The organism is Pseudomonas sp. S2_E01, from assembly GCF_054668365.1.
Genome location: NZ_CP162762.1, coordinates 1,374,530 through 1,487,298, shown reverse-complemented (window position 1 = coordinate 1,487,298; position 112,769 = coordinate 1,374,530). Strand labels below are relative to the sequence as shown.

109 protein-coding genes and 1 pseudogene (2 of these 110 running past the window's edge) are annotated in these 112,769 nt (G+C 61.3%); 63 read left to right on the top strand and 47 right to left on the bottom strand.

Annotated features, from left to right (window positions below; genetic code table 11):
• The 4 genes from AB4O36_RS06795 to AB4O36_RS06780 form a co-directional block, all read left to right on the top strand.
• On the top strand, positions 1–140 hold the 3' end of the coding sequence (locus AB4O36_RS06795; RefSeq protein WP_014717988.1) for a transposase. The gene continues 163 nt to the left of window position 1, outside the view; the window shows 140 of its 303 coding nt (coding positions 164–303); the start codon falls outside the window, past its left edge; the stop codon is at positions 138–140.
• Positions 137–973: an IS3 family transposase gene (locus AB4O36_RS06790; RefSeq protein WP_460142121.1), complete on the top strand. Its 837-nt coding sequence runs from the start codon at positions 137–139 to the stop codon at positions 971–973. Before AB4O36_RS06795 ends, AB4O36_RS06790 begins: the two co-directional genes overlap by 4 nt.
• A gap of 180 nt (positions 974–1,153) precedes the next feature.
• Positions 1,154–2,509, top strand: a complete 1,356-nt coding sequence (locus AB4O36_RS06785) for a nucleobase:cation symporter-2 family protein (RefSeq protein ID WP_460122699.1) — start codon at positions 1,154–1,156, stop codon at positions 2,507–2,509.
• 218 nt (positions 2,510–2,727) lie between these two features.
• A complete protein-coding gene (locus AB4O36_RS06780) occupies positions 2,728–3,513 on the top strand; it encodes an outer membrane protein OmpK (protein WP_460122697.1) in 786 nt (261 codons plus the stop codon).
• 197 nt (positions 3,514–3,710) lie between these two features.
• Here AB4O36_RS06780 and AB4O36_RS06775 read toward each other — a convergent pair whose 3' ends face one another.
• On the bottom strand, positions 3,711–4,877 hold the full coding sequence (locus tag AB4O36_RS06775; RefSeq protein WP_460141318.1) for a patatin-like phospholipase family protein: 1,167 nt from the start codon (positions 4,875–4,877) through the stop codon (positions 3,711–3,713).
• Positions 4,878–4,985: 108 nt separating this feature from the next.
• A complete protein-coding gene (locus AB4O36_RS06770) occupies positions 4,986–5,918 on the bottom strand; it encodes a lipid A biosynthesis lauroyl acyltransferase (protein WP_460141317.1) in 933 nt (310 codons plus the stop codon).
• A 118-nt stretch (positions 5,919–6,036) separates the two neighbouring features.
• Here AB4O36_RS06770 and minC point away from each other — a divergent pair, with 118 nt between their 5' ends.
• From minC to AB4O36_RS06730, 8 genes are all read left to right on the top strand, one after another.
• On the top strand, positions 6,037–6,774 hold the full coding sequence (gene minC, locus AB4O36_RS06765; protein ID WP_460122692.1) for a septum site-determining protein MinC: 738 nt from the start codon (positions 6,037–6,039) through the stop codon (positions 6,772–6,774).
• Positions 6,775–6,976: 202 nt separating this feature from the next.
• Positions 6,977–7,789: a septum site-determining protein MinD gene (minD, locus tag AB4O36_RS06760; RefSeq protein WP_007974946.1), complete on the top strand. Its 813-nt coding sequence runs from the start codon at positions 6,977–6,979 to the stop codon at positions 7,787–7,789.
• Between the two features lie 3 nt (positions 7,790–7,792).
• Complete coding sequence (minE, locus tag AB4O36_RS06755) at positions 7,793–8,047, top strand: cell division topological specificity factor MinE (RefSeq protein WP_027620024.1); 255 nt, start codon at positions 7,793–7,795, stop codon at positions 8,045–8,047.
• 183 nt (positions 8,048–8,230) lie between these two features.
• Positions 8,231–8,866 carry an RluA family pseudouridine synthase gene (locus AB4O36_RS06750; protein ID WP_460122688.1) on the top strand — a complete coding sequence of 212 codons (636 nt, stop codon included), beginning with the start codon at positions 8,231–8,233 and terminating at the stop codon, positions 8,864–8,866.
• Between the two features lie 49 nt (positions 8,867–8,915).
• Positions 8,916–10,016, top strand: a complete 1,101-nt coding sequence (locus tag AB4O36_RS06745; RefSeq protein ID WP_460141316.1) for a hypothetical protein — start codon at positions 8,916–8,918, stop codon at positions 10,014–10,016.
• Between the two features lie 75 nt (positions 10,017–10,091).
• A complete protein-coding gene (locus tag AB4O36_RS06740; protein WP_460141315.1) occupies positions 10,092–11,381 on the top strand; it encodes a M18 family aminopeptidase in 1,290 nt (429 codons plus the stop codon).
• A 190-nt stretch (positions 11,382–11,571) separates the two neighbouring features.
• Complete coding sequence (locus tag AB4O36_RS06735; RefSeq protein ID WP_460122683.1) at positions 11,572–11,748, top strand: hypothetical protein; 177 nt, start codon at positions 11,572–11,574, stop codon at positions 11,746–11,748.
• A 78-nt stretch (positions 11,749–11,826) separates the two neighbouring features.
• Complete coding sequence (locus tag AB4O36_RS06730; protein ID WP_460141314.1) at positions 11,827–13,983, top strand: mechanosensitive ion channel family protein; 2,157 nt, start codon at positions 11,827–11,829, stop codon at positions 13,981–13,983.
• Between the two features lie 229 nt (positions 13,984–14,212).
• Here AB4O36_RS06730 and AB4O36_RS06725 read toward each other — a convergent pair whose 3' ends face one another.
• Positions 14,213–15,886 (bottom strand): DEAD/DEAH box helicase, encoded by a 1,674-nt coding sequence (locus tag AB4O36_RS06725; RefSeq protein WP_460122679.1) that lies wholly within the window; start codon positions 15,884–15,886, stop codon positions 14,213–14,215.
• A 115-nt stretch (positions 15,887–16,001) separates the two neighbouring features.
• Here AB4O36_RS06725 and AB4O36_RS06720 point away from each other — a divergent pair, with 115 nt between their 5' ends.
• A complete protein-coding gene (locus AB4O36_RS06720) occupies positions 16,002–16,154 on the top strand; it encodes a hypothetical protein (RefSeq protein ID WP_460122678.1) in 153 nt (50 codons plus the stop codon).
• A gap of 146 nt (positions 16,155–16,300) precedes the next feature.
• Positions 16,301–17,092, top strand: a complete 792-nt coding sequence (locus tag AB4O36_RS06715; protein ID WP_460141313.1) for a crotonase/enoyl-CoA hydratase family protein — start codon at positions 16,301–16,303, stop codon at positions 17,090–17,092.
• 144 nt (positions 17,093–17,236) lie between these two features.
• On the opposite strand, the gene AB4O36_RS06710 is transcribed toward AB4O36_RS06715, so the two are convergent.
• Positions 17,237–17,992 carry a spermidine synthase gene (locus AB4O36_RS06710; protein WP_460122674.1) on the bottom strand — a complete coding sequence of 252 codons (756 nt, stop codon included), beginning with the start codon at positions 17,990–17,992 and terminating at the stop codon, positions 17,237–17,239.
• Positions 17,993–18,129: 137 nt separating this feature from the next.
• Here AB4O36_RS06710 and AB4O36_RS06705 point away from each other — a divergent pair, with 137 nt between their 5' ends.
• Positions 18,130–19,476 carry a class II 3-deoxy-7-phosphoheptulonate synthase gene (locus tag AB4O36_RS06705; protein ID WP_460122673.1) on the top strand — a complete coding sequence of 449 codons (1,347 nt, stop codon included), beginning with the start codon at positions 18,130–18,132 and terminating at the stop codon, positions 19,474–19,476.
• Between the two features lie 113 nt (positions 19,477–19,589).
• Here AB4O36_RS06705 and AB4O36_RS06700 read toward each other — a convergent pair whose 3' ends face one another.
• Positions 19,590–20,819 (bottom strand): winged helix-turn-helix domain-containing protein, encoded by a 1,230-nt coding sequence (locus tag AB4O36_RS06700; RefSeq protein WP_460122671.1) that lies wholly within the window; start codon positions 20,817–20,819, stop codon positions 19,590–19,592.
• A 64-nt stretch (positions 20,820–20,883) separates the two neighbouring features.
• Positions 20,884–21,099, bottom strand: coding sequence for a DUF1127 domain-containing protein (locus AB4O36_RS06695; RefSeq protein WP_368559069.1), 216 nt, complete (start codon positions 21,097–21,099; stop codon positions 20,884–20,886).
• A gap of 96 nt (positions 21,100–21,195) precedes the next feature.
• Here AB4O36_RS06695 and AB4O36_RS06690 point away from each other — a divergent pair, with 96 nt between their 5' ends.
• Positions 21,196–22,044: a LysR substrate-binding domain-containing protein gene (locus tag AB4O36_RS06690; protein ID WP_460122669.1), complete on the top strand. Its 849-nt coding sequence runs from the start codon at positions 21,196–21,198 to the stop codon at positions 22,042–22,044.
• Here AB4O36_RS06690 and AB4O36_RS06685 read toward each other — a convergent pair.
• Positions 22,034–22,783 carry a sulfite exporter TauE/SafE family protein gene (locus AB4O36_RS06685; RefSeq protein WP_460122668.1) on the bottom strand — a complete coding sequence of 250 codons (750 nt, stop codon included), beginning with the start codon at positions 22,781–22,783 and terminating at the stop codon, positions 22,034–22,036. The genes AB4O36_RS06690 and AB4O36_RS06685 overlap by 11 nt on opposite strands.
• 111 nt (positions 22,784–22,894) lie before the next feature.
• Between AB4O36_RS06685 and AB4O36_RS06680 the strand changes: the two genes are divergently transcribed.
• Together AB4O36_RS06680 and AB4O36_RS06675 are read left to right on the top strand one after the other, a co-directional pair.
• Positions 22,895–23,851: a LysR family transcriptional regulator gene (locus AB4O36_RS06680; RefSeq protein WP_460122667.1), complete on the top strand. Its 957-nt coding sequence runs from the start codon at positions 22,895–22,897 to the stop codon at positions 23,849–23,851.
• A 68-nt stretch (positions 23,852–23,919) separates the two neighbouring features.
• Positions 23,920–24,381: a MarR family winged helix-turn-helix transcriptional regulator gene (locus tag AB4O36_RS06675; protein ID WP_460122665.1), complete on the top strand. Its 462-nt coding sequence runs from the start codon at positions 23,920–23,922 to the stop codon at positions 24,379–24,381.
• Between the two features lie 60 nt (positions 24,382–24,441).
• Here AB4O36_RS06675 and AB4O36_RS06670 read toward each other — a convergent pair whose 3' ends face one another.
• On the bottom strand, positions 24,442–25,377 hold the full coding sequence (locus AB4O36_RS06670; protein WP_460121494.1) for an IS110 family transposase: 936 nt from the start codon (positions 25,375–25,377) through the stop codon (positions 24,442–24,444).
• 495 nt (positions 25,378–25,872) lie between these two features.
• Between AB4O36_RS06670 and AB4O36_RS06665 the strand changes: the two genes are divergently transcribed.
• Both AB4O36_RS06665 and AB4O36_RS06660 read left to right on the top strand, forming a co-directional pair.
• Entirely contained in the window at positions 25,873–26,292 is a 420-nt protein-coding gene (locus AB4O36_RS06665; RefSeq protein ID WP_460141312.1) for an organic hydroperoxide resistance protein, read from the top strand.
• A 34-nt stretch (positions 26,293–26,326) separates the two neighbouring features.
• Positions 26,327–27,337, top strand: a complete 1,011-nt coding sequence (locus tag AB4O36_RS06660) for an alpha/beta hydrolase (RefSeq protein WP_460141311.1) — start codon at positions 26,327–26,329, stop codon at positions 27,335–27,337.
• A 187-nt stretch (positions 27,338–27,524) separates the two neighbouring features.
• On the opposite strand, the gene AB4O36_RS06655 is transcribed toward AB4O36_RS06660, so the two are convergent.
• Together AB4O36_RS06655 and earP are read right to left on the bottom strand one after the other, a co-directional pair.
• Complete coding sequence (locus tag AB4O36_RS06655; protein WP_003226785.1) at positions 27,525–28,094, bottom strand: elongation factor P; 570 nt, start codon at positions 28,092–28,094, stop codon at positions 27,525–27,527.
• Positions 28,095–28,142: 48 nt separating this feature from the next.
• Entirely contained in the window at positions 28,143–29,294 is a 1,152-nt protein-coding gene (gene earP, locus AB4O36_RS06650) for an elongation factor P maturation arginine rhamnosyltransferase EarP (RefSeq protein WP_460141310.1), read from the bottom strand.
• A 135-nt stretch (positions 29,295–29,429) separates the two neighbouring features.
• On the opposite strand from earP, the gene AB4O36_RS06645 reads away from it, so the two are divergent.
• Entirely contained in the window at positions 29,430–29,837 is a 408-nt protein-coding gene (locus tag AB4O36_RS06645; RefSeq protein ID WP_460141309.1) for a hypothetical protein, read from the top strand.
• A 2-nt stretch (positions 29,838–29,839) separates the two neighbouring features.
• Positions 29,840–30,322, top strand: a complete 483-nt coding sequence (locus AB4O36_RS06640; protein ID WP_460141308.1) for a GreA/GreB family elongation factor — start codon at positions 29,840–29,842, stop codon at positions 30,320–30,322.
• A gap of 6 nt (positions 30,323–30,328) precedes the next feature.
• Here AB4O36_RS06640 and cysB read toward each other — a convergent pair whose 3' ends face one another.
• The 5 genes from cysB to AB4O36_RS06615 all read right to left on the bottom strand — a co-directional run bounded on the left by cysB (position 30,329) and on the right by AB4O36_RS06615 (position 34,285).
• The gene (gene cysB, locus AB4O36_RS06635; protein WP_460122654.1) at positions 30,329–31,303 is read right to left on the bottom strand and encodes an HTH-type transcriptional regulator CysB; all 975 of its coding nucleotides are present in this window, start codon (positions 31,301–31,303) and stop codon (positions 30,329–30,331) included.
• 113 nt (positions 31,304–31,416) lie between these two features.
• A complete protein-coding gene (locus AB4O36_RS06630) occupies positions 31,417–31,920 on the bottom strand; it encodes a universal stress protein (RefSeq protein ID WP_460122652.1) in 504 nt (167 codons plus the stop codon).
• 95 nt (positions 31,921–32,015) lie between these two features.
• Positions 32,016–32,921: a 5'-nucleotidase gene (locus AB4O36_RS06625; protein WP_460141307.1), complete on the bottom strand. Its 906-nt coding sequence runs from the start codon at positions 32,919–32,921 to the stop codon at positions 32,016–32,018.
• A gap of 24 nt (positions 32,922–32,945) precedes the next feature.
• On the bottom strand, positions 32,946–33,902 hold the full coding sequence (locus tag AB4O36_RS06620; protein WP_460141306.1) for a putative 2-dehydropantoate 2-reductase: 957 nt from the start codon (positions 33,900–33,902) through the stop codon (positions 32,946–32,948).
• Positions 33,899–34,285 (bottom strand): YbbN family protein, encoded by a 387-nt coding sequence (locus AB4O36_RS06615; protein WP_460141305.1) that lies wholly within the window; start codon positions 34,283–34,285, stop codon positions 33,899–33,901. The genes AB4O36_RS06620 and AB4O36_RS06615 overlap by 4 nt, the downstream gene beginning before the upstream one ends.
• Here AB4O36_RS06615 and AB4O36_RS06610 point away from each other — a divergent pair.
• The gene (locus tag AB4O36_RS06610; protein WP_460122645.1) at positions 34,284–34,727 is read left to right on the top strand and encodes a PilZ domain-containing protein; all 444 of its coding nucleotides are present in this window, start codon (positions 34,284–34,286) and stop codon (positions 34,725–34,727) included. The two genes, AB4O36_RS06615 and AB4O36_RS06610, sit on opposite strands and share 2 nt — an antisense overlap.
• 160 nt (positions 34,728–34,887) lie before the next feature.
• On the top strand, positions 34,888–35,964 hold the full coding sequence (locus tag AB4O36_RS06605; protein WP_460122643.1) for a 3-deoxy-7-phosphoheptulonate synthase: 1,077 nt from the start codon (positions 34,888–34,890) through the stop codon (positions 35,962–35,964).
• A 61-nt stretch (positions 35,965–36,025) separates the two neighbouring features.
• Here the strand turns inward: AB4O36_RS06605 and AB4O36_RS06600 are convergent, their stop codons facing one another.
• A complete protein-coding gene (locus tag AB4O36_RS06600) occupies positions 36,026–36,313 on the bottom strand; it encodes a GNAT family N-acetyltransferase (RefSeq protein WP_368559053.1) in 288 nt (95 codons plus the stop codon).
• A gap of 617 nt (positions 36,314–36,930) precedes the next feature.
• Here AB4O36_RS06600 and oprI point away from each other — a divergent pair.
• Positions 36,931–37,182: an outer membrane lipoprotei OprI gene (gene oprI / locus AB4O36_RS06595; RefSeq protein WP_003448337.1), complete on the top strand. Its 252-nt coding sequence runs from the start codon at positions 36,931–36,933 to the stop codon at positions 37,180–37,182.
• A 123-nt stretch (positions 37,183–37,305) separates the two neighbouring features.
• Here oprI and AB4O36_RS06590 read toward each other — a convergent pair whose 3' ends face one another.
• From AB4O36_RS06590 to AB4O36_RS06580, 3 genes are all read right to left on the bottom strand, one after another.
• Positions 37,306–38,277, bottom strand: a complete 972-nt coding sequence (locus AB4O36_RS06590; RefSeq protein ID WP_460122640.1) for a L,D-transpeptidase family protein — start codon at positions 38,275–38,277, stop codon at positions 37,306–37,308.
• Positions 38,278–38,378: 101 nt separating this feature from the next.
• Complete coding sequence (locus AB4O36_RS06585) at positions 38,379–38,672, bottom strand: hypothetical protein (RefSeq protein ID WP_096509755.1); 294 nt, start codon at positions 38,670–38,672, stop codon at positions 38,379–38,381.
• A gap of 56 nt (positions 38,673–38,728) precedes the next feature.
• Complete coding sequence (locus AB4O36_RS06580) at positions 38,729–39,334, bottom strand: arylesterase (RefSeq protein WP_460141304.1); 606 nt, start codon at positions 39,332–39,334, stop codon at positions 38,729–38,731.
• A 10-nt stretch (positions 39,335–39,344) separates the two neighbouring features.
• On the opposite strand from AB4O36_RS06580, the gene AB4O36_RS06575 reads away from it, so the two are divergent.
• Genes AB4O36_RS06575 through greB form a run of 3 tightly spaced genes read left to right on the top strand, consistent with a single transcriptional unit; the run spans position 39,345 to position 43,064 of the window.
• Positions 39,345–40,028 (top strand): ABC transporter ATP-binding protein, encoded by a 684-nt coding sequence (locus AB4O36_RS06575; RefSeq protein ID WP_368559049.1) that lies wholly within the window; start codon positions 39,345–39,347, stop codon positions 40,026–40,028.
• Positions 40,028–42,532 (top strand): ABC transporter permease, encoded by a 2,505-nt coding sequence (locus AB4O36_RS06570; protein ID WP_460141303.1) that lies wholly within the window; start codon positions 40,028–40,030, stop codon positions 42,530–42,532. Before AB4O36_RS06575 ends, AB4O36_RS06570 begins: the two co-directional genes overlap by 1 nt.
• A gap of 34 nt (positions 42,533–42,566) precedes the next feature.
• Positions 42,567–43,064, top strand: a complete 498-nt coding sequence (gene greB, locus AB4O36_RS06565) for a transcription elongation factor GreB (RefSeq protein ID WP_115947228.1) — start codon at positions 42,567–42,569, stop codon at positions 43,062–43,064.
• 3 nt (positions 43,065–43,067) lie between these two features.
• Here greB and AB4O36_RS06560 read toward each other — a convergent pair whose 3' ends face one another.
• The 6 genes from AB4O36_RS06560 to AB4O36_RS06535 all read right to left on the bottom strand — a co-directional run bounded on the left by AB4O36_RS06560 (position 43,068) and on the right by AB4O36_RS06535 (position 49,872).
• Complete coding sequence (locus tag AB4O36_RS06560; protein WP_460141302.1) at positions 43,068–43,376, bottom strand: class I SAM-dependent methyltransferase; 309 nt, start codon at positions 43,374–43,376, stop codon at positions 43,068–43,070.
• A 342-nt stretch (positions 43,377–43,718) separates the two neighbouring features.
• Positions 43,719–44,033 (bottom strand): DUF6124 family protein, encoded by a 315-nt coding sequence (locus AB4O36_RS06555; RefSeq protein WP_460141301.1) that lies wholly within the window; start codon positions 44,031–44,033, stop codon positions 43,719–43,721.
• A gap of 477 nt (positions 44,034–44,510) precedes the next feature.
• Entirely contained in the window at positions 44,511–46,775 is a 2,265-nt protein-coding gene (locus AB4O36_RS06550) for a T6SS phospholipase effector Tle1-like catalytic domain-containing protein (RefSeq protein ID WP_460141300.1), read from the bottom strand.
• Positions 46,776–46,810: 35 nt separating this feature from the next.
• Entirely contained in the window at positions 46,811–47,332 is a 522-nt protein-coding gene (locus AB4O36_RS06545) for a DUF3304 domain-containing protein (RefSeq protein ID WP_460142120.1), read from the bottom strand.
• 576 nt (positions 47,333–47,908) lie between these two features.
• Positions 47,909–48,343, bottom strand: coding sequence for a DoxX family protein (locus tag AB4O36_RS06540; protein ID WP_460122629.1), 435 nt, complete (start codon positions 48,341–48,343; stop codon positions 47,909–47,911).
• 107 nt (positions 48,344–48,450) lie between these two features.
• Complete coding sequence (locus AB4O36_RS06535) at positions 48,451–49,872, bottom strand: MltF family protein (RefSeq protein WP_460141299.1); 1,422 nt, start codon at positions 49,870–49,872, stop codon at positions 48,451–48,453.
• A 235-nt stretch (positions 49,873–50,107) separates the two neighbouring features.
• On the opposite strand from AB4O36_RS06535, the gene AB4O36_RS06530 reads away from it, so the two are divergent.
• On the top strand, positions 50,108–50,923 hold the full coding sequence (locus tag AB4O36_RS06530) for a TatD family hydrolase (RefSeq protein ID WP_460141298.1): 816 nt from the start codon (positions 50,108–50,110) through the stop codon (positions 50,921–50,923).
• A 119-nt stretch (positions 50,924–51,042) separates the two neighbouring features.
• Here the strand turns inward: AB4O36_RS06530 and AB4O36_RS06525 are convergent, their stop codons facing one another.
• Positions 51,043–52,272 carry an acyl-CoA dehydrogenase gene (locus AB4O36_RS06525; protein WP_460141297.1) on the bottom strand — a complete coding sequence of 410 codons (1,230 nt, stop codon included), beginning with the start codon at positions 52,270–52,272 and terminating at the stop codon, positions 51,043–51,045.
• Positions 52,273–52,449: 177 nt separating this feature from the next.
• Here AB4O36_RS06525 and AB4O36_RS06520 point away from each other — a divergent pair, with 177 nt between their 5' ends.
• The 3 genes from AB4O36_RS06520 (at position 52,450) to AB4O36_RS06510 (ending at position 55,002) form a co-directional block, all read left to right on the top strand.
• Positions 52,450–53,382 carry a LysR family transcriptional regulator gene (locus AB4O36_RS06520; protein WP_460141296.1) on the top strand — a complete coding sequence of 311 codons (933 nt, stop codon included), beginning with the start codon at positions 52,450–52,452 and terminating at the stop codon, positions 53,380–53,382.
• A 184-nt stretch (positions 53,383–53,566) separates the two neighbouring features.
• Entirely contained in the window at positions 53,567–53,968 is a 402-nt protein-coding gene (locus tag AB4O36_RS06515; RefSeq protein WP_460141295.1) for a MerR family transcriptional regulator, read from the top strand.
• Positions 53,969–54,102: 134 nt separating this feature from the next.
• The gene (locus tag AB4O36_RS06510; RefSeq protein WP_460141294.1) at positions 54,103–55,002 is read left to right on the top strand and encodes a hydroxymethylglutaryl-CoA lyase; all 900 of its coding nucleotides are present in this window, start codon (positions 54,103–54,105) and stop codon (positions 55,000–55,002) included.
• A 668-nt stretch (positions 55,003–55,670) separates the two neighbouring features.
• On the opposite strand, the gene AB4O36_RS06505 is transcribed toward AB4O36_RS06510, so the two are convergent.
• A complete protein-coding gene (locus tag AB4O36_RS06505) occupies positions 55,671–57,368 on the bottom strand; it encodes an AMP-binding protein (protein ID WP_460141293.1) in 1,698 nt (565 codons plus the stop codon).
• Positions 57,369–57,548: 180 nt separating this feature from the next.
• Between AB4O36_RS06505 and AB4O36_RS06500 the strand changes: the two genes are divergently transcribed.
• The 4 genes and pseudogenes from AB4O36_RS06500 (at position 57,549) to AB4O36_RS06485 (ending at position 63,301) form a co-directional block, all read left to right on the top strand.
• Complete coding sequence (locus AB4O36_RS06500) at positions 57,549–58,712, top strand: isovaleryl-CoA dehydrogenase (protein WP_460141292.1); 1,164 nt, start codon at positions 57,549–57,551, stop codon at positions 58,710–58,712.
• 95 nt (positions 58,713–58,807) lie between these two features.
• Positions 58,808–60,412: a carboxyl transferase domain-containing protein gene (locus AB4O36_RS06495; protein ID WP_460122614.1), complete on the top strand. Its 1,605-nt coding sequence runs from the start codon at positions 58,808–58,810 to the stop codon at positions 60,410–60,412.
• A 128-nt stretch (positions 60,413–60,540) separates the two neighbouring features.
• Entirely contained in the window at positions 60,541–61,353 is an 813-nt protein-coding gene (locus AB4O36_RS06490) for a gamma-carboxygeranoyl-CoA hydratase (RefSeq protein WP_460141291.1), read from the top strand.
• Positions 61,353–63,301: pseudogene (locus AB4O36_RS06485) on the top strand (acetyl/propionyl/methylcrotonyl-CoA carboxylase subunit alpha). The gene AB4O36_RS06490 and the pseudogene AB4O36_RS06485 overlap by 1 nt, the downstream one beginning before the upstream one ends.
• A gap of 40 nt (positions 63,302–63,341) precedes the next feature.
• Here AB4O36_RS06485 and AB4O36_RS06480 read toward each other — a convergent pair.
• Entirely contained in the window at positions 63,342–63,989 is a 648-nt protein-coding gene (locus AB4O36_RS06480) for a LexA family protein (protein WP_460141290.1), read from the bottom strand.
• Positions 63,990–64,118: 129 nt separating this feature from the next.
• Here AB4O36_RS06480 and AB4O36_RS06475 point away from each other — a divergent pair, with 129 nt between their 5' ends.
• Positions 64,119–64,463 carry a DUF6124 family protein gene (locus AB4O36_RS06475; RefSeq protein ID WP_460141289.1) on the top strand — a complete coding sequence of 115 codons (345 nt, stop codon included), beginning with the start codon at positions 64,119–64,121 and terminating at the stop codon, positions 64,461–64,463.
• Positions 64,464–64,906: 443 nt separating this feature from the next.
• Here the strand turns inward: AB4O36_RS06475 and AB4O36_RS06470 are convergent, their stop codons facing one another.
• From AB4O36_RS06470 to AB4O36_RS06450, 5 genes are all read right to left on the bottom strand, one after another.
• On the bottom strand, positions 64,907–65,971 hold the full coding sequence (locus tag AB4O36_RS06470) for a 2,3-butanediol dehydrogenase (protein ID WP_460126623.1): 1,065 nt from the start codon (positions 65,969–65,971) through the stop codon (positions 64,907–64,909).
• 90 nt (positions 65,972–66,061) lie between these two features.
• A complete protein-coding gene (locus AB4O36_RS06465; protein ID WP_460141288.1) occupies positions 66,062–67,174 on the bottom strand; it encodes an acetoin dehydrogenase dihydrolipoyllysine-residue acetyltransferase subunit in 1,113 nt (370 codons plus the stop codon).
• Positions 67,171–68,190 (bottom strand): alpha-ketoacid dehydrogenase subunit beta, encoded by a 1,020-nt coding sequence (locus tag AB4O36_RS06460; RefSeq protein WP_460141287.1) that lies wholly within the window; start codon positions 68,188–68,190, stop codon positions 67,171–67,173. The genes AB4O36_RS06465 and AB4O36_RS06460 overlap by 4 nt, the downstream gene beginning before the upstream one ends.
• A gap of 33 nt (positions 68,191–68,223) precedes the next feature.
• Positions 68,224–69,201 (bottom strand): thiamine pyrophosphate-dependent dehydrogenase E1 component subunit alpha, encoded by a 978-nt coding sequence (locus AB4O36_RS06455; RefSeq protein ID WP_460141286.1) that lies wholly within the window; start codon positions 69,199–69,201, stop codon positions 68,224–68,226.
• Complete coding sequence (locus AB4O36_RS06450; protein ID WP_460141285.1) at positions 69,179–70,318, bottom strand: ATP-NAD kinase family protein; 1,140 nt, start codon at positions 70,316–70,318, stop codon at positions 69,179–69,181. Before AB4O36_RS06450 ends, AB4O36_RS06455 begins: the two co-directional genes overlap by 23 nt.
• A gap of 284 nt (positions 70,319–70,602) precedes the next feature.
• On the opposite strand from AB4O36_RS06450, the gene AB4O36_RS06445 reads away from it, so the two are divergent.
• Both AB4O36_RS06445 and AB4O36_RS06440 read left to right on the top strand, forming a co-directional pair.
• Positions 70,603–72,528, top strand: coding sequence for a sigma-54-dependent Fis family transcriptional regulator (locus AB4O36_RS06445; protein ID WP_460141284.1), 1,926 nt, complete (start codon positions 70,603–70,605; stop codon positions 72,526–72,528).
• 35 nt (positions 72,529–72,563) lie between these two features.
• Positions 72,564–73,715 (top strand): M14 family metallopeptidase, encoded by a 1,152-nt coding sequence (locus AB4O36_RS06440; protein ID WP_460141283.1) that lies wholly within the window; start codon positions 72,564–72,566, stop codon positions 73,713–73,715.
• 55 nt (positions 73,716–73,770) lie between these two features.
• On the opposite strand, the gene AB4O36_RS06435 is transcribed toward AB4O36_RS06440, so the two are convergent.
• Complete coding sequence (locus AB4O36_RS06435; RefSeq protein WP_460141282.1) at positions 73,771–74,316, bottom strand: cytochrome b; 546 nt, start codon at positions 74,314–74,316, stop codon at positions 73,771–73,773.
• Positions 74,313–75,386, bottom strand: coding sequence for a catalase family peroxidase (locus AB4O36_RS06430; protein ID WP_460141281.1), 1,074 nt, complete (start codon positions 75,384–75,386; stop codon positions 74,313–74,315). The genes AB4O36_RS06435 and AB4O36_RS06430 overlap by 4 nt, the downstream gene beginning before the upstream one ends.
• Positions 75,387–75,545: 159 nt before the next feature.
• Between AB4O36_RS06430 and AB4O36_RS06425 the strand changes: the two genes are divergently transcribed.
• Together AB4O36_RS06425 and AB4O36_RS06420 are read left to right on the top strand one after the other, a co-directional pair.
• Positions 75,546–76,052, top strand: a complete 507-nt coding sequence (locus AB4O36_RS06425; RefSeq protein ID WP_460122591.1) for a sigma-70 family RNA polymerase sigma factor — start codon at positions 75,546–75,548, stop codon at positions 76,050–76,052.
• Entirely contained in the window at positions 76,049–76,801 is a 753-nt protein-coding gene (locus AB4O36_RS06420; protein ID WP_460141280.1) for an anti-sigma factor family protein, read from the top strand. Before AB4O36_RS06425 ends, AB4O36_RS06420 begins: the two co-directional genes overlap by 4 nt.
• Positions 76,802–76,850: 49 nt before the next feature.
• Here AB4O36_RS06420 and AB4O36_RS06415 read toward each other — a convergent pair whose 3' ends face one another.
• Positions 76,851–77,687: an IclR family transcriptional regulator gene (locus tag AB4O36_RS06415; protein WP_460122587.1), complete on the bottom strand. Its 837-nt coding sequence runs from the start codon at positions 77,685–77,687 to the stop codon at positions 76,851–76,853.
• 244 nt (positions 77,688–77,931) lie between these two features.
• Between AB4O36_RS06415 and AB4O36_RS06410 the strand changes: the two genes are divergently transcribed.
• The 7 genes from AB4O36_RS06410 (at position 77,932) to AB4O36_RS06380 (ending at position 84,612) form a co-directional block, all read left to right on the top strand.
• On the top strand, positions 77,932–78,951 hold the full coding sequence (locus tag AB4O36_RS06410; protein ID WP_460122585.1) for an ABC transporter ATP-binding protein: 1,020 nt from the start codon (positions 77,932–77,934) through the stop codon (positions 78,949–78,951).
• Positions 78,948–79,817 (top strand): ABC transporter permease, encoded by an 870-nt coding sequence (locus AB4O36_RS06405; protein ID WP_460141279.1) that lies wholly within the window; start codon positions 78,948–78,950, stop codon positions 79,815–79,817. The genes AB4O36_RS06410 and AB4O36_RS06405 overlap by 4 nt, the downstream gene beginning before the upstream one ends.
• Before the next feature lie 6 nt (positions 79,818–79,823).
• Positions 79,824–80,618 (top strand): ABC transporter permease, encoded by a 795-nt coding sequence (locus AB4O36_RS06400; RefSeq protein WP_368559022.1) that lies wholly within the window; start codon positions 79,824–79,826, stop codon positions 80,616–80,618.
• Positions 80,619–80,625: 7 nt separating this feature from the next.
• The gene (locus AB4O36_RS06395; protein ID WP_460122581.1) at positions 80,626–80,916 is read left to right on the top strand and encodes a (2Fe-2S)-binding protein; all 291 of its coding nucleotides are present in this window, start codon (positions 80,626–80,628) and stop codon (positions 80,914–80,916) included.
• Between the two features lie 163 nt (positions 80,917–81,079).
• Entirely contained in the window at positions 81,080–82,435 is a 1,356-nt protein-coding gene (locus AB4O36_RS06390; RefSeq protein ID WP_460141278.1) for an FAD/NAD(P)-dependent oxidoreductase, read from the top strand.
• A complete protein-coding gene (locus tag AB4O36_RS06385) occupies positions 82,432–83,547 on the top strand; it encodes an NAD(P)/FAD-dependent oxidoreductase (RefSeq protein ID WP_460122577.1) in 1,116 nt (371 codons plus the stop codon). Before AB4O36_RS06390 ends, AB4O36_RS06385 begins: the two co-directional genes overlap by 4 nt.
• 18 nt (positions 83,548–83,565) lie before the next feature.
• The gene (locus AB4O36_RS06380) at positions 83,566–84,612 is read left to right on the top strand and encodes an ABC transporter substrate-binding protein (RefSeq protein ID WP_460141277.1); all 1,047 of its coding nucleotides are present in this window, start codon (positions 83,566–83,568) and stop codon (positions 84,610–84,612) included.
• Positions 84,613–84,743: 131 nt separating this feature from the next.
• Here the strand turns inward: AB4O36_RS06380 and AB4O36_RS06375 are convergent, their stop codons facing one another.
• The 7 genes from AB4O36_RS06375 to AB4O36_RS06345 form a co-directional block, all read right to left on the bottom strand.
• On the bottom strand, positions 84,744–85,706 hold the full coding sequence (locus AB4O36_RS06375; RefSeq protein ID WP_460141276.1) for a Csu type fimbrial protein: 963 nt from the start codon (positions 85,704–85,706) through the stop codon (positions 84,744–84,746).
• Positions 85,703–88,063: a fimbria/pilus outer membrane usher protein gene (locus AB4O36_RS06370; protein WP_460141275.1), complete on the bottom strand. Its 2,361-nt coding sequence runs from the start codon at positions 88,061–88,063 to the stop codon at positions 85,703–85,705. Before AB4O36_RS06370 ends, AB4O36_RS06375 begins: the two co-directional genes overlap by 4 nt.
• A 62-nt stretch (positions 88,064–88,125) precedes the next feature.
• Complete coding sequence (locus AB4O36_RS06365) at positions 88,126–88,914, bottom strand: fimbrial biogenesis chaperone (protein WP_460141274.1); 789 nt, start codon at positions 88,912–88,914, stop codon at positions 88,126–88,128.
• Between the two features lie 38 nt (positions 88,915–88,952).
• Positions 88,953–89,453 (bottom strand): Csu type fimbrial protein, encoded by a 501-nt coding sequence (locus AB4O36_RS06360; RefSeq protein WP_460122567.1) that lies wholly within the window; start codon positions 89,451–89,453, stop codon positions 88,953–88,955.
• A gap of 4 nt (positions 89,454–89,457) precedes the next feature.
• Positions 89,458–89,991, bottom strand: coding sequence for a Csu type fimbrial protein (locus AB4O36_RS06355; RefSeq protein ID WP_460141273.1), 534 nt, complete (start codon positions 89,989–89,991; stop codon positions 89,458–89,460).
• A gap of 20 nt (positions 89,992–90,011) precedes the next feature.
• Positions 90,012–90,491 (bottom strand): Csu type fimbrial protein, encoded by a 480-nt coding sequence (locus AB4O36_RS06350; protein ID WP_460142119.1) that lies wholly within the window; start codon positions 90,489–90,491, stop codon positions 90,012–90,014.
• A gap of 143 nt (positions 90,492–90,634) precedes the next feature.
• Entirely contained in the window at positions 90,635–91,123 is a 489-nt protein-coding gene (locus AB4O36_RS06345; protein WP_460126618.1) for a Csu type fimbrial protein, read from the bottom strand.
• Positions 91,124–91,612: 489 nt separating this feature from the next.
• On the opposite strand from AB4O36_RS06345, the gene AB4O36_RS06340 reads away from it, so the two are divergent.
• A complete protein-coding gene (locus AB4O36_RS06340) occupies positions 91,613–92,914 on the top strand; it encodes a protein kinase (protein ID WP_460141272.1) in 1,302 nt (433 codons plus the stop codon).
• A gap of 94 nt (positions 92,915–93,008) precedes the next feature.
• Here AB4O36_RS06340 and AB4O36_RS06335 read toward each other — a convergent pair whose 3' ends face one another.
• Positions 93,009–93,713 (bottom strand): YebC/PmpR family DNA-binding transcriptional regulator, encoded by a 705-nt coding sequence (locus AB4O36_RS06335; protein ID WP_460122561.1) that lies wholly within the window; start codon positions 93,711–93,713, stop codon positions 93,009–93,011.
• A gap of 219 nt (positions 93,714–93,932) precedes the next feature.
• On the opposite strand from AB4O36_RS06335, the gene AB4O36_RS06330 reads away from it, so the two are divergent.
• Positions 93,933–95,264 carry a type VI secretion system Vgr family protein gene (locus AB4O36_RS06330; RefSeq protein WP_460141271.1) on the top strand — a complete coding sequence of 444 codons (1,332 nt, stop codon included), beginning with the start codon at positions 93,933–93,935 and terminating at the stop codon, positions 95,262–95,264.
• Positions 95,265–95,303: 39 nt separating this feature from the next.
• Here the strand turns inward: AB4O36_RS06330 and AB4O36_RS06325 are convergent, their stop codons facing one another.
• The gene (locus AB4O36_RS06325; RefSeq protein WP_460141270.1) at positions 95,304–96,164 is read right to left on the bottom strand and encodes a LysR substrate-binding domain-containing protein; all 861 of its coding nucleotides are present in this window, start codon (positions 96,162–96,164) and stop codon (positions 95,304–95,306) included.
• 109 nt (positions 96,165–96,273) lie between these two features.
• Here AB4O36_RS06325 and AB4O36_RS06320 point away from each other — a divergent pair, with 109 nt between their 5' ends.
• The 3 genes from AB4O36_RS06320 to AB4O36_RS06310 all read left to right on the top strand — a co-directional run bounded on the left by AB4O36_RS06320 (position 96,274) and on the right by AB4O36_RS06310 (position 99,030).
• Positions 96,274–97,383: a 2-aminoethylphosphonate--pyruvate transaminase gene (locus AB4O36_RS06320; RefSeq protein ID WP_460141269.1), complete on the top strand. Its 1,110-nt coding sequence runs from the start codon at positions 96,274–96,276 to the stop codon at positions 97,381–97,383.
• Between the two features lie 141 nt (positions 97,384–97,524).
• The gene (phnX, locus tag AB4O36_RS06315; RefSeq protein ID WP_460141268.1) at positions 97,525–98,352 is read left to right on the top strand and encodes a phosphonoacetaldehyde hydrolase; all 828 of its coding nucleotides are present in this window, start codon (positions 97,525–97,527) and stop codon (positions 98,350–98,352) included.
• A gap of 129 nt (positions 98,353–98,481) precedes the next feature.
• On the top strand, positions 98,482–99,030 hold the full coding sequence (locus AB4O36_RS06310; protein ID WP_460141267.1) for a cytochrome b: 549 nt from the start codon (positions 98,482–98,484) through the stop codon (positions 99,028–99,030).
• A gap of 7 nt (positions 99,031–99,037) precedes the next feature.
• Here AB4O36_RS06310 and AB4O36_RS06305 read toward each other — a convergent pair whose 3' ends face one another.
• Both AB4O36_RS06305 and AB4O36_RS06300 read right to left on the bottom strand, forming a co-directional pair.
• Positions 99,038–99,934: a 1-aminocyclopropane-1-carboxylate deaminase/D-cysteine desulfhydrase gene (locus AB4O36_RS06305; RefSeq protein WP_460141266.1), complete on the bottom strand. Its 897-nt coding sequence runs from the start codon at positions 99,932–99,934 to the stop codon at positions 99,038–99,040.
• A 170-nt stretch (positions 99,935–100,104) separates the two neighbouring features.
• Positions 100,105–102,144: an oxidoreductase gene (locus tag AB4O36_RS06300; RefSeq protein ID WP_460141265.1), complete on the bottom strand. Its 2,040-nt coding sequence runs from the start codon at positions 102,142–102,144 to the stop codon at positions 100,105–100,107.
• Between the two features lie 224 nt (positions 102,145–102,368).
• Between AB4O36_RS06300 and AB4O36_RS06295 the strand changes: the two genes are divergently transcribed.
• The 10 genes from AB4O36_RS06295 to AB4O36_RS06250 all read left to right on the top strand — a co-directional run.
• Complete coding sequence (locus tag AB4O36_RS06295; protein ID WP_460122546.1) at positions 102,369–103,040, top strand: GntR family transcriptional regulator; 672 nt, start codon at positions 102,369–102,371, stop codon at positions 103,038–103,040.
• A 115-nt stretch (positions 103,041–103,155) separates the two neighbouring features.
• Entirely contained in the window at positions 103,156–104,088 is a 933-nt protein-coding gene (locus tag AB4O36_RS06290) for a 4-hydroxyproline epimerase (RefSeq protein WP_460141264.1), read from the top strand.
• The gene (locus AB4O36_RS06285) at positions 104,085–105,200 is read left to right on the top strand and encodes an NAD(P)/FAD-dependent oxidoreductase (protein ID WP_460141263.1); all 1,116 of its coding nucleotides are present in this window, start codon (positions 104,085–104,087) and stop codon (positions 105,198–105,200) included. The genes AB4O36_RS06290 and AB4O36_RS06285 overlap by 4 nt, the downstream gene beginning before the upstream one ends.
• Complete coding sequence (locus AB4O36_RS06280) at positions 105,193–105,429, top strand: 2Fe-2S iron-sulfur cluster-binding protein (protein ID WP_460141262.1); 237 nt, start codon at positions 105,193–105,195, stop codon at positions 105,427–105,429. Before AB4O36_RS06285 ends, AB4O36_RS06280 begins: the two co-directional genes overlap by 8 nt.
• A complete protein-coding gene (locus AB4O36_RS06275; protein WP_460141261.1) occupies positions 105,426–106,682 on the top strand; it encodes an FAD-dependent oxidoreductase in 1,257 nt (418 codons plus the stop codon). Before AB4O36_RS06280 ends, AB4O36_RS06275 begins: the two co-directional genes overlap by 4 nt.
• A gap of 972 nt (positions 106,683–107,654) precedes the next feature.
• Positions 107,655–107,957, top strand: coding sequence for a DUF3077 domain-containing protein (locus tag AB4O36_RS06270; RefSeq protein WP_460122538.1), 303 nt, complete (start codon positions 107,655–107,657; stop codon positions 107,955–107,957).
• 687 nt (positions 107,958–108,644) lie between these two features.
• Positions 108,645–109,397 carry a helix-turn-helix domain-containing protein gene (locus AB4O36_RS06265; RefSeq protein WP_460142118.1) on the top strand — a complete coding sequence of 251 codons (753 nt, stop codon included), beginning with the start codon at positions 108,645–108,647 and terminating at the stop codon, positions 109,395–109,397.
• Positions 109,398–109,627: 230 nt separating this feature from the next.
• On the top strand, positions 109,628–110,446 hold the full coding sequence (locus tag AB4O36_RS06260) for an ABC transporter substrate-binding protein (RefSeq protein ID WP_460141260.1): 819 nt from the start codon (positions 109,628–109,630) through the stop codon (positions 110,444–110,446).
• 10 nt (positions 110,447–110,456) lie between these two features.
• The gene (gene lhpI, locus AB4O36_RS06255; RefSeq protein ID WP_460141259.1) at positions 110,457–112,229 is read left to right on the top strand and encodes a cis-3-hydroxy-L-proline dehydratase; all 1,773 of its coding nucleotides are present in this window, start codon (positions 110,457–110,459) and stop codon (positions 112,227–112,229) included.
• A protein-coding gene (locus AB4O36_RS06250) for an amino acid ABC transporter permease (protein WP_460122532.1) crosses the window boundary here: on the top strand, positions 112,222–112,769 show its 5' portion. 118 nt of this gene lie beyond the right edge of the window; the window shows 548 of its 666 coding nt (coding positions 1–548); its start codon is at positions 112,222–112,224; its stop codon lies beyond the right edge, outside the window. Before lhpI ends, AB4O36_RS06250 begins: the two co-directional genes overlap by 8 nt.

Sequence of the window (112,769 nt, the reverse complement as noted above, 5' to 3'; positions counted from 1 at the left end):
TGGGGGCCAAGGCGATTACCGCTGATCAACGAGAAATCCAGAGACTCAAAGCTCTGCTCAGAGAGAAAGACCTGGATATCGAAATCCTAAAAAAGGCCAGTGCTCTCCTGCTTTTGGACGCCAAAGATCATTCACGCTGATCGATGAGCTGGGCGAGCAGTACGGCGTTAAAAAGTGTTGCCGGGCGTTTGGGGGCAACCGCAGTAGCTTTTACGCCTGGCGCCAGCGCCAAGGCAGAGCAAATCCTGAACGGGACAAGCTCAAAGCCGCGTTGGTCAGGCACCACAAGGCGTCCAGAGAGTCGGCCGGCGCACGTACTTTGTCCAAGGAGCTACAAGCCAAAGGGCATCGTATCGGGCGTTATATGGCTCGCAGTTTGATGCGCGAAGCTGGCATCGCTAGTCGTCAGCGCCGGCGCCATAAGTACAAGTCGCCGGGTGTGGAGGCCTTGGTGGCGCCGCACGTGCTCAAGCGAAAATTTGATGTGACGGCGGTTAATCAGGTGTGGTGTGGCGACGTGACATACATCAAGGTCGGCAAGCGGTGGATGTACTTCGCCGCCGTTTTGGATCTGTACGCTCGCAGGATCGTAGGGTGGTCGTTTTCGATGATTTCTGATGCCAACCTGACCTGCGAAGCGCTACGCATGGCGGTTGAGCTGCGCGGCCATCCCCAGGATGTGTTGTTTCATTCTGATCAAGGTTGCCAGTACACCAGCCATAAATTCCGAAATGCGCTTGTGAAACATCGGTTCAGGCAAAGTATGAGCCGTAAAGGCGAGTGCTGGGACAATGCCCCGATGGAGCGTTTCTTTGGTAGTTTGAAGTCCGAGTGGGTGCCTGAAACGGGCTACAAACTGGAGCATGAGGCCCGGGCAGATGTGCAGCGCTATGTCTCGCGCTACAACATCAGCAGGCCTCACAGCTATAACGACTACAGGTCGCCGGTCGTGAAGGAAAGATTGGCGGCGTGAACCGTAATCAGTGTCCAAGATTACTTGACCAGTTCAGCTTGCTCGCGATGAGGTCAATGGATTCAACATCACATTGCCTGACCTGACGCGTTCGCGAGCAAGTCGAATCGTCGCACCGCCGCTCCCACCGGGGCTGCTTGATGCAAAACACACAAGAATAAAAAAGATCCGAGGTGTTGCATGTCCGAGCTCTCCAAAGCACGCATCCCCGACGCACCCGCCATCCAGCGCTTGCCCCTTTTGCAACTGATCCTGGTCGGTCTGCAACACGTCTTGCTCATGTACGGCGGTGCCATCGCGGTGCCGTTGATCATCGGACAGGCTGCAGGCCTGAATCGTGAAGAAATCGCCTTCCTGATCAATGCCGACCTGCTGGTGGCCGGCATTGCGACCATCGTGCAATCCCTGGGTATCGGTCCCATGGGCATCCGCATGCCGGTCATGATGGGCGCCAGTTTTGCCGCTGTCGGCAGCATGGTCGCCATGGCGGGCATGCCCGGTATCGGCCTGCAAGGAATTTTCGGTGCCACCATCGCCGCCGGTTTCTTCGGCATGCTCATCGCACCCTTCATGTCCAAAGTCGTGCGTTTCTTCCCGCCGCTCGTGACTGGCACAGTGATCACCTCGATCGGTTTGTCGCTGTTCCCCGTCGCCGTGAATTGGGCAGGCGGCGGCGCAGGCAATGTGCAATTCGGCTCGCCCATCTACCTGGCCATCGCTGCACTGGTGCTGGCCACCATCCTGTTGGTCCATCGTTTCATGCGCGGGTTCTGGGTCAACATTTCCGTGCTGATCGGCATGTGCCTGGGCTACGCCGTTTGCGGCGTGATCGGCATGGTCGACCTGAGTGGAATGGCCCGGGCGCCGTTGTTGCAAGTGGTCACCCCGCTGCATTTCGGCGTGCCCAAGTTCGAGCTCGCGCCAATCCTGTCGATGTGCCTGGTGGTGGTGATCATCTTCGTCGAGTCCACCGGCATGTTCCTGGCACTGGGCAAGATCACCGGCCAGGAAGTCTGCCCCCGGATGCTGCGTCGCGGCCTGCTGTGTGATGCCGGCGCATCGTTCTTCGCCGGGTTCTTCAACACCTTCACCCACTCCTCGTTCGCCCAGAACATCGGTCTGGTGCAGATGACCGGTGTGCGCTGCCGTTCGGTGACCATCGTCGCCGGCGGCTTGTTGATCGTCCTCAGCCTGCTGCCCAAGGCTGCATTCCTGGTGGCCTCGATTCCGCCGGCGGTGCTCGGCGGAGCAGCGATTGCAATGTTCGGCATGGTCGCCGCTACGGGCATCAAGATTCTTCAGGAGGCCGACATTGTCGACCGGCGAAACCAGTTGCTGGTGGCCGTCAGCATCGGCATGGGCCTGATCCCGGTGGTGCGTCCGGAGTTTTTCGCCCATCTGCCGTTATGGATGAGCCCGATCACCCACAGCGGTATCGCCATGGCCACGATCAGCGCGCTCATGCTCAACCTGCTATTCAACATCCTCGGTGGCCGGGAGCGGGCAGCGAACAACCTGGCCACTGAACACACTTGATCCTCTGCAGGCGCGAGCACCCTCGCACTGCAATCAGCAACACCGCGGGCAAAGGCGGCCGCATGACACTTGAGACCTGGCCAACTAGTCAGTATTCTCCGCGGCCGCCCGAATCCGCATTGAAAAAACCGCCGATTTAACGCCACAAAAAAAGCGCCGCACCAGAGCGCTGACTTCAAAAAAACTACGTGAAACACCTACCTTTTGGGAGCAACCGAATGAAACGTACGTGCACCAGCCTGATGCTGGCCGGATCCCTCCTGGCCGGTGGCCAGGCCATGGCCGGCGATTTGCTGCAATGGCAGGACAACAGCCTGACCTACCTGTATGGCAAGGACTTCCAGGTCAACCCGCGCATTCAGCAGACGGTAACGTTCGAACACGCCGATGGCTGGAAATACGGCGACAACTTCTTCTTCATCGACAAGATTTTCTACAACGGCAAGGAAGACGCCTTTGCCGGCGAGAACACTCACTACGGCGAGTTCAGCCCACGCCTGTCGTTCGGCAAGATCTTCGACCAGAAACTCGAGTTCGGCCCGGTCAAGGACGTGCTGCTGGCCATGACCTATGAGTTCGGTGAAAACGACACCGAGTCGTACCTGATCGGCCCGGGCTTCGACCTGGCCATTCCCGGCTTCGACTATTTCCAACTCAACTTCTACAACCGCCACACCGAAGGCAGCCGTGCGGGTGACGATGTCTGGCAGATCACGCCGGTCTGGTCCTACACCATCCCGGTGGGCGGCTCGAACATTCTGATCGACGGTTTCATGGACTGGGTGGTCGACAACGACGTCAACAAAAAAGGCGAATACCACGCCAACCTGCACTTCAACCCGCAGATCAAGTACGACCTGGGCAAGGCGCTGAACCTGGGCGAGAAGCAGTTGTATGTGGGTGTCGAATACGACTACTGGAAGAACAAGTACGGGATCGAGGACAGCGAAGGCTTCAAGACCGACCAGAGCGTGACCAGCTTCCTGGTCAAGGTGCACTTCTGATCTGACGGTATCCCCCCTGTAGGAGCGAGCTTGCTCGCGATGAACCCGTAAGCGCCGCTGGGCATCAGACGCCCCGCGTCATCGTTGACGACCATCGCGACGGTTCGACGCCTCGACAAGCTCGCTCCTACAGGATCTGCGTCGTTCCCTGTGGGAGCGAGCTTGTCGAGGCGTCGAACCGTCGCGATGGCCGCACCCTAAATGACAGGCTCAGGCAATCCCAGAAACCTGCACAACTCATCTTTCTTGGCCAGCGCATCGCGCCGTCCCAAGTCGATCAATTCGCTGCAATACCCCGCCTCGAACAACAGATAACTCAACACCCCTGCCCCACTCGTCTTCGTCGCCCCCGGACCGCGCAGGAACAGGCGCAGGGCAGCCGGCATTTCCTGCCGGTGACGTGCAGCGATTTCATCGATCGGCTGACTCGGGGAAATCACCAACACCTCTACAGGCGCCACCCCCAGCGTGCGCACCGGCGTGCCATCAGGCATGAGGTGGCTGAACTGGTTCAAGCGCTGCAAGAGTTCGATGTCGCTTTCCAGGCTGTCAATGAACGTGCTGTTGAGCATGTGCCCGCCGATCTGCGCCAGGGTGGGTTGCTGCCCGGTGTAGGCGCGTTGCAGCGGTTGGTCGGGATCGACGCCCCGGGGGTTGCCGCTCACCCCCACCACCAGCACGCGACTGGCACCCAGGTGCAGGGCCGGACTGATCGGCGCCGACTGGCGCACAGCGCCATCGCCAAAAAACTCTTCGCCGATCTTCACCGGGGCGAACAGCAGCGGGATCGCTGAACTGGCGAGCAAGTGCTCCACGGACAATTGCGCCGGCACGCCGATGCGCCGATGCCGCAGCCAGGCGTCGATGGTGCCGCCGCCCTGATAAAAGGTCACCGCCTGGCCAGACTCATAACCGAAAGCGGTGACCGCCACGGCTTTCAATTGTTGTTGCGCGATGGACTCGGCGATGCCGCCCATGTGCAGCTTTTCGTTGAGCAAGTCACGCAGCGGCGAGCTGTTGAGCAACGCCACCGGGACCTGGGAACCCAGCCCCAATAAGCTGTGCCCTACAAAACGGCTGGCCTGGCGGATCACTCCCGGCCAGTCGCTGCGCAGGACCAGATGGCTGCGAAAGCCCTGCCAGAAGGCAGTGAGGCGCTCGATGGCGCTACGGAAATCAGTCGCGCCGCTGGCCAGGCTGACCGCGTTGATTGCCCCGGCGGAGGTGCCTACGATCACTGGGAACGGGTTGTCGGCACCCAACGGCAGGAGTTCGGCGATGGCCGCCAGCACTCCGACCTGATAGGCCGCCCGAGATCCGCCGCCGGAGAGGATCAAGCCTGTAACCGGTTCGCCTCGACTCATTCACAACACTCCATGTGGCGGGATCGGATGTTACTTGCCATACAGCCAGACGCCCCGCGGTGTCTGTCGTCCATCGCGAGCGTGCTCGCTCCTGCAGGGGACGCAAGGTCAATCGCGTTTGGCGTAGAGTTTGGGCTCGCCCGGTGGGCGGCTCTTGAAACGGCGGTGCGCCCACAGGTATTGCTCCGGGCAATCGCGCAGTACGCCCTCGATCCACTGGTTGATGCGCAGGCAGTCCTCTTCTTCGGTCTCGCCAGGGAAGCCTTCCAGCGGTGGATGGATCACCAGTCGATAACCGCTGCCGTCCGCCAGACGCTCCTGGGTGAACGGCACCACCAGGGCCTTGCCCAGCCGGGCAAACTTGCTGGTAGCGGTCACCGTCGCGGCCTGGATGCCGAACAACGGCACGAAGATGCTCTGCTTGGCGCCGTAGTCCTGATCCGGTGCGTACCAGATCGCCCGGCCAGCCCGCAGCAGCTTGAGCATGCCGCGCACATCCTCACGTTCCACGGCCAGCGAGTCGAGGTTGTGGCGCTCACGCCCGTTGCGCTGTACGTAATCGAACAATGGGTTTTTATGCTCGCGGTACATGCCGTCGATGGTGTGCTGCTGCCCCAGCAGCGCCGCGCCGATTTCAAGGGTGGTGAAGTGCACAGCCATCAGGATCACGCCCTTGCCTTCGCGCTGGGCCTTTTGCAGGTGCTCAAGCCCTTCCACATGGGCGAGTTTTGCCAGGCGCTCGCGCGACCACCACCAGCTCATGGCCATTTCAAAGAAAGCAATGCCAGTCGACGCGAAGTTCTCCTTGAGCAGGCGCTTGCGCTCGGCGGCGGACTTTTCCGGGAAGCACAGCTCGAGATTACGTCGTGCAATACTCCGCCGGTCACCGGCCACGCGATACATCAGGGCCCCCAGCACGCGACCAATGAACAGCAACGCCGGGTAAGGCAACTGGACGATCAGCCACAACAGTCCCAGGCCGCACCACAGCGGCCAGAAACGCGGCATCAGAAATGTTTTTTTAAAACTCGGGCGATCCATTAAATGTTCCGCAAAGACAGTGGCCGCGCATTCTACATCGTTCGACCCGGCTTGCGGCTGGCGAGCGTTCTCGTTATAAGTCTCGGCACTTTTAGCGACAAGCCGTTGTATGCCGACCATGAGCCAAATCGAATCGCAAGACCAGGATCCCGTGTTCCAGTTAAAGGGCAGCATGCTGGCCATTACCGTGCTGGAACTGGCCCGCAACGACCTCGACAGCCTCGATCGGCAACTGGCCGCCAAGGTCGCCCAGGCGCCCGGTTTCTTCAGTAACGCGCCGCTGGTCCTGGCACTGGACAAACTCCCGGCCGGCGAAGGTACGGTCGATCTGCCAGGCCTGATGCGCATCTGCCGCCAGCATGGGCTGCGCACCCTGGCCATCCGCGCCAGCCGCATCGAAGACATCGCGGCAGCCATTGCCGTCGACCTGCCGGTATTGCCACCCTCCGGCGCTCGTGAGCGTGCACTGGACCCACAGGAAGTCGCCGCGCCAAAAAAACCGGAAAAACCGCCGGAGCCTTCGATCAAACCGACCAAAGTCATCACTTCGCCAGTACGTGGCGGCCAGCAGATCTATGCCCAGGGCAGCGACCTGGTCGTGATCTCTTCGGTCAGCCCGGGGGCGGAACTTCTCGCCGATGGCAACATCCATGTATACGGCGCGATGCGTGGTCGCGTGCTGGCTGGCGTGAAAGGTGATACGAAGGCCAGGATTTTCTGTCAGCAGATGACCGCCGAGCTGATCTCCATCGCCGGCCATTACAAGGTTTCGGAAGATCTGCGCCGCGATCCTTTGTGGGGTTCGGGTGTTCAGGTCAGCCTGTCCGGTGATGTGTTGAACATCATTCGGCTTTAACGGATACTGCCGCATTTTCCAAGCATCTCTAAAACGTAGCGAAAACGGCTCAAACGAAGTAGGAAAATGGTCAAAACCAGTGTTTGCCAACGGTAAGCGCGGCCAGGACCGGATTCCAGCCAAGGCTGTCCGACTGTAGTCGTTTTTTTCAAGAGATGTTTTTCAGGGACCAGAAGTCCTTTTTCCTTAGGGGTGAAACACCTTGGCCAAGATTCTAGTGGTTACATCCGGCAAGGGTGGTGTGGGTAAGACCACCACCAGTGCTGCTATCGGTACCGGCCTCGCACTGCGCGGCCACAAGACTGTAATCGTCGACTTCGACGTCGGCTTGCGTAACCTCGACCTGATCATGGGTTGCGAGCGTCGCGTGGTGTATGACTTCGTCAACGTGGTGAACGGCGAAGCCAACCTGCAACAAGCCCTGATCAAAGACAAACGCCTGGAAAACCTCTACGTACTGGCCGCCAGTCAGACTCGCGACAAAGACGCGCTGACTGTCGAAGGCGTGGAAAAAGTCCTGATGCAGCTCAAGGAAGACTTCGAGTTCGTGGTCTGCGACTCCCCTGCCGGCATCGAGAAAGGCGCCCACCTGGCCATGTACTTCGCCGATGAGGCGATCGTCGTGACCAACCCTGAAGTGTCATCGGTACGTGACTCCGACCGCATGCTCGGCCTGTTGGCCAGCAAGTCCCGTCGCGCCGAACGCGGTGAAGACCCGATCAAGGAACACTTGCTGATCACCCGTTACCACCCGGAGCGTGTGAGCAAAGGCGAAATGCTCGGTGTAGAAGACGTCAAGGAAATCCTTTCGGTGACCCTGCTCGGCGTTATCCCGGAATCCCAGGCGGTGCTCAAGGCCTCCAACCAGGGCGTGCCGGTGATTCTCGACGACCAGAGCGATGCCGGCCAGGCTTACAGCGATACCGTTGACCGCCTGCTGGGCAAGACCGTGGACCATCGATTCCTTGATGTACAGAAGAAGGGATTCTTCGAGCGCCTGTTTGGAGGCAACTAAGCAATGAACCTTTTTGACTTCTTTCGTGCCAACAAAAAGCAAAGCACCGCGTCGGTAGCGAAAGAGCGTCTACAGATCATCGTGGCGCATGAACGCGGCCAACGCAGTACACCGGACTACCTGCCCGCCTTGCAGAAGGAATTGGTGGAGGTGATCCGCAAGTACGTCAATATCGGGTCCGATGACGTGCATGTCGCCCTGGAGAACCAGGGTAGCTGCTCGATTCTGGAACTCAATATCACCCTGCCAGATCGCTGAGTCGACCTGGCTGGAGCCACGGCGGCTCAGGCCTTTCGGGCTTTCGTGTGGGAGCGAGCCTGCTCGCGATAGTGTGTCAGTCAATGCGGTATCCGCTGACTCACCCTCGCGAGCAGGCCCGCTCCCACTCAGGAAGCCTCGAAAACCTGCGCCGCCGTTGGCGTTTGTTACGAGACTGTTTTAATGCCGCTGTCCAACATCCGTATCATCCATCAGGACGCCGCCGTATTGGTGGTGGATAAACCGACCCTGTTGCTGTCCGTTCCTGGCCGGGCCGACGACAACAAGGACTGCCTGATCACCCGCCTGCAGGAAAACGGCTACCCCGAAGCTCGCATCGTCCATCGACTGGACTGGGAAACCTCGGGCATTATCCTGCTGGCCCGCGACCCGGACACCCATCGCGAACTGTCACGGCAGTTTCACGATCGCGAAACAGAGAAGGCCTACACTGCGCTTTGCTGGGGGCAACCGGAACTGGACAGCGGCAGCATCGACCTGCCCTTGCGCTACGATCCCCCCACCAAGCCACGCCACGTGGTGGACCACGAGCAGGGCAAACACGCCCTGACCTTCTGGCGCATTCTCGAGCGCTGCGGCGATTGGTGCCGGGTGGAACTGACGCCGATCACCGGCCGCTCCCACCAGTTGCGCGTGCACATGCTCTCTATCGGTCACCCGTTGCTGGGCGACGGGCTCTATGCCCATGAGCAGGCGTTGGCTGCATGGCCGCGACTGTGCCTGCACGCAAGCATGCTCAGCTTCACTCACCCGCAAACGGGCGAACGCTTGCGTTTCGAGTGCCCGGCACCGTTTTGAGCACTGCCTGTCGTGACGTTGTTCGCTTTAGCAAAAGGAATATTCAAGGATGAGTTGCACTGATTTCCCTGCCGTCAGGAAAACCCAAAACCAGTTGCTGTATCTGATCTACGGGGACCAGGCCGTTTACCGGCACGAAGCCAAGTTCAGCATTTTGACGGCGCTGTCCCATGCAAAGAGCGGCAAGCTGCCGAGCATCAGGATCCTCACGGATCGCCCGCAGGACTATGCAGGCTGGCCAGTCGAGACCATCACCCTGACCCCGCAGATATTGGCCCGGTGGCAAGGCGAAAACGGTTATCACCATCGCCGCAAGGCCTGCGCCATGGCGGCAGGCCTGCACCTGGCGGAAAAAACCCTGTTCGTCGACACCGACACGCTGTTCCTGCGCGACCCGAACCTGATCTTCAGCCAGATCCAGCCAGGGCAGTACCTGATGGACTGCCTGGAGTACCAATGGCAAGAGGTCTGCGAGCGCCCCGAATACCACAAGCTCGGCGAGTGCCTGCATGCGCACGGCGTCAGCGCAAACACCGGCTTCAAACTGTACAACAGCGGGCTCTGCGGCCTGACCGATACCGATGCGCCATTGCTGGAAGATTCGATCCGCTACATCGACGAATGGACGCGGGGTGAATTCGACGTCCACACCATCGAGCAGATCGCCCTGTCATTCGCCATGCGCGACAAACCAGTGCGCGAGGCGAACAAGCACATCTACCACTACTTCGCGGAAAAACGCTTTTTCCATGAAATGCACAGGTTCTTCTTTGCGCAGCATGGCGAACAATTCAGCCCGCAACTGGTGCAATGGTGCCGCGATGTTCCCCGTATCAAGCCGTATCCGACGGCCTGGCAGCGCCTGAAAATCAAATGGAAAGTGCGCAAGCACAAAGGCGCGCTGAAGAAGATCGGTCGCGACCTGCTGTATGGCAGCGCTGTGCCCGAGGATCCGTACCACGCCGCTTGCCGCCACGAATGGTGGGAATCGGCCTCGCGGGAAATCCTGCGCTGGGACAGAGCCCGACAAAAAGCGCTTCTGCGCTCCCATCAAGACAAATGGCCGCAGCAATTGCCGCGACCGCAAAAGCCCGAGGATGAGCAGATCATCATGGCTTACCTGAAAAAGCGGATCGTCAACAGGGGTTGATGCGTTGGGTGAAGACCACGCCCAAAGCTCCAGGCCAATGCGTTAAACTGGCGCCATTGCTGTCTGGAGCTACTTATGCGCGAAGAGTTGAACCAAGGCCTGATCGATTTCCTCAAGGCCTCCCCTACCCCATTCCATGCCACTGCCAGCCTCGTTCAGCGTCTGGAAGCGGCGGGCTATCAGCGCCTTGACGAACGCGAGCCCTGGAGCACCGAAGCCAACGGCCGTTACTACGTCACCCGCAATGACTCCTCGATCGTCGCCGTAAAAATGGGGCGCCAATCAGCGCTCTACGGCGGCATTCGCATGGTCGGCGCCCACACTGACAGCCCGTGCCTGCGGGTCAAGCCCCAGCCGGAACTGCAACGCCAGGGCTTCTGGCAGCTGGGCGTCGAAGTCTATGGCGGTGCACTGCTTGCACCGTGGTTCGACCGCGACCTGTCCCTGGCCGGCCGGGTGACCTTTCGCCGCGATGGAAAGGTCGAAAGCCAACTGATCGACTTCAAGGCGCCGATCGCGATCATTCCGAACCTGGCCATTCACCTCAACCGTGAAGCCAACATGGGCTGGGCCATCAACGCCCAGACCGAATTGCCGCCGGTGCTTGCGCAATTTGCCGGCGACGAGCGCGTGGACTTCCGCGCGGTACTGACCAATCAGCTGGCACTGGAACACGGCCTGAACGCCGACGTGGTGCTCGATTACGAGCTGAGCTTCTACGACACGCAGAGCGCTGCCGTCATCGGTCTCAATGGTGACTTCATCGCGGGCGCACGCCTGGACAACCTGTTGTCATGCTACGCCGGCCTGCAAGCCCTGCTCACCGCCGACACTGACGAAACCTGCGTGCTGGTGTGCAATGACCACGAAGAAGTCGGTTCATGCTCCGCGTGCGGTGCGGACGGTCCAATGCTCGAACAGACCCTGCGTCGCCTGCTGCCCGAAGGTGACGAGTTCGTGCGCACCATTCAGAAATCGCTCCTGGTCTCGGCCGACAACGCCCACGGTGTGCACCCCAACTACGCCGACAAGCACGACGCCAACCATGGCCCGAAACTCAACGCCGGCCCGGTGATCAAGGTCAACAGCAACCAGCGCTACGCCACCAACAGCGAAACCGCCGGTTTCTTCCGCCACCTGTGCATGGCCGAAGAAGTGCCGGTGCAAAGTTTCGTGGTGCGCAGCGACATGGGCTGCGGCTCGACCATCGGCCCGATCACTGCCAGCCACCTGGGCGTACGCACCGTGGACATCGGCCTGCCGACGTTTGCCATGCACTCGATCCGCGAGTTGTGCGGCAGTCATGACCTGGCGCACCTGGTGAAGGTGCTGAGTGCGTTTTATGCGAGTCAGGAGCTACCGTAACCCGGTAAACACCACCCCCCTGTAGGAGCGAGCATGTCGAGGCGTCGAACCGTCGCGATGGTCGTTAACGATAACGTGGGCAATCTGACACCCCGCGGTGTCTGGGCCACCATCGCGAGCATGCTCGCTCCTACAGGTGACACGAAACCCGCCTAGACTTTTAATATCACCCACGACAAGGCAGTCCTCCATGATCTCGTTGTCTGCGTTCCACGCCATGCTGGTTCCTATCATCACCGGGATGATCCTGTTGGCGGTAGGCTTCAACTTTCGCGACAAAAATGCTGGCGTGTTCGCCATGTGGATCGGCATGCTGACCATCCTCGCCACGGTGGTCATCAAGATCCTCGTCAAAATCAACGAATAAATCCTCGCCCTCGACTCGCATTGGCTTTGGCGGGCTCGTACACTCGGTTGATCTGCTTTTCTGGAGGTTGACCGCCCAGTGTTCGCTCGCTTGCTCGCCCTGCCCTGCCTTTTCCTAGTCTGCCTGCTGGCGCTCTTACCGGTAGTGCCCGTCCAGGCCGCCGGCCTGCCAAGCCTGCTGAGCAGTTCGACACCCGCCCAGCCCGAGGCGCAGGAACCCCTCGGCCAGTCGTTGGACGAGGTCATCAAATCGCTGGAAAACGACCAGCAACGCGCCAAACTGCTGGCCGACCTGAAAAAGCTGCGCGACGCCACCAAAAAAGCCCAACCGGCCAGCGAAGAAGGTGTGCTTGGCTTGATCGGCGGCACGCTGAACCGCTTCGAACAACAGTTTTCCGGTACCGACAGCCCGATCACCCGTTGGACAAGGGAGTTCTCCCTGGCCAATGACGAATTGCAAGCGCTGATACTGCCGGCCAACGAATGGCTGCCGATCATCTTTGCCTTCGCCGTGATCCTGGCGCTGTGGAGCCTGCTGGCCGCCGCGTTGATCTGGCTGGGCCATCGAGTGCGGATGCGCTTTGGCCTGACCGAGGAACTGCCGCAACACCCCAGGGCCCTCGACATGCTGCGCTTTGCCCTGCGCAAACTCGGCCCCTGGATGATTGCCCTGGTGATCACCGTGTACATGAGCTACGCGCTGCCCTCTTCGCTGGGTAAAAGCCTGGCGATGGTGCTGGCCTATGCACTGGTGGTCGGCACCTGTTTTTCGGCGATCTGCGTCATTGCCTTCTCCCTGCTCGATGGCCCGCATCGCCATCGCGCCTTGTACATCCTGCGCCATCAGGCCTTTCGCCCGCTCTGGCTGATCGGCAGCTTTGCCGCCTTCGGCGAAGCCTTGAACGACCCTCGACTGGTCACCAGCCTCGGCAGCCACCTGGCACACAGCGCGGCCACCGTCGCAAACGTGATGGCCGCCCTGTCCACCGGGCTGTTCATCCTCCGCTTCCGCCGCCCCATCGCTCACCTGATCCGCAACCAGCCGCTGTCACGGCGCCTGACACGACGCGCCCTCAGCGACACCATCGATATTCTCGGCACCTTTTGGTACGTGCCCGCCCTTGTGTTGGTCGCCATTTCACTGTTCGCCACGTTCCTTTCGGCCGGCGACACCAGCACCGCACTGCGCCAGTCGCTGATCTGCACGGTGCTGCTGGTGCTGTGCATGGTCATCAACGGACTGGTGCGCCGTCACTCGCAGAAACCGCAACGAGGACTGAAGCGCCATGCGCTGTACTCCGAGCGCTTGAAGGGGTTTTTCTACACGCTCGCGCATCTGTTGGTGTGGCTGGCATTCATCGAACTCGGCCTGCGGGTCTGGGGCATGTCGCTGATTGCGTTCACTGAAGGTGATGGCCATGAAGTCAGCGTCAAGTTGTTCAGCCTGGGCGGCACGTTGATCTTTGCCTGGCTGATCTGGATTCTCAGCGACACCGCGGTACACCACGCCCTGACCCGATCACGCAAGGGCCTGGCGAACGCGCGGGCGCAGACGATGATGCCTCTGATCCGCAACGTGCTGTTCGTGGCGATTTTCATCGTGGCGCTGATCGTTGCACTGGCGAACATGGGCATGAACGTCACGCCACTGCTGGCCGGTGCCGGTGTGATCGGCCTGGCCATCGGTTTTGGCGCGCAGTCGCTGGTCGCCGACCTGATCACCGGGTTGTTCATCATCATCGAAGACTCCCTGGCCATCGACGACTACGTCGATGTCGGCGGCCACCTGGGCACCGTCGAGGGCTTGACCATTCGCACCGTGCGCCTGCGGGACATCGACGGCATCGTCCACACCATCCCGTTCAGCGAAATCAAGAGCATCAAGAACTACTCGCGGGAGTTCGGCTATGCGATTTTCCGCGTGGCGATCCCGGCCAACATGGACATCGACAACGCGATCAAGCTGATGCGCGACGTCGGCCAGAAGATGCGCAACGACCCGCTGCAACGGCGCAATATCTGGTCGCCGCTGGAGATCCAGGGCGTGGAGAGTTTCGAGTCAGGTAACGCGATCCTTCGCGCCCGGTTCAAGACGGCACCCATCAAGCAATGGGAGGTTTCCCGCGCCTTCAACCTGTCGCTCAAACGCCACCTGGACGAGGCCGGCCTCGACCTGGCGATGCCACGCATGACCGTGCAGGTGGTGACGGCGGGTGGCGGCCAAGTCACCGAATAACCCCATTACCTGTAGGAGCGAGCTTGTCGAGGCGTCGAACCGTCGCGATGGTCGTCAACGATGACGCAGGCTGCCTGATGCCCCGCGGTGCCTGAGCCTCCATCGCGACGGTTCGACGCCTCGACAAGCTCGCTCCTACAGGGAATGTGCCAAACGCAAAATACAGGCATAAAAAATCCCCGAACCAGTCGGGGATTTTTTATGTTCGATCAATCAACCCTAGGGCGGATCAATCTTCGCGGTAGCGACGCAGCTTGAGCTGCTTGCCGGCAACGCGAGTGTCCTTCAGCTTGGTCAGCAACTTCTCCAGACCATCTTCCGGCAGCTCGACGAGGCTGAAGCTGTCACGTACCTGGATGCGACCGATGGCCTCACGCGCCAAGCCACCTTCGTTAAGGATGGCGCCCAGCAGGTTCTTGGCAGCGATGCCATCACGCGCACCCAGCGCGGTACGGCAGCGAGCACGGCCTTCGCCCAAAGGCATTGGCGCACGACGCTCGCGATCACCACGATCAGGACGATCACCGGAACGCTCGGGACGATCACCACGCGGGGCACTGTTCGGCACCAGCGGACGTTCTTTCTCGATAGCGGCCAGGTTCAGCGCTTGACCGTTGGTAGCCTTGCGCAGCAGGGCTGCGGCCAGGGCACGCGGGCTGCAACCGATGTCGGCGGTCAGGCGATCGAGCAGATCACCATGGGTCGACTCGGCGTCAGCCACCAGCGGCGACAGGCTGTTGGTCAGTTTCTTGATACGCGCATCCAGAACGGCCTGGGCGTCCGGCAGGCGGACCTCGGCAACCTTCTGGCCAGTCACACGCTCGATCACTTGCAGCATGCGACGCTCGCGAGGCGTCACCAGCAGCAATGCACGACCTTCGCGACCGGCACGGCCGGTACGGCCGATACGGTGAACATAGGACTCAGGATCGTACGGCATGTCGACGTTGAACACGTGAGTGATGCGCGGAACGTCCAGGCCACGAGCGGCAACGTCGGTCGCCACAACGATGTCCAGACGGCCATCCTTGAGGGAGTCGATCACGCGCTCACGCTGGTTCTGGGCAATGTCACCGTTCAGCGCAGCGGCTTTGTAGCCTTTGGCTTCCAGGGCGCTGGCCAGGTCCAGGGTCGCTTGCTTGGTACGCACGAACATGATCAGCGCGTCGAAATCTTCCACTTCCAGCAAGCTGAGAACGGCAGAAGTCTTCTGGTCGGCGTGAACCAACAGGTGAGCCTGTTCGATCGCGGTAACGGTCTGGGTTTTGCTCTGGATCTTCACGTGCTTTGGATCGCGCAGGTGACGCTCGGCGATGGCACGGATCGACTGCGGCAAGGTCGCCGAGAACAGTACGGTCTGGCGGGTTTCCGGCATGGCCTTGAAGATGACTTCCAGGTCGTCCATGAAGCCCAGCTTGAGCATTTCGTCTGCTTCGTCGAGAACCAGGTGGTTCACGGTCTGCAGCACTTTTTCGTCGCGACGCAGGTGGTCGCACAGACGGCCCGGTGTGGCGACAACGATCTGTGCGCCATTACGGATTGCTTTCAATTGTGGGCCCATCGGCGCGCCGCCGTAGACAGCCACAACAGTTACGCCCGGCATTTGCTTGGCGTAGGTTTCGAAAGCGGTTGCAACTTGCAGCGCCAACTCACGGGTTGGGGCCAGGATCAGAGCTTGCGGCTCGCGCTTGGACGGGTCGATGCGGTGCAGGATAGGCAGGGCAAAGGCAGCGGTTTTACCGGTACCGGTTTGCGCCTGACCAATCATATCGTGACCGGCGAGGATGATCGGGATCGACTGCTGCTGAATGGCCGAAGGCTCTTCATAGCCGGTAGCGACTACTGCAGCGACAATATTGGGATGAAGTTCAAGAGCGGCGAAGCCGCCGATTTCCTGGGTCATGGGTCTGCCTCTAAGTGCATCCGCAAAGACCCATGCTCCAAAGCTGCGCATGCCGTGTTGAGACTCAAGAGTCGCCCTGGCAGCTTTGTCGGCGGGGATTTGCGAAAACGTATGAATGAAAAAAGAAACGTCAAGGAAGAGCCCGCAAGGCGGACGTGCAGCCGAAGCTGGCTTCGAGTTGCGCTACCAAAACGCGGCCCGGTTAAAGGCCGGCGCGCACTATACCGGAATTCGCTCGGAATGGGAGGATTATTTGTCGGAAAACTGACGGAATCGTCGTTGTGTCACAGACTTTGCGGATTATCTGGCGGCGGTCTACTTTTCAAAGGCCCGGCCTTGGCGGCGCTAAGGCTAAAACGTTTCACCCCCATCACGCCGCCCCTCCCCCAAATGCGTCCCGCGAGGAAAGTGCCCATGAACCAGCCTGCCCGCAGTCGTGTCACCCGTGAGCGCCACGGCCATGTCCTGTTGATTGGCCTCGACCGGGTGCCCAAACGCAACGCCTTCGACCTCGACCTGCTCAACGAACTGAGCCTGGCCTACGGTGAACTGGAGGCCGACAACGAAGCGCGGGTGGCCGTGGTGTTTGCCCATGGCGAGCACTTCACCGCCGGTCTCGACCTCCTCAGCGCCACCGCGGACCTGGCCAAAGGCTGGCAGGCGCCGCCCGGTGGTTGCGATCCCTGGGGCGTGTTCGCCGGGCCGAGGGTCAGCAAACCGGTGATCGTCGCTGTTCAAGGCTATTGCCTGACCATCGGCATCGAGCTGATGCTGGCGGCCGACATCAACCTGTGTGCGAGCAATACCCGCTTCGCCCAGAAAGAAGTCCAGCGCGGGATCTTCCCATTCGGTGGCGCAACGCTGCGCCTGCATCAGGTGGCTGGCTGGGGCAATGCCATGCGTTGGTTGCTGACCGGCGATGAATTCGACGCGCACGAGGCGTTGCACCTGGGCCTGGTGCAGGAGGTCATGGCCAGCGAAGACCTGTTGCCGCGCGCCATCGAATTGGCGCAACGCATCGCCCGGCAGGCGCCGCTGGGGGTTCAGGCAACGCTGATGTCGGCGCGGCAGGCGCGGTATGAGGGAGAGACAGTGGCGGCGAAGGAATTACCTGCGCTGGCGAAGAAGCTGCTGGAAAGCGAGGATGCCCGGGAGGGGGTGAGGTCGATGGTGGAGCGGCGGGCTGGGGTGTTCAAAGGGGTCTAGATTGTGCTGGGTGTCAGTTCTGGCCCCATCGTCGGAACGCCGCCCGGACCAAGCCCGCTCCCACAGTGATCGTGTTCACAATTCCCCCTGTAGGAGCGGGCTTGGTCCGGGCGGCGTTCCGACGATGAGGCCAGTCAAGCCCACTTATGTAGCCGGCCGAATCGCCTTGATCAACGACTCCAGCGAATACCCCAACCGCGGAGCCAGCGCTTCGGCCCGGGCGATCAGACCGTCCATGTCCAGTTCCTGATCCAGCTCCGAGGGCACGATCAGGATCACATTGCCCTCCTTCACGGGCAACTCCCAGTAATGGCGGTGATAAAGTCCACGCAGCAATGCCGCACCCAACGGTTTGCCATCGTCGGTGGCCCACTGGTTGATGACCAGCCAGCCGCCCGGGTTCAGGCGCTTCTGGCAATCCCCCAGGAAATTCCACGCCAGATGGCCTACGCCCGGCCCGACATCGGTGTAAAGGTCGACAAAAATGAGGTCTGCAGGCTCGGCGGTTTCCAGCAATTGCAGCGCATCGCCGACACGGATGTACAGGCGCGGATCATCATCGAGCCCCAAGTACTCAATGGCCAGTCGAGGCACGTCCGGGCGCAACTCGATGGCCTCGACGTCTTCCAGCGGCAGGAACTTCAGGCAGGCCTGGGTCAGAGTGCCAGCGCCAAGACCGAGGAACAGCGCGCTCTCCGGTTGCTCATGACACAGAGCGCCGATCAGCATCGCCCGGGTGTAATCGTATTCGAGCCAGCTCGGATCGGCGGTGAATACACAGCTCTGCTCAATGGCATCGCCAAACTCGAGAAAACGGTAATCGGCCACTTCCAGTACACGGATCACGCCAAACTCGTCCTGCACCTCGGCGAGCAGATGCTCGACGCGCTCCTCAGTCATTTCGTCTCCCGATCGTTACCCGGCCAGGTAACGCGATAAAGCGGCAAAAGTGTGATTGTCCGCGAAGCAACGGGAACAGGTCACGCACTAATTTGCTGATAACATGAACGCCCGAGCGTAAAACAACCGAGACCGTGATGAGCCAACCCTGGAGCCCTGACAGCTGGCGCGCCCTGCCGATCCAGCAACAACCCCTCTACCCCGACGCGGCGCACCTGCGCCAGGTCGAGCAGACCCTGGCCAGCTACCCGCCACTGGTGTTTGCCGGGGAAGCTCGGGAATTACGCCGTCAGTTTGCCGAAGTGACCCAGGGTCGCGCGTTTCTGTTGCAGGGCGGCGACTGCGCCGAAAGCTTCGCCGAGTTCTCCGCCGCGAAAATCCGCGATACCTTTAAAGTGCTGCTGCAAATGGCCATCGTCATGACCTTTGCCGCCGGCTGCCCGGTGGTCAAGGTCGGTCGCATGGCCGGCCAGTTCGCCAAGCCGCGTTCGGCGAACGACGAGACTCTCGACGGTGTGACCCTGCCGGCCTACCGTGGCGACATCGTCAACGGTATCGGTTTCGACGAAAAAAGCCGCGTACCGGACCCTGAGCGACTGCTGCAGTCCTACCACCAGTCCACCGCCACCCTGAACCTGCTGCGCGCCTTCGCCCAGGGCGGTTTTGCCGACCTGCACCAGGTGCACAAGTGGAACCTGGATTTCATCGCCAACTCCGCGCTGGCCGAGAAATACAGCCACCTGGCCGACCGCATCGATGAAACACTGGCGTTCATGCGTGCCTGCGGCATGGACAGTTCGCCTCAACTGCGCGAAACCAGTTTCTTCACCGCCCACGAAGCGTTGCTGCTGAACTACGAAGAAGCGTTCGTGCGCCGCGACAGCCTGACCAACGATTACTACGATTGCTCGGCGCACATGCTGTGGATCGGCGACCGTACCCGTCAGCTCGATGGTGCTCACGTCGAATTCCTGCGCGGGGTGAACAACCCGATCGGCGTCAAGGTCGGCCCAAGCATGGACCCCGAGGACCTGATCCGCCTGATCGACGTGCTCAATCCGGACAACGATCCGGGGCGCCTGAACCTGATCGCGCGAATGGGCGCGAACAAGGTCGGTGATCATCTGCCGGCGTTGATCCGTGCGGTGCAGCGCGAAGGGAAACAGGTGCTGTGGAGCAGCGACCCGATGCACGGCAACACCATCAAGGCCAGCAGTGGTTACAAGACGCGTGACTTCGCGCAGATCCTTGGCGAGGTGAAACAGTTCTTCCAGGTGCACGAGGCCGAAGGCACCTACGCCGGTGGCATTCATATCGAGATGACCGGGCAGAACGTCACCGAATGCATCGGCGGTGCGCGGCCGATTACCGAGGATGGCCTGTCGGACCGTTACCACACCCATTGTGATCCGCGGATGAATGCCGATCAGTCTCTGGAGTTGGCGTTCCTGATTGCCGAGACGTTGAAGCAGGTTCGGCGGTAGACCGAGTCGCGGCCATCGCGACGGTTCGACGCCTCGACAAGCCCGCTCCTACAGGTCACGCCCCCTGTAGGAGCGGGCTTGTCGAGGCGTCGAACCGTCGCGATGGGGCCCTCTCAGACACCACCCATCTGAGCCAATGCCCCCCGCAACCGATCCGCACTCGCCCGCACACAATTCAACTGCACCCGCTCCAACCCCAGCCAATCAGCCATGCGCCGCAAATTCACGGCCAACGCCCACATCCCCGCCTCGTCCAGCCCCGGCTCTTCCTCATGCACGGCATGCACCGCCAGGCGCCCGTGCGTCCGCTCGGCGCGCAGATCGACCCGCGCAGCAATGCGTTCGTTGTGCAAAAATGGCAACACGTAATAGCCGTAGACCCGCTTTTCCTGAGGCGTGTAGATCTCCAGTCGGTAACGGAAATCGAACAGGCGCTCGGTGCGGCTGCGCTCCCAGATCAACGAGTCGAATGGCGAGAGCAAGGCGCTCGCTTCAAGCTTTCTCGGTACTTTCGGTTCAGGCAGGCAATACGCCGCCCGTTGCCATCCCTTCACCTCGCAAAGCTGCAATTGGCCCGCCTCCACCAGCTCGGCCAGGCGCGGACGCGCATCGCCCGGATTGAGGCGAAAGTAATCGCGCAGATCCTTCTCTGTCGCCACACCCAAGGCATTGGCCGCATGCAGCAACAGCGCGCGTTGCGCTTCCTCTTCGGTCAGCAGCGGCCGCTGCAGGATCGCCGCAGGAATCACCCGTTCCGGCAGATCGTATAGCCGCTCAAAGCCACGCCGCCCGGCCACGGTGACTTCGCCCGCAGCGAACAGCCATTCCAGCGCGTGCTTTTCTGCGCTCCAGTCCCACCAGGGCCCCGCCCGCTCCTCACGGGTCGACAGACTGCCGGCGCCCAGCGCGCCGAGCTCCTCCACCGATGCCATGACCCGGCGAATGGTGTCCTGCTGCTCGCGCCCGAACCGCGCCAGTTGCTGATAGATGTCTTCGCCACGGCTCGCACGTTGCATGCGCCAGCGCATCAACGGGTACATCGACAGCGGCAGCAAGGAAGCCTCGTGCCCCCAGTATTCGAACAGCGTGCGGCGCCGGCCCGAACTCCAGGCGGCCTGGTCGAGCACATCGGAGGAATAATGGCCTAGACGGGAGAACAGCGGGAGGTAGTGAGAACGCACCAGCGCATTGACTGAATCGATCTGCAAAAGACCGAGGCGTTCGATCACGCGATTGACATGGGCAGGCTTGACCACCGCCGGCGGCTGGCGCCCGTTGAACCCTTGGGCGGCCAGCGCCAGGCGGCGAGCCTGCTTGATGGAAAAGGACAGCGTTGCGGGCATGGGCATCTCCTTGTCTGCTCGCAACCTACCCCACGGGGAGAGGTTTTGTGTAGGTGTAGATGGCTCATTTGTGCATCGGGTCATCCCAGAATGGGCGGATGGCTTCATGCTCGACATCCGCACGACTGAGCCCGATGTCCTTCAACGCCTCGTCGCTCATGCCGGCCAGCAACTCGCGTTCGCGGTGCAACTCATACCAGCGACTGATCTTGTGCAGCAGGTCCGACACCACATGAATGGAATGTTTTTCAACCTCGGCATAACCTTTTTGACCTTTCATCTTGTTGCCCTCCGTTTGGGATGGCTCAAGTGTCTCGCCAGGGCTAAGATCAATCCAACGAATGTTTCTTATGCAACACATCTCGGAGATTGATGAATGTACCCGAGTATCGACACAGAAGTGCTGCGCACCTTTGTCGCCATCGCTGATCAGGGCGGTTTCACCCGCGCGGGGGAACTGGTCAACCGCACGCAATCGGCCGTGAGCATGCAGATGAAGCGGCTGGAAGAGGATGTCTTGCAGCGTCAATTGTTCCAGCGTGATGGGCGCCAGGTGAGGCTGACTGCCGAAGGCCAGGTGCTGCTCGGTTATGCCCGGCGCATCCTCAAGCTGCACAGCGAAGTGTTCAATACCCTGCGCGAGCCGCACATGGTCGGCACGGTACGCATCGGCACGCCCGACGATTATGTGATGCGCTTTCTGCCCGGCATCCTGCGGCGCTTTGCCCAGTCCTACCCGCTGATCCAGATCGAGGTGCACTGCGAATCATCAAAACAATTGCTGCTGCGCCAGGACCTCGATCTTTCCATCGTCACCCGCGAACCGGGCAACGAAATCGGCCAATTGTTGCGCAAGGAGCGTTTTGTCTGGGCCGAAGCACAGTGCTTCAGCGCCCACGAGCAGACTCCCCTGCCCCTGGCAATGTTCAACAGTGATTGCTTCTGCCGCCTGTGGGCGTGCAATGCGCTGGACGCCATGGGCCGCGATTATCGGGTGGCCTACAACAGCTCCAGCCTGTCGGCAATCATGGCCGTGGTCAGCGCCGGCCTCGCCATCACCGCGCAACTGGAAAGCCTGATTACGCCCGACATGCGCATCCTGGGCGAGGCAGAAGGCCTGCCTGAGCTGCCCGAGGCGAGCATCATGCTCCTGCGCAACCTGCATAATCCGTCACCGATCACCGAGTGCCTGGCCGAGCACATTGTCGAAGGCTTCAAACTTTAAACGCGAGCATCAACGCGCACAGCACCAGGAAGCCGCAGAACAGCCCGCGCAACAACCGCTCCGGCAACGCGTGGGCAACCTTCACGCCCCAACTGATGCTCATCAGACCACCAATGGCCAAAGGCACGCCGATCGTCCAGTCTACTTCATGGTGTACCGCGTAAGTCACCAGCGTGACGCCGGTACTCGGCAAAGCCAACGCCAGCGACAAACCCTGGGCCACCACCTGAGTGGTGCCGAACACGCTGGTCAGTACTGGCGTCGCCACCACTGCCCCGCCCACGCCGAACAGCCCGCCCATGGTGCCGGATGCCGCGCCGAGCACACCCAGCCAAGGCCAGGCGTAGTTCATCTGCGACTGAGCCGGTGCACTGGCCGCGAACATGCGGATCAAGTTGTAAACCGAAAGCGCCACCAGGAACGCCACAAAGCCGATGCGCATGGTTTGCGCATCAACCCCTACCGCCCAGATCGAGCCGAGCCAGGCGAAACAGAAGCCCATCGACGCCAGTGGCAGCGCGTGGCGCAACTCGATGCGGTTGCGCTGGTGATAGCGCCACAGCGCGAGCATCACGTTGGGTACGACCATCACCAGCGCCGTTCCCTGGGCCATCTGCTGGTCGAGCCCAAACCAAACGCCTAGCAGCGGGATGGCGATCAACCCTCCACCGATGCCGAACAACCCGCCCAGAGTGCCCAGGGCGGCGCCAAAAACGACGTACAACAAAAACTCGATCACGAAGGGATTTCCTATTAGCACAGGCCTTTCATCCTACGCAGTCAACGATGGCGGGGAAACGCACAGCAGCGCACAATGGCTGTGCCAAATTCGCACAAGCAAAAGTGACACATGAACCCCACGCAACTGACTGGGCAACTCGGGCTTTTTCTCGATGTCCTTGAAACGGGCAGCTTCTCTGCGGCCTCCCGCCGTCATCCGCTGACGCCGTCGGCGGTGGCACGGCGCATCGACAGCCTGGAAACCGCTGTTGGCAGCCAATTGTTTATCCGCAGCACCCATGCCGTGCGCGCCACACCCGCTGGACTTGCCTTTGCTGAACGGGCGCGACGGATTGTGGCGGAGTTGCAGTTGGCCCGCGCCGAAGCCGTGTCCCTGAGCAGCGCGCCGGAAGGCCTGATCCGCATCGATGCCCCCGCCGCATTCGGGCGTCGCCATCTGGCGCCGGTGATTGCAGATTTTCTCATGCTATACCCCGGCCTCGACGTACAACTGCACCTGATCGACAGCTTTGTCGACATGCAGGGGTTGAATCTAGGCAAGGTCGATCTGGTGCTGCGTGCCGGACAGATGGCCGATACCCGCCTTGTCGCCACACCGCTGGCAAGCATGGTGCGTATTGCGTGCGCCAGCCCCGACTACCTGAAACGTCGTGGCATGCCGACCGACCCCGCGCAACTGATCGAACACGACGGGCTCGACTGGGATGGCCTGGCCCCGCCGTTCGCCTGGCGCTTCGAGCGAGATGGACAACTGCATCTGCACCGCCCGGCGCGCATCCGCATGAGCGCCAATAATGCCGAGGCGCTGGTGTGCGGCGCGCTCGCCGGTTTGGGGATTGCCCACTTACCCACTTGGCTGGCCAGCGAGTACCTGCTGCGCGGTGAGTTGCTACCGCTGTTTTGCGACAACGGATTGCCAGCACCAGAAACGACGGGGATCTACGCCCTGCGCCTGGAACAGCAATCCAACACACGCAGTCGCCTGTTGCTGGAATACCTGAAAACCCGATTCAGCCCTGTCCCGCCGTGGGATCTGGCCTTGCAGCGCAACCTCGACCGACATTAGGTCGAAATTGTCTGGCGCATTAAACATTGGACCGCTAGATTCAGCAGACCATTTACCAAGGTTTTGAAATGACCATCGACCGCGACACCCAAGACAATTGCGACGACTTGCTGCTGGATAACCAGGCCTGTTTCGCCCTGCATTCCACCTCGCTGCTGATGACCAAGGTCTACAAACCACTGCTCAAGGCACTGGACCTGACGTATCCGCAGTACCTGGCAATGATGGTGTTGTGGGAAGAGGACGGTTTGACCGTAGGCGAGATCAGCACGCGACTGCTGACCGATCCCGGTTCATTGACCCCGCTGCTCAAGCGCCTGGAAGCCGAAGGCCTGCTCAGCCGCACCCGCAGCCGCGAGGACGAGCGGGTGGTCATTGTCGAACTGACCGAACAAGGTCGGGCCCTGCGAGACAAGGCCCGCAACATCCCCCAATGCATCCTGGGTGCCAGCGGCATGACGCTGGAGCGATTGCAGAACCTGCAAAAGGAACTGCAAGTGCTGCGCGGTAATTTGCAGGACAGTCTTTAAGACTCCTCCGATCCTGCTGCCCCTGTGGGAGATTCTATGTTGCCCGACAAGTTTGAATTCTCAAGCTGACAGGTATTCGCTCTGATTTTTCATCAGGGCGAATGCCACTCGGCAGAGCTTTCGGGCCAAAGCTACCAAGGCCTGGGTTTTCGAGAAGCCTCTGACCAGATATGCCTCGTAAAACGGCTTCCATTTGGCCGAGCGACACGCCGCCATTGCCGCGTTGTAAGCCAAACGACGCACCTCCGGATCCCCTTTTTTGGTCAGGGATCGCAGCCCATTTTTCTTGCCGGAGTCATCGACCGCCAAGTCCATCCCTAGAAACGCGATGAATGCATCGCCGTTCGCAAAATCTCCCCGTATATAGGTCGCCGCCAACCCCGTTGCAGTTAGCTCTCCAACGCCTTCTATGGCTTTGCAGCGCTCGATATTTTCCTCAATTCCTGCCTCCTTACTGACCTTGCGCAGCAGTTTCTGGATAGCCTGATCTGCCTGCTTGAATGCCTTCTGTTGAGCGGTTTGTAGCTTTTTCAACAGAGGTTCACTGGTCCAACTCAACATCAGCCCAGTATGGTTCTTGATCAGCGTTGCCCGCCTGTGAAGAAGGCTCTTCAGTGTGCTGTAGGCTTTGGGCGGCGGGGTCCAGATCCGCAATTTGCTTTGTTCGCTCTCCAGGTAACGCGCCAGCAAGCGTGCATCGCAGGGATCATTCTTGGCTCTTTGACCGACTCCACGGCGGTAATGGCTCACACGATAAGCATCCACTACGTAGACCTGGTGGCCCATTTCGTGAGCCAGCTCGACCGTGTCCAAGTGGTAAATGTTGGTGGCTTCAAGTGCTATGGCACTTTGAGCTGGCAGCGTTTTAAGCCAACGTTTGAGGGCTGCTCGCTCGTTTTTAATGGATTCAAGGGTTTGCTGATCAGCGCGGTAGACAACGATCTCGGCCTTGGCGACATCGATACCGACAACCGTTTGCGAAGTAAGGATTGTCATAACAAATCCTCGGAGCTAGGGTTTAGGTGCTTGTTGGGGTCTACCGTTGCGCTGGCTTGTCTCTATCGTCGGTTAACCGATGAATTCCTTATCGGCGCTTTGGGTAGAAGGGGTGGGAGGAGAAGTCTCCCACGGTCTGTACTGGTCAGAGTCAGAATCGAGTCTGTAGTCCCACCCCACCCCTTCAAGTCTAAACATACAAGCGAGCCTGCTCGCGATTGCGTTGCCACATCCAGCATGGAAGCTGACTGACGCACTGCATCGCGAGCAGGCTCGCTCCCACAAAAGTCAAAATCTTCGCAACAAAAAAATCCTGTCAAAACCGCTCTAAATCAACCATCCCAGCCCATCTAACCGCTGCTGGAGGCAGTACAGCGCATTTTTTTCAACAATTTATCTTGCGCGCTAACTATTGGCGCGCTACATTCACCTCGCACTTAGTTAACGCGCAAACATTTAGCGCGAAATAATCCAACTCCGAACGAGGCTTACATCATGCAAACTCTCTACACCGCAATCGCAACCTCCACTGGCGGCCGTGACGGTCGTGCGGTTTCCAGCGACAACATCCTCGACGTCAAACTCGCTACCCCAAAAGAGCTCGGCGGTGCCGGCGGCGCAGCCACCAACCCTGAGCAACTGTTCGCCGCCGGTTACTCGGCCTGCTTCATCGGCGCCCTGAAATTTGTTGCCAGCCAGACCAAGCGCAGCATCCCGGCAGATGCCTCGATCACTGCCCATGTCGGCATCGGCCAGATTCCTGGCGGTTTCGGTCTGGACATCGACCTGCACATCAGCCTGCCAGGCCTGGAACAAGCCGATGCACAAGCGCTGGTCGACGCCGCTCACCAGGTTTGCCCGTACTCCAACGCCACGCGTGGCAACGTTGATGTGCGTCTGCACGTGGCCGTCTAACTGCTGGTAACCCAAGCCCGAACAGGAAAAGAACATGAACACTTTCAGCAAAGTCTTGACCGGTACCCTGCTCGCTCTGTCCGTCCACAGCGCATTCGCCGGCGACGTTGAACACAACACCCAGGCGTTCCTGGATGTGTTGAACGCCGGCACCGGCAAACCGATGGAACAGATGCCCCCCAAAGACGCCCGCGCCGTGCTGGTGGGTGCGCAATCGGGGGTGAAGCTGACGCTGCCAAAAGCCGATGTCAGCGAGAAGACGATTCAGGTCGACGGACAATCGATCAGCCTGACCATCGTTCGGCCGGCCGGGGTCAAGGGCGAGCTGCCGGTGTTCATGTTCTTCCACGGCGGTGGCTGGGTGCTGGGGGACTTCCCGACTCACGAACGACTGGTACGTGACCTGGTGGCGGGGTCGGGGGCAGCGGCGGTATTCGTCAATTACACCCCCTCGCCGGAAGCGCATTACCCGGTGGCCATCAACCAGGCTTACGCCGCGACCAAGTGGGTGGCCGAGCACGGCAAAGACATCAATGTCGACGGCAAGCGCCTGGCAGTGGCCGGCAACAGCGTCGGCGGCAACATGGCAGCCGTTGTCGCCCTGATGGCCAAGGACAAGGGCACGCCTGCGATCAAGTTCCAGGTGCTGCTGTGGCCGGTGACCGACGCCAACTTCGACACCGGGTCCTACAACCAGTTTGACGAGGGGCACTTCCTGACCCGCAACATGATGAAGTGGTTCTGGGACAACTACACCACCGACGCCAAACAGCGCAACGAGATCTACGCCTCGCCGCTGCGCGCCACCACCGCCCAGCTCAAGGGCCTGCCACCTGCCCTGGTGCAGACCGCCGGTGCCGATGTGCTGCGCGATGAAGGTGAAGCCTATGCCCGCAAGCTCGACGAAGCCGGCGTTCCGGTGACCTCGGTTCGCTACAACGGCATGATCCACGATTACGGTTTGCTCAACGTCGTCAGCCAGGTGCCGGCAGTGCGCTCGGCCATGCTGCAGGCATCGCAAGAGCTCAAGGAACACCTGAAATAATCACCCACCCGCCGTCCCTGTAGGAGCGAGCTTGCTCGCGATGCAAGTCCAGAAAACGCGGAGAACCAGATACCCCGCGTTATCGTTGACGACCATCGCGAGCGTGCTCGCTCCTACAGGGGGACGAAACAACAGGCACAAAAAAGCCCGACTCAATGGTCGGGCTTTTTCATTCCTCAAGCAGTGCTTATTTCGCACGGCCTTTGTAGGAACCGCCTTCGCGGGTATCGATCTCGATCATATCGCCGATTTCGATGAAGTCAGCAACCGACAGCTCGGTACCGTTCTTCAGTTTGGCAGGCTTCATCACCTTGCCCGAAGTGTCACCGCGAGCGGAACCTTCGGTGTAGTCAACCTGACGCACGATGGTGGTCGGCAGCTCTACGGATACCAGGCGCTCTTCGAAGAACACGGCTTCGCAAACGTCGGTCATGCCTTCTTCCACGAATGGCAGAACGCTTTCGATGTCTTCGGCGTTCAGCTCGTACATGGTGTAGTCAGTGGTGTCCATGAACGTGTAGGTGTCGCCGCTGATGAAGGACAGGGTCGCTTCTTTACGGTCGAGGATCACGTCGTCCAGTTTGTCGTCCGCACCGTAAACGGTTTCGGTCTTGTAACCGGTGAGCAGGTTCTTCAGCTTGGTCTTCATGATCGCGCTGTTACGGCCCGATTTGGTGAATTCAGCTTTCTGAACCAGCCAAGGATCGTTGTCGATACGGATCACGGTACCGGGTTTGAGTTCTTTACCAGTTTTCATTGCGAATATCCGAATTTGGATGGGAGTTACTAAAATCTAGGCCGCGTATCATATCCAATTTAGGTAAAACTGTACCAGCGCCGCGGCAAGATCCGCCCGCGAGGCCTGTTCCAGACACCACGCGTCAGCATGTTTTTGCAGTTCCGGCCAGTGTTTACGGGTCACCTGCCACTGATCGGCCACCGCATGGCCGCCATTCCATGCCCGCCAAAGACCGCTGATCGCCTCGCGAGCCGGGGCGGAAAGCCCTTGGGTGTACAACGTCAGGAAGGCCTCGAGCTTGTCCAGATGGATGTCTTCGTCCTGTCGATAGATATGCCAGAGCAGCGGCCGCCCCGCCCATTGCGCCCGAACGAACGAGTCTTCGCCGCGCACCGCGTTGAAATCACAGCTCCACAACAGTCGGTCATATTGATCCTGGCGGACGAATGGCAGCACTTGCACGGTGACGGACTCGCGCCGGTGCACAGCACCCGGTGCCAGGCCATCGACCCCAAGCCAACGCTGGACATCGCCCAGAATCCGCCCTTCCGGCACCAGCAGGTGCGTCGGCAACGCGTCTGCCGCCATCACGTCCAGCCAACTGGCCAACCCCGGGTTTTCGTAGGCAAACAGCGAGATCAATTGCGCATCCTGCGCGGGATGGATCCCTAGACTGAGTAGGAATTCTCGTTGAGCCTCGGGGCTTTGCTGAAAATGCCGACGCTGCTCAAGCAAGCCGCTTTCACGCAACAGGCCACCGGTGCCCACCTGGAACCCGGGAAAGAAAAAGTATTTCTGTACGTTTTTGTACTTCACTGACGGCAAGCCGTGGCAGCCAATGACCCAGTCTTCGGCACTCAGGTAATCGAGGTTCATCCACAACGGCGCCTTGTCTCGTGCCGCCATGGCGTCCATGTAGGCACTTGGCAGCTGGCAGGCGAAAGCGGCGATCACGACATCCGAAGCATCCGCAACATCCGTGGGCAGCCAGTCGGCTGGCCAATGGCGCACATCGACACCCTCCTGCCATTGCTGAGTGGCATGAATATCGATGCCCGGGCAGAGGCGCTCGAACGCACGCAAATCATCGACCCACAACCGCACCGCCAGCGAGTGTTCGGCCACCAGTTGTCGGGCCAGGCGCCAGGTCACGCCGATGTCACCGAAGTTGTCGACCACGGTGCAGAAGATATCCCAGCGGGTTTTCATTTCAGGCATTCCAGGTTCCCGTTGGCAAAAGCGTCGATTGTCCGCATAAATTACCCGGTGCAGAAGAGCCGACGGCGATTAATCTTCATGCGACAATCGCCACTCGCCCGCCACTTGCCCGCCACCACCCGCCAGGAGGCAACCATGCCCTACCGCACCAACCCACGTCGGACCTCGCCGAGTCGGCTCAACGCCCTGCAACTGACAGGCAGCATAGCCCTGGGTGTGTGGCTGGGATTCATTGCAATCGCATTGACCTGCTGGCTCGCCTCGCGCTTGCTATTTACCGAACAACTGGCGCCCGTGGCTCAGGCGGTGCACCAACTGGCCAACCCGCCCGTGACACAACAGGCGCCCGACCTGCCCCCTCCAAGCCCGCAGTTTGAGCAATACGAAGAAAACCTGCGCAAGAACGAACAGGCACAACGACTGGACCAGGCACGCAGCAGCAATCGCAACCTGTCCAACCCCAAATGCCAGTTCTGGCTGCAACAGGACCGAACAGCGCCCAGCGAAAAAAGCCGCGCCAATGTCCTGCAATTCTGCGATTGATCATGAACAAGACGACCGTCCACCAACTGATTATCGACAGGCTGAAAATCGATCTCGACGTCGCCGAGCGTGCCGCGCAAACCGCCTACGAAACCGCCACCCACGAAGAAAACGTCGCCGAGAACAAGTACGACACCCTGGGGCTGGAGGCCTCTTACCTGGCGACCGGGCAAGCGCGACGCATGGAAGAAATCAGGCAGTCATTGACGCTGTGCCAAAACCTGACGCTGCGGGCCTATGATGATCAGCGCGGCATCGAAGTCGGCGCGCTGCTCGGCCTGGAGGACGAAACGGGTCGTGAACAATGGCTGTTCCTGGCGCCCGACGCGGCAGGCTTGAAAGTCGACCTGGTGGGCCAACTGATCACGGTCATCACCCCTCGCTCACCGCTGGGCAAAAGCCTGCTGGGCAAATTCGAGGGAGATGAAGTGGAGATTGTGGTGGCGGGCGCTCGGCAACAGTTCTCTGTCACCGAGGTCATTTGACAGCGATCAGTGAACGGGCAACTCGACGCCATCGAACAGTTCTTCGAGTTCCTGCTTGTTGTGGCACGCAATGGCCTTGGCCATGACTTCACGGGTCAGGTGCGGGGCGAATTTCTCGATGAAATCGCACATGAAGCCACGCAGGAAAGTGCCGCGACGGAAACCGATCTTGGTGATGCTGGATTCGAACAACTCGCTGGCGTCAAGCACCACCAGATCGTTGTCCAGCTTGGTATCGACCGCCATTTTCGCCACGATGCCCACACCCAGCCCGAGGCGCACGTAGGTCTTGATGACGTCGGCGTCGGCGGCGGTGAACACCACTTTAGGCGTCAGGCCACGATGGCTGAACGCTTCGTCGAGTTTCGAACGGCCAGTGAAACCGAACACATAAGTCACGATCGGGTATTCAGCGAGGGCTTCGAGGGTCAACTTCGGCAGCTTGGTCAGCGGGTGGCCGTGCGGCACGACCACGCAGCGGTTCCAGCGATAGCACGGCATCATTACCAGGTCGCCGAACAACTCCAGTGCTTCGGTAGCGATCGCGAAGTCGACCGTTCCATCAGCCGCCATTTCAGCAATCTGCATGGGTGAACCCTGGTGCATGTGCAGGGCAACTTCCGGGTACTGCTTGATGAAGTTGCTGATCACCGGCGGTAATGCATAACGGGCTTGGGTGTGGGTGGTGGCGATCGACAGGGTGCCTTTTTTCTCGTTGGAGAATTCCTGGGCGATCTGCTTGATGCTTTCCACCTTGCGCAGGATCTCGCCAGCGGTGGTAATGATGCGCTCGCCAGCCGGGGTGACGCGGGTCAGGTGCTTGCCACTGCGGGCGAACACCTCGACGCCCAATTCGTCTTCCAGCAGGCGGATCTGTTTGCTGATGCCCGGTTGCGAGGTGTAAAGACTTTGGGCGGTAGCGGAAACGTTGAGGTCGTGGTGCGCCACTTCCCAGATGTAGCGCAATTGTTGAAGCTTCATATCAATCCCTCAAAGCAGGTAGACGCCACGGGCATCAGCGACGGTATATAACTATATTAATGGCTTGAAGAATAAATCTAGAACTTTTTAATCAAATTGCCATTATTCGTGTTCTAGCGATCCCCTCGGCGCCGGCGTTCCGCCAGCGGCACCAGATAGACCGGGACCGGAGCCAACTGCAATACCCGCGCTGCGGTCCTGCCCAAGGGCGTTTCCGCGCCAGCACCATGGCTATGACTGCCTAGGATCAACAAATCCACAGAGAGTTTCTGTGCCTGATCAAGAATGACCTGCGACGGATCGCCCTGGAGCACCCGCACCGCTTGAATCCTTTCCAGATCCTGCTCTCCTTCACCTCCCAGCTCTTCGCGAAAACTGTCGAGCACGCGCTGCTCGATATTGGCAATGACCGTGTTCAAGCCCTGACTGTGGAATTCATTCAATGCGCGCTCATCGAGGTAGCTCTGCAACACCGATTCGGCAAACAGCCCCATGGGTTCAACCGCGTGCACGACATACAGGTCGGCGTTGAAGGTTCGAGCCAGCGCCAAGGCATGCTGCATCACCACAGGTGCATACAGGCCCAGGTCAGTGGCATACAGCATCGAACGAATCATAGGATCTCCTCGCAATGCCAACATGGCGGAGATTGATTCAGCTTAGCAGTGCGTTGACGAGTACGACGCCTTGCGTAACACGTTGAACCAGCGGCTTAAACTTTTTGCTCGTTGCTTATGCCATGAGGCACATGGCCGGTAGCGACCACCTCACGGGCCAGCTCACAATGGCCTGCCTGATCATCGAAAAACACGTCGGCGGCGAAAGCTTCAAGGAACGCCGACTTGGTCAGGCCGCCGAGAAACAGCGATTCGTCCAGGCGAATGTCCCATTCACGCAAGGTGCGGATCACCCGTTCATGGGCCGGTGCCGAACGCGCCGTGACCAGCGCCGTGCGGATCGGACAGGCGTCGTCGGCAAACTCACGCTGCAACAGATTGAGCGCCGCCAGAAACCCTTTGAACGGACCGCCACGCAATGGCTGGCGGGCGCTTTCGCGCTCGCTGGCCTGAAACGCTTCCAGGCCACCCGCCTGGTAAATGCGTTCCGATTCATCAGAAAACAGGACGGCATCACCGTCAAAGGCAATCCGCAATTCATCGCTCTCGGCGCGGCTGGCACCACCGGAAAGAATGGTTGCCGCCGCAAACCCGGCGTCCAACGCGCTGCGCACGTCTTCGGCGTGGGTGGACAGGAACAGGTCACAACCAAATGCCTTGAGATACGGATACGGGCTACGGCCACCGACGAACGCCGCACGAGAAATGGCCAGCCCGTAATGATGAATCGAGTTGAATACACGCAGCCCCGTGTCGGCACTGTTGCGCGACACCAGCACCACTTCGACCCGGGCGCGACCCAGTCTGGCATTGAGGTTGAGGAGTTTTTGCACCAGCGGGAAGGCATCGCCGGGTTCAAGGATTTCATCCTCGTGCTCGATCTGATACTGCCGATAGGCCTCCACACCGCTCGACAGGTACACCTTGTGACTCTCGCTCAGATCAAACAGCGCGCGCGAAGAAATCGCCAGCACCAGCTTGTCATCAATCGTCTTGGCCATCCCCTTCCCCCTTGGCTGATCGACTCAAGCGTTGCGTCGATCGATAAAACTCAAACTCTGGTACAGCGCTTCGACCCTCGGCATCTCGCACCCTGCCGCCTTGGCGGCTGCCAGGGGCCTTGCATAAATCGCGGCCAGTTCCAGCGGGCGTTTGTACAGATAATCGTGGTACATGCTCGGCCAGTAGTCAGGCATTTTTTCGGTCATGGTGAACAGGTGATCGGCATAACCGGACGGCACTTCGTGACCACAGGCGATTGCGCCTTGCACCACTTCAGCCATCAGCGTTTTGATCAGTTCACGGCTGTCGGCATCGGCCATCAACGGCGCAGTACTCGCCCCCAGCAAAACCGACAAGCCGTTGTAGGGAATATTCCACACCAGTTTCTGCCAGCGGGCCTCATGAAGGTTGGGCATGCCGTGAGCGTCGATCCCCGATGCCAGGAACAGGCCGACGCCCTCCTCGACGATCGCCGCCCGCTCCCGCTCACCGGCGGCCGGGCCACTGTGATAGCCCACGCGCACCGTCCCCAGTGCCTGATGGGTGATGACGCCCGGGCCTTCACGGTGGACACAGATGTAGCAGAGTCCACCCAGGATGTGCATGGACTCGGGCAGCAAATCGCGCAGGCTGTCCTCGACATCGAGGCCATTTTGCAACAACAGCACCTTGGCGTCTGGCGCAGCGGCACCCAGTATGGCCGGCACCAGATCGGCGTTGCTGGTGGTTTTCGCCCCGATCAGCAACCAGTCGCAGGGCGGCATGTCTTCGGCGGACGAATAGGCCTGCACGGGATTCAGCGCCAATGTGCCATGCACGGCGCTGTCCAGGTGCAATCCGCCCTCTGCCACCGCCGAAAACTCGCTGCGCAACAGAAAATGTACATCGAAACCAGCCCGCGCCAGCATCAATCCGTAGAAACCACCGATCGCCCCGGTCCCGATGATACCGATGGTCGGTTTTGCGACTGTTCCTGTCATGGCAACTCCTCTGCGGTTGTTCGCAGCGCCAGCCCAATGGCCCGGTTGAGCTCAGTGGCGGTCAGGCGCGACTTCAATGCCCCGAAAAACTCACCGTCGCGCACGACATACAGCGCCGGCAAATGAAAAACCTCGTAACGCTCGACCAACCCACCATTGTTACCCGCATCGATCCAGCACAGGCGATCGACGTGCAGCTTCAGCCCAGGCAATTGCTCCCGGGCAAAACGGCAACCGGAACAGCCGACGCTGGTGAAAATCAGCAGCGAAACGCCGCTCATTGCCAGTAACCGCTGGTCGGCGTCGAAATCGGTCAATTCTAATGCGGCCACTATACTGGGGGAAATAATGTCAGATGGCCGACACATGGAGTCCGTGCTCATGGGACGCTTCATTCCTCATCCTGACGATGTACCGGTGGAGTTGACGCTGCTCAAGCCAGAGTGCATTTCGCGGCAACACTTGCACTCTATCAGCCTCGGGGGCATGGCTTGCAATTACCACCGCGCCTGGCGCCACGGCACGGCGCTGGAAGTGCGCATGCCAACGCTGAACCCCGACCTGCGCTACCTGGGTTATGTCGCCTGGTGCCTGCGACGCAAGCGTGGTTACCTGGTGGGTATCGCCTTCGTCGATGAGCAGATGATGTTCACGGCGCGAATGGGTGAGCAGGTGTGTCAGATCGAACGCTACTGCCGCCTGCACGATGCCCATGACGACCTCCAGGAAACACAGGCCCTGGCCCTGGAATGGGTCCAGCAACATGCCGATGAGTTCTCCCACGACACCGTTCACAAGGCATTTGCCCAGGCGGTGGCAGACTGAAGGGTCATCAATTGGTGGGAAATGCCCGTAAAACCGGCGTCTGCCCATTGTCGAGCTACGGTGTAACGCGCTAAGGTTCCGCTCCCCGACGCGCTTAATTTGCTGTGCTCCGCCGCGCGGGTTCGCTGGCGGCCGGCACCCGTGACCTGACGAGTAAACGATGGCTGATTTACCGATCAACGACCTGAACGTCTCTTCCAACGAGACGCTGATCACGCCTGATCAGCTCAAGCGTGACATTCCTCTGAGCGACGCCGCACTGCGCACCGTCACCAAGGGCCGCGAAGTCATTCGCAACATTCTGGATGGCACCGACCATCGCTTGTTCGTGGTGATCGGGCCTTGCTCGATCCATGACATCAAGGCGGCCCATGAATACGCTGAACGACTGAAAGTCCTGGCGGCGGAAGTATCCGATACCCTGTATCTGGTCATGCGCGTGTATTTCGAGAAGCCACGCACCACCGTCGGCTGGAAAGGCTTGATCAACGACCCGTATCTGGACGACTCCTTCAAGATCCAGGACGGCCTGCACATCGGCCGTCAGTTACTGCTGGACCTGGCCGAGATGGGTCTGCCGACCGCCACCGAAGCCCTTGACCCGATTTCCCCGCAATATCTGCAGGACCTGATCAGCTGGTCGGCGATCGGCGCGCGGACAACCGAATCCCAGACTCACCGCGAGATGGCCTCCGGCCTGTCTTCGGCAGTCGGCTTCAAGAACGGCACCGATGGCGGCCTCACCGTTGCGATCAACGCCTTGCAGTCGGTTTCCAGCCCGCATCGGTTCCTGGGTATCAACCAGGAAGGTGGCGTGTCGATCGTGACGACCAAGGGCAACGCCTACGGCCACGTGGTACTGCGCGGCGGCAATGGCAAACCCAACTACGACTCGGTCAGCGTCGCCCTGTGCGAACAGGCCCTGAACAAGGCGAAGATCAAGCCCAATATCATGGTCGACTGCAGTCACGCCAACTCCAACAAGGACCCGGCACTGCAACCTCTGGTCATGGAAAACGTTGCCAACCAGATCCTCGAGGGCAACCAGTCGATCATCGGCCTGATGGTCGAGAGTCACCTGAACTGGGGCTGCCAGGCTATCCCGAAAGACCTCGCCGACCTGCAATACGGCGTGTCGATCACCGATGCCTGCATTGACTGGTCCGCGACCGAGAACACCTTGCGCAGCATGCATGCCAAGCTCAAGGATGTACTGCCCAAGCGCGATCGCAACTGATCACTTTGGCTGCGCACACAAAAACGCCGGGCTGAGCCCGGCGTTTTTGTGTGCGTTCGATTTACTGACTGAGCTTGGCCGCATGGCGCTGGTGACGCTCCATGTAGCGCTCCACATAGGAACACGAAGGGATGACGGTGTAGCCCATCTGCTCGGCATACTCCAGCGCCTTTTCGGTCAAGGCTGCCGCAATGCCACGGCCACGCAGCGCGTTGGGCACGAAGGTGCGGTAGATATCCAGGGTCTGTTTCCCCAGATCCATGTAGGTCAGGTAGGCACGATGACCGTCCACATTGGTCTCGAACTGATGACCAGCCTGGTCATGGTGGATGGACAACGCCTCACTCATCACTACTCCTCGTGGGTCTTTATATGCTGACCCCTACCTTACCGATGTTTTTCCGGCGAAGGAACATCTACGCCACCCTGTGCCTCAATGGACACCGAGAAAGCTGCACCGAGCACGTATCAAATAGTAGGCACCATTGACGCAATTGCTCAAGGCACGCTCGTCTTCGCGCAGGGTTTGGCCGCAGATGACGCAGGGCAGCTCGACCGAAAATTCCCGAAGGTCGATCGCCTGCACATTGCCGGATGTTGAGACTTAAGACGAACGTCTCTCTATTAAGTCACCTCAACTAGGAGAAAGATATGAGAGCGGTCACGCAGCCCCCCAACGAAAGTGTAGACGAATCCATCTAGCCAGACTTTAGTCAAGAGCCTGTAAACAGTCGCGCGGGCCGGGAACTTTTTCGTGCCAACTCGCTCTACGCGGGGCTCGTGGCTGGATATTTTTTAAGCAAACGTAAGTAAAAGTTGCTCGAAAAAGAATCAACGCCTACAATTTTTTTGGCTTCTTGCTTTACGTCAGTTTACTTACGACAAGTAATGGGTAGTATGTACGCCGGCTCTTTCCTCACTGTGAGGAGACAGCCACTTAATGGAAAGTCCTTGAAGGGGAACACGATGAACAACGTTCTGAAATTCTCTGCTCTGGCTCTGGCCGCAGTTCTGGCTACCGGTTGCAGCAGCGTATCGAAAGAAACCGAAGCACGTCTGACTGCAACTGAAGACGCAGCAGCTCGCGCCCAAGCTCGTGCAGACGAAGCTTACCGTAAAGCTGATGAAGCTCTGGCTGCTGCTCAAAAAGCACAACAGACTGCTGACGAAGCTAACGAGCGTGCTCTGCGCATGCTGGAAAAAGCTAGCCGCAAGTAATAATCCCTCGGGATTGTTATCAAGCCGACCCATTTTTTGGGTCGGCTTTTTTATTGCCCGACGTTTCGTCCAAGCAATAAAAAACCCGCCGACGCAGCCGCATCGACGGGTTTGAAAGAAGCCTTATTGCAGAGGATCGAGCGGAGCGCTGGAGACCATCGGTGCCGACTGATTGGGCACGGCGATTTCCACTGGCAGACCATCTTCAGCGGCCACCACATCACGCACAACATCCCAGTTCATACGCAGGTTGTTGGTGATGTCTTCGCGCTTGAGCATCGCGTTGATGACCGCAGTGTGCTTGTCGACCACCGACGGGTTGCCCTTGTCGTCCAGCGGCGTGTGGGCCTCCAGGTAGACCTTGCCACCGCTGACACCGAATTTGTAGGAGTCATTGATGATGCGTACCGACGTGCCCACCGGCACCATGCCGGCCATTTCCAGCACGTTGTTGTTGAACATGCGGAAGCAGCCGTGGCTGGTGCGCATGCCGATGCCGAACTTCTTGTTGGAACCGTGGATCAGGTAGCCCGGTGTGCCCAGGGTGAACTTGAACGGGCCCAGCGGGTTGTCGGGACCGGCTGGCACGACATTCGGCAGCGGATCGCCATCGGCGGCGTGCTCGGCCTTGATCGACGCCGGAGGCGTCCAGGTCGGATTAGGCGTCTTGGCGATGATGCTGGTGTGGGCGATTGGCGAGCCCCAGCCTTCGCGACCGATACCCAACGGGAAGGTGTACACCACGTTCCGGCCCTTGGGGTAATAGTAGAGGCGGTACTCAGCCAGGTTGATGACAATGCCTTCACGCGGGCCAGGTGGCAGGATGAAGCGGGTGGGCAACACGATTTCGGTGCCAGCACCCGGCAACCAGGGATCGACGCCAGGGTTGGCCGCGACCATCTCTGTGTAACCCAGATCGTAAGTGGTGCCAAGGTCGGCGAAGGTGTCTTCGTACTTGGCCTTGATGACCTGCACCTGGCCGACGATGTCTTCACCAGGCGGTGGCAGGGGCAACTCCAATGCAGCTACGGGACCCGCAGCGCACAGGGCGGCAAGTGTCAGGCAGCGGGTGACGGCAGGAAAGCGCGGCAACATCCGGAAAATCCTTCGCAAGATCGACAAGGGTGAAAAACGCGATTGTACACCGGCACCCATAAATTCGGGGAGATGGTCGATGGCTCGCGTATCGGGATGTGTCAGAGCTCGAAACGCAGCTCTGGCCAGATAGGCGAGGTCCCACGCTTCTGCGATTCCAGGATGGCCCGGCACAGTGAGCATAGGCGCTGATCCTGAAACACCTTGCGGTCGACGCTCGACCAGCGCGGTTGTGCCGGCAGCAGGCTACCGCACAGGGTGCGATCGGCCGAACCTCCCAGCTCCAACTGACGGGTCACCAGATGCACACGCACTTCCTGGCAGGCGAACAAATCCAACTGCTCGTCTGGCTCGATCAGTTGATAGGCAAAAAGTGACCAGGCGGGACGCGGCATCGGGGGCTCCAGATAGGGGGCGCCACATTAGCCGAATCCCGGCCACTAGAAAAGCGTCAAAGCAGCGGTTTCAGTGCCGGCCAGACATTTTCCAGCAACTTGTCCTGGGCCCCCGCCGCCGGGTGCAGGCCATCGGCTTGCATCATGTCCGGATGCCCGCCCACGCCTTCCAGAAAAAACGGCACCAGCGGGATCTTTTTCTGGTCGGCGACGTTGCTGTACACCTCGGCGAACGCCTTGGTGTATCGCGCTCCGTAGTTGGGAGGCAATTGCATGCCCAGCAACAACACCTTGGCACCACTGGCGCGGGATCCGTCGATCATTATTGCAAGGTTTTGTTGCAATTGCGTCGGCAGCATTCCGCGCAGGCCATCATTGCCGCCCAACTCCAGGATCACCAACTCAGGCTTATGCTCTGCAAGCAGCGCAGGCAGGCGCGCCCGGCCTCCCGCGCTGGTGTCGCCGCTGATCGACGCATTGACCACCTTGTCGTCGAAACCTTCCTGCTTGAGCCGTCGTTCAAGCAGTGACACCCACCCCACGCGGGTATCCAGGCCGAAACCGGCGCTGATACTATCGCCAACGATCAGGACTGTACCCGCCGCTGCGTTCTGGGCCATGCACATCAAGGCCAGGCCAGCACTCAAAAACCATACACGCATCGGATTCTCCATGGGCGCAAGCATTCTCACCGCGAAGAACCTCAGCAAAGTGGTCCCCAGCGCGGAAGGTGAACTGACTATCCTGCACGAACTCAGCCTGGAACTGAACAAGGGCGACAGCCTGGCCATCGTCGGCGCGTCCGGTTCCGGCAAATCCACCCTCCTTGGCCTGCTGGCCGGCCTCGACCTGCCCAGCAGCGGTGAAGTCACCCTCGCCGGCCAGGGTCTGAGCACGCTGGACGAGGATCAACGGGCACGCATCCGTGCCGAACACGTCGGCTTCGTGTTCCAGTCCTTTCAGTTGCTCGACAGCCTCAACGCCCTGGAAAACGTCATGCTGCCGTTGGAACTCGATGGCCGCAAGGACGCCCGGGAACGTGCCACGGGGCTGCTGCAACGTGTCGGTCTTGGGCAGCGCCTGACTCACTCGCCACGCCAGCTCTCGGGCGGCGAACAGCAGCGCGTCGCGATTGCCCGCGCGTTTGCCGCCGAACCCGACGTGCTGTTTGCCGACGAGCCCACTGGCAACCTCGACAGCCATACCGGCGAGCGAATCAGCGACTTGCTGTTCGAGCTGAACAAGGAGCGCGGCACCACCCTGGTGCTGGTGACCCATGATGAACGCCTGGCACATCGCTGCCGGCGCCTGATCCGTCTTGAAGCGGGCCTGCTGGTCGCCCCTCTGGAGCCTTGATGGCACGTCTGCCGCTGTTGCGCCTGTTCAGTCTCGCCATCCGCCAATTGCTGCGTGACGCCCGCGCCGGTGAATTGCGGGTATTGTTTTTCGCTTTGTTGGTGGCGGTGGCGGCCAGTACCGCCATCGGATACTTCGGCGCCCGCCTCAATGGCGCCATGATGCTGCGCGCTACCGAGTTCCTCGGCGCCGACTTGCTGCTCGAAGGCAGTTCACCCGCGCGGCCCGAACAGATCAGAAGCGGCACGGAACTGGGGCTCGAACATGCCCAGGTGGTGGAGTTCTCCAGTGTCATCGCCACCGATAACGGTATTCAGTTGTCCAGCATAAAGGCGGCCGACGATGCCTATCCATTGCGAGGAGAACTGAAAAGCGCCCCTGCCCCCTTTGCACCGGAAGTCGCCGGCGGAGGGCCCAGGCCCGGGGAAGCCTGGGTCGAAGCCCGGCTGCTGACCGCGCTGGACCTGAAGATCGGCGACAGCATCGATGTTGGCATGCGCACCCTGAAACTGGCGCGGATACTCACTTACGAACCGGACCGCGCCGGCAACTTCTACAGCCTGACGCCACGTGTGTTGATCAACCTCAGCGACCTCGCCGCGACCGGCGTGGTGCAGCCAGGCAGCCGGGTCGGCTATCGCGAACTCTGGCGCGGCAAGGCCGAGGCACTGGAAACCTATCGGCAACTGATCAAACCTGGCCTGGCCGCCAACCAGCGCATCCAGGATGCCCGAGACGGCAACCAGCAGATTGGCGGTGCGCTGGGCAAGGCTGAACGCTACTTGAACATGGCCAGCCTGGTCGCTGTATTACTGGCCGGTGTGGCGGTGGCGCTGTCGGCGACACGCTTCGCCACTCGCCGCTTCGACGCCAGTGCGCTGTTGCGCTGCCTGGGATTGTCGCGCCGGGAAACGCTGGTGCTGTTCAGTCTTCAACTCACCGTGCTCGGCCTGCTGGCCAGCCTCAGCGGCGCCATGATCGGCTGGCTGGCGCAACTGGGACTGTTCGCGCTGCTGCATGACCTGTTGCCCAACGACGTGCCGCCGGGAGGTCTGTTTCCGGCCATTGCCGGGATTGGCACGGGCCTGGTCGCGCTGGCCGGCTTCGCCTTGCCGCCGTTGGCAGCGCTGGGTCGCGTTCCGCCCCTGCGGGTACTGCGCCGTGACATGCTGCCCATTGCATCCAGCACTTGGGTGATCTATGGCGCGGCATTGGGCGCCCTCGGCCTGATCATGTGGCGCCTGAGCCTGGACCTGCTGCTGACCTTCGCCCTGCTCGGTGGCGGCGTGGTCGCTGCGTTGGTACTGGGCGGCCTGCTCTTGCTGCTGTTGAAAAGCCTGCGCCGCCTGCTCGCGCGCGCTTCGTTGCCGTGGCGCCTGGGTCTGGGTCAATTGCTGCGGCATCCACTGGCAGCAGCGGGCCAATCGCTGGCGTTCGGCCTGATTCTCCTGTCGATGGCGCTGATCGCCCTGCTGCGGGGCGAGTTGCTGGATACCTGGCAGAATCAACTGCCGAAAAATGCACCGAACTATTTCGCGCTGAACATCCTGCCAGACGACAAACAGGCCTTCACCGATCGCCTGATCGAAGTGTCGGCACAATCAGCACCGTTGTACCCCGTGGTCCCGGGTCGGCTGATCAGTATCAATGGCGAGGCGGTGCAACAGATTGTCAGCAAGGACTCCGCCGGGGACCGGGCGATCCAACGCGACCTGAGCCTGACGTGGGCAGCGGACCTGCCCGCCGGCAATCAAATCACTGCCGGCAGTTGGTGGAGCGAACAGCCGTCGACCGACATTCCGGGCGTATCAGTGGAAGGCAAGGTCGCCGAGAGCCTCAAGCTGAAACTGGGTGATCACCTGGTGTTCAGCGTCGGCGGGGTCAATCGTGAGGCGAAGGTCACCAGCCTGCGGGACATCAACTGGGACAACTTCCAGCCCAACTTCTTCATGATTTTCCAACCGGGAACATTGAAGGATTTGCCGGCGACCTACCTCACCAGTTTCTATCTGGCGGCCGGTCACGACCAGCAGATTGTCGACCTGTCCCGCGCCTTCCCCGCGGTGACGATCCTGCAAGTCGAAGCACTGTTGGAACAATTGCGCAGCATCCTCGCTCAAGTCACCCTGGCGGTGGAGTACGTGCTGCTGTTTGTGTTGGCCGCGGGGATGGCGGTGCTGTTCTCTGGCCTGCAAGCGACACTGGACGAGCGTATCCGCCAGGGCGCCTTGCTGCGTGCGCTGGGTGCCGAGCGACAGTTGCTGGTCAAGGCGCGGCGCATCGAGTTCGGGCTGCTCGGCGCGGTCAGCGGCTTGCTGGCTGCACTGGGGTCGGAACTGGTGAGCCTGGTGCTTTACCGTTACGCGTTCGACCTGCCGTGGCACCCGCACCCTTGGTTGCTGGTGCTGCCATTGATCGGCGCCGCACTGATCGGTGGGGCCGGCGTGTTCGGCACCCGTCGTGCTCTCAATGCCAGCCCCCTGACAGTGTTGCGCGAGGGTTGATAGACTCCAGCCTTCTCCATCACAAGAAGTCGCCATGAGCCGTTACCGCCCTCCCCGCACCGCCGGCACCGCGCTGATCACCCCCGAGGGTGAAGCGCGGATGCGCGCCGAGTTTCACGAACTCTGGCACGTGCGCCGACCACAGGTGACGCAAGCGGTCAGCGAAGCGGCCGCCCAGGGTGATCGCTCGGAAAACGCTGAATACACCTACGGCAAAAAGATGCTGCGCGAGATCGACAGCCGAGTGCGCTTTTTGACCAAGCGCCTGGAAGCGCTCAAGGTCGTCAGCGAGAAACCCAGCGACCCGAACAAAGTCTACTTTGGCGCCTGGGTCACGATCGAAGACGAGGATGGCAAGGAGTCGCGCTATCGCATCGTTGGCCCGGACGAGCTGGATTTGAAACTGGGCTTGATCAGCATCGACTCACCGCTGGCCCGCGCCTTGATCGGCAAGGCACTGGACGCCGAAGTCCGCGTGCAGACACCGACTGGCGAGCAGTGCGTGTATATCGTGGCGATCGACTACCCCTGACGCTCAGCGACGAGTGATCAAGCCTTGGCGTGCAACGCGGGTCAGTTGCTTGATCACCTCAAAGGCGTCTTGCGCGCTGGGCGACTGGATCACCGCCAGATCAAAGCTGTCGCTGGCAAATCGCGCCAGTGACTCACCGTCTTCGACAAACTGGATCAGGAATGCGGCGGGCCCACCGGTACGTCGTGGCCAGCCATCGAGATAACGCAAAAGCGTCGGCTGATGTTTGCCGCCAAGCAGGATTTTGGGATTGCGCTGGGTGAGGTGTGCCGTGATCGGCGCGGGGCGTACAACAGGGTTTAGTGCATTCATCGTGTCGTGTCTCTGCCTCAAAAGTCTGCATGGCAGGTGAGAGGCAACACCGAACCAGCGCTTTAGCGGTATTTCGAAGCCCATCTCAAGCTTCTATCGGCAACTCAATGAGTCACCTGGCGCCCCGCAAGTAGCTGTTTAAATCGGCGCATGGGCAACATCCTAGAGAAGCCGATGCGGAGGTGTCAAGAACCGGCCTTTGCGCGCGCCCAGCACATCGCCAAACCACCCTGTAGGAGCGAGCTTGCTCGCGATGGAGGACCAGGCACCGCGGAGTGTCAGGTCGCCACCGTTGTCCGGGCATTTCTTCTCGAGCGTGCTCGCTCCTACCGGGGGAACCACTCAAGCGCCTGCGGTGCGGCATTGTTGTTTGGCGAAGATAGCGGCCATTTCCGGGTCGTCCAGATGGTCGAGCGCGCGTTCGACCAGCAGGTGCACACCATCGGCCATGCGGTTGATTGCCAAGGCAACGGAGCGGCGCGAGCCGTCGATTTCATCGGCGAGGTCTGCGGCTAGAGCGCTGATCGACAGCAGGTCTTCGGAAGCGTTGGACAGAAGGGCTTCGGTGTCGACGTTGGGGCTGACGGTGAAGAGCGAGCCTTTGCGGGCAGGTTGCTCTGGTTCGGTTTCGGGTGGGTCGGGCACAATTTTGGACATGTCTTGGCTCTCGTGATGAGGCTGCAACAATTTCGCTACTAAACGAAAGGGCGGCAGCTGTACGCAGGTTAGTAGACCGATGAGCTAAGAGAATCGGCGCGCCCGGGGGCGCCCTGCGCACAGCCGCCATCAGATGCGGACAAAGTCCGGACTGATGAGAGTTTTGTACGACTTAGCAACGACGGGCTACTAAACCCGATCACTGACAATCAGTGACGGGAACCAAGTTACCGAGCGGTGTAAAAGCGCACAAGCCGGCGGATTCTGGCGTGGGCGTAGGGAATGACGCAAGAATTTGTAGCTTACAGGAAGTAAGTTCGAGCCCTGTTTAAACACTGCACTTCATACTAGCCGCTTCAGGAATAGGGCATGACCCGACCGGCGGTGAGTCGAGCATCACAGCCTTAGCCAGTGACGACTCTGCGCTTCAACGGGCTTTTCAGGTGGGATGTCGGTCAGACATCTCACCCAGCCTGATCAAACCACGCCATCGCGAGCCTCCGTGACTTTCGCATCAAAGGTTTTCCAGCGTGCGCTGAGCCTTCTTTGCATACCAGCAAGAGCTTCGGCATCAAAGATCGAAGGCGGCGCCGGTCGTGGTGTCGAATGGCGACTATCCGCCACCATCACGCCGTTAACTTCCTTGAGCAGCACCAGCTCCCGTCGGTTGGCTTCGCCGAAGAACACCATCCGTTCACTGAAATACGTGCCCCCTCGCTCACGGCCTTTGGCGTAGAGGAACCAGGCGCGGGAGTCGTGGACCTGATCGTCGAACAATACTCGCAGTAACCCGGTGGCGTCCTGAGCATTGCGGCTTTCATCGACGTTGTGCCGTGTTTTTTCATCGACGTGGTTGCGCTCGAATTTGGGCGGCGGGAACAGCTGGCTGACGCGTTCCATGCCCAGGGACTTGATCGCCGCGCGCTCGGCGCGCACTTGCACCGTCAATTGATTGAGCATCATTGCCGGGAGCACCGCCACGGCTGCGAGCCAGAACACGATTGTTTCGATGTTGTCGATGTCGCGGTAATCCAGGCTGAACTCCTGCGCTGCTTCGCGCAGTTGGGTTTGCGCCATGTCGGCGTCGAAGTCCTTGACGCCGGGCTCCATGGGTTTCTTTTCGGTGCCCGGCACACGTTCGTTGATCAGCTGTTCTTTGCGGATATTTTTGATGGCCTCCTGTTTTGCTTCTCGTGCGGCCTCGGCTTTTTGCTTCACGTAGGGATCGGCTTGCGTGTCGCTTGCCTGTTGGTAAAACGTTGTTTGCCGGAGGCTGGAGAAACCGTAACGGTCGATGCGCCAGGCGGTGATCCAGCCGAGTTGGTTGCGTATGGCCTCTTCCAGATTGGCGGAGGCTGTGAGGGGTTCGTAGCGTTCGCTTTGTTCGGGGGTTAGTGGCTTGCGAACCGGGGGCAAATCTAGAGTAACTTCGCGCCAAGCGTTGAAGCGGCTGACCAACGTCGGCGAGGCCATGAACTCTCGCACCAGTTCAAGCTCCATTGCTCGCCAGAGTTCATGCTGAAGATCATGTGGTAGAGCAGCAGGTGGCACTTTAAGTGGCGCACCATGCGCAAAAGCGTCCGCATACAAATCATTCAGGGCGATAAGCGATAATAAGAGGCCGTCTCCTTCGTAATTATCCTTGCTAACTGCCTTCCCTTGATCTCCCGGCGGGTACCCTCCACCCACATCCGAATGCACCCCAGGATAAATCACCTCCATGGAGTTGACCGGATAGCCACCACCCGCCCGGCGAATCGACTCCGATGGAAAACACAACCGCTGCTCATGACTGGCCACCAGATGCAGGCAGCGCTTGACCAACCGGTCTGGTATTTCCTGGCTGCTATCGGCCCAGCCCATATGCCCGTCCGCCCCAGGGACGATATCAGCGAGCCCCACCGACGCCACGGTGTCCAGCAACCCCAGGTACTCGACGCTGACGGGGAGGGTCAGGTCCTTGTACTTCAGCGAGGGCGTCGTGGCACTGCTGTCCAGCAACTGGTTGAGCCAGTTGACGAAGGCTCTGGCCGCCGCCGCACCGCGGGAAAATCCATACACGTAGAGCTTGATGCCCAACAGTTTCGGGCGCGCCGGCAAATTGTCCGCCAACGCTATACGTAAGGGCTGTTCAAGGGCTGCCAGCTGTTTGTCAAACACATTGGCTCGATTGGCCTCCCCGCCGGACTCCATCCCCACTAACGTACCCATGGCTTTGACGGCGCCGAGCAGCGCAACATTATCCATTCGGGGTAAATCCAGACTGCGCCGGAGCGCATCGATGATCATCATCAACGCCCAGTTGATGCGTTCCTCGCCATACCACCCGGTAGCCATGCCCAGCTGGGTGTAATCCAGGTCACCCACTTCGGCAAAGGGTGTGCCGACACCGGGCATGTAATATTTGAAATACTGGTTGTTGCCGGCCCCTGGGGTATCGGTCAGCCCCTGGGCCTTGCTGCTGGCGTGCCCGGTACCGCCCGCATGGCCGGTGCCAATGCTGGCGCGGAACATCCTGGCGATATTGGTTGGATTCGGGGGCGTCGACAGGTAGAGGTCGTTATTGAGGTTATTGCCGGTGCCGTCGAAGCACAGACTGACGTGCAGCGTCTTGCAGCAGGGTGGCAAGACCCTGTGCCCCGCCGCTACGCTGAGAGCATCATGGTGACTAACTTCCCATTCGGCCTGACGCCGCAGGTTCTGGCGAACTTGCCACTCTCGGCGGGGCAGACGGCCTTGCACGGGATAGGGTGAGGGATACCAAACGCTGACATGGTTTACTGCGGACATGATTGTGGCTCCGGCAGGTTCAACGGGGTTTTGATGGGATATTCCGGGCTGCCATAGCCGTAGCAGGAGGTGGTGACTTGAAGTTCATCGCAGGGCAGGAAGTGCACGGTGAGTCCGCAGACTTTTTGGCCAGAGTAGTCGGGAACTGACACTAATTTGCTGTGCCGGCGTTTTTGTGCATCGATCTGCTTTATCCATTCGAGATACTTTGGCCAGTCCTCGGGACCTGGGATATCAAAGGAGTAAGCCACCCCCGTTTCCCACTCAACACGCACCGTCATCCCCGGCACCCACCGCGAAGGCGCGATGTAACAACACCCTCCACCGCCCCCCTGATAGGGACCAATAATGTCCAACCCCGAGCGACCATTGACCGCGAATTGATTGATCGCCCAATGGGTGTGGTTGATCGCTTCGAGAGTTCCTGCCCAGGCGTTCTGAACGGCCAATAGCGACATCAATGTGGCGAACAGCACGGCACTAGGGCCGCCGCTTGTGAATGGACGCATACGTTTCATTTCCTTATGTCGTTGCTTGCAAACAGGCCCGTGACAAGGGTGGACTGGAAGTCGCGCACGTAGGGCGTGAGGCGGCTGTGGTCGAAGAAAATCGGCAGTGAACTCATGGTCAAGCCTCCCTGGCCTGGATGGAGTGGCGGGGAGGTTTTTATCCACCCGCGTCGGATGCGGGTCAGTGTTCTAGAAGCTGAAAATTGTTGAAATAGGACGGTTCTGATGGGCGCGTAGGATGCGTCCAAATGTTATGGCGCTGGATCTGTAGGATGTTTCCAAGTTTCTGTGAGTCCCGGAAAACAAGCTTTCTGTAGGTGCATCCGGCCGACGCTCGGATGCTCGCGATGGAGGCCCAGACATTGCGGGGTGTCAGGTTGCCCAGCGTGATCGTTGACGACCATCGCGAGTAAACTCGCTCCTACAGGAGTACCAGACACCGCAGGGCATCAGCTGCCCAGCGTTATCGTTAAAGTCCATCGCGGGCATTCGAGCGTCGATCGGCTGCTCCTACAGGGGAGCGGGAGCAACAAAAAAGGCCCGCGCAATGCGGGCCTTGTTTTTGATTCAGAGCGGTTAACCAGCGATTGCGCGGTCCACCGAGAGCTTGCCGGCACCTTCGATCAGTACCGCGATGCTGCCACCGAGCAAGGCCAGGGCGAACTCGTAACCGTTGTTGGCCATGAACAGGCCGTTGCTGATGTGCACGCTGAAGATCGCCACCAGCGACAGGAAGGTCAGGCCCAGTGCTGCCGGACGCACCAGCAGGCCAATGATCAAGGCCAGGCCGGCGAAGAACTCGGTACCGCCCGCCAAAGTCGCCATGACGTAGCCCGGGGTCAGGCCGATGCTTTCCATGTACTGCGCGGTGCCGGCCAGACCGTAGCCTCCAAAGGCGCCGAAGAGTTTCTGCGAACCGTGGGCAGCGAAGATGATGCCGACGAAAATACGCAGGACAGTCAGGCCGTAGCCAGCGCGGGTGAACAGTACCTTGTTGATCATTGTGCTCATGTTGTGTCGTCCCTAATGGAGTTATGTGTGTTGGTTGGTCGCCATATTAATCGATAAAACAAATGCTAAAAGCGCAATTTTTTCGCAATAACAATCAGTTTATTCGATCACTTCCTTGAGACGACTTTTTGCCTCTGGGGCTCCAACGACTCCCGCTCCCGATCGAATGCCAGGTAGTACTTGTTCACGCTATTAACATAGCTGACAGGGCCCATTCCCACCTGCTCCATGGCGATGCGTTCAACCTGGAAAAACCATTGATTGGGATTCAAGCCGCGCCGCCGTGCCTCCGCGCGCATGCCCTGGACCCGCTCTGGTCCGATGTTATACGCCGCCAGTGTGAATGCCATGCGCTCACGCTCGTTGAGTTTTGGGCTGGCAAAAAACTTGCGACGGATCATGGCCAGGTACTTGGCGCCGGCCTGCACATTGCCATCGACTTCCTGAATGTTGCTGACACCGACCCGCTGCGCCGCTGACGGGGTGATCTGCATCAGACCGGTTGGGGCGCCACCGCTGCGGGCCTTGGGTTGCAGGCCGGACTCCTTGAACGCCAGCGCCGCCAGGTTCAGCCAGTCCATGTTTTGCGCATCGGCATGTTTTTGCAGCACCGGTCGAAGTTTCTCCAGGCGCTGGCGATCGCTCTTGGCCAACGGATAATGCACTTGGTACAGACGGCGATAGATGCGCAGGAACGCCGCATCCTGATCCGAAGGCTTTTTATAGCCGGCCAGGAAGCGATCGATGCTGGCCCGCAACATCGTCGCGTCGCGGCGTACGAACCAGAACTCTTCTCCTGGTTCACTGATCATCACCTGCTTGTCAAACCGCAGCTTTGGCAGGATCTTGCCCCAACGCTCGGCAATCGGTTGTTCAACGATCGTCAGGTGAAAGATCCCGCCCTGCACCATCTCCAATACGTCCTCGATCGCAAGACTCGGATCGACCCACTCGATTATCACCGGTGGCAGTTTGTGCAGCGCCAGCTTCTGGTTGATCTGGCTGATGGCGTCACCGGCGACGCTGCCGGTCGGCAATGCCAGGGTCTTGCCCGAAAGTTGCTCGAGGCGTGTGTAGCGCATCTCGCCCTTGATACCGACCAGCACCAACGGGATATTGGTGGCAACCGGTTCGCTGGTACTGACGGCGTATCCCGGCTGCAGATCCAGCAACTCGCCCGGTGCAACCAGGTCCCCCTCCCCGCGCTGCAATGCGCCGAGCAACTGGTCCTTGCTTTTGGGAATGATCTTGAGCTTGATCTCCTGACCATCGCGGGCGTGACCGTTGAGGTATTGCTCGAAGGCACGCAGTCGATGATATTCGACCCCAATCGACTGGCCCTGCACTTCGCCGGAACTGTTGCGACTCTGGTTGACCAGCACTTTCAATACCCGACTGCTGCGGATCTCCGAAAGATCGCGCACCTTGGCCGCGGGCACGGCTTGCAGCGGACCGGCCAGGCGCGCAACCGCCGGCATCGGAAGCAGCAGCGCAGCACACAGCAGGAGCAAAATCGAGGGACGGGTCATCCACTCTCCGCAAGAAGGACGGGGCCGATTTCAAAAGCATTGACGAAATCGAGCGACGGAAACGAAGCGCATTGAACGCTGGCAAGGTACGAAAGACTGGCACAGTGATGGCCATGTGACCAGTCCAAGGCGTCTTCCGGCCTCAAAAGACAGCTTTAACTCGTTGTAGTTCTTGGCTTTTATTATAAATCTACAGCTCTGATATGCTTTCCGGCCCTGGGTCCGAGGTAGCACCATGCAACTCATCGATATCGGCGTCAACCTGACCAACCCCAGTTTTGCCGACAAACACCAAGCCGTGCTCGAGCGTGCCTTTGCCGCCGGGGTCTGCCAATTGGTACTGACCGGCACCAGCGTTGACGGCAGCGAACAGGCGCTGGAGTTGTGCCGGCAGTTGGATGAAACGTCGCAGCGGCTGTTCGCCACCGCCGGCATCCACCCACACGCGGCCAGCGATTGGAATGCCGACAGCGCCCAGCGCCTGCGAGGTTTGCTCAAGGAGCCAAACGTGGTGGCCGTGGGTGAGTGCGGACTGGATTTCAATCGCGACTTCTCGCCGCGCCCGCAGCAGGAGAAAGTCCTGGAAGAGCATCTGGCGCTGGCGGTCGAGCTCCAATTGCCGGTGTTTCTCCATGAGCGTGACGCCAATCAGCGTTTGCTGGAAATCCTGCGCGATTACCGCGACAAACTGTCGGCAGCCGTGGTGCATTGTTTCACGGGGGAAAAACAGGCGCTGTTCAGCTACCTCGATCTCGACCTGCACATCGGTATCACCGGCTGGATCTGCGACGAGCGTCGCGGCACGCATTTGCATCCGCTGGTCAAGGAGATCAAACGTGGGCGCCTGATGCTGGAAAGTGACGCGCCTTACCTGCTGCCGCGCAGCTTGCGGCCCAAACCGAAAAATGGTCGCAACGAGCCGGCCTATCTGACCGAGGTGTTGCGCGAAGTGGCGTCGCACCGAGGGGAAAGCGAGCAGGACGTGGCAGCCCACAGCACGGCGTGTGCGCGGGCGTTTTTTGGTTTGCCGGTGGCCTCCAGCAAACCCTGAAACCCTGTAGGAGCGAGCATGCTCGCGATGGACGTTAACGATAACGCGGGCAGCCTGACACCCCGAGGTGTCCGTGACTCCATCGCGAGCATGCTCGCTCCTACAGGGGGCTGGCGTGCTTAGTGGCTGCTACGCATCATTTCCCGCGGCACATACTTGCCGATCTCGAACTTGCCGATCGCCGCTCGGTGCACTTCGTCCGGGCCATCGGCCAGGCGCAGGGTGCGCTGCATCGCATACATGTAGGCCAGCGGGAAGTCGTTGGACACCCCCGCCCCGCCATGAATCTGGATCGCCCGGTCAATGACCCGCAGCGCCACATTGGGCGCGACCACCTTGATCTGCGCAATTTCACTCTTCGCCACTTTATTGCCGACGGTATCCATCATGTAGGCGGCCTTCAGGGTCAGCAGGCGCGCCATGTCGATTTCCATCCGTGAGTCGGCAATCTTGTCGACATTGCCCCCCAGACGCGCCAGTGGCTTGCCAAAGGCCGTGCGCTCCACGGAGCGCTTGCACATCAGTTCCAGCGCGCGCTCGGCCATGCCGATCGAACGCATGCAGTGGTGAATCCGACCTGGGCCCAGACGCCCCTGGGCGATTTCAAAGCCACGGCCTTCGCCCAGCAGTACGTTTTCGTACGGCACCCGGACGTTTTCGAACAGCACTTCGGCGTGGCCGTGAGGTGCGTCGTCGTAACCGAACACGGGCAGCGGACGGACGATTTTCACACCTGGTGTATCCACCGGCACCAGAATCATCGAGTGCTGGGCGTGACGTGGCGCATCGGGATTGCTCAACCCCATGAACACCAGGATCTTGCAACGCGGGTCGCAGGCACCTGACGTCCACCATTTCTTGCCGTTGATCACCCACTCGTCACCGTCACGCACGGCGCGGGCGGCCATGTTAGTGGCGTCGGAGGATGCGACATCGGGTTCGGTCATGGCGAATGCCGAACGGATCTCGCCCCGCAACAGTGGTTCGAGCCAGCGCTGCTTCTGTTCTTCATTGGCATAACGAACCAGCACTTCCATGTTGCCGGTGTCCGGCGCCGAGCAGTTGAACGGCTCGGGGCCCAGCAGCGAGCGACCCATGATTTCCGCCAAGGGAGCGTATTCGAGGTTGGTGAGGCCGGCGCCGAGCTCGGACTCAGGCAGAAACAAATTCCACAAGCCTTCAGCCTTGGCCTTGAGTTTGAGTTCTTCCATGATCGCCGTCGGCTGCCAGCGATCGCCCTCCGCAACCTGACGCTCGAACACGGCTTCGGCGGGGTAAACATAAGCATCCATGAACGCGGTCACGCGCTCACGCAGTTCCTGAACCTTGGGCGAATAAGCGAAATCCATGGGGCAGCTACCTTCTTGGGGGAAGTTGTTTAGGGCATGCAATCGATGCTAGAGCAGCTACGAAAATTTACCTAGCCTATTCTCCGCGTGTATTAACATTCATCACCGATATATGATCGGCTGATTGCCAAGGCCTCCGTGCCCGTCCAGACCGCCCTACAATAAGAGTGAAGCGCAATGAATCTGAGCAAGGTCGACCTCAACCTTTTCATCGTCTTCGACGCGATCTACACCGAAGCCAACCTGACCCGTGCCGGGCAAATCGTCGGCATCACTCAACCGGCGGTGTCCAATGCCCTGGCGCGCTTGCGTGAGACCTTCAACGACCCCCTGTTCGTGCGTACGGCCCAGGGCATGGTGCCCACGCCGATGGCCCAGAACATCATCGGTCCGGTGCGCAATGCCCTGTCATTGCTGCGCGTGTCGGTCCAGGAGAGCCGGATCTTCAACCCGTTGCAGGCGGTCAAGACCTATCGCATCAGCATGACCGACCTCACCGAGGCGGTGATCCTGCCGCCGCTGTTCCAGCGCCTGCGTCGCCTGGCGCCGGCAGTGATCATCGAGAGCTTCCTGGCCAAACGCCGTGAAACCACCAAGGAACTGGCGGCCGGGCGCCTGGATTTCGCGGTGGATGCGCCGCTCAACACCGACCCCCAGGTGCGTCACGTCAAGCTGATGGAAGACCGCTACGTGTGCGCGATGCGCAAAGGTCACCCACTGGCGGGCAAGGACAAACTCACCCTCGATGATTACCTGGGCATGACCCACGTGCATATTTCCAGCCGTCGCAGCGGCCTTGGCCATGTCGACCTGGCGTTGGGCAAGATGGGCATCCAACGCAAGATTGCCCTGCGCTCCCAGCACTACCAGATGGCCTCGCAAGTGTTGCAGCAAACCGACATGGTCATGACCGTGCCGGAGCGCTTTGCGCGCCGTAACGATCTGCTGGCCTTCAGCGTACCGGTCAATGACGTGCCGCCGGTGGAAACCCATCTCTATTGGCACGAAAGCACTGACCAGGATCCGGCCAACCGCTGGATGCGCGAGCAGATGATCGAGTTGTGCCAGCAGGTGACGGCACAAGAGAGAAAGCTGGAGAAGGTGGTGTAGGGTTTTGGATCGGGGCGGTCCTATCGCGAGCAGGCTCGCTCCCACAGAAATCAGCGCCGTTAAACAATCCCCTGTAGGAGCGGGCTTGCCCGCGATGAGGCCAGCAACACCCCCGACTCCAGACCCTTGACGTATACGTCAAGCAACCTTTAGCTTAGCGCCATGACCTTCTTCGAGCGCTTCCATGAGCAGCCAGACCTATAGCATCTCCGATCTCGCCCGCGAACTCGACATCACCACGCGGGCCATCCGCTTTTATGAAGAGCAAGGCCTGCTCACCCCTGAGCGCCGTGGCCAGGAACGCATTTACTCGCCACGGGACAAGGTCAGCCTGAAACTGATCCTGCGCGGCAAGCGCATCGGTTTTTCCCTGGCCGAATGCCGCGAGTTGATCGAGCTTTATGATCCGTCCAGCGGTAACACCAAGCAGTTGCACAGCATGCTGGCGAAAATCACCGAGCGCCGGGAACAGCTCGAACAACAGTTGCTGGACATCGAACAGATGAAACTGGAACTCGATACGGCCGAAGAGCGCTGCGTACAGGCGCTGGAGCAAACGCTCAAGAGCCAGCAAGCCATCCAATAACCACCCTCCCCCCTGTAGGCGCGAGCTTGCTCGCGATGCAAGCCCAGGCACCGCAGCCGTTCAGGCGACCGCCATCGTCGGAACGCCGCCCGGAGCAAGCTCGCTCCTACAGAAATGAACATAGGACTCAAGCCATGCCCCTACCCTCCCACGTACGCCTGGTCGAAGTCGGTCCTCGCGACGGTCTGCAAAACGAAGCCCAACCCATCAGCGTCGCCGACAAGGTGCAATTGGTCGATGCACTGACGGCCGCAGGCCTTGGTTATATAGAGGTCGGCAGTTTCGTATCGCCCAAATGGGTGCCGCAAATGGCCGGTTCCGCTGACGTCTTCGCACAGATCCAGCGCAAGCCGGGCGTCACCTACGGTGCGCTCGCCCCCAACCTGCGCGGCTTTGAAGACGCACTGGCCAGTGGGGTCAAGGAAGTCGCGGTATTTGCAGCAGCGTCCGAAGCGTTTTCCCAGCGCAACATCAATTGCTCGATCAAGGAAAGCCTGGAGCGCTTCGTGCCCATCATGGACATGGCCAGGCAACACGGCGTTACCGTGCGCGGTTACGTGTCCTGTGTGCTGGGCTGCCCTTATGAAGGCGAAGTCATGCCGGAACAAGTGGCGTACGTCGCTCGTGAACTCTACGCCATGGGCTGCTATGAGGTCTCCCTGGGCGACACCATCGGTACCGGCACGGCGGGGGCAACGCGCAAGATGTTCGACGTGGTCTCGGCCCAGGTACCGCGCGACAAACTTGCTGGGCATTTTCACGACACCTATGGCCAGGCGATGGCGAACATCTATGCCAGCCTGCTGGAAGGGATTTCGGTGTTCGACAGCTCTATCGCCGGCCTCGGCGGCTGCCCCTACGCCAAGGGTGCCAGCGGTAACGTCGCGACCGAAGACGTGGTTTACCTGCTCAGCGGCCTGGGTATCGAAACCGGCATCGACCTCGACGCGCTGATTCGCGCCGGTCAGCAGATCAGCGCAGTGCTGGGACGCCCCACTGGTTCGCGCGTGGCCAAGGCCCGTAGCGCACAGTGAGTGCGCGGGTGTTACCGCACCGGTCACGGTGCGGGGTAAAAGCGAGTAACACGGAAACAAATTGTCGGGGTTTGCCTGAGAGAAAAATCCCACAAAATATTATGTTATTGATTTCAAAGGATTTTTAAAAGTTGGCACGGCTTCTGCTATCTCTATGGCATAACAAGAATAAAAAGCAGCAAACCAATAAAAACAAGACGAAACGACTCTGACATAACAAAAACAACACGGCAGAGACGCAGCTAACAGATTTTTTTGGAGAAGGTGTGCTTTTCAGGGTGCTTCGCGAAGTTACCCGCAACCGGGCAGAGAACAATAAAACTACCTTCAGGTAGCTACCGAACGGTTGGATCGCTCAGCGAGAAAGTAGATCAGCGCTCAAAAAAATACGTTTGCTCTTGATCCCGGATGGGGATCGCCAAAAACAGCGACAAAGGGTCACGGTTACCAAAAACAAAAACAGACCGCCCCTCAATAATAAAAAAAGAGCACGCGCAACGAAAATTAAAGGGGAGCCTCGGCTCCCCTTTGTGCTGTCTGGCGTTCAGGTTTTCACTCGGTCAAATGTGGGAGCGGGCTTGCTCGCGAAGGCGGTGGGTCAGTGTTCACATGCATCGACTGACACACCGCCTTCGCGAGCAAGCCCGCTCCCACAGGGGGAACTGCCCTCAGCCCTGGCTGACTCGCAACTCCTCGATACTGATCTCCCGCATGCGAAACTTCTGGATCTTGCCGGTCACGGTCATCGGAAACTCTTCGACGAACTTGAAGTAACGCGGCGTCTTGAAATGCGCGATGCGCTCCTTGCACCAGGCTTGCAGCTCTTGATCCGTGGCGCTGTGGCCGGGGTGGAACTTGATCCAGGCGACAATCTCTTCGCCATAGCGCGAACACGGAATGCCAATCACCTGCACGTCCGCAACCGCCGGGTGGGTAAAAAAGAACTCTTCCAGCTCACGTGGATAAATATTCTCACCGCCGCGAATGATCATGTCCTTGTTGCGTCCGGCAATGCACACGTAGCCTTCGTCGTTCATGCTCGCCAGATCGCCGGTGTGCATCCAGCCAGCCTGATCGATTGCCTGCGCCGTGCCTTCAGGGTTGTTCCAGTAACCCAGCATCACGCTATAACCACGGGTACAAAGCTCACCGATGGTGCCGCGGGGCACCAGGTTGCCAGCCTCGTCGATGATTTTGCTTTCCAGTTGCGGCTGCGTACGCCCCACCGTGGTCACGCGCAGCTCCAGGTCATCCGACGGACCGGTCTGCATCGACACCGGGCTGGTTTCCGTCATGCCGTAGGCAATCTGCACTTCACTCATGTGCATTTCACTGATGACCCGGCGCATCACTTCGATCGGGCAGGTCGCGCCGGCCATGATGCCGGTGCGCAGGGTCGACAGGTCGAACTCGGCGCGCTGGGGCTGGTCGAGCAAGGCGATGAACATGGTCGGCACGCCATAGAGTGCGGTGGCTTTCTCTTGCGCGACGGTGGTCAGGGTCAACAGGGGATCGAAAGCATCATTGGGGTAAATCATCGTGGTGCCATGGGTGATGCAGCCGAGGTTACCCATGACCATGCCAAAACAGTGGTAAAGCGGCACCGGGATCACCAACCGATCATTGGCAGTCAGACCAAGGCTTTCGCCAACCATGTAACCGTTGTTGAGAATGTTGTAGTGACTGAGGGTCGCGCCCTTGGGGAAACCGGTGGTGCCGGAGGTGTACTGGATGTTCACCGGCTGGTCGAAATGCAGGCTGTCCTGACGTTCGCGCAGTCGCTCGGCGGATACACCCGTCGCGAGATCAGCCAACTGCGACCACGGCAGGAAACCCGATGGGGCCTGCGAATCAAGGCTGATGACGCCGCGCAGGTCCGGCAAACGTTCACTTTGCAACTGCCCGATGGATTGCTCGGCCAGCTCGGGCACCAGGCCCTGGATCATGGCGTGATAGTTGGAGGTCTTGAACGAACCTGCGCACACCAGCCATTGGCAGCCAGACTGCTTCAATACGTATTCGAGTTCGGAGCTGCGATACGCCGGGTTGATGTTGACGAGGATCACGCCGATCTTCGCGCTGGCAAACTGACTGATGCACCACTGCGCACAATTGGGGGCCCAGATCCCGAGGCGATCACCGGCCTGCAACCCCAACGCCAGCAGTGCCCGCGCATGCAGGTCTACCGCCTCGGACAACTGACGCCAGGTGTAGCGCAACTGCTGATGGCGCACGACCAGCGCCTCCCCTTCCGGGTACTGCACGACGGTGTTATCGAACGCCTGACCGATGGTCATCGCCAGCAAGGCTTTGTCCTGGGAACCACGGGTGTAACTGCGTTGCGGACCTGCACTGGGTTGAGCCATGACGACCCCTATTGTCTTTTTTGTGGGTTGTTTTTGTACATTGACCTGACCCTACTGTCGCTCAAGTTGACGTTAACGTAAAGGGTGATTGACAGCCATTCGTCACAGGCTTACGTTAACGTAAAGGTGAGAGCCGGATCACTGCCCTCCCCACCCTACAAAAAAGCCAAAAGGTGACCCATGCGCTACCCATCCCTGAACTTTGCCCTCGGTGAAACCATCGACATGCTGCGCGATCAGGTTCAGTCCTTCGTCGCCAATGAGATCGCACCGCGCGCCGCTCAGATCGACAGCGACAACCTGTTCCCCGCTGACCTGTGGCGCAAGTTCGGCGACATGGGCCTGCTCGGCATCACCGTGCCGGAAGAGTACGGCGGCGCCGGCCTGGGTTACCTGGCCCACGTCGTGGCCATGGAAGAAATCAGCCGTGGCTCGGCATCGGTGGCACTGTCCTACGGCGCGCACTCCAACCTCTGCGTCAACCAGATCAACCGCAACGGCAACCACGAGCAGAAAACCAAATACCTGCCCAAGCTGATCAGCGGCGAGCACATCGGTGCCCTGGCCATGAGCGAACCGAACGCCGGCTCCGACGTGGTCTCGATGAAATTGCGCGCCGATAAACGTGGCGACCACTACGTGCTCAACGGCAGCAAGACCTGGATCACCAACGGCCCGGACGCCAACACCTACGTGATCTACGCCAAGACCGACCTGGAAAAAGGCCCCCACGGCATCACCGCCTTCATCGTCGAGCGCGACTGGAAAGGCTTCAGCCGCAGCAACAAGTTCGACAAGCTCGGCATGCGCGGTTCGAACACGTGTGAGCTGTTCTTCGATGACGTCGAGGTGCCGGAAGAAAACACCCTCGGCGTGCTCAACGGCGGCGTGAAAGTGCTGATGAGTGGCCTCGACTACGAGCGTGTCGTTCTTTCCGGCGGCCCGACCGGGATCATGCAGGCCTGCATGGACCTGATCGTGCCGTACATCCACGACCGCAAGCAGTTCGGCCAGAGCATCGGCGAATTCCAGCTGATCCAGGGAAAGGTCGCCGACATGTACACCCAACTCAACGCCAGCCGAGCCTACCTGTACGCCGTTGCGCAAGCCTGCGAACGCGGCGAAACCACGCGCAAGGACGCCGCCGGCGTGATCCTCTACAGCGCCGAACGCGCCACGCAAATGGCCCTCGACGCGATCCAGATCCTCGGCGGTAACGGCTACATCAATGAATTCCCGGCGGGTCGCCTGCTGCGCGACGCCAAGCTGTACGAAATCGGCGCAGGCACCAGTGAGATCCGCCGCATGCTGATCGGTCGCGAACTGTTCAACGAGACGAAATGAATTTCGTCAGCTATCAGCCGCAAGCTACAGCTGCAAGAGAACAGCTTTTACTTGTGGCTGCAGCTTGCCGCTCACAGCTGCTTACGGAGTAAGCCATGATCCTGCATACCCAGCTCAACCCCCGCTCCGCTGAGTTCGCCAGCAACAGCGCGGCGATGCTCAAACAGGTCGACGCCCTGCACACCCTGCTCGCGCAGGTGCAGCAAGGTGGCGGCCCGAAGGCACAGGAACGTCACACCTCACGCGGCAAACTGCTGCCTCGCGAACGCATCAATCGCCTGCTGGATCCGGGCTCACCGTTTCTGGAGATCAGCCAACTGGCGGCCTACGAGGTGTACGGTGAAGACGTGCCGGCCGCCGGCGTGATTGCCGGCATCGGTCGCGTGGAAGGCGTCGAATGCATGATCGTCGCCAACGATGCCACCGTAAAAGGCGGCTCGTATTACCCGCTGACCGTGAAGAAACACTTGCGCGCCCAGACCATCGCCCAGCAAAACCGACTGCCGTGCATCTACCTGGTGGACTCCGGTGGCGCAAACCTGCCGCGCCAGGATGAAGTGTTCCCGGACCGCGAGCACTTCGGGCGGATCTTCTTCAACCAGGCCAACATGAGCGCCATGGGCATCCCGCAAATCGCGGTGGTCATGGGCTCGTGTACTGCCGGGGGTGCTTATGTACCGGCGATGGCGGACGAAGCAATCATGGTGCGCGAACAAGCGACCATTTTCCTCGCCGGCCCACCGCTCGTGAAAGCGGCGACCGGCGAAGTGGTCAGCGCCGAAGACCTCGGCGGTGCCGATGTGCACTGCAAAATCTCCGGTGTCGCTGACCACTATGCCGAAAGCGATGAGCACGCCCTGGCCATCGCCCGGCGCAGTGTGGCCAACCTGAATTGGCGCAAACTCGGTGAAGTGCAGCAACGCACGCCCATCGCCCCGCTCTACGCCAGTGATGAGCTGTACGGCGTCGTTTCGGCGGACGCCAAGCAACCGTTCGACGTGCGCGAAGTGATCGCGCGGCTGGTGGACGGCTCGGTATTCGATGAGTTCAAGGCACTGTTCGGCACGACGCTGGTGTGCGGCTTCGCGCACCTGCACGGGTATCCGATCGCGATCCTCGCCAACAACGGCATTCTCTTCGCCGAAGCGGCGCAAAAAGGCGCGCACTTTATCGAGCTGGCGTGCCAGCGTGGGATTCCATTGTTGTTCTTGCAGAACATCACCGGTTTCATGGTCGGCCAGAAATACGAGGCCGGCGGTATCGCCAAGCACGGAGCGAAACTGGTAACGGCCGTGGCCTGCGCCCAGGTGCCGAAATTCACCGTGATCATCGGTGGCAGCTTCGGCGCCGGGAACTACGGCATGTGCGGCCGCGCCTACGATCCGCGTTTCCTGTGGATGTGGCCGAACGCACGCATCGGCGTGATGGGCGCCGAGCAGGCCGCAGGCGTATTGGTGCAGGTCAAGCGCGAACAGGCCGAACGCAGTGGCCAGGGCTTCAGTGCCGAGCAGGAGGCCGAGATCAAGCAACCGATCCTCGACCAATACGAAGAACAAGGCCACCCCTACTACTCCAGTGCGCGCCTGTGGGACGACGGTGTCATCGACCCGGCGCAGACCCGCGACATACTGGCCCTGGCCTTGTCCGCGTCGCTGAACGCGCCCATTGAACCGAGCCGCTTCGGCGTGTTCCGGATGTGATCCTGCCCTCTGTAGGAGCGAGCATGCTCGCGATGGTAGCCCAGACACCGCGGGTCATCAGACAGCCAGCGTCATCGTTGACGATCATCGCGAGCATGCTCGCTCCTACAGAATAAAGAGTGCAAGCCATGAACGAATTCAAAACCCTCGAACTGCTGAACGACCCAAGGGGTTTTGCCACCCTGTGGCTCAGCCGCGAAGAAAAGAACAACGCCTTCAACGCCGAAATGATCCGTGAACTGATCCTCGCTCTGGACAAGGTCTCGGCCGATCCACACCTGCGCTTCCTGCTGGTACGTGGTCGGGGCAAGCACTTCAGCGCCGGCGCAGACCTTGCCTGGATGCAACAGTCTGCCGAACTCGACTATCACACCAACCTCGATGATGCCCGGGAACTGGCGGAATTGATGTACAACCTGGCCAAGTTGAAGATCCCGACCCTGGCCGTGGTGCAAGGCGCCGCGTTCGGCGGCGCGCTGGGTCTGATCAGTTGCTGCGACATGGCCATCAGCGCTGATGACGCGCAGTTCTGCCTGTCGGAAGTACGCATCGGTTTGGCGCCGGCGGTGATCAGCCCTTTCGTGGTGCAAGCCATCGGCGAGCGCGCGGCCCGTCGCTACGCCCTGACCGCCGAGCGCTTCAGCGGACAACGGGCACGCGAGCTTGGCCTGGTGTCGGAAAGCTTTCCATCGGCGGAGCTGGAAGCCAAGGTCGAGCAATGGGTCGACAACCTGCTGCTCAACAGCCCCGCCGCCATGCGCGCCAGCAAGGACCTGCTGCGCGAAGTCGGTCACGGTGCGCTGACCCCGGCGCTGCGCCGCTACACCGAAAACGCCATCGCCCGCATCCGTGTCAGCCCCGAAGGCCAGGAGGGCCTGCGCGCCTTCCTGCAAAAACGTACACCGAATTGGCAAACACCCACCACCAAGGAGCCGCGTTGATGAGCACACCTGTGATTACCTCTCTGCTGGTGGCCAACCGTGGTGAAATCGCCTGCCGGGTGATGCGCACCGCCAAGGCCCTGGGCCTGACCACCGTGGCCGTGCACAGCGCCACCGACCGTGATGCCCGGCACAGCCGCGAAGCGGACATCCGCGTCGACCTGGGCGGCAGCAAGGCCGCCGACAGTTACCTGCAAATTGACAAACTGATCGCCGCCGCCAAGGCCAGCGGCGCCCAGGCGATTCATCCGGGTTATGGTTTTCTGTCCGAGAACGCCGGCTTCGCCCGCGCGATCGAAGCGGCCGGCCTGATCTTCCTCGGCCCGCCCGCCTCGGCCATTGATGCCATGGGCAGCAAATCCGCAGCCAAAGCCTTGATGGAAACCGCTGGCGTGCCGCTGGTGCCCGGCTACCACGGCGAAGCCCAGGACCTGGACACCTTTCGTGAGGCTTGTGAACGGATCGGCTACCCGGTGCTGCTCAAGGCCACGGCCGGTGGCGGCGGCAAGGGTATGAAGGTGGTCGAGGACGTCAGCCAACTGGCCGAAGCCCTGGCCTCGGCGCAGCGTGAGGCGCAATCCTCGTTTGGCGATTCGCGGATGCTGGTCGAGAAATACCTGCTGAAACCGCGTCACGTGGAAATCCAGGTCTTCGCCGACCAGCACGGTCACTGCCTGTACCTCAACGAGCGCGATTGTTCGATTCAGCGCCGCCACCAGAAGGTCGTCGAAGAAGCCCCCGCCCCAGGCCTGAGCCCGGAGCTACGACGCGCCATGGGCGAAGCGGCCGTGCGTTCGGCGCAGGCCATCGGTTATGTCGGCGCCGGCACCGTTGAGTTTTTGCTGGATGCCCGAGGCGAGTTTTTTTCATGGAGATGAACACGCGCCTGCAAGTCGAACATCCGGTCACCGAAGCCATCACAGGCCTCGACCTGGTGGCCTGGCAGATTCGCGTCGCTCGTGGCGAAGCGTTGCCGATGACCCAGGATCAAGTGCCGCTGAACGGGCATGCTATTGAAGTGCGGTTGTACGCCGAAGATCCGGGCAATGATTTCCTGCCGGCCACCGGGCGTCTGGAGTTGTATCGCGAATCCGCCGAGGGCCCGGGGCGACGGGTCGACAGCGGCGTCGAAGAAGGCGACGAGATTTCACCGTTCTACGACCCGATGCTCGGCAAGCTGATCGCCTGGGGCGAGGATCGTGAACAGGCACGCCTGCGCCTGTTGAGCATGCTCGACGAGTTCGCGATTGGCGGGCTCAGGACCAACATCAGTTTCCTGCGCCGCATCATCGGCCACCCGGCGTTCGCGGCGGCCGAGCTGGACACCGGGTTTATCCCGCGTTACCAGGACCAACTGCTGCCGGCACCGGCAGAACTCAGCGAGGCATTCTGGCAAGCCGCCGCGCAGGCATTTGCGCAAAGCCAGCCACAGGCCATTCGCGCAGATGACCCGGGTTCGCCTTGGGCCAACGGCAACGGAATGCGCACCGGCTTGCCGTCGGAAATCACCCTGCACTTGAGTTGTGACGGTCAGGACCGGTCGCTGACATTGAGTCATGCCGGCACGGCGCAACTCAAAGGCGAACAGCTGTCAACCGAACACGATGGCCTGCGCCGCCAGCACCGGGCAATCCGTCGCGGCGGTGTCGTGCATGTGCAATGGGAAGGCGAGTGGCGCCGCGTCGAGACCTACGACCCCATCAGCGCGGTCGAAGCCAGCCACAGCCACCAGGGCGGACTGACTGCGCCCATGAACGGCAGCATCGTGCGGGTGTTGGTGGAAGCCGGGCAAACGGTCGAAGCCGGCGCGCAACTGGTGGTGCTGGAAGCGATGAAAATGGAGCACAGCATTCGTGCGCCGCACACCGGGGTGATCAAGGCGCTGTATTGCCAGGAAGGCGAGATGGTCAGCGAAGGCAGTGCGTTGGTCGAGCTGGAAGAGGCGTGAAAATCAGGATCGGTCCTACGCTTTGCGAGGACCGATCTGATTAGAACTTGGCCGTTGCCTGAACCACCACGCCGATAATTCGGCAGTCCTGTGTGAAAAGAGCTTTCGGATAGGTCGGATTGAGCGGGACCAGATAACGCTGCCCGCCTTCTTCGATCAACTTGCGAAAGGTCGCCTCAGTGCTGTCGCGCCATTGCGCAATCACCAGTTTTCCGGGCTCCGGCACAATGGCCGGATCCACCAGAATCATCATGCCTTCGGCAACACTGACACCACTGGGTGCGGTCATGGCGTCGCCCATCACCGTCAACCAGAACGCCGCGCCCTGTGCGTGATAGTCGGTGAGTTCGAATCGCCCCTTGTCGTAGACAACAGCCTCGTTTTCACGCACCTCGCAGGACTCGCGCCAATTGCTCACCGGGTAACGGAAGTACGGGTTGTACTTTCTCACCAGGTCCTGGCTTTCCTCCCTGGACGCATCCGGTTCGCGGATAACCAGTGCCACTTCGAGAAAATCCATGCCGAGCGCCTTGAGCACCCGATTCATGTCTTCGATTCCGGGCTGGCGACGTTTGTTGAGCCAGTGACCGACGCCACCCTGGGACATCCCGAGGCGGTCGGCGAGTATCTCCTGAGTGACGTTGAGTTCACTCATCTTGGCCTTGACCAATTCAATCCATTTATCCATGAGCGGCACGATACGTCGCGGCATTCCGGGTTCAAAACACAAAATGTAGTATTTAAATCAAAGATACAAATACAGTTCGTATTATGATCGCATCACGGATCTGAATCCATCACGGAGCTTGCCATCACCATGACTTTCCTTAATCAAGAACTGCCCGACCTGCAAATCGATGCGTCCCTCACCTCCCCCCAAGGCTCAGCCGCTGCACAGCGTGCGCTGGATTATTACTTGAAACCGGTTGTGTCCGATGAGGTGGTGGTGGAAGAGCGCTTTTTTGATGTGAATCGTAATGTCACCAGCGAGGAGGCACTGGTGCGTGCGTCAGACCTGCTGCGCTGCGCTGCCGCCACCGCAAGCGAGTCGGCGAATCATCTGCAGGGTGCTCATCGTGATCTGGCGTATTCGACGGTGCACATGATCGATATGGCCAAGGCGTTACTGGACCGATCACTGGACGGGATTCATCACGGATGATGTAGACGGGGCATTGCGAGGGACGCGAGGAAAAAATTTTCAATCGCGTAGATAAAATCGTTTGACTTGCAAACGAGAATGATTATTATTGCAAGCAACTGGTCGCGAGATCAGTCGATTGTCCAAGTGACCTTAGGTCGGTCTCTTGGACCATCTCCTCATCAGGCTAATCACGGTTTTTGACCCGGCTTTTTGCCGGGTCTTTTTTTTGCCAGTTTTTTTCTGGCTTGACCTTCAGGCTAATGAAGTCTTTGGATGTTGCAATGGCGCGGATGATATCAAAAGAATGTCTGTTGGCAAGTCACGCCGAGCAACGACAGTCCTAAACCAGGCATTAATACTTGAGAATCAATCTCAAATTCAATAAGATCCACGCCAGCGTCAAGGAGGACGCCCCCGCTACGGCGAAGGACGCCCACCAGAGGCCAACTTCTCATAACCGCTCAGACGCGTGCTGGCGACACAATGATTTTCACGTTGTGCTCCTTGTTGTTCACCAATTCCTCGAACCCCTGCCCCACGATCTGTTCCAGTTGAATGCGCCCCGTCACCAATGGTGTGATGTCCAGGCGGCCGTCGGCAATGAACGCTATGACATCAGCAAACTCGCCGTTGTAGGCCAGCGCACCCAGTACCTGTTTTTCGGTGGCGACCAATTCGAAGAAATTGAATTCGCTGGGCTCTTCGAAAATCCCCACCAAAATGCACTTGCCCGCCTTACGGATCAGGTCGATGGCCAATTTGGCAGTGTTCTTGTTACCGATGCATTCAAAACTGACATCGGCCCCCAACCCTGCGGTCAATCGTCTGACTTCGGCCAGAGCATCGCACTGGCTGGGATCGAGCACGTGGCTGGCGCCCACCTCCAGCGCCTTGGCCTTGCGTGCTGCGGACATTTCCAGGGCAATGACCTGAGCCGCGCCCGCCGCCTTGGCGCACATGATCGTACACAGGCCGATGGTGCCCGCACCCACGACCACAACGTTTTGCCCCAGTAGGCTCGTGGCCTTTTTCACCGCGTGCATGCCCACTGCCAGGGGCTCGATCAGCGCTCCCGCTTCGGGCGGGAAATGGGCGGGCAGCTTGTACAACAGGTTGGCCGGCACGTTGACCAGCTCGGCAAAAGCACCGTTGTTCATCAGCCCTGTGAACGCCAGGTTCTCGCAAATGTTGTAGAGCCCGTGGGTGCAGTAATAACAATGACCGCAATGCTGGCAGGCATCCGCCGCGATCTGCTCACCGACGCTAAACCCTTCGACGCCAGCGCCGAGCTCGACAATTTCGCCGCAGAACTCATGGCCAAGGATGCACTGGCCCTTGATGCCCGTCAGCGGGTGCGGGGCATCAACTGGAATGAACACCGGGCCAGCTACGTATTCGTGCAGGTCCGACCCGCAGATACCGCACCAGTGCACGCGAATTTGCACCCAGCCGGCCGGTGGCGAGACAGGCAAAGGCACGTCTTCGACGCGGATATCGTGGCGACCGTGCCAAACGGCGGCACGCATGCTGCGGGTGGAAAGATCGGTAAGGCTCATGGCAATTCTCCTGAAAGTCAGCGGTACGCGGCGCCCCGCACGCAGGACGCCGGACAAATGTCAGAGGGGTTGCAAAAAATCCAGGATCAGGCGGTTGACCTGTTCGGCCGCCTCCATCTGCACCATGTGCGCCTGACCGGGCAGGACCTCCACACGGGCCGGCAACCCGGCGCTATGGCGCACTGGAATGATTGCGTCGTCACTGCCCCAGATCAGCAGTACAGGTTGACGGGCATCTTCGATCACCCCCCGCAGATCCACCTGCTGCCGGCCATCGGCAAACACAGCCTCAAGCAATGCGCGCAGCGCGCTATCAACGCCCTCCAGACGTTTGTACTTGAGCATGTCTTCAAGCATCTGCCGGTTGACCAGCTCTGCATTGGAGAACAACTTGATCAATTGAGGCTTGAGGGCATTGCGATTGCTCGCCTGGGCAAATCCCTGGAGATAGTCACCGTTGATGTCTTCGCCCAGGCCAGCACTGGCGATCAGCACCAACGAGCGCACACGCTGGGCTGCCAGGCGCGCCGTGTTGAGCGCCACGGCGCCGCCCATGGAGTGGCCGACGAAATGCGCGGCAGGGATGTCCAGATGATCGAGCAATGCCAACACCACCTCGCTCAATTCATCGAGATCGCCACGTTCCAGCTTTTTGCCCGATTCACCATGCCCCGGCAGATCGAGGGCGATCACCCGCCGCCCCGCCGCCAGTGCCTCGTGATTGAACAGCCAGTTATTCAGATCGCCGCCAAAGCCGTGCACCAGCACCACAGGGATACCGCCTTCGCCCCGTTCGAAGTAGCGAATCAGACGACCGCCCAGCTCGACCTTCTGCGGTGTGGGCCCGGCATCTTCCTCGGCGCCGTCACCCGCAACGAACGAGGCCTGGAACTGCTCGACCAGCGCATCGATTTCGGCTTCGCTGGCTTCGCCCTCCACCACGATACCCAACAGCGCCCCCACCGGAAGCGTTTCATCAGGGCGGGCGATCTGCCGACGCAATACACCCGAGAACGGCGCCTCGACGCTGCTGGAAATCTTGTCGGTCTCCACGTCCAGCACTTCGTCGCCCTTGGCGATGACCTGCCCTTCTTCCTTGAGCCAGACATCGACCCGGCCTTCGGTCATCGACAAGCCCCATTTGGGCATGGTCAGGGTATGGATCTGGCTCATGAATGTGCGCTCCACTCGATCAACTTGAGCACCGCTGCCTCGATCTTCGCCGCGTCGGGAATGTACAGGTCCTCCAGAGAGTCGGAGAAAGGCACCGGCGTATGCGGCGCCGTCACCATTTCGATGGGCGCTTTTAGCGAAGCAAAGGCCTTTTGCGCGACCAGGGCGCTGATATCAGTGGCCACGCAGCAGCGTGGGTTGGCTTCATCGATGACCACCAGACGCCCGGTTTTTTCCACGCTTTCCAGGATGCTGTCTTCATCCAGAGGGCTGGTGGTGCGCAGGTCGATCACCTCGCAATCGATGCCACGCCCCGCCAGGTTGCGGGCCGCATCCATGGCGGTGTTGACGGTCTTGCCATAGGACACCAGCGTCACGTCCTTGCCATCACGCAGGAAATTGGCCTCACCGAATGCAATGCTGTAGAGCTCTTCCGGGACATCACCCTGCAGGCTGTAGAGCATTTTGTGCTCGCAGAAAATCACCGGGTCATTGTCGCGGATCGCCTGGATCAGCAAGCCCTTGGCGTCATACGGCGACGACGGGCACACAATCTTCAAGCCAGGAATGTGCGTCCACAATGAGGTCAACATCTGCGAATGCTGGGCCGCCGCACGCAAGCCGGCGCCGACCATGGTGCGAATCACCAGGGGCGTGGTGGCCTTGCCACCGAACATGTATCGAAACTTGGCCGCCTGGTTGAGGATCTGGTCCAGGCAGCAGCCGGCGAAGTCGACGAACATCAACTCGCACACCGGACGCATACCCCGGGTGGCCGCGCCCACGGCCGCGCCGACGTAGCCGATTTCCGACAGCGGCGTATCCAGCACCCGACCGGGAAACTGGTGATACAGGCCTTTGGTCACGCCCAGCACGCCGCCCCAGGCGTCATTCTCACCGGGGGCACCGGCACCACCGGCGACATCCTCGCCCATGATGAACACACTGGGATCACGGCCCATCTCCTGGGCCAGTGCCTCGTTGATTGCCTGCTGGTAACTGATTTTTCTCGCCATGATGAAGTTCTCGATTCTTGTTATGGAAGGCGTTCAGGGATAGGACACGTAGACGTCAGAGAGCAGATCGGCTGGGCTGGGTTTGGGGTCGGACTTGGCCTTGCACACGGCGTTTTCGATCAGCAGTTCGACCTCGCTGTCGATCTGGTCCAGTTGACCAGGCAGGACAACACCGGCGCGCACGGTGCGTTCGCGAAACTGCATCAGGCAGTCCTTATGCTCGCGAAAATGCTTGACCTCATCCGGTGCCCGATAGGTCTGGGCGTCGCCTTCGAAGTGACCGTAATAACGGGTCAGTTTGACCTCGATCAGCGAGGGTCCCTCTCCCGCCCGGGCGCGTTCGACGGCGGCGCCTGCCGCTTCGTGCACGGCGAAGAAATCGAAACCGTCCACCGTCACACCAGGCATGCCGAAGCCGGCCGCCCGGTCGGCGATGTGATCGCAGGCCACGGACCAGTTGGACGCGGTGGCCTCGGCGTAACCATTGTTCTCGGCCACGAACAGACAAGGCAGGTTCCACACCGAAGCCATGTTCATCGCCTCGAACACCGCACCTTCGTTGGAGCCGCCGTCACCGAAGAACACCACGGCAACGCTGTCGGTGCCCTTCAGCCTGGCCGCCAGCGCCGCGCCCACCACCAGCGGCGCGCCAGCCCCGACGATACCGTTCGCACCCAGCATGCCTTTCTCGAAGTCGGCGATGTGCATGGAACCGCCCTTGCCCTGGCAGACCCCGGTCTTCTTCCCGTAGATCTCGGCCATCATTCCGTAGACATCCACGCCCTTGGCAATGCAATGACCATGGCCGCGGTGGTTGGATGCAATGCAATCGTCGTCGCCCAAGTGCGCCATGACTCCGGCGGCAGACGCCTCCTCACCGGCATACAGATGGACAAAACCGGGAATCTCGCCCGTGGCGAACTCCACATGCAGGCGCTCTTCGAATGCGCGGATAGTGCGCATGACCCGATAGGCATGCAGCAATTGGTCAGCAGTCAGCTGTGTCGACATTTTTATTCTCCAGGGTGTCTTGGTTTCTGTGATCAACGTTCATGGGATGCAGCGGATGTTCGCGCCCGATGGCCAGCAGTCGCTCGCGTGCGGCGTAGGCCAGAACCGCATCGACATCGATGCTCAAGGGCCCTGCGTGATCGAGGGTGACGGTAGGCCGGTCATGGACGTTGAACTCGATTTCGCGCTCGCCATCCAGGGCCAGCGTGCCGCTGGACAGGCACAGGGCGGTGGCGACACCCGGCTCCAGACTGCCGGCGGCGGCCACTGCGCAGCCCTGCAGCAGGCCCGGTGCAAGGGGCACCAGCAACGCATCGGGAGATCGTGGGTCCAAACGCATCCACGCGCCGCAAGGTGCCTGACGCGATACGGGCCACCACAATCCGCACAATGCGGAAATGCCAATCGATTGAGGTTCGGCGAAGGTCACGAACACCTCCGCCAGATCGGCGCCATGACTGATGGCCCGGGCGCCGACAAAGGGCAGCGAAGAGACCGCCACGTCTACCAGGGCGATCTCGCACAAGCGGCGATTCGCCTCTCGTACCAGCAAACGCTTGTTGCGGCGCAAGGCAATCTCGCTCGGCACCTTGCCGGTGACGTATAGCCCGCCCGCCAGGCCGGCGCTGGTCGCTTCACGCAGCTGCGGGAAGGCGTTGTTGGTCCCCGTGGACAGCGTCAGCAACGGGATATCGCCCACCTCCGCAGCCACTGCCTTGTGCGTGCCGTCGCCGCCCAGGACCGCGATCAGTGCCACCCCGCGCTCGGCCATCCAGCGTGCGGCCTGGCGGGTATCTTCGACACTCTGGCGCAGCGTCAGGTCCATGAATTCCACCGTCGGCCAATGCCCGTCCCGCGCCTGGCGGCCCTGGCTGTTCTTCTGCACGGCGGCGGCGATGCCCGTCATGTCCGTCGGCATCAGCACCCGCTCGACGCCAGTGGCGCCGAACGCCGCGAGCAGGCGCTGGATCACCGACACCTTGTCGGTACTGGAGAACAGCCCGGCGTTGGCGGTCAGACGCCGTACGTCTCGCCCCGACGCAGGGTTGGCAATGATGCCGACGGTCAGCGGTGTTCCAAGCGAACCGGCGGTGGGACCGGCAGACTGGCTGGGCATGGGTGGCGCACCTTTTTTATTCTTGATGGCCGGTGCTTGAGCAAGGCCGGTGCCAGGTCCGCCAAAACCGCCTCCAGAGCCCGATGCAGAGCCCTCGCGTCGATAAAACAGGCGTGCGCGGACAAGCCCGTTTGAGACGTGTCATATCAGGCTGCACGAACGCGCGCCCGGTGCGTGAGACATCGCGTCTCAGCGAACGCCGGGTTTGCTTCAGTGCTTGTCGAAGGGTCATCAACGGCGCTTAATGTCGGCACAACTAAAAGAAGATCGAATCGGAGGCCTTAATGCTTTCCGCACATTCCAGGGCGCACGTCGATTGCGTCAGCCGTGTTTTGAAAAACGCCGGGCATCTGCCCCAGTTGCCGGTTCCGGACCTGATACTCGACTCCTGGCGCCGTTCCATGGAGCAACACCATCTCGACCCGGGTTCGCTGCAAGGGCCGCGGATCCTTTCGCAGAACGTGCTGCAGGAATGCCGCGAGCGCTCCGACCTGTTCCTGCGCATCGCCAGCGAGGAAGTGGCCCGCCTGCATGGCCGCGTGCGAGACGCCGACTATTGCGTCCTGCTCACCAACGCCCAGGGCCAGACCATCGATTACCGCGTCGAAACCTCGATTCGCAACGATTGCCGCAAGGCCGGCCTGTACCTGGGGACCTGCTGGTCGGAAGGTGAAGAAGGCACGTGCGGCGTGGCGGCGGTCCTCAATGCACGAACCCCGGTGACCGTACACAAACGCGATCACTTTCGCGCAGCGTTCATCGGCCTGACCTGCTCGGCGGCCCCGGTGTTCGACCCGCGGGGCGAACTGCTTGGCGTGCTCGATGTGTCGGCCGTTCGCTCGCCCGATGATCGCCGTTCCCAACACCTGATCCGGCAGATGGTGGTGCAGAGCGCACGTGAGATCGAACAGGCATTCTTCATGAGCAGCGCCCAGGGCTACTGCGTATTGCGCGCGCACAACAACCAGGGTTACGTCGACAGTCAACCCGATTACCTGCTGGCCTGGGATGATGACGGCTGCCTGCAGGCGTTGAACCCGGCGGCGCGCCAATGGTTGCTGCAGCGTTTTGAGCAACTGCCGCAGCACATCGACCAGGTGTTCGATCAGCAGATATTGCATCGAGCCCGAGACGGATCCTTGTGCCTCCTGCCGGATCGCAACGGTCAGCCGCCGCTGCACGCCCGTCTTAGCCTGCCTCGGCGCAGCCCGCCGGCCCCTGCGCGCCCGGCACTGGCGCCGGTCGAGCTCGATCCGCGCCTGGAAGAAAGCCTGCGCCTGGCGGTACGGGTCAAGGACCGCAACCTGCCGGTGTTGATCCAGGGCGAGACCGGCTCGGGAAAGGAAGTGTTCGCCCGACACCTGCACCAGGCCAGTCGACGTCGCGACCGCCCTTTCGTCGCGCTCAATTGCGCAGCGATTCCGGAAAGCCTCATCGAAAGCGAATTGTTCGGCTATGTCGCCGGCGCCTTCACCGGCGCGGCGAACAAAGGCATGCAGGGCCTGCTGGAGCAGGCCAACGGCGGCACCTTGTTCCTCGATGAAATCGGTGACATGCCGCTGGCCTTGCAAACCCGGCTGCTGCGCGTGCTCGCCGAAGGCGAAGTGGCACCATTGGGTGCATCACGGCGCAAGGTCGTCGACATTCAGGTGATCTGCGCCAGCCACCGGGACCTGGAAGCATTGGTCGCTGCAGGCGAGTTTCGCGAAGACCTGTATTTTCGCTTGAACGGGGCACGCTTTCAGTTGCCCCCCTTGCGTGAACGCAGCGACCGCCTGACCCTGGTCAACCGCATCCTGGCACAAGAGTCACCGCCCGATGCAGCCCCGATGCAACTGGCCAGCAACGTGCTGGAATGCCTGTTGAATTACCGTTGGCCGGGCAATGTACGCCAACTGCGCCATGTCCTGCGCTATGCCTGCGCGGTGTGCGATACGCAACTGATCCAGCTCGACCACCTGCCCGAGGCCTTGCGTGGCACCGCGATGGAGAGTGCAGTCGGCCATGCCTGCGGCGAGCACAGCGCGAGCCCGGAACGCCAGGCGCTGCTCGACGCGCTGGTGCGACATCGCTGGAAGCCTGCGGCCGCCGCCCGCTCGCTGGGGATTTCCAGGGCTACCCTGTATCGGCGGGTACATCAACACGGCATCGACATGCCGGGAAGAAGTCGGGACACGCTGACTGATCTCAATTGCGTTCCCAGGGTGTAAAGTAGCCGCCATAAAAATCATATTCAGGAAATGATATGACCCTGGCCAAATCCTCCTTGAGCATCACCTCGAACTTCGACAGCGGCAACATTGAAGTGCTGGACCTCAGCAATCCGCTGCAACCGCTGCTGGCCATCAGGCCAGACACTCGCAGCCCGCACTTCCAATGGTTTCACTTCAAGGCCAGCGGCCTGCATGTCGGCCAGGAGCACTGGTTCCGCCTGAGCAACGCGAGCAAATCCTCCTACAACAAAGCCTGGACCGGCTATCAGGCCGTGGCCTCCTACGATCATGTGAACTGGTTCCGCATACCGACCATTTTCGAAGGCGATGCCCTGCGCTTCAGCCTTGAAGCCACTGCCACCCATGCCTGGTTTGCCTATTTCGAACCCTACAGCCGCGGCCGCCATGACTGGCTGATCGAGCAGGCGCTGACCAAGGCCGGCACCGAACTGCTGGCCACCGGCAAGAGCATCGAGGGTCGGGACATCCAACTTCTGCGCAAAGGCACGGGCGCCGAGGGCCGGCGAAAAGTGTGGATCATTGCCCAGCAGCACCCCGGCGAGCACATGGCCGAATGGTTCATGGAAGGCGTGATCGAACGCCTGGAACATCAGGACGATGCGGTGTTGAATAAACTGCTGGCCAGCGCCGACCTGTATCTGGTGCCGAATATGAACCCGGACGGCGCTTTCCACGGTCACCTGCGCACCAACGCCATGGGTCAGGACCTCAATCGTGCCTGGCAGAATGCGAGCCCGGAGATCAGCCCGGAAGTGTTCTTCGTCCAGCAGCAGATGGAACAGTATGGCGTCGACCTGTTCATCGACGTCCACGGCGACGAGGAGATCCCCCACGTATTCACCGCCGCTTGCGAAGGCAACCCCGGCTACACGCCGCGCATCGAGAAGCTTGAAGAGGATTTTCGCAATCACCTCAAGCACACCACCAAGGACTTCCAGACCCAACACGGCTACGTGCGTGACGAGCCGGGCAAGGCCAACATGACCCTGGCCTGCAACGCCGTTGGCCAGAAGTACGACTGCCTGTCCCTGACGCTGGAAATGCCGTTCAAGGACCACGACGACCACCCCAACCCGCTCACCGGCTGGTCAGGCAAGCGTTCGAAGCAGTTGGGCAAGGATGTACTGACGACGGTGGCGGAGATGGTCGGCAGGTTGCGTTGATCCCGCGACAGTAAAAACGCCGCCCCGGTCCGAGGGCGGCTTTTTTTTGTGGCAATCAACCGCGATCCTTACCCCGCAACATGCTGTCCAGCACCCCATCGCGCCGCACCCAGCCATGGAACAGCGCTGCCGCCAGATGCACCAGCACGGTGAGGAACAGCAGGTACGCGAGATAGCCGTGGGCCTTGCGCAGGAACGCGAACAGCGATGCGTTGGCCGGCATGATCGAAGGCAGTTGCAACGAGCTGCCGAGCATCACCGGCTCGCCCGAGGCCGAGATCATCGCCCAGCCGAGCAGCGGCAACACCAGCATCAAGACGTACAGCAGGACATGCGAAGCCTTCGCCGCCAGCACTTGCCAACCGGGCAGGTCCGCAGGCAGCGGAGGTTGTCGGGTGGAGAACCGCACGGCGAGGCGCACGATCACCAGCAGCAAAATGGCCACGCCCAACGGCTTGTGCAGATGAATCAGCCACTCATGGCGCTCGGACACGGACGCGACCATGCCGGCACCGATAAACAGCATCGCGATGATCATCAGCGCCATCAGCCAGTGCAGCAGCCGCGCCAGTGGAGCGAAGTGGTTGGGTTGGGCGCTCATTGTTGAGCCTCCTGTTTGGCGGCAGGCAATTGGCTGACTTCGCTGGTGCGACGCAGGTAGGAATTGGCGTAGCCGGCGGAACGTGCGGCGAGCAATGGGTCGTCGGAACCCTCGATGCCGGCCGGCAGCACCAGCGGGTCGTAATTGATGTCGCGGCATTCGCCATCGAGCTGCGGTTGGGTGCTCTCCAGTACCAGGGTGCCGGCGTTAATCACCTTGCGCCCTTCGGGCCAGGGCTTGCTGGCGTCGTTGGTGGGGTCGCCGGGGTTGGCCAGCGTGATCATCAGTTGCCACCGCAGTGGGCCCGTGGCGATCCTCTGCACCAGGTCCTTCTCGAGATAATCGCTGCCTTGCGGTGCCATCGCACCCGGCGCGTCCTTGGCCACCGGCACCATATTCCAGCGCACCGCCTGTTTTTGCCCGGTCGCGTTGACCAGGTAAAACGCGTTGACGCTGTTGTAGTTCTCCGTCACGTAACTCGCCGAGGGCTTCGCCGTTTTCACCCAGGCCAGAAACGGCGCGGTTTCTGGATGCGAGGCAAAAAACGCCGGCACCGCGGCCGGGTCCGGTTTGCCTGTGGCGGGTAACGGCGACAGGGCCTGCTGGAACTGGTAGAACGCCTCGGGCGTGCCCACCGGGAACACCGGCATGCTGTTCATCCCGGTGCGCCACTGTTGGCCATTGGCCTGGGTGAAGCGCAATGCCAGGCTGCGAATCGGCACCGCACCATCCGGCGCATAAGGACTACCGGCAGGCAAGGCGAAGCGCCCGACCACCGGGGTGCGAGCCTCGTTGAACACCTGCGCGGTGGAATAGCTGCGCGCCTCGCCGCTGCTCTCGAAATGCCCGATCACGCACACGCCCTTGGCATGGTTGCGACGAAAACCGGGATGCACGCCATTGTTGGTTTCCAGCACGTTGACCAGTTTCTTCGGCGTCAGGCGTTGTGGGTCGAAGGTTCCGTTGACGTAGGCGAACGCCCCGGCGACGGCACCGACCACCACGGCGATGGCAGCCAGGCGCAACACCAGGCTCGTGCCACTCAAAGGCGGTGATGAGCGATCTACCATGAAAAACTCCAGGGCCTGCGGCCATGAGTGAGAAGAATCAGGCAGACGCACCGCCTGCAGGTTTATTCCATCACCCGGTATTTATTTTTCCAGGCGTGGAATAACCTCGGCTTCCGGGCGTCTCTCTAGTCCAACAGCGTAGTGACTAGCCAGCATTTGATGAACGAAATCGACGAACAACTGCGAGAAATCATTCCCAGACTGCGCCGGTTTGCCGTGTCATTGACGCGCAACGCCAGCAGCGCGGACGATCTGGTGCAATCGTGCCTTGAACGCGCACTGTCGAGTTGGAGTGCCAAGCGCCCCGAGGGCGATTTGCGTGCCTGGCTGTTTGCGATCCTGTACCGGCAGTTTCTCGATGCGCATCGCCGTTCGCGCCGTTACGCGCGGATGCTCGAATTCTTTACAGGACGCGACGATAGCGAGCCGTCAGCGGAGCGGACGGTGCTGGCCCAATCGACGCTTGAGGCGTTCGACCAGCTCAGCACCGAACAGCGCGCCCTTTTGCTCTGGGTGTCGGTCGAGGGCCTGAGCTACAAGGACGTCGCCGAGATACTTGACGTGCCCATCGGCACCGTCATGTCACGCCTCTCACGCGCACGCCAGGCCTTGCGCCAGCTCAGCGACGGCGAAATCACCCGCCCTTCCCTGCGGAGACTCAAATGATCAGCATGCCTCCGAACGAACGCGACCTGCACGCGTACATCGACCACCAGCTCGGTGAAGACGACCGACGCCTCGTGGAAACGTTTCTCGCCAGCAACCCGACCGTGGGCGCACAGGTACGTGCCTGGCAACAGGACGCCCAGCAACTGCGCGCGGCCCTCGGCGGCGCCTTGCAGCAACCGGCAAACCCGGCACTCGACCCGTTGCGGATCCGCCAGCGTCTCAAGCGTCGGTCGCGACGCCATCTGGCCAGCGCGGCGGTGCTGTTGATCGCCGTCAGCATCGCGGGTTTGAGCGGTTGGAAAGCCCGGGAGATGACCCTCCTCAACGCCGCCCAACCGATGGGCGATGCCATTCAGGCTTACCGCCTGTTTGCCCAGCAAGGCATGCTGCCGGCCGACTACAAGGTCAGCGAAGCCGGCGACATGCAGGGCTGGCTTGATCGGTATTTCACCCAAGCCAATCGCCTGCCCGATCTGTCGCACGCGGGATTCAGCCCGGTCAGCGGGCGTCTGCTCAGCACCGAACAAGGGCCGGCGGCGATGGTGGTGTATGAGGATCGCGGTGGCAACAAGATCAGCTTCTACGTGCGCCCGCCAGGACCGAGAAACTTCATGCTGCCACGGGGCAGCCGCACTGACGGCGAGTTGCAGGCCGAGTACTGGTCGGGCGGTGGGTACAACTACGCGATGGTCAGCCCCAGCGATACGCAGGCGGCGCGGATGTTGCGGCAGACCGTAAACTTTTGAGTCGCCGCTTACCCCTGTGGGAGCGGGCTTGCTCAGTGTCAGGGAACGCTCACCCCTGCCCAAACACCTGTGAAGGCCGTCGCAGCAGCGGATCAAACGGATTGATCCGTGGCCCGATCAGCGCCGCTTCGCGCTTGAGCATCTCGACCACCGTCGGCAAGCGGTCCGGACCCAGTCGATCGCTGATGGTGGCCACACTCAGCGCCGCCACCGCACGTCCTTCGCGGTCCAGGATCGGCACGGCCAACCCGGCCATCCCCTGGAGCACACCAGTGTTGCGTCCGGCATAACCCAGCGCACGCACGTTATCGACTTCGGCGCGCAGGAACACTTCGTCGTACAGATGAAAGTCCTTGAGCCGTGGCAGGTTATAGCGGATCACCGTGTCGCGCTCTTCTTCCGGCAGGAACGCCAGGATCGCCAGGCTGCCCTGGCCGACACCCAACGCCACGCGTCCGCCGATGTCACCGGTAAAGGTGCGAATCGGAAACGGCCCTTCACTGCGGTCCAGGCAGATCGCATCAAACCCGCTGCGCGCCAGCAGGAACAACGAGTCGCCCAATGACGCAGACAGCCGCAGCAGCGACGGGCGAACCAGCTCACGCAGGTTGCCGGTATTGCCCGCCCGCGCAGCCAGGGCAAAGAACTCAAGACTCAAGCGGTAGCGCTTGCTGCGCCCGTCCTGCTCGACCATGCCCTCGTCCATCAGGCTGCGCAGCAGGCGGTGAGTGGTCGGTTGCGACAGACCGATGCGCTGGGCCAGTTGGGTCACCCGCTCGCCGCCCTCGACCGTGTCACCGAGGGTCCGCAGGACGGCAAACAACCTTGAGACAGCGCCGACACCGACTTCATTTTTATCTTTATTCCGCTCAGTGGAATCAGTCATGCCATTTCTCGTCATTTAATTTATTCAATGAATGAAACTAAAAATAGTCATCGATTCAGTGAAATTTGCCATTGAGCCCATCCTAGTCTTCGTCCTACTCTGCGTCCATACAGGGGCGATTCGAACAACAGCGGCAGCCGACTCAAATCGAGCGCCAACGCACCCGGCAAGACCTTTTCGTATCTGCCCATACAAAAAAGCACGGCCCCAGGCCGCGCATAACAATCACAGGTGGAGCGCAGTTATGGCTTTCGTGCAACTTGAAGGACTTGGCAAACGCTATGGCGACATCGACGCCGTGGTGGCCACCGATCTCTCGGTCGATAAAGGCGAGTTCGTTTCCCTGCTCGGCCCCTCCGGCTGCGGCAAGACCACCACCTTGCAAATGATCGCCGGCTTCGTTGAAGTCACCAGCGGGCGCATCCTGCTCGATGGTCGCGACATCACCCACGCCAAACCCGCCAGTCGTGGCCTGGGCGTGGTGTTCCAGAGTTACGCGCTGTTCCCGCACATGACCGTCAAGGACAACGTCGCCTTCGGCCTGCGCATGCGCAAGGTGGCCAACGGCGAGTTGCAGCAACGCGTGGAACGGGTGCTCAAGTTGGTGCGCCTGGACAAGCATGCCGAGCGTTACCCACGGGAGTTGTCCGGCGGCCAGCGCCAGCGGGTGGCACTGGCGCGGGCCCTGGTGATCGAACCACCGGTGCTGCTGCTCGACGAGCCGCTGTCCAACCTCGACGCCAATTTGCGCGAAGAGATGCAATTCGAAATCCGCCGCATCCAGCGCGAGGTCGGCATCACCACGCTGATGGTCACCCACGACCAGTCCGAAGCGCTGTCCATCAGCGACCGCGTGGTGGTGATGCAAGCCGGGCGCATCACCCAGATCGACGCGCCCTATACCCTCTACGAACACCCGCGCACGGAGTTCATTTCCGGATTCGTCGGCAAGGCCAACCTGCTACCCGGCGAGCGTGACAGCACAGGCGTGGTCCACGTTAAAGCGGGCGGCGAGCTGACCCTGAGCCTTCGCCCGGAAAAAATCGATCTGTGCGATGCGGGTAGCGGTCGCGTACAAGGTCGCATCAACAGCCGCTTCTTCCTTGGCAGCCAGTGGCTGTACGGCGTCACAACCGACCTGGGCGAACTCAGCGTCGTGCGCCGCAACGACGGCTCGGCACCGCTGAATGAAGGCACCACCGTCGGCCTGGACTGGGACACAGCGCTGCTGCGAGTACTGAGCGTCGACGAGGTGTCGGCATGAGTACGCTGGCCGCACTTCGACAAGGGCGCCAGGGCTATCTGCTGTCAGCACCCGCGCTGGCGTTGTACGTCTGCTTGCTCGTTGTCCCGCTGCTGTTGACCCTGGTGCTGTCGTTCAACGTGTTCGACTACGGCACCGGCATCGACAGCCAGGCCTATACCCTTGAACACTACAGCAGCCTGCTGGGGGACCCGTACTTCTACGAGATCTTCCTGCGCACTTTCTGGATCAGCGCCCTGACCACCCTGCTGTGCGTGCTGATCGGCGTGCCCGAGGCCTACATCCTCAGCCGCATGGGCGCGCCGTGGCGCTCGATCTTCCTGGTGCTGATCCTCACCCCGCTGCTGATTTCGGTGGTGGTGCGCGCCTTTGGCTGGAGCCTGTTGCTCGGCGCCGACGGCCTGGTCAACCAGACCCTGCAAGCCCTGGGCGGCTCGCCGGTGAAGCTGCTCTACACACCGTTCGCGGTAGTGGTCGCGCTGGTCCACGTGATGCTGCCGTTCATGATCATTCCGGTGTGGACCTCGCTGCAAAAACTCGATCCCGCTGCCGAGCAGGCTGCGCTGTCGCTTGGGGCCAGCCACTTCACGGTGATCCGCAAAGTGGTGCTGCCGCAGATCATGCCCGGCGTGCTCTCCGGCACCCTGATCGTGTTCGGCCTGGCCGCCAGTTCGTTCGCGATTCCCGGATTGCTCGGCGGTCGACGGATCAAGATGGTCGCCACGCTGATCTACGACCAGTACCTGTCGGAGCTGAACTGGCCCATGGGCGCGGCCATCGCCGTCGCACTGCTGCTGCTCAACCTGCTGATCATGCTGTCGTGGAACCGGATGATCGAAGGCCGCTACAAGAAGTCACTGGGATAACTCGACATGTCCAAGAACGGTCCTTTCGCTTTGCTGTTCCATACCCTGGTGGTGCTGTTCATGCTCGCGCCGCTGGTGGTGGTGTGCCTCGTGGCCTTCACCCCGGAAAACACCCTCAGCCTGCCGACCACGGAATTTTCCCTGCGCTGGTTCCGCGCCGTGTTCGAGCGTGCCGACTTTATCGACGCGTTCTACAACAGTCTGATCCTGGCATTCAGTGCCGCCAGCCTGGCGACATTGATCGCAGTGCCTGCAGCGCTGGCGATCACCCGTTTCGAGTTCCCTGGCCGGGATTTTTTCAACGGCCTGTTCCTGTCGCCGATCATCATTCCGCACCTGGTCCTGGGCGTGGCCCTGCTGCGTCTGTTTGCGCTGATGGGCGTCAACGGCAGCTTTGCCTGGCTGATCTTTGCCCACGTGTTGGTGATCACTCCGTATGTGTTGCGCCTGGTTTTGGCCTCGGCCATCGGCCTGGACCGCAGTGCCGAACATGCCGCGCAATCGCTGGGGGCCGGTCGCTTCACGCTGTTTCGCCAGATCACCTTGCCGATGATTCTGCCGGGGGTCGCCGGTGGCTGGTTGCTGGCGTTCATCAACAGTTTCGACGAGGTGACGCTGTCGATCTTCGTCACCTCCCCCGCCACACAAACGCTGCCGGTGCGAATGTACGTGTACGCCACCGAGTCCATCGATCCGATGATGGCGGCGGTCTCGGCCCTGGTGATTGCGCTGACCGCGCTGACCATGATTCTGCTCGATCGGGTCTACGGCCTGGATCGGGTCCTGGTGGGTAAACAATGAGGGCGCCATGGCTTTGCTGAAACGACTGACCGAGGGCGAGCGCCCGGCCTTGAACTTTACGCTCGACGGTGAGCCCGCCAGCGGCCTGCTCGGCGACACCGTGCTGACGGCGGTACTGACTTGCAGCGAACACCTGCGCGGCAGCGATTTCAGCGCCGAGCGCCGCGCCGGCTTCTGCCTGATGGGCGCCTGCCAGGATTGCTGGGTTCGCCTGGGCGACGGCCGCCGCGTTCGCGCCTGCTCGACAATGCTCGAAGCAGGCGAACAGATCAGCCGCGAGCCGGGGCGGTGCCTGTGAGTTTCTTCGTTGATCGTTCTGGCCCCATCGCGAGCAAGCTCGCTCCTACAGGTTCAGGGTGCGCCGCGAATTCCTGTGGGAGCGGCGGTGCGACGATTCGACTTGCTCGCGATGAGGCCCGAATAGGCACCACAAATCCTCCAGCCACACAGACGAGGTGCCTATGAACCCGGTGGTCATCGTCGGCGCCGGCCCTGCCGGCATCCGTGCCGCGCAGACACTGGTGGCCCATGGCGTGCGCCCGGTCTTGCTGGATGAAGCGGCGCGCGGTGGCGGGCAGATTTATCGGCGCCAGCCGGCGAACTTCAAGCGCTCGGCGGTCAAGCTGTATGGCTTCGAAGCGCGCAAGGCCAATGCGCTGCACCAGACGCTCGACAACCTGCGCGAACAACTCGACTACCGTCCCGACACGCTGGTGTGGAACGCCGAAAACAACGCGCTCGACACCCTGCGCGAAGGTCGTGCTGCACGCCTGGAGTTCTCCCGGGTGATCGTCGCCACGGGCGCCACCGACCGGGTGTTGCCGATACCCGGTTGGACGCTGCCCGGCGTGTACAGCCTCGGCGCCGCGCAAATCGCCCTGAAATTCCAGGGCTGCGCCATCGGTGAACAGGTGGTGTTCGCCGGCAGCGGCCCTTTGCTCTATCTGGTTGCCTATCAATACGCCAAGACCGGGGCGAAGGTGGTCGCGGTGCTCGACAGCTCACCCTTCAGCGCCCAGGCCCGCGCCGTGCCGGGCCTGCTCTCGCAACCGGCCACCCTGGCCAAAGGCATCTACTACCGTAGCTGGCTTACCGCCCATGGCATCCCGGTCCATCAGGGTGCCACCTTGCAACAGGTCGAGGGCGAACACCGCGTGCAGTCGCTGAACTGGTCCGACGCCAGCGGTGTCCATCGCCTGGCCTGCGATGCCGTGGCGTTTGCCCATGGCCTGCGCAGCGAAACCCAACTGGCCGATCTGCTCGGCTGCACCTTCACCTGGAGCCCACTCAACCGTGCCTGGCTGCCACAACGGGACAACGCCGGACGCAGCAGCGTCAGCGAGGTGTACCTGGCCGGTGACGGCGCTGGCATCATGGGTGCCGACGCCGCGGAAATGGCCGGCGAACGGGCTGCGCTGGCCTTGCTTGAAGACAGCGGTTTTCTGATTCAGCCACAGCGCGGCGCACAACTGGAGCACAATCTCGGCCGCATCGAGCGCTTTCGCCATGGCCTGGAGCGCGCCTTCGTGTTCCCCGAGAACTGGGCAGCCGATACCGCCGACACCACGATGATCTGCCGCTGTGAAGAAGTGCGCGCCGGCGACATCCGCGAAGTCGTGCGCGAAGGCCACTGGGAAATCAATCGGGTCAAGGCCCATTGCCGGGTCGGGATGGGTCGCTGCCAGGGCCGAATGTGCGGCGCCGCGGCGGCGGAAATCATCGCCTGCCAGAGTCAGCGGGCAGTCTCCGAGATCGGTCGGCTTCGGGCGCAGGCGCCGATCAAGCCGTTGCCGTTTGGCCTGGAGATCGAGTCATGATCGAAGTTGATGCCGTGATCATCGGCGGCGGTATTGTCGGCTCCTCCGCCGCGCTGTTTCTCAGCCAGGCAGGCCGCAGCGTGGTGCTGCTGGAACGGGACTTCTGCGGTTCGCATGCAAGCGGTGTGAACTACGGCGGCGTCCGTCGTCAGGGGCGACCGCTGTCGCAACTGCCACTGTCGCAACGCGCGCACGAAATCTGGGGGCGCTTGCCTGAGCTGATCGGCATCGACGGCGAGTACCAGCGCAGCGGCCACTTGAAACTGGCCCGCAGCCTCGCCGATTTGCAGGCGCTGCACGATTACGCCGCCAGTAGCCAGGGCTTTGGCCTGGACCTGCAACTGCTTGACCGGGCGCAATTGCGCGCCCGTTTCCCGTGGGTGGGCGAGGTGGCGGTCGGTGCCTCGTTCTGCCCCGATGACGGCCATGCCAACCCGCGCCTGGTCTCCCCGGCGTTTGCCCAGGCAGCGCGCAGGCACGGCGCGCAGGTGCATGAACAATGCGCGGTGAGCAGCGTGGCGCACGACGGCCAGCGATTCCACGTGCACACACAAAACGGCCTGGAGCTGCGCGCCCCCTGGTTGTTGAATTGCGCCGGTGCCTGGGCCGGCACCCTCGCCGAGCAGTTCGGTGAAACGGTGCCGATGCATTCCGGCCACCCGGCCATGCTGGTGACCGAACCCTTGCCGCTGGTGATGGACGCCAGCACCGGCGTCGAGGGCGGCGGCATTTATGCCCGTCAGGTCGCGCGCGGCAATTGCGTACTCGGCGGTGGCCAGGGATTTGCGCTCGACGGTGCCCGCGCCCGTCCCGGTCAACAAGCGGTGATCGAGATCCTGCGCCAGGCCGCCGAGCTGTATCCGTTTCTGCAAGGCGCCCAGGCGATTCGTACCTGGAGCGGCACCGAAGGTTACCTGCCCGATCGCCAGCCGGTGATCGGCCACAGTGGCACCCAAACCGGCCTGTTGCATGCGTTCGGCTTTGCCGGCGCAGGTTTTCAGATCGGCCCCGCGGTGGGCCAGGCGCTCACCGAAATCATCTGCAGCGGCGCTTCAAACACGCCGCTGGATGCGTTTTCCATCACCCGGTTTCACTCCATCTCCGTTGCTTGATAGAGGAAGGTCGCGCTTATGAATAACGTCAAACGCACTGCACTGCTCGGACTCTCTTGCCTGGGCGCCCTGCTCTCCGTTGGCCAGGCTCACGCCGAACCGACGCTGTACCTGGGCATGAACGGCGGCACCATGGAACGGCTTTACGCCGACAAGGTGCTGCCGGCTTTCGAAAAAGCCAACAACGTCAAGGTGGTGATCGTGCCGGGCACCTCCGCCGACATCCTCGCCAAGGTCCAGGCGAGCAAGGGCAATCCGCAAATGCACGTGATGTTCCTCGACGACGGCATCATGTACCGCGCCATCGCGATGGGCCTTTGCGACAAGCTTCAAGACAACCCGACCCTGGCACAGATTCCGGTCAAGGGCCGTATCAAGGATGAGGCGGTGGCAGTCAGCCTGGGGGTGACTGGACTGGCGTACAACACGCGCCTGTTCAAGGAAAAGGGGTGGGCAGCGCCGACCTCATGGATGGACCTGGCCGACCCGCGTTTCAAGGACAAGGTGGTGTTCCAGTCGATGGCCTCCTCGACCTTCGGCCTGCACGGTTTCCTGATGTTCAACCGGATCCAGGGCGGCAGCGAAACCAACGTCGAACCAGGCTTCAAGGCCTGGCCGAACACCGTGGGGCGTAATGTGTTGGAGTACATTCCGAGCTCGGCGAAGATTTCCGAAATGCTGCAGACCGATGAAGCGGCGCTGTTCCCGTTGACGCCGACCCAGGTGACCGCCCTGAAACTCAAGGGTATGCAGGTTGAATACGCGCAACCGAAGGAAGGCTCGGTGGTGCTCAACGTCGCCGAATGCGCCATCGCCAACAACACCCAACCGGAGCTGGCGCAGAAACTTGCCGCCTTCCTGCTGACCCCAGAAGCCCAGGCTGTTGCACTGGAAGACGGTGACCAGATCCCATCCAACCCGAACACGCCGACCACTGACAAGACCCGCGGTCAGGTCGATGCCATGAAGAAGTACCTGGAAACGGCAATTGCGGTGGATTGGGACAAGGTCAACGAATTGCGCCCTGAGTGGAATGCGCGCTGGAACCGCAGTATCGAGCGTTAGCCCCCAACCCTGTAGGAGCGAGCATGCTCGCGATGGAGTCTCATACACCACTGGGTGTCAGGCAGCCAACGTCATCGTTAACGACCCTCGCGACGGTTCGACGCCTCGACATGCTCGCTCCTACAGTGGACTCAAAACCCCACATCCAGCACCACATTGTCCACGTAGGTCCCCGCTGGCGGTGTGGCCTGGTCGGTGTAGATCTTCGCGTTGTAGTTGAAGATCTGGCTGCCAGTGCCCAGCCCGTTGCCAGGGTTGACCTCGGCATCGATGCTGGCCCGCCGCGCCGCGCCGACACTGCCCCAGCGTGTGGTGCCGCTGCCCTTGAAGATGTCGTAGGCCAGGTAGTTGCTGCCGGAGATCATCCGCCGCCGTCCGCCGACACTGACGGGGTTCTGCCCGTCGCTCAGGCCCACGGAATAGGCACTTCCCTTGGTGCAGGCCAGGTTGATGGTCTGCCCGGTCACTGCCGTGAACCCGCTGACCACCGGCGCGCTGCCGAACGCGATGTTCGGCGCGGTGATGGTGCAGTCGTTGGACACCGTCATGTTCACCGTCAGCGTGGTCGTGCCACTGTTGATGTCATGCCCCAGGCAGGCTCCCAAGGCGCCTATGCCCGAACAGTAGTTCCAGTCCCAGAAGATGCTCAGCGTCTCGCTGTAGACCCCCGCTGCCACGTTGCTGCCACTGATGCTGCCCAAATAGATCGGTACGGTTCTGGGCACCACGCCCCCCAGCAAGCCGAGCAGATCAATGATCCCGTTGCGGGCAAAATCGAACTGCGTGCCACGCGTGATCGGATAACTGGTGCTGTTGTTGGCGTACAGCGTGTAGCCAATCACGTCCCCGGTAGGGCCGACCATACCGGATGTCGTCGACGTGACGGTGGCGTAGAAATGGTCATTAGCGCTCAGCAACGTCAGCAATGAGCCCGTGCAACGCAGTCCGGCATTTGTCGTGGAACTGGGCTGCGAAGATGAACGCACGGCAATCGAACTCACCGTGCCAAATGCCGCCGGTAACGTTGAGACCACCGAACACAACGCCCACACCGATCCCGGCAGGCAAAGCAGTAACAGCGCCAGCCACCTCATGGCCGACACACCAGTGGGCCGATCAGCGGGATCTGCTCCTGCTGCACATCCACGGCAAATCGCACCTCACAGCTTTTGCCATCCGCCAGGCTCACCTTCAGGTTGTTCTGCGCCTTGAGGTCTTCCAGATAGACCAGCCCGTCCCAGCCCACCACCGTCTGCGTGCCACTCTGTTCATGCAGCACGCCGCTGCCCAGCGGCAAGTCCTGTTGCTGCGCGTCCACCAGCACGATGCTCGCGGCGACCACCCGGCTCAAGGGGAACTCCAGCAGGTAACCGCTACCCCGGCGCACGGCAATCCGTTGCTCGACATTCGGGCTGCGCACGTTGGCCGGCAGGTTCAGCGGGTCGATTTCGTACTTGCCACGGTAGTAGGCGCTGCTCCATGGCACCAGCAGGTGGCCGTTGCGATCGGTCTGGCCGACCTGCTGGTTTTCGTAACGCACCGGGATGTCGGCAAAACCGTCGGTGCTGACCACCACAAAGGCATCGTCGATACGGTTGGCGGCAAACACCTGCCTGTCCATCCACACCAACGAACCACTGGCATCGGCCCAACGGGTTTCGGCGTCGCTGGTGCCGTAGACACCGGCCTGCAACTGCACCGATTGCAGGCGCCAGGTCAGGTCGGCCTGACGATAGGCCGGCCCGTCGCCCTGGCCGTAACCGAGGCTGAATCCGACCCCGCCCTGGGTCGGCACCGCGCGGCTGTAGTTGACCCGCTGCTGCGTTTGTCCGGTGTTGCTGCGTTCGCTGCTGACCGCCAGGCTCCCGTACAGGTCGAACGGAACGACCAGTTGCGCCTGCACCGCCCAGTTGCTGTCGCCGATCTCGCGGTTGGCCGACAGGTAGAAACTGCTGTTGTGCCACAGCGGCTTGCTCCACGTCAGGTTGAGCAGGCGGGTGCGCGAATCATCGGCCGCGCGGATGTCGAAATAACCCACGCCCAGGCTGCCCCAGCGGTCGAGGTTGACGCTCAGGGTCGCCTGTTCACTGCGCTGGCTCAAGGTGTTGAACGGGGTGTCGACTACGGTCAGGTCGGCGTAGCGGTCACGTCGTTGCAAACGCTGGTAAGAGAAGCTGTAGCGCTGGCTGCTGTACTGATAGCCGAAGCTGAGTTGCTGGCCGCGGTCGCCGTCGAACCGGCTCTGGCTGACGGCTGTATTCAGCACGCCAAAATTGCCCAGGCGCAGGTTGCCACCGATGCCGCCCAGGGTCAGCGAATCCGAGGCTTCGGCGTGGCTTTCCAGGGTGAAATTGTCACTGATCCCGTAACGTAAACTGCCCGACGTCACCCCCGGTCCGTAGGAAAAATCACGCAGGCCATAATCGCGACGCAAGGAGCCGGCGGCCACCGAAAAGTCACTCAGGCCTTTTTGCAACAGGCTGCTGGTGACGTAGAACGGCACAGTGGTCGAGACTTGGCGGCCCAGCGCATCAGTGGTGACCACTACCGCTTCGCCCGCCCCATTGATAAAGGGAACGTTGGTCAGGGTGTAAGGGCCGGGTTGCAGCTGCGCGCTACTGGATTTGTAGCCATTGATGAACAGATCCACCGAGGACGGCACCGCCGCTTCCCCGGCAAACTGCGGCAGCGGGTAGGTGACCAGATCCGGTCGCACGCCAAAGTCCCGGGACACCTGTGCCCCGCCGATGCGCACCGAACTGCTCCAGGGCAATGCGCCGCTGACCAGATCCCCGCCTTCGAAAGTCAACATGCGCTCGTCATCGGAGTAGCGCCAGGTGGTGTCGTAGCGCAGGTAGCCGTTGTTCAGCGTACTGACCGAATCCCCCGAGAGCGTGCGTCGATATTGCCCGGTGTTGGACAACGTGCCCCAACCGTCAAACAGCCTCACTTCATTCCACGCCGCGAGGTACGTGCCAGCGTCATCGGTGTCATTGAGGTACAGGTCGTAGTTGAACAAGGCGCCGAAGCTGCTCAACGCCTGGGTGCGCGGGTAGGCGTCGCGGTTGCCCACGAACTGTTCCGGCAACCAGTTGGGTGGCACTTCCAGCAGCAGGCGTTGACCGGTGCTGTCGTACTCGCTGTGCAGGCCCGGCAACCCATCGAGATCGACTTCGGCGCCAAGGCTGTCCGGCAGTTTCATGAAGGTATCGCGCAATGCACTGGCTGGCAGGAACAGCCGCCCGTTGCGTTGTTCCACGGCGACGACACGTCCGGTATTCATTTGATTGACCACCAACTCCAGAAACAACTGCGCATCGGCCACGGTCTCCATGCCGCTGGGTGGCGGCGGCAGGTCGGCGGCGATGCCACAATGCGCGAACATCAGGCAACCCACACAACCGATGGTCCGCAACGGACGCTGGAAACTGCGAGCCAGGTACTGGCTCATTACCGCTGTACGTCCGTCAATGGACCCTGCCCTCCCTGCACCACTTGATCAGCGCCACCCCATCAGCGGGACGGCGTAACGCTCTGTACCTGCGGGGCGCCGTTGACTCGCACCTGCAACGCCGGGTTGCCCGTCATCGGGCCTGGCGCCGGCCAGCGCATGATCGCGCCGGGCAGTACGTAGCCGAGCAGTCCTTCCACCAGCGGCTTCTCCTGCCCGCCCTGCTTGAGCGAGACATCCGTCAGCCGGGCATGCACCGCCCCCTGATTGCGCACCTCCACATAGGGCTGGCCATCAACCGCTACCGTGCGCCAGGACAGCTGCGGCAGCCCCGCGCCTTTCGGATCACGCTTGCGGCTGGCGTCCTCCTTGCTCCACAGGCCCGCGCCATAGGCGAACAGCGGTACCGAGTAGCGCATCTGGAAACGTATCGCCGCCGCTGTCTTGCCGTCGTCGGCGGCGGTGGGTTTCGCCGAGGGGATTTCGTCGATGATGATGCGATAAGCCAGCTCCTGCCCCGGCGCAATCTCCCGAGTACGGGTCAGGCGCACCAGTTGTTTCTGGCCGGGCTCGATCTTGGCCACGGGCGGGCTGCCGATCACGTCGCGCTGATTCTGGTACTGATCGCTGAACCCGCTCTGGCTCCAGGCAAACACGCGGATTTGCAGGTTGGCCGTTTCATCGCCACGGTTTTCCAGCCACAGGGCGCTGGCCTGCTGATCAGCCTCCAGCACCGGGTCGATTGGCCAGATCAGCACCGAACTGGCGGCTTGCGCCTTGATTGCCCCCCACAGCAGCGACGCCAACAATGCATGCCCCACGACCCCATACCGCCGCAAAGGTAACCCCATGTATCCACTCCTTGTGTTTGCCTGGCCCGATCACCGCATTACCACGTGAGCTGCACTTGCAGCACATCGCTGTAGGTCCCCCCAGGCTGATTGCCCGGCAATTGCACCTGGCCGTAGATCGGCAGGCGGATGTTGTTGGCGTCGGCGTAGGCCACCGATACGCTTTGGCCGATCCCCAGGCTCTGGCTGTAAGCCGCATCGCGAAACAACTGATAAGCCACACGGTTGCTGCCCGTGCCGAGCTGCATGTGCCGCCCGCTGCTGTTGTATTGGCCGCCATCGACGCTCATGTTCAAGGCCACCCCTGGCGTGCATTGCAACTGCACATCCGCCGTCAGGGCGACTCGCACAGTACCGGTGGCCAGCGCCGACTGGCTGCCGAAATCAAGGCTGCCGTAATTCGACACCCCGCCCACCACCAGGCAACCGGGTACCACCGTGGCGTTGACCTGGAAGCTCTGGCTGGTTGCCGCGGTCAGGGACGACGGCGAACTGGTGGTCCACAGCATCAACAGTGCAGCCCATCCTTGGCGGCTCATGGCCCTAGAACGTCAGTTCAACGGAGATGGTGTCGGTGTAGGTGCCCGCCGGCAGACCGGCCTTGCCCACCGCCTGACCGTAGAGATTCACGGTCTGTGCCACTCCGGTGCTGGCGGCCAGGTTGATCACCCCGTCGATCGCCAACAGCTGCGAGTGCCCCGCGTCGGTATAGAGGTCGTACGGCACGTAGTTGGCGACTCCGTCGTACAACGCCCGGGTGCCTCCCGGCGACTGGCCGTCGTGGGCGCCCGCACGCACCTTGACCGAGGGCGTGGTGCCGCTGGAACACAGGATCGACAGCGCCCCGCCACCACCCAGCACTTGCCCGGAAGCGGTGGTGAACAGGCTGTTGGCAGTGCCGAAGTTCAAGGCACCGAAATTGAGCCCCGTGGAGCCGCTCGAGCCGTTGACCTGGCAGCTACTGATGAGGATCAGGCTGGAGGTGATCTGGCCGGTAACGGTGGTGGCTGCCTGGGCACTGGACACCAGTGTCAGACCGAGCAGCGGTAAACCAATCCTTGTAGCGAGTGTGCGCATGGTGTCCTTCCTCTTCGGGTTTACCAATCGAGCGTGACGGTCAGGGTGTCGGTGTAGATCCCGGCCGGTACCGCGCGAGCGTTCGCCACCACCGAGCCGAAGACCGGAATCGGGATTCGGGTACCGCTGGTGACTGCAAAATTGTGTTGCTGGCCGATGCTGTAGCGCTGGCTGCCCGAGGCATCGAGAAACAGTTGATAAGGGAGCGTTTGACGGCCATTGCTCAGGCGTCGGGTGGTGCCGTCGCCGTGGGTGCCGCCATCGATGGTGACGGTGAAACCATTGACGGAGGGGTCGCAGGCGACATTCAAGCGACCGCTGCCGTCTTCGCTCAGGCTGGCACGGATCGGGCTGTCCCAGGTCGGCCCGGGCCGGCCAAAGTCCAGAGTGCCACTACCACTGGCCGGGTTATCGGGGCTGGCACCATTGCTGACTTCGCAACCGGCGATGATTGTCAGCCGTGCATGAACCTGACCGCTGACCGCCCCGTTTGCGTTCATGCCCGGCCAAATCAATGCCGCCAAAGCAATCAATGCCCAATGTTTGCTTGTCTTCACGCCAATCCCAACTCCTTCAGGACATTCAAACCCACGGCCGCTTTCCTGCACTACTCAGCTCCCTCGGGGGGCGATGACACATGTGGCTACCAGGTGACGGTCACCTTCACCAGGTCCGTATAGCGGCTGACACGCGGAATGTCGGTCAATCGCTCAATGCGCGCATAAAGCGGCAGTTCCACGCTGCCGGTATCAGGCACCCGCCCGCTGATCGGCACGTCCACCGCCAGCGGGATCAGCCGCGCGGGGTCCTGGTAAAGCCGGTAGGGGATGGGTTTGCTGCCGGCAGCACTCGCCAGGTAGCGCACGTCACCGACGCCGCCATGCTGGCCGCCGTCGATGCGTAATTGGTAAGGGGTGTCCGGGTTGCACTCAAGGCGAGGTAGGCGCGCATTCATCAGCGCGGCCCCCAACGGACCCGCAGGATCGTCCAGGCGAGCGGTCTGGCCGAAGTCGAGCACACCCAGTTGTTCGACGCCGGCGCTGCGTTGCTGCCCGACCAATTGACAGCCACGCTGTACGTCTACCCGTACGTGCACTTGAAGGTCGGCGGCCCAGACGTTTGCACTGAGCATCACACTCGCCACTGCCACTCCAACGAATCCATTCACAGCCCAATCCTTCAGGTGAGGGTCGCTCCTGAAAGTCAGGTTAGCAATGGGTCGAGAAATTTCCAGCAAGGCGAAAGCCTGGATCCCTGGAAAAACGGGGGCTTTTATCCAGGACTATCGAGGTAGACGCGTAAAGCTTCGGAAAAAAAGTTGTACGCCCAGTATTTTCCCGTCCAATTTACCGCCCTCCCTCCGACAAAACTGGAAGCAAATTTCCCCAATTGGTTACACGGGGCCGACGCGGCTCGGGAGAGCCCGCTTGACGATTACAGGTGACATCCGTGGCCATTCGACCACCTGACCGCTGGCCTTCACTGCGCCGTCTCCTCGCCAGGGTATCGAGCATTCCTGCCAGGTGGTGGTCGGGGGAATAGACCCGGTTGGCGCGTAAACCGCTATCATGTCGCCTTTTTTCGGGCCTCAAAGCCCTCCCTTCATCAAGCGAATCTGTTCATGGACACCCTTGCCCAACTGCGCGCTGGCCTGCTGACTGGCGCCACGCGCCTGGACCTGGCCGCCGGCCTGACGCAATTCCCCCGGGAAATCCTCGACCTGGCGGACACGCTGCAGGTGCTCAACCTCAGTGGCAACGCCTTGAGCAGCCTGCCGGATGACTTTCATCGGCTACACCGGTTGCGGGTGCTGTTCTGTGACCGCAACTTGTTTACCGAGCTGCCCGCATGCCTGGGCCAGTGCGCCGCGCTGACCATGGTCGGTTTCAAGAGCAACCTCATTAAAACCGTGCCAGGCACTGCGCTCCCGCCGTTACTGCGCTGGTTGATCCTGACCGACAACCGCGTCACCGAGCTGCCGACCGAACTGGGCGAACGTCCGTATCTGCAAAAGCTGATGCTGGCTGGCAATCGCTTGACCCAGCTGCCGCAAAGCCTGCGCAACTGCCATCGACTGGAACTGACCCGGATCGCCGCCAACCAGTTGAGCGAATTACCCGACTGGCTGCTGACTTTACCGAGCCTGACCTGGCTGGCCTATGCCGGCAATCCACTGGAAACCGAAGCCGATGCTGGCGCGCTCGAGGCCACGCCGACCATTGACTGGGCGCAACTGCGCCTTGGGGAAAAACTCGGCGAAGGGGCCTCCGGTGTCATTCACCAGGCCGAGTGGCAGCAAGCCAAGGCCGTCGCGGTCAAGCTCTACAAGGGGCAAATGACCAGCGACGGCTCGCCGCTGCATGAAATGAACGCCTGCATCACCGCCGGCCTTCACCCCAACCTGATCAGGGTCGAGGGACGCATCGTCGAACACCCGCAAGCCCAGGCCGGGTTGGTCATGGAGCTGGTCGACCCCAGCTACCGCAACCTCGCCGGTTTGCCGAGCCTGGATTCCTGCAGCCGGGATGTCTACGCCGATGACACCCGGTTCAGTGCGGACGTGGCGTTGCGCATCGCCCGTGGCATCGCCTCGGTGGGTGAGCACCTGCACCGCCAGGGCATCACCCACGGTGACCTCTACGGCCACAACATCCTGTGGAACGAGCACGGTGATTGCCTGCTGGGGGACTTTGGCGCGGCGTCATTTCATGCCACGCAGGACAGTTTCGAGAGCCGTGCCTTGCAGCGCATCGAAGTGCGCGCGTTTGGGGTGCTGTTGGGAGAGTTGCTGGAGCGGATCGACTCGGGGTTGAGCGATCAGGCGCGAGAGCGGTTGGAGGACTTGCAGCAGCGCTGCTGTCAGGGTGACGTGCTGGCGCGGCCGGGGTTCAGCGAGATTGTGATCGAGTTGGATCGTTTTTGAGCGCATTTCATTGCGCGAGCGGGCTTGCCCCGGGCGGCATGCCAACGATGAGGGCCTGCCAGACGGCAAAGCCCTCACCCAATGACTCAATACATCAACCCGCCAACCCGACAAACATGTCCTGCACATCGTCGTGGTTATCGAGGCCTTCGAGGAAGGCTTCGACTTCAGCCATCTGCTCATCGCTCAGGCCGGTGACCGGGTTCTTCGGCTTGTAGCCCAGCTTCGCCGACAACACGGTGAAACCCTGCTCAGGCAAAGCCTTCTGCACCGAATCCAGATCGGTCGCCTCAGTGATGAACAGCGTTGCGCCCTCTTCACCTGGTTCAAAATCCTGTGCGCCGGCCTCGATGGCGGCCAGTTCCGGATCGGCGTCGGGGCTGTCCGGGGACGCCTCGATCAAGCCGACGTGGTCGAAGTCCCAGGCCACGGAACCGGAAGCGCCCAACTGCCCCTTGCGGAACGCAACGCGAATCTCGGCAACGGTACGGTTGATGTTGTCGGTCACACACTCAACGATCAACGGCACCTGGTGCGGCGCGAACCCTTCATAGGTCACGCGATGGTATTGCACGGTTTCGCCGAGCTGACCCGAGCCTTTCTTGATCGCACGTTCCAGGGTTTCGCGGGGCATCGAGGCTTTCTTGGCCTGTTCAACCACCAGGCGCAAGTGTGCGTTGGTGGCGACATCGGCGCCGTTGCGCGCAGCAATGGTGATTTCCTTCACCAGTTTGCCGAAGATTTTCCCCTTGGCGTTGGCTGCCGCTTCTTTGTGTTTAACCTTCCACTGTGCGCCCATTACTTACTCTCTTGGTCTGTGGCGCCGAAACATCTATTGGCCGACGCATCGCGCAAGTTTATACGGCCTAAAGGTGGCAATCGACCAAAAATTCCATCGTGCCGAATCGACATTTTCACCTCTTGTTGTAGGGCAATTCGGAAACCTGCTTTGCGATGACTCTAAACGGCTGTGGTTTCGTACCCTCTGCGCCTGTACTTCCTGGCCGAGGCGCGTTCGATGCATAACGATAAGGAAACCCCCTACACCCTGACCCTGCTCAATGGTGATCTAAGCCTGCAGGTCTTGCAGTTCAACGGTCGTGAAGCGCTCAACCAGCCCTTTCGGTTCGAGATCGAAGTGATCGGCCTGGCGCCCGCCATCAACCTCGATCGCCTGCTGCAACAACCGGTTTTTTTCAGCTTCGCCGATGGTCTGGGCGTGCACGGCATCATTCACAGCGCCAGCCGCGAACACCGGGGCACGCAACGGATCGACTATCGACTGGTGCTGGTGCCCTGGCTGCAAACTCTCGACCGGCAACCCTCGCGTCGGGTCTTTTATCAACTCAGTGTTCCCGCGATCCTGCGCCAGTTGCTGGAAGAAAACGGCCTGCCCGAAGACAGCTATCGTATTGAACTGCAGGACGGGCACTATCCTGCCAAGCCGTTCTGCATCCAGTTCGACGAAAGCGACCTGGCCTTTCTGCAACGGTTGTGCGAAGAGGAAGGCATCCACTATCACTTCGAGCACGAGCGCGAGCGCCATGTGCTGGTGCTGGCGGATGACAGCCAGAGTTTCCCTGCCCAACCGCTGTTGATGCGTTTCAACGGCGACGCACCGCAAGACCAACAGGCTCCGGTGATCAGCGAATTGTTCCAGCGCCACACTTCGCCACCGCTGGCCTCGCATCCCACTGCGCCACCGCTCGACCAGGAACGGCTCAGCCGCCGGATACTCGAGCGCCTGCGTTGCCGACACGGCCAGTTGCAGGGTCGCAGCAACCAGAGCGCCCTGCGCACCGGCGCCATTGTCCAGGTGTCGGAACACCCGTTGGCGCACTTCAACGACCAATGGCTGTTGATCGAAATCCGCCATCAGGGCCAGCAGCCTTCGATTCTCGAACGCCGTGACACCGAGAGGGCCCGTCAATACGGCAATCAGTTCACCGCCATTGTCTGGTCAACGGTGTTTCGCCCCGCGCTGACCCAGGCCCGGCCCGCGATTCCGGGGTTTCAACCGGCGAGGGTGCTGGGCCCGGTGGGCGAACCCGCTCAGTTGGACGATCAAGGTCGGGTGAAGGTGCGGTTATGGCCAACGGCGCCGGCCGATGCGGATCAACACAGCGGATTGTGGTTACCCATGGTGGTTACCACCCCCGATGGCCGGGTGGATCCTTCTCGCGTGCCGCTTGCGGGCAGCGAAGTGCTCATCAGTTTTCTCGACAGCGACCCGGACCGCCCGGTGCTGTACGCCACGGCGAGCCATCCGCCTACGCCGCGGCCAGCCCGGCAGTCCAGATGCGATGACCGGTTGTTGCTCGACTGGCTGATCCGGCCGATGGACACATAAGCGGCGCGCGCGGCTTGCCCGCGAACGCTGCAACGCGGCCTACCGCTCAGGCGCCAACCCAAAAAAGGCCTGAATCAAGCGTAAATCCCGCCGCCGCTCCATGCACGCCATCATGTGGCAGTTCACCAAGCCCTCCCCCATGATCGGCACCGCCGCCACCCGCGGGTCATGGCTGACTTCCACCGACGACACCACGCCAACCCCCAGTTGGGCCGCCACCGCCTCGGTCACAGCTTCGCGGCTGTCGAGCTCCAGCAGCACCCGAGGGTTCACACTGGCCTGGTTGCAGGCTTGATCGAAGGTCCGCCGAGTGATCGAACCCGGCTCGCGCAACACCATGATCACCTGGTCCAGATCCTTGAGGGAGACGCCCCGGGTCTTCGCCCATGGATGGCCGACGGGCACCAAGGCACACAGGCGTGACTCGCAGAGCGCCTGCAAATGTAACCCCTTGCGCGGCTCGACCTCGGTCAGCACCGCCACGTCCGCATGCTCGGACAACAGCGCCGCGAGGGTTTCCTGGGCGTTGCCCAGGCGCAGGTTCACGGTGATCCCCGGATAACGGACGCGCAAGCTCGCCAGCATCGGCATGACCAAGTGCGGTCCGTCCGCCGCGACTTCCAGGCGCCCGGTGAGCAACTGCCGGTTCGCCTCCAGCATCGCCTGCGCTTCCTCGGCGAGCCCGAACATCGCCCGGGTGATCGCCGCCAGCCTGGTGCCCTCTTCCGTCAATTCCACCCGTCGCGCGGTTCGGCGCAACAGCGTGATCTGGTAATGCTCCTCGAGGGCCTTGATGTGCCCGGTCACCGCCGGCTGACTGATGAACAGGCGCGCAGCTGCCCGGGTAAAGCTGCCCTCGCGGGCCACCGCATCGAAGGCACGCAACTGAAACAGGTTCATGAATAAGTCCTACTGATGGCTGGCATAACAACAAACAATTTGATTGATAAGTCGGCGAATTGCAATTTAGGCCCCGTAGCTTCACCCCATCGATTGCGAGGACACGAGATTGAGTACCGCAGCACCCATCCTGCTCACCCCCGGCCCATTGACCACGTCCACCCGCACACGCCAGGCGATGATGGTCGATTGGGGTTCATGGGATGACCGCTTCAACCAACTGACCGCCAACCTGTGCGAGCAACTGCTGACGATCATCAATGGCGGCGCCAGTCACCATTGCGTGCCCCTGCAAGGCAGCGGCACCTTTGCGGTGGAAGCGGCAATCGGCACGCTGGTGCCCCGTGACGGTAAAGTCCTGGTGTTGATCAATGGCGCCTACGGCAAGCGCCTGGCGAAAATCTGCGAAGTGCTCGGTCGCGCATTCAGCACCTTCGAAACCGCCGAAGACGAACCGGTCACCGCCGCCAACGTCGACCGCCTGTTGCGCGCCGATACCGGCATCAGCCACGTTGCGCTGATCCATTGCGAAACCAGCACGGGCATCCTCAATCCCCTGGCGGACATTGCCCAGGTGGTGCATCGACACGGCAAGCGCCTGATCATCGACGCCATGAGTTCCTTCGGTGCCCTGCCGGTCGATGCGCAGCAGATCCCGTTCGACGCGCTGATCGCGGCCTCGGGCAAATGCCTGGAAGGCGTCCCGGGCATGGGTTTCGTGTTTGCCCGAATGGAAGCGCTGGCCACTGCCGCTGGCAATTCGCATTCGCTGGCGATGGATCTGCACGACCAGCACGCCTACATGATGAAGACCGGCCAATGGCGCTTCACCCCGCCAACCCACGTGGTCGCGGCGCTGCACGAGGCCTTGCTGCAATACGTCGAAGAAGGCGGCCTGCCGGCGCGGCACGCGCGTTATGCCGCCAACTGCCAGGCGTTGATGGAAGAGATGAGCAGGCTGGGCTTGCGCAGCTTCCTGCCGGCAGCCATACAGGCGCCGATCATCGCCACCTTCCATGCACCAAAAGACCCGCGCTACCAGTTCAAGGCGTTTTATGAACGGGTCAAGGCCAAGGGTTACATCCTCTATCCCGGCAAATTGACCCAGGTCGAAACCTTCCGCGTCGGCTGCATCGGCCACGTACAACCGGCCGACATCCGCGCCGCCGTGGCGGCAATAGGCGAAGTGTTGCAAGAGATGGAAGTGACAGTCATCTAGACCCCAACCCATTCCCCCTGTAGGAGCGAGCATGCTCGCGATAGCAGTGTGTCAGGCAACATCCATGCTGAATGACAGACAGCAATCGCGAGCATGCTCGCTCCTACAGAGCGCTCAAACTCACCACAGGACTCGACCACCATGAACTACACCTACCCCACACAACTCCAGGCTGCCATCCTCGACTGGGCCGGCACCGTGGTCGACTTCGGCTCGTTCGCGCCGACGCAGATTTTCGTCGAAGCCTTCGCCGAGTTTGACGTTCAGATTGACATCGAAGAAGCCCGGGGCCCGATGGGCATGGGCAAGTGGGACCATATCCGCACACTGTGCAATCTGCCGGAGGTTGCCGAACGCTATCGCAAGGTGTTCGGTCGCACGCCGAACGACGATGACGTCACCACGATCTACCAACGCTTCATGCCGCTGCAAATCGAAAAAATCGCCGAGCACTCGGCGTTGATTCCAGGCGCCCTGGACACCATCGCCCAGCTGCGCCAGCAAGGGATCAAGATCGGTTCCTGTTCCGGCTACCCGAAGCAGGTCATGGACAAGGTCGTGGAACTGGCCGCCCACAACGGATACGTCGCCGACCATGTGGTGGCCACCGATGAAGTCCCCAACGGCCGACCATGGCCAGCCCAGGCACTGGCCAACGTGATCGCACTGGGTATCGAGGACGTGGCGGCGTGCGTGAAGATCGACGACACCGTGCCTGGCATCCTCGAAGGTCGCCGTGCCGGTATGTGGACCGTCGCTCTGCTCTGCTCGGGCAATGCGCTGGGCCTTGACTACGAAGGTTATCGAGCCCTCAACGGCGAGCAACTGGCCAGCGAACGCAAGCGCATCCAGGCCCTGTTCGCAAACTCACGCCCGCACTACATGATCGACACCATCGTCGAATTGCCGTCCGTGATCGCCGACATCAACCGGCGCCTGGCCAATGGCGAGATGCCTCAATCCGCCTGATTACCCTCCCCCCTGTAGGAGCGGGGTTTGTTGACCTGGCGCACAGGCAAAGACGCTTAAACAGGATTACAGTTAAGGCACACCGTCGACCAAGAACGGTGGCTTGAGTTAACCCGTGAGGAACGTCGCATGCCCTGGAAAAACTCCGAGTCCCGCTACAGCACGGTCTCGATCACACTGCACTGGTTGATGCTGGTCCTGCTGGCACTGGTTTACGCCTGCATCGAATTTCGCGGAATTTTTCCCAAAGGCAGCGGCGGACGAACGTTGATCGTCGAGTCGCACTTCATGCTCGGCCTCACGGTATTCGTGCTGGTGTGGTTCAGGTTGTTGGCCCGCAGCCTCGGCCCCGCACCACAGATCTTCCCCGCCTCGCCGAAATGGCAAACCACCCTCGCCCGGTTGATGCACTGGGCGCTCTACCTGTTCATGATCGTAATGCCGATTCTCGGTTGGCTGGTCACCAGTGCCAAAGGCAATCAAGTGATGTTCTACGGTTTTGACCTGCCGCTGCTGGTCTCTGAAGACAAAGCACTGGCCAGGCAGATCCAGAACTGGCATGAACTGGGTGGCACCCTCGGCTACTGGCTGATCGGTCTGCACGCACTGGCGGGGCTTTATCATCACTATGTGGTGCGTGATAACACGTTGCTGCGCATGATGCCCAAGCGAAACTGATCACCGATCAGGCAAACCCTCGGCGGCCCTGCAAGCCGCCGGTGTGGATGAAGATCAAACGCATTCCTGTCTTGAATCGCCCAGCTTCGACTTGTTGCTTGAGCGCCAGCAGGGCCTTGCCGGTGTACAGCGGTTCGAGGGGAATGCCGCTGACCGCTTCGGTCTGGGCGATAAACTCCAGCAACCCTGGATCAACGTTGCCGAAGCCTCCCCGGCTGGCGTCGAACAACTCGTAATGCGCTGGCGGCACTTGCGCCTCTCGCGCAATGGCTTCGACCTGCTGCGCCACGCCATGATCATCAGGCACCGCCAGGGCTCCGTACACCGGATGCTCACCGGTTTCAGCCAGCATCAACCCTGCCAGCGTGGTGCCGGTGCCGCAGGCCAGCCACCAGCCGTCATAGTCGCTCCAGCCCAGGCCGTTCAGTTGCGCGCCGACCATCGCCTTCAGCGGCATGCAGCCAATGGCGCCCGGCAAACCGCCGCCCCCTTCGGGCACCGGCCACAGGTCGGGGTACTGCGTCTGCCAGGGTTCCCAAAAACCCGGCTGATGCCGCGCGCGATAACCGCCGTAGCCCAACCAGTGCAACTGCATGCCCATCGCCTGCAAGTCGTTGACCGTTGGCGTGTCCTGCGCATGGCCGCGCAACAGCCCCACGGTGCGAAAACCCAGGCGTTGACCCGCGGCAGCCAATGCGTGCAAATGATTGGAATGGGCACCGCCCAAGCTGATGATGCCCTTTGCACCGGCGCGCTCAACGGCCTTGAGGTGTTCGGTGAGCTTGAACCATTTATTGCCGCTGATGAGCGGGTCGATCTGGTCGAGGCGCAGGATGGCGAGTTCGATGTTGGCGGGGGTGAGCCAGTCCAGGTGGAGGCGTTCCAGGGGGGGTGGGGGAAACATGAGGCTGGCTCTGGGTTAAGAGCCGGCATTTTAGCAGTCTTCAAGGACTGCCATCGTCGGAACGCCGCCCGGAGCAAGCCCGCTCCTACAATGGTCAGGTGATCCCTGTAGGAGCGGGCTTGCCCCGGGCGGCGTTCCGACGATGGCCATTGGCAGGAAGACCCTGCCTGTTACAACTCCGCCGCCAACCGCGACCCCTGATTGATCGCCCGCTTGGCATCCAACTCCGCCGCCACGTCCGCGCCGCCGATCAGGTGCACATTTTGCCCCGCCGCCACCAGGCCGTCGTGCAGCTCACGCAACGGGTCCTGCCCGGCGCAGATGACGACGTTGTCCACCGCCAGCACCTGCGGTTCGCCGCTTTCGCCGATGCGAATGTGCAGGCCTTCGTCGTCGATCTTCAAGTATTCGACGCTGTTGAGCATCTGCACCTGCTTGTTCTTCAGCCCCGTACGGTGGATCCAGCCGGTGGTCTTGCCAAGGCCGTCACCGACCTTGGATTTCTTGCGTTGCAGCAGGAACACTTCACGGGCCGGGGCATGGGGCTGGGCCTTGACGCCGGCCACGCCGCCGCGCGCCTCAAGGTGGGTATCAATGCCCCACTCCTTCCAGAACGCCTCACGGTCCAGGCTGGTCGCCACGCCCTGGTGCACCAGGAACTCCGACACGTCGAAGCCAATGCCACCGGCACCGATGACCGCAACGCGCTTGCCAACCGGCTTGCGCTCCAGGATCACGTCCAGGTAGCTAAGCACCTTGGTATTGTCGACCCCTTCAATCGCCGGGGTACGCGGGGCGATACCGGTGGCCAGGATGATTTCGTCATAACCGCCTTCGACCAGTTGCGCGACGTCGACGCGGGTGTTCAGGCACACCTCGACGTTGCTGGTCTGCAGCTTGCGGTTGAAGTAGCGCAGGGTTTCATAGAACTCTTCCTTGCCCGGCACACGCTTGGCCACGTTGAACTGGCCGCCGATCTCGCTGGCCGAATCGAACAGCGTCACCTGATGGCCACGCTCAGCGGCCACGGTGGCGGCCGACAAGCCCGCCGGGCCTGCACCGACCACCGCGATCCTCTTCAGGCTTTGCACCGGCAGGTAGTTGAGTTCGGTTTCGTGGCAGGCACGCGGGTTGACCAGGCAGCTGGTCAGCTTGCCGCCGAAGGTGTGGTCCAGGCACGCCTGGTTGCAACCGATGCAGGTGTTGATTTCATCGGCGCGGCCAGCGGCGGCCTTGTTAACGAAGTCCGGGTCGGCGAGGAACGGCCGCGCCATCGACACCATGTCAGCGTCGCCTTCGGCAAGAATCTGCTCGGCCACTTCCGGGGTATTGATGCGGTTGGTGGTGATCAGCGGAATGCTCACCGAACCGCGCAGTTTTGCCGTGACCTTGCTGAAGGCCGCCCGTGGCACCTTCGTGGCGATGGTCGGAATGCGCGCTTCGTGCCAGCCGATACCGGTGTTGATGAGGGTCGCGCCAGCCTGTTCGATGGCCTTGGCCAGGGTGACGATTTCTTCCCAGGTGCTGCCGCCTTCCACCAGATCGAGCATCGACAAGCGGAAGATAATGATGAAATTCGGCCCCACCGCCTCACGCACCCGGCGCACGATTTCCACCGGCAGGCGCATGCGGTTTTCGTAGCTGCCGCCCCAACGGTCGGTGCGGTGGTTGGTGTGGGCGGCGAGGAACTGGTTAATGAAATACCCTTCCGAGCCCATGATCTCGACGCCGTCGTATTCGGCTTTCTGCGCCAGCACGGAGCAGGTGACGAAATCGCTGATTTGCTTCTCGATGCCTTCCTCGTCCAACTCTTTAGGCTTGAACGGGTTGATAGGCGCCTGGATGGCACTCGGCGCGACTTGCTTGGGGCTGTAGGCATAACGGCCGGCGTGGAGGATCTGCATGCAGATCTTGCCGCCCGCCTCGTGCACCGCACGGGTGACGATCTGGTGCTTGAGCGCCTCTTCCTCGGTGGTCAGCTTGGCCGCACCCGAGTACACCCCGCCCTCGTCGTTCGGGCCGATACCACCGGTCACCATCAGGCCCACACCGCCACGGGCGCGCTCGGCAAAATACGCCGCCATGCGCTCGAAGCCGCCCGGCTTTTCTTCAAGGCCCGTGTGCATCGAGCCCATCAGGGTGCGGTTGCGCAGCGTGGTGAAGCCCAGGTCCAGCGGGGCCAGCAGGTGCGGGTAATGAGCGGCGGTCATCGGAAACTCCACGTCGAGCGATCACGGATAAAGTGGGGGGGCTCTTTGGCACCCCTCTGTCATGAACAACAGATTATGGGCACTCAGGTGACGGCTCAATGACCATAACTGACAACTTGATGACCTAATCGTGCAGCTAATGGTCGCATGGCGTCTCAGGCGCAGTGAGTCCTGCACCTGAATTCGTATACCATATGCGCAAATCAGTCCGAACGATCGCCACCGTGACCCAACCCAAATTCAACGCTCCCGACCTGGGCAACGCGCCCTCGACCTCGGAAATCATTACCCGCCACCTGCGTGACGCCATCGTCGCCGGGCATTTCGCCGAGGACGAACCGATTCGCCAGGACGACATCGCCCGCCAGTTCAATGTCAGCAAGATTCCCGTGCGCGAAGCACTCAAGCGCCTGGAAGCTGAAGGCCTGGTGATGTTCCAGCGCAATCGCGGCGCGATGGTTACGCGGGTGTCGGATGCCGAATTGGCGCAAATGTTCGAAGTGCGCATGCTGCTCGAAGACAAGGTGCTGCGCCTGGCCATTCCCAACATGACCGAGGCTACCTTCGCCCGGGCCGAGCGCATCTGTCAGGAGTTTGTCGGCGAGGATGACGTCGGGCGCTGGGCCGAGCTCAACTGGGAACTGCACGCCTGCCTGTATGAGCCGGCGCAACGGCCGTTTTTGGTGAACCTGATCCGCTCGGTCAATGACAAGCTCGAGCGTTACCTGCGCATGCAGATGAGCCTGTCCGCCGGCAAGGAACGCGCCGACCACGAACACCGCGAGATCATTGCCGCCTGCCGTGCCGGTGATGTCGACCGCGCGGTTAGCCTGCTCGACGAACACATCGCCGGGGTGTGCCAAACCCTGTTCGAGCACCTGCCCCACCATCATTGACGGCTGGCTGTCCTGTGCCGATTTCGTCATCGGTGCAGAATAAATCCATCAAGCCGCGACGCCCTGTACACGCCACGCTTGCGTTCATCTATCCGAACGCGAGAGTGGTCCCTTCATGAAACGCATCAGCGTGATCGACTCCCACACCGGCGGCGAACCCACCCGCCTGGTGACCGCCGGTTTTCCCGACCTGGGTAACGGCAGCATGGCCGAACGCCGCCAGCTTCTGGCCGAACAACACGACGACTGGCGCGCCGCCTGCGTACTCGAACCACGGGGCAGCGACGTGCTGGTGGGCGCGCTGCTGTGCGAGCCGGTCGACCCCAGCGCCTGTGCCGGGGTAATCTTCTTCAACAACACCGGTTACCTGGGCATGTGCGGCCACGGCACCATCGGCCTGGTGGCTTCGCTGGCGCACCTGGGCAAAATCGGTCCGGGCGTGCACTGCATCGAGACGCCGGTGGGCACGGTGCAGGCCACTTTGCACGCCGACCACAGCGTCAGTGTGCGCAACGTGCCGGCCTACCGTTATCGTAAGGCGGTGACGTTGCAGGTGCCGGGCATCGGTGAGGTGACAGGAGACATCGCCTGGGGCGGCAACTGGTTTTTCCTGATCGCCGAGCATGGCCTGCGGGTGGCCGGGGACAATCTCGATGCGCTGACTGCTTACACCTACGCTGTGCAACAGGCGCTGGACGTGCAAGGCATTCGCGGTGAAGACGGCGGCTTGATCGACCACGTCGAGTTGTTCGCCGACGACGCCCAGGCCGACAGCCGCAACTTCGTGCTCTGCCCCGGCAAGGCCTACGACCGCTCCCCCTGCGGCACCGGCACCAGCGCCAAGCTGGCGTGCCTGGCCGCCGACGACAAATTGCAGCCGGGGCAGATCTGGCGCCAGGCCAGCGTGATCCGCAGCGAGTTCGAGGGCTCCTACGAGTGGCAAGGCGAGCGCATCGTCCCGACGATTCGTGGCCGTGCTTTCATCAGCGCCGAAGCGAGCCTGATCATCGAGCAGGACGACCCGTTCGCCTGGGGCATTCGCCCATGAACCAAGGCCTGGTGGCCGATGTGATCGTGATCGGCGCGGGCATCATCGGCGCCGCCTGCGCCCAGGCGTTGGCCCGGCGTGGCCTGCGCGTGCAGGTCCTGGACGCCGGCCTGCACGGTGCCACGGCTGCCGGCATGGGCCACTTGCTCGTACTGGACGACAACCCCGCGGAACTGGCCCTGAGCCAATACTCGTTGCAACGCTGGCGTGAACAGGCACCGCAGTTGCCCGACGGTTGCGCTTACCGCAGCAACGGCACCTTGTGGCTGGCGGCCAACTCCGAAGAAATGGCCGTGGCCGAGAGCAAATGCCTCAATCTGCAAGCCCAGGGCGTGACGTGCGAACTGGTCGCACGCCACGCCTTGCGCGAGCGCGAACCGGCGCTGCGCGAAGGCCTGGACGGTGGCTTGCTGATCAACGGCGACGGCATTCTCTACGCACCCGCCACCGCCCGCTGGATGCTCGATCACGCCAACATCGAACAACGGCGGGCGCGGGTCAACGAGGTGGACGGTAACCGCGTACGCCTCGAAGACGGCCAGTGGTTGCAGGCCGAAGCGGTCATCCTGGCCAACGGCATCCAGGCCAACGAGCTGTGCCCGGAGTTGCCCATCGAACCGAAAAAGGGTCACCTGCTAATCACCGACCGCTACCCCGGCACCGTCACCCACACGCTGGTGGAACTGGGTTATGTCACCAGCGCCCATAACGCCAAGGGCCCGTCCACCGCCTGCAACATCCAGCCACGGCCGACCGGGCAATTGTTCATCGGCGCTTCGCGGCAGTTCGGCACCACCGACCCGCAAGTCGAGGGCTGGATGCTGGCGAAGATGCTCAAGCGCGCCACCGAATACATGCCGGACCTGGCCCACCTCAACGGCATTCGCGCCTGGACCGGTTTTCGCGCCGCCAGCCCCGACGGCCTGCCGCTGGTGGGCCAGCACCCACAACGCAAAGGCCTGTGGCTGGCGGTCGGACACGAAGGACTGGGGGTCACCACGGCGCCCGGCACCGCCGACCTGCTGGTCGCGCAGCTGTTCAACGAAGCGTCGCCGCTGGCGGCGCCACCCTATTTACCAGAACGTTTCCTCGGGGAGGTCGTGCATGCCTGACGTGATTGTGGATGGCCGCGCCCTGCACGTGGCCGAAGGCACCACCGTGGCCGCCGCCCTCGCCCTGGCGGGTGACGGCACCACCCGCACCGCCGTCGCCGGCCAGCGCCGTGCGCCGCTGTGCGGCATGGGCATCTGCCAGGAATGCCGCGTCACCATCAACGGCCGCCGCCGGCTGGCCTGCCAGACCCTGTGCCAAAACGACATGCACGTGCAGACCCGACCATGAACGAATACGCCGACCTTTTGATCATTGGCGCCGGCCCCGCCGGCATGAGCGCCGCCCTCGCCGCCGCGCCCAGTGGCGCGCGCATCGTGGTGCTCGACGACAACCCGCTGTCCGGCGGCCAGATCTGGCGCGACGGACCCCAGGCCAGCCTGCCAAAACAGGCACGGCAACTGCGCGAGCGCCTGCACGCCTGCGCCAACATCCGTCATCACCCTGGCACGCGGGTCATCGCCTGCCCGGGGCACAAACAGTTACTGGTGGAAGATGCCGAACGCGGCTGGCTGATCGACTACGACAAACTGATCCTGTGCACTGGCGCCCGCGAATTGCTGCTGCCCTTCCCCGGCTGGACATTGCCGGGCGTCACCGGGGCCGGCGGGCTCCAGGCCCTGATCAAGGGCGGCCTGCCGGTGCAAGGCGAACGGGTAGTCGTCGCCGGCAGCGGCCCGCTATTGCTCGCCAGTGCTGCCACTGCCAAACACAATGGAGCGCAGGTGGCGCGCATCGCCGAGCAGGCGTCTTTGGCCGCCGTCGCGGGATTCGCGCTGCAACTGCCGCGTTGGCCGGGCAAGCTTGTGCAGTCCCTGTATCTGTTCGATCGCCAGTACCGCACCGACACCCATGTGGTGGCGGCATTGGGCAGCGACCGCCTGGAAGGTGTACGCCTGAGCCAGCAGGGCACGATTGTCGAACTGGACTGTGATCGACTCGCCTGTGGTTTCGGCTTGATTCCCAACGTTCAGCTGGGTCAGGCGTTGGGCTGCGAGGTGACGGGCTCCGCGCTGGCGGTGGATGCCTGGCAGGCGACGAGTCTGGCCGATCATTATGCGGCGGGGGAATGCACCGGGTTTGGGGGCAGTGAGCTGGCGTTGGTCGAGGGGGAAATTGCCGGGCTTGCGGCGGTTGGCGAAACCTCTGCCGCTGAACAGCTCTGGCCACGTCGGGCGCGATGGCAGGGGTTTGCACGGGCGTTGAATGGGGCGTTTCGGCTTGATCCCAAGCTTAAGGCGTTGGCCCAGGCCGATACTCTGGTGTGCCGCTGTGAAGACGTGCCTTACGCCGCCATCGCCGGGCACCGCGACTGGCGTGAGGCCAAACTGGCCAGCCGTTGCGGCATGGGTGCCTGTCAGGGGCGGGTGTGTGGTGGGGCGTTGCAATACCTGTTCGACTGGCAACCCTCGCCCCCACGCCCGCCCTTCAGCCCGGCGCGGATCGAAACGTTTTTATGTGTGGATGAGACGCCGCCTGCTTGAATGGCTGACGCCGGGTTTTCTGACCTGTGCGTCCCCCCTGTAGGAGCGGGCTTGCCCGCGATGGCGACCTTCGGGCCGACCGTTTTTTTTGGATTGGGTACATATCCATTGCTGCGGTAACGGCCGCTTATGGTTTCGCCCTTACGGCGACTCACTTTTTTACAAACGCCCGGAATGCCGGCCCAGAAAAAAAGTAAGCAAAAAACGCTAGCCCCAAGCGTACGGTCCCTCGCCTAGGCTCGGGATACCCTCGCTCCGGCATCCATCCGGGGACATCGCCTCCGGTTTGCTTCGCTGCACCTCCTCTCGATGTGTGCGGCTGCGCCGCACGGCGCTGCGCGCCCACTCCCCGGATGAATGCCTCCACTCAGCCTGCCGAAGGGGCGGGTGGATCAAGATCAAAAGCTTGCAAGGCGAGCTAACGCTCGGCCTCGTGGTTTGGTTTGACTGGCGCAGTCCTTGTGGGAGCGGGCTTGCTCGCGAAAGCGATCTTGCAATCGCCACTGCATCTGCTGGTGTACACCATCCCTGTAGGAGCGAGCATGCTCGCGATGGACGTCAACGATGACGCTGGCTGCCTGATACCCCGCGGTGCCCGAACCACCATCGCGAGCATGCTCGCTCCTACAGGAGAAGAGGTTTACGTTTAACGGTGATGGTGAAATATCGGATAGCGCCTACAAGTCTTTGTAGGCAAACTCCGAATCTTGCTGTTGGGCACTTTGATGCCTTGTTGCGTGTTTTTTCGGGGGATAGTCTCGGGTCGTCGCTGGGTATTCAGCGATCGGGCTTGGAAACCCGTCAGATCACAACGCAAGGCGCTCATGGCACGATTGAAGTGTTAAGGCAGCTGTGCGTGGGACGCCTACGGGCGTGCCGGATTTGTGGTCTCCGGTTTCCAACCTGCGCACAGCCGCCACCCACTCGCTTGGAAACGAACGTGGCGAATTCTCTTACTGTTGGAGAAAGACCATGTCAAAAAATAATTCCCGCCGCACCGCAGACCTCAAAACCATCGGCCTCACTCCCCTCATCTACTGCTCCGACAACCCCCTGTTCCACGTCACCCGCAACGTCCCGCTCGCCGATGCACTGTCCATGGCCTCCGATTTCCTGTTTCTCGCCAAAGGTCTGACCCAGGACGCCGCCTTCGTCCGCGATACCGACCGGCACGCCTGGGCTGCGCATTACCTGACGCAACTGAGCAAGGCGCTGGTGGATGATGTGGTGAAGGTCCTGACACCATCGCCAACAAAACCTCAAACCAGCCAATAACCACCGCCCCCTGTAGGAGCGAGCTTGCTCGCGATGGAGGTCAACGATAACGCGGGCTATCTGACACCCCACGTTGTCCGAGCCACCATCGCGAGCAGGCTCGATCCCACAAAGGAAGAGACAAGGACAGCGTCCCCAACCAAACCACAAGGTCGAGCGTTAGCTCGCCTTGCAAGCTTTTGATCCACCCGCCCCTTCGGCAGGCTGAGTGGAGGCATTCATCCGGGGAGTGGGCGCGCAGCGCCGTGCGGCGCAGCCGCACACATCGAAAGGAGGTGCAGCGCAGCAAACCGGAGGCGATGTCCCCGGAGGGATGCCGGAGCGAAGGGATCCCGAGCCTAGGCGAGGGGCCGGACGCCGGGGCGAGACCTTTTGGTTACTTTTGGCTGGGCCGGCATTCCGGGCGTTTGCCAAAAGTGACCCGCTGTAAGAGCGGAACCATAAGCAGCCGTTACCGCAGCAACGGATATGTACACCAACAAGAACATGCTCAACCGGAAGGCCGCCATCGCGAGCAGGCTCGCTCCCACAAGGACTGTATACACCCGCAGAAATCGAGTCACCAAGGACGTCGCCTTCGCGGGCAAGCCCGCTCCCACAGGGGACCGTGTCCAAGAGGACAAATCAGGTCGACCAAGACGCCACCGAGCCTCTATGATCCAGGTGCCGCCACCAGACCCACAAACCATGTTCCCCTCACTCAACAGCTTCAAACCCTGCGACCTGACCACCCTGCTCAGCAGCCTGGACCCCATCGCCACGCTGCTCGATACCCTGTCGGATGTCGCTTTCTTCATCAAGGATTGTGAAGCCCGCTACGTCTTCGTCAACCAGACCCTGGCCCTGCGCTGCGGCTTCAAACACCGCGAAGACCTGCTCGGCCTCACCGCCGACCAGGTCTTCCCCGCCCATTACGGCCCGCTCTACACCGAGCAGGACCGGCGAGTGCTGTCCACCGGACGCGAACTGGCTGACCAACTGGAATTGCACCTATACCTGGGCAACCAACCGGTGTGGTGCCTGACCCACAAACTCGCCCTGCACAATGAGCAAGGCCAGATCGTGGGATTGGCCGGCATCTCCCGCGATCTGCAACTCCCCCAGTCCAACCATCCGGCGTTCCAGAAACTCGCGGCGGTGGACGCCCATATCCGCCGGCACTTCGCCCGGCCTATCAGCCTGGCCGAACTGACCGCCATCGCCGGCTTCTCAGTGGCGCAACTCGAACGCCATTGCAAACGGGTATTCCAACTCACGCCCCGGCAGATGATCCACAAGGCGCGTCTCGAGGAAGGCTCGCGGCTCTTGCTCGAGACCGACTTGCCCATCACCGAAATCGCCCTGCGGTGTGGCTACACCGACCACAGCGCCTTCAGCCGCCAGTTCCGCGCACTGACCAGCCTCTCCCCCAGCCAATACCGTGAAGGTCGTCGCCAATAATAATGTTCCGTTAGGGGGCGCTGCGCACTTGGCGTGCTCCCTTCCGTAACACCTCCCAACCTCCGCCCTCGCGGCCAAAGATTCCATTCCCCCTGCAACCGCACTGTTTAGCGGCCTACTGGCCTTTCGCCAAAAAAACACAAAACCGGCACGCCACTTGCTAACAGTTAATATCGTATACGAAATCCTCAATACGATATCTAACAGCACTTTCCGACCACGAGGCTTCTATGAAAAACCCCGCATTTGCCGTAGCCCTCAGCGCTGTTCTCAGTACCTCCTTCGTCGCTACCGCCCAGGCCGACAAGCTCGATGACATCATCGGCTCCGGCAAGCTGCGCTGCGCCGTGACCCTGGACTTCCCGCCCATGGGCTTTCGCGATGCCAGCAACAAACCCGTCGGCTTCGACGTGGACTACTGCAACGACCTGGCGAAGATCCTCGGGGTCGAGGCCGAAGTGGTCGAAACGCCGTTCCCGGACCGCATTCCAGCGCTGATTTCCGGGCGTGCCGATGTGATCGTCGCGTCCACTTCCGACACCCTCGAACGTGCCAAGACCGTTGGCCTCACCGTGCCGTACTTCGCCTTTCAGATGGTCGTGCTGACTCGCGACAACACCGGCATCAACAGTTTCGACGACCTCAAGGGCAAGGCACTGGGTAACACCAGCGGCACCTTTGAAGCCATCGCCCTGGAAGGCGATGTGAAGAAATGGGGCAGCGGCACTTTCCGCGCCTATCAGTCGCAAAACGACACGCTGCTGGCTGTGGCCCAGGGTCACATCGACGCCACCGTCGTCACCAACACCGTGGCGGCCGCCACCATCAAGTCGGGTAAATACAAAAACCTGAAAGTCGCCGGTAACGCGCCCTACGTTATCGACTACGTATCCCTGGCCGCCAAGCGCAGCGAGTACGGCCTGCTCAACTACCTCAACCTGTTCGTCAACCAGCAGGTGCGTAGCGGCCGGTACAACGAGTTGTTCACCAAGTGGGTCGGCACCGAGATCCCGCCGACCGACCTGACCGTGCCGAAGGTCTACTACTAAGGTGTCCGGCATGCCTTTGCCACTGCACGGTCGCAGCCTGATGGCCGGCTGCGCCCAGGGTCCCCTTCTGTTCGCTGATGTGGGCTTGAGCTTCTGGGGCGGGGTCGACCCCTTCAGCGGTGAGGTCATCGACCGTCACCATCCGCTCAGCGGCGAACAGTTGAGCGGTCGGGTGCTGGCCATTCCCAGCGGACGCGGCTCGTGCACCGGCAGCAGCGTGATGATGGAACTGATCAGCAACGGTCATGCGCCGGCCGCGCTGGTGTTGGCCGAAGCCGATGAGATCCTGACCCTGGGTGTGCTGGTGGCACAGGCAATTTTCGGGCGTTCCCTGCCGGTGCTGTGCATCGGCCGGGAAGCCTTCGCCACCTTGCGCGGCAAGGCCTTTGCCCGTATCGAGAACACCGGGCTGAGCCTGTTCGACCAGGCGCCCGCCGATGCCTGGCAAGCGCTCGGCACGCCACTGCAAACCCATGAAAGCGGCGGCCACATCGAGCTCAGTGAGCTCGATCATGCCCTGCTCGATGGCAAGCACGGCAAAGCTGCGCAGATGGCCATGCAGATCGTCTTGCGCATGGCCGAACTGCAAGGCGCACCACGCTTGCTGGACGTGACCCAGGCGCACATCGACGGCTGCATCTACACGGGCCCGGCAAGCCTGCGTTTTGCCGAACAACTGGTGCAGTGGGGCGCGAAGGTTCGTGTGCCCACCACCCTCAATTCAATCTCCGTGGACCAGCGCCGCTGGCGCGAGCTGGGTATCGAGCCTGCATTGGGCGAACCCGCCAGCGCCCTGGGTGATGCCTACATGGCGATGGGCGCCAGCCTGAGTTTCACCTGTGCCCCGTACTTGCTCGACAGTGCCCCCAAGGCCGGCGAGCAGATCGTCTGGGCCGAATCCAACGCGGTAGTCTACGCCAACAGCGTGCTCGGCGCGCGCACCCTCAAGTACCCGGACTACCTGGACATCTGCATTGCCCTGACCGGCCGTGCCCCCATGATCGGCTGCCACCTGGACGCGCCACGCAAGGCGCAACTGCTGATCGAACTGCCGCCGTTGACTGAACTCGACGACGCGTTCTACCCCTTGCTCGGCTACCACGTCGGCGCCCTTGCCGGCACCCGGATTCCGCTGGTGCTGGGCCTCGAACAACAGGCGCCAGACCTCGATGACCTGAAAGCCTTCGGCGCGGCATTCGCCACCACGTCCGCTGCGCCGATGTTCCATATCGCGGGAGTCACCCCCGAAGCCTTGGATCCAACGCAGGTGCTGGACGGCGACACGGCGCTGCCCGAGGAACAGATCCAGTTGCAGGACCTGTTGCGCAGCTGGCGTGAACTCAACAGTGCCACGAATGCGCACGTGGACATTGTGTCCCTGGGCAATCCGCACTTCTCGCTCAGCGAATTCGCTCACCTGGCGCGCCTGTGCAGTGGCAAAAGCAAACACGCCACAACGGTGCTGGCGATTACCTGCGGTCGCGCCGTGATGGAACAGGCCCGCGTTGCCGGCCACATCGACGAGATTGAACGCTTTGGCGCCACCCTGGTAACCGACACCTGCTGGTGCATGCTCGGCGAGCCGGTGATCCCGCCAGGCGCCACCACCCTGATGACCAACTCGGGCAAATTCGCCCATTACGCACCGGGCCTGGTAGGGCGCACGGTGCATTTCGCCAACCTCGCCGAATGCGTCGAAGCCGCTCGCACTGGCACTGCAAGCGGACGACTGCCCACCTGGCTGCAACCTGCCCTGCCGACGGAGACCCCTGCGCATGTTTGACTATACCTTCCAATGGCGCGCGGCCCTGCGCGCCCTGCCGGACATGCTCGCCGGCGCCTGGGTCACGTTCGAGACCGCGGCGTTGTCGATGATCTTCGGCGTGCTGATCGCCCTGGCCCTGACGGTCATGCGCGAGACCAAACAACCGCTGCTGCGCGCCATCGGCAACGGCTGGGTGTCGATCGCCCGTAACACCCCGTCGCTGTTCCAGATCTACATCCTGTATTTCGGCCTCGGCTCCATGGGCCTGCACGTCAGTTCGTGGATCGCCCTGCTGGCGGGGATCACCTTCAACAACGCCGGTTATCTCGCGGAAAACTTTCGCGGCGGACTCAAGGCCGTGCCCGGCACGCAGGTGCGCGCCGCCCGCTCGCTGGGCATGAGCGCCTTCCAGGCGTACCGGCTGATCATCGTCCCGCAACTGTTGCGGATCGTGTTCTACCCGTTGAGCAACCAGATGGTCTGGGCGGTACTGATGACTTCGCTGGGGGTGATCGTCGGGCTCAACAACGACCTGACCGGCGTGACCCAGGACTACAA

Coding starts and splice junctions, on each gene's coding strand:
- AB4O36_RS06265 (WP_460142118.1), top strand. CDS start 108,645: ATGTTCCCCTCACTCAACAGCTTCAAACCCTGCGACCTGACCACCCTG.
- phnX (WP_460141268.1), top strand. CDS start 97,525: ATGAACTACACCTACCCCACACAACTCCAGGCTGCCATCCTCGACTGG.
- AB4O36_RS06680 (WP_460122667.1), top strand. CDS start 22,895: ATGAACCCCACGCAACTGACTGGGCAACTCGGGCTTTTTCTCGATGTC.
- AB4O36_RS06420 (WP_460141280.1), top strand. CDS start 76,049: ATGATCAGCATGCCTCCGAACGAACGCGACCTGCACGCGTACATCGAC.
- AB4O36_RS06365 (WP_460141274.1), bottom strand. CDS start 88,914: ATGGGGTTACCTTTGCGGCGGTATGGGGTCGTGGGGCATGCATTGTTG.
- AB4O36_RS06780 (WP_460122697.1), top strand. CDS start 2,728: ATGAAACGTACGTGCACCAGCCTGATGCTGGCCGGATCCCTCCTGGCC.
- AB4O36_RS06715 (WP_460141313.1), top strand. CDS start 16,301: ATGAACCAGCCTGCCCGCAGTCGTGTCACCCGTGAGCGCCACGGCCAT.
- AB4O36_RS06525 (WP_460141297.1), bottom strand. CDS start 52,272: ATGGATTTCGCTTATTCGCCCAAGGTTCAGGAACTGCGTGAGCGCGTG.
- AB4O36_RS06640 (WP_460141308.1), top strand. CDS start 29,840: ATGAACAAGACGACCGTCCACCAACTGATTATCGACAGGCTGAAAATC.
- AB4O36_RS06505 (WP_460141293.1), bottom strand. CDS start 57,368: ATGGCTCAACCCAGTGCAGGTCCGCAACGCAGTTACACCCGTGGTTCC.
- lhpI (WP_460141259.1), top strand. CDS start 110,457: ATGCCTTTGCCACTGCACGGTCGCAGCCTGATGGCCGGCTGCGCCCAG.
- AB4O36_RS06655 (WP_003226785.1), bottom strand. CDS start 28,094: ATGAAAACTGGTAAAGAACTCAAACCCGGTACCGTGATCCGTATCGAC.
- cysB (WP_460122654.1), bottom strand. CDS start 31,303: ATGAAGCTTCAACAATTGCGCTACATCTGGGAAGTGGCGCACCACGAC.
- AB4O36_RS06770 (WP_460141317.1), bottom strand. CDS start 5,918: ATGGATCGCCCGAGTTTTAAAAAAACATTTCTGATGCCGCGTTTCTGG.
- AB4O36_RS06775 (WP_460141318.1), bottom strand. CDS start 4,877: ATGAGTCGAGGCGAACCGGTTACAGGCTTGATCCTCTCCGGCGGCGGA.
- AB4O36_RS06630 (WP_460122652.1), bottom strand. CDS start 31,920: ATGATTCGTTCGATGCTGTATGCCACTGACCTGGGCCTGTATGCACCT.
- AB4O36_RS06495 (WP_460122614.1), top strand. CDS start 58,808: ATGATCCTGCATACCCAGCTCAACCCCCGCTCCGCTGAGTTCGCCAGC.
- AB4O36_RS06740 (WP_460141315.1), top strand. CDS start 10,092: ATGCGCGAAGAGTTGAACCAAGGCCTGATCGATTTCCTCAAGGCCTCC.
- AB4O36_RS06500 (WP_460141292.1), top strand. CDS start 57,549: ATGCGCTACCCATCCCTGAACTTTGCCCTCGGTGAAACCATCGACATG.
- AB4O36_RS06310 (WP_460141267.1), top strand. CDS start 98,482: ATGCCCTGGAAAAACTCCGAGTCCCGCTACAGCACGGTCTCGATCACA.
- greB (WP_115947228.1), top strand. CDS start 42,567: ATGAGCCGTTACCGCCCTCCCCGCACCGCCGGCACCGCGCTGATCACC.
- minC (WP_460122692.1), top strand. CDS start 6,037: ATGAGCCAAATCGAATCGCAAGACCAGGATCCCGTGTTCCAGTTAAAG.
- AB4O36_RS06425 (WP_460122591.1), top strand. CDS start 75,546: ATGAACGAAATCGACGAACAACTGCGAGAAATCATTCCCAGACTGCGC.
- AB4O36_RS06385 (WP_460122577.1), top strand. CDS start 82,432: ATGATCGAAGTTGATGCCGTGATCATCGGCGGCGGTATTGTCGGCTCC.
- AB4O36_RS06300 (WP_460141265.1), bottom strand. CDS start 102,144: ATGACCGCCGCTCATTACCCGCACCTGCTGGCCCCGCTGGACCTGGGC.
- AB4O36_RS06710 (WP_460122674.1), bottom strand. CDS start 17,992: ATGACTGAGGAGCGCGTCGAGCATCTGCTCGCCGAGGTGCAGGACGAG.
- AB4O36_RS06335 (WP_460122561.1), bottom strand. CDS start 93,713: ATGGGCGCACAGTGGAAGGTTAAACACAAAGAAGCGGCAGCCAACGCC.
- AB4O36_RS06280 (WP_460141262.1), top strand. CDS start 105,193: ATGCCTGACGTGATTGTGGATGGCCGCGCCCTGCACGTGGCCGAAGGC.
- AB4O36_RS06585 (WP_096509755.1), bottom strand. CDS start 38,672: ATGCCGCGTCCCGCCTGGTCACTTTTTGCCTATCAACTGATCGAGCCA.
- AB4O36_RS06440 (WP_460141283.1), top strand. CDS start 72,564: ATGACCCTGGCCAAATCCTCCTTGAGCATCACCTCGAACTTCGACAGC.
- AB4O36_RS06690 (WP_460122669.1), top strand. CDS start 21,196: ATGTACCCGAGTATCGACACAGAAGTGCTGCGCACCTTTGTCGCCATC.
- AB4O36_RS06355 (WP_460141273.1), bottom strand. CDS start 89,991: ATGCGCACACTCGCTACAAGGATTGGTTTACCGCTGCTCGGTCTGACA.
- AB4O36_RS06445 (WP_460141284.1), top strand. CDS start 70,603: ATGCTTTCCGCACATTCCAGGGCGCACGTCGATTGCGTCAGCCGTGTT.
- AB4O36_RS06260 (WP_460141260.1), top strand. CDS start 109,628: ATGAAAAACCCCGCATTTGCCGTAGCCCTCAGCGCTGTTCTCAGTACC.
- AB4O36_RS06735 (WP_460122683.1), top strand. CDS start 11,572: ATGATCTCGTTGTCTGCGTTCCACGCCATGCTGGTTCCTATCATCACC.
- AB4O36_RS06370 (WP_460141275.1), bottom strand. CDS start 88,063: ATGAGCCAGTACCTGGCTCGCAGTTTCCAGCGTCCGTTGCGGACCATC.
- AB4O36_RS06340 (WP_460141272.1), top strand. CDS start 91,613: ATGGACACCCTTGCCCAACTGCGCGCTGGCCTGCTGACTGGCGCCACG.
- AB4O36_RS06330 (WP_460141271.1), top strand. CDS start 93,933: ATGCATAACGATAAGGAAACCCCCTACACCCTGACCCTGCTCAATGGT.
- AB4O36_RS06665 (WP_460141312.1), top strand. CDS start 25,873: ATGCAAACTCTCTACACCGCAATCGCAACCTCCACTGGCGGCCGTGAC.
- AB4O36_RS06660 (WP_460141311.1), top strand. CDS start 26,327: ATGAACACTTTCAGCAAAGTCTTGACCGGTACCCTGCTCGCTCTGTCC.
- AB4O36_RS06580 (WP_460141304.1), bottom strand. CDS start 39,334: ATGCGTGTATGGTTTTTGAGTGCTGGCCTGGCCTTGATGTGCATGGCC.
- AB4O36_RS06575 (WP_368559049.1), top strand. CDS start 39,345: ATGGGCGCAAGCATTCTCACCGCGAAGAACCTCAGCAAAGTGGTCCCC.
- minE (WP_027620024.1), top strand. CDS start 7,793: ATGAACCTTTTTGACTTCTTTCGTGCCAACAAAAAGCAAAGCACCGCG.
- AB4O36_RS06540 (WP_460122629.1), bottom strand. CDS start 48,343: ATGAGCACAATGATCAACAAGGTACTGTTCACCCGCGCTGGCTACGGC.
- AB4O36_RS06480 (WP_460141290.1), bottom strand. CDS start 63,989: ATGGATAAATGGATTGAATTGGTCAAGGCCAAGATGAGTGAACTCAAC.
- AB4O36_RS06405 (WP_460141279.1), top strand. CDS start 78,948: ATGAGTACGCTGGCCGCACTTCGACAAGGGCGCCAGGGCTATCTGCTG.
- AB4O36_RS06720 (WP_460122678.1), top strand. CDS start 16,002: ATGAAAAAAGAAACGTCAAGGAAGAGCCCGCAAGGCGGACGTGCAGCC.
- AB4O36_RS06600 (WP_368559053.1), bottom strand. CDS start 36,313: ATGAGTGAGGCGTTGTCCATCCACCATGACCAGGCTGGTCATCAGTTC.
- AB4O36_RS06510 (WP_460141294.1), top strand. CDS start 54,103: ATGCCCCTACCCTCCCACGTACGCCTGGTCGAAGTCGGTCCTCGCGAC.
- AB4O36_RS06570 (WP_460141303.1), top strand. CDS start 40,028: ATGGCACGTCTGCCGCTGTTGCGCCTGTTCAGTCTCGCCATCCGCCAA.
- AB4O36_RS06360 (WP_460122567.1), bottom strand. CDS start 89,453: ATGAGCCGCCAAGGATGGGCTGCACTGTTGATGCTGTGGACCACCAGT.
- AB4O36_RS06490 (WP_460141291.1), top strand. CDS start 60,541: ATGAACGAATTCAAAACCCTCGAACTGCTGAACGACCCAAGGGGTTTT.
- AB4O36_RS06590 (WP_460122640.1), bottom strand. CDS start 38,277: ATGTTGCCGCGCTTTCCTGCCGTCACCCGCTGCCTGACACTTGCCGCC.
- AB4O36_RS06535 (WP_460141299.1), bottom strand. CDS start 49,872: ATGACCCGTCCCTCGATTTTGCTCCTGCTGTGTGCTGCGCTGCTGCTT.
- AB4O36_RS06610 (WP_460122645.1), top strand. CDS start 34,284: ATGGGACGCTTCATTCCTCATCCTGACGATGTACCGGTGGAGTTGACG.
- AB4O36_RS06615 (WP_460141305.1), bottom strand. CDS start 34,285: ATGAGCACGGACTCCATGTGTCGGCCATCTGACATTATTTCCCCCAGT.
- AB4O36_RS06785 (WP_460122699.1), top strand. CDS start 1,154: ATGTCCGAGCTCTCCAAAGCACGCATCCCCGACGCACCCGCCATCCAG.
- AB4O36_RS06560 (WP_460141302.1), bottom strand. CDS start 43,376: ATGAATGCACTAAACCCTGTTGTACGCCCCGCGCCGATCACGGCACAC.
- AB4O36_RS06695 (WP_368559069.1), bottom strand. CDS start 21,099: ATGAAAGGTCAAAAAGGTTATGCCGAGGTTGAAAAACATTCCATTCAT.
- AB4O36_RS06625 (WP_460141307.1), bottom strand. CDS start 32,921: ATGGCCAAGACGATTGATGACAAGCTGGTGCTGGCGATTTCTTCGCGC.
- AB4O36_RS06470 (WP_460126623.1), bottom strand. CDS start 65,971: ATGCGTGCCGCCGTTTGGCACGGTCGCCACGATATCCGCGTCGAAGAC.
- AB4O36_RS06325 (WP_460141270.1), bottom strand. CDS start 96,164: ATGAACCTGTTTCAGTTGCGTGCCTTCGATGCGGTGGCCCGCGAGGGC.
- AB4O36_RS06465 (WP_460141288.1), bottom strand. CDS start 67,174: ATGAGCCAGATCCATACCCTGACCATGCCCAAATGGGGCTTGTCGATG.
- AB4O36_RS06700 (WP_460122671.1), bottom strand. CDS start 20,819: ATGCCCGCAACGCTGTCCTTTTCCATCAAGCAGGCTCGCCGCCTGGCG.
- AB4O36_RS06555 (WP_460141301.1), bottom strand. CDS start 44,033: ATGTCCAAAATTGTGCCCGACCCACCCGAAACCGAACCAGAGCAACCT.
- AB4O36_RS06460 (WP_460141287.1), bottom strand. CDS start 68,190: ATGGCGAGAAAAATCAGTTACCAGCAGGCAATCAACGAGGCACTGGCC.
- earP (WP_460141310.1), bottom strand. CDS start 29,294: ATGCCTGAAATGAAAACCCGCTGGGATATCTTCTGCACCGTGGTCGAC.
- AB4O36_RS06305 (WP_460141266.1), bottom strand. CDS start 99,934: ATGTTTCCCCCACCCCCCCTGGAACGCCTCCACCTGGACTGGCTCACC.
- AB4O36_RS06605 (WP_460122643.1), top strand. CDS start 34,888: ATGGCTGATTTACCGATCAACGACCTGAACGTCTCTTCCAACGAGACG.
- AB4O36_RS06345 (WP_460126618.1), bottom strand. CDS start 91,123: ATGCTCAGTGCAAACGTCTGGGCCGCCGACCTTCAAGTGCACGTACGG.
- AB4O36_RS06705 (WP_460122673.1), top strand. CDS start 18,130: ATGAGCCAACCCTGGAGCCCTGACAGCTGGCGCGCCCTGCCGATCCAG.
- AB4O36_RS06750 (WP_460122688.1), top strand. CDS start 8,231: ATGCCGCTGTCCAACATCCGTATCATCCATCAGGACGCCGCCGTATTG.
- AB4O36_RS06520 (WP_460141296.1), top strand. CDS start 52,450: ATGAATCTGAGCAAGGTCGACCTCAACCTTTTCATCGTCTTCGACGCG.
- AB4O36_RS06515 (WP_460141295.1), top strand. CDS start 53,567: ATGAGCAGCCAGACCTATAGCATCTCCGATCTCGCCCGCGAACTCGAC.
- AB4O36_RS06450 (WP_460141285.1), bottom strand. CDS start 70,318: ATGCCCAGCCAGTCTGCCGGTCCCACCGCCGGTTCGCTTGGAACACCG.
- AB4O36_RS06530 (WP_460141298.1), top strand. CDS start 50,108: ATGCAACTCATCGATATCGGCGTCAACCTGACCAACCCCAGTTTTGCC.
- AB4O36_RS06350 (WP_460142119.1), bottom strand. CDS start 90,491: ATGAACGCAAACGGGGCGGTCAGCGGTCAGGTTCATGCACGGCTGACA.
- AB4O36_RS06455 (WP_460141286.1), bottom strand. CDS start 69,201: ATGTCGACACAGCTGACTGCTGACCAATTGCTGCATGCCTATCGGGTC.
- AB4O36_RS06745 (WP_460141316.1), top strand. CDS start 8,916: ATGAGTTGCACTGATTTCCCTGCCGTCAGGAAAACCCAAAACCAGTTG.
- AB4O36_RS06675 (WP_460122665.1), top strand. CDS start 23,920: ATGACCATCGACCGCGACACCCAAGACAATTGCGACGACTTGCTGCTG.
- AB4O36_RS06270 (WP_460122538.1), top strand. CDS start 107,655: ATGTCAAAAAATAATTCCCGCCGCACCGCAGACCTCAAAACCATCGGC.
- AB4O36_RS06475 (WP_460141289.1), top strand. CDS start 64,119: ATGACTTTCCTTAATCAAGAACTGCCCGACCTGCAAATCGATGCGTCC.
- AB4O36_RS06380 (WP_460141277.1), top strand. CDS start 83,566: ATGAATAACGTCAAACGCACTGCACTGCTCGGACTCTCTTGCCTGGGC.
- AB4O36_RS06545 (WP_460142120.1), bottom strand. CDS start 47,332: ATGCGTCCATTCACAAGCGGCGGCCCTAGTGCCGTGCTGTTCGCCACA.
- AB4O36_RS06400 (WP_368559022.1), top strand. CDS start 79,824: ATGTCCAAGAACGGTCCTTTCGCTTTGCTGTTCCATACCCTGGTGGTG.
- AB4O36_RS06620 (WP_460141306.1), bottom strand. CDS start 33,902: ATGACAGGAACAGTCGCAAAACCGACCATCGGTATCATCGGGACCGGG.
- AB4O36_RS06670 (WP_460121494.1), bottom strand. CDS start 25,377: ATGACAATCCTTACTTCGCAAACGGTTGTCGGTATCGATGTCGCCAAG.
- AB4O36_RS06435 (WP_460141282.1), bottom strand. CDS start 74,316: ATGAGCGCCCAACCCAACCACTTCGCTCCACTGGCGCGGCTGCTGCAC.
- AB4O36_RS06410 (WP_460122585.1), top strand. CDS start 77,932: ATGGCTTTCGTGCAACTTGAAGGACTTGGCAAACGCTATGGCGACATC.
- AB4O36_RS06390 (WP_460141278.1), top strand. CDS start 81,080: ATGAACCCGGTGGTCATCGTCGGCGCCGGCCCTGCCGGCATCCGTGCC.
- AB4O36_RS06415 (WP_460122587.1), bottom strand. CDS start 77,687: ATGACTGATTCCACTGAGCGGAATAAAGATAAAAATGAAGTCGGTGTC.
- AB4O36_RS06430 (WP_460141281.1), bottom strand. CDS start 75,386: ATGGTAGATCGCTCATCACCGCCTTTGAGTGGCACGAGCCTGGTGTTG.
- AB4O36_RS06375 (WP_460141276.1), bottom strand. CDS start 85,706: ATGAGGTGGCTGGCGCTGTTACTGCTTTGCCTGCCGGGATCGGTGTGG.
- AB4O36_RS06290 (WP_460141264.1), top strand. CDS start 103,156: ATGAAACGCATCAGCGTGATCGACTCCCACACCGGCGGCGAACCCACC.
- AB4O36_RS06285 (WP_460141263.1), top strand. CDS start 104,085: ATGAACCAAGGCCTGGTGGCCGATGTGATCGTGATCGGCGCGGGCATC.
- AB4O36_RS06725 (WP_460122679.1), bottom strand. CDS start 15,886: ATGACCCAGGAAATCGGCGGCTTCGCCGCTCTTGAACTTCATCCCAAT.
- oprI (WP_003448337.1), top strand. CDS start 36,931: ATGAACAACGTTCTGAAATTCTCTGCTCTGGCTCTGGCCGCAGTTCTG.
- AB4O36_RS06395 (WP_460122581.1), top strand. CDS start 80,626: ATGGCTTTGCTGAAACGACTGACCGAGGGCGAGCGCCCGGCCTTGAAC.
- AB4O36_RS06645 (WP_460141309.1), top strand. CDS start 29,430: ATGCCCTACCGCACCAACCCACGTCGGACCTCGCCGAGTCGGCTCAAC.
- AB4O36_RS06275 (WP_460141261.1), top strand. CDS start 105,426: ATGAACGAATACGCCGACCTTTTGATCATTGGCGCCGGCCCCGCCGGC.